66 protein-coding genes and 2 pseudogenes are annotated in these 90,342 nt (G+C 38.7%); 24 read left to right on the forward strand and 44 right to left on the reverse strand.

What is annotated here, in order from left to right; all coding sequences use genetic code 11:
* Positions 1 to 174 precede the first annotated feature (174 nt).
* From ACFVSW_RS22730 to ACFVSW_RS22790, 13 genes are all read right to left on the reverse strand, one after another.
* Positions 175 to 3,297, reverse strand: coding sequence for an alpha-mannosidase (locus ACFVSW_RS22730; RefSeq protein WP_387318891.1), 3,123 nt, complete (start codon positions 3,295 to 3,297; stop codon positions 175 to 177).
* Between the two features lie 104 nt (positions 3,298 to 3,401).
* A complete protein-coding gene (locus ACFVSW_RS22735; protein WP_387318892.1) occupies positions 3,402 to 6,398 on the reverse strand; it encodes an endo-beta-N-acetylglucosaminidase in 2,997 nt (998 codons plus the stop codon).
* 398 nt (positions 6,399 to 6,796) lie between these two features.
* Complete coding sequence (locus tag ACFVSW_RS22740; RefSeq protein WP_387318893.1) at positions 6,797 to 8,302, reverse strand: response regulator transcription factor; 1,506 nt, start codon at positions 8,300 to 8,302, stop codon at positions 6,797 to 6,799.
* Complete coding sequence (locus tag ACFVSW_RS22745; RefSeq protein ID WP_387318894.1) at positions 8,295 to 10,091, reverse strand: sensor histidine kinase; 1,797 nt, start codon at positions 10,089 to 10,091, stop codon at positions 8,295 to 8,297. Before ACFVSW_RS22745 ends, ACFVSW_RS22740 begins: the two co-directional genes overlap by 8 nt.
* A 139-nt stretch (positions 10,092 to 10,230) precedes the next feature.
* Positions 10,231 to 11,682, reverse strand: coding sequence for an ABC transporter substrate-binding protein (locus ACFVSW_RS22750; RefSeq protein WP_387318895.1), 1,452 nt, complete (start codon positions 11,680 to 11,682; stop codon positions 10,231 to 10,233).
* Between the two features lie 26 nt (positions 11,683 to 11,708).
* Positions 11,709 to 12,641, reverse strand: a complete 933-nt coding sequence (locus ACFVSW_RS22755) for a carbohydrate ABC transporter permease (protein WP_387318953.1) — start codon at positions 12,639 to 12,641, stop codon at positions 11,709 to 11,711.
* Positions 12,642 to 12,875: 234 nt separating this feature from the next.
* A complete protein-coding gene (locus tag ACFVSW_RS22760; protein ID WP_387318896.1) occupies positions 12,876 to 13,805 on the reverse strand; it encodes an ABC transporter permease in 930 nt (309 codons plus the stop codon).
* A 211-nt stretch (positions 13,806 to 14,016) separates the two neighbouring features.
* Positions 14,017 to 17,127, reverse strand: coding sequence for an alpha-mannosidase (locus ACFVSW_RS22765; RefSeq protein WP_387318897.1), 3,111 nt, complete (start codon positions 17,125 to 17,127; stop codon positions 14,017 to 14,019).
* Positions 17,128 to 17,501: 374 nt separating this feature from the next.
* Positions 17,502 to 19,382 (reverse strand): beta-N-acetylhexosaminidase, encoded by a 1,881-nt coding sequence (locus ACFVSW_RS22770; RefSeq protein WP_387318898.1) that lies wholly within the window; start codon positions 19,380 to 19,382, stop codon positions 17,502 to 17,504.
* Positions 19,383 to 19,412: 30 nt separating this feature from the next.
* Positions 19,413 to 20,030: a YesL family protein gene (locus ACFVSW_RS22775; RefSeq protein WP_387318899.1), complete on the reverse strand. Its 618-nt coding sequence runs from the start codon at positions 20,028 to 20,030 to the stop codon at positions 19,413 to 19,415.
* Between the two features lie 56 nt (positions 20,031 to 20,086).
* Positions 20,087 to 21,415, reverse strand: a complete 1,329-nt coding sequence (locus ACFVSW_RS22780; protein WP_387318900.1) for a glycoside hydrolase family 125 protein — start codon at positions 21,413 to 21,415, stop codon at positions 20,087 to 20,089.
* A 10-nt stretch (positions 21,416 to 21,425) separates the two neighbouring features.
* Positions 21,426 to 24,119 (reverse strand): alpha-mannosidase, encoded by a 2,694-nt coding sequence (locus ACFVSW_RS22785; RefSeq protein ID WP_387318901.1) that lies wholly within the window; start codon positions 24,117 to 24,119, stop codon positions 21,426 to 21,428.
* A gap of 310 nt (positions 24,120 to 24,429) precedes the next feature.
* A complete protein-coding gene (locus ACFVSW_RS22790; RefSeq protein ID WP_387318902.1) occupies positions 24,430 to 25,266 on the reverse strand; it encodes a hypothetical protein in 837 nt (278 codons plus the stop codon).
* A 316-nt stretch (positions 25,267 to 25,582) separates the two neighbouring features.
* On the opposite strand from ACFVSW_RS22790, the gene ACFVSW_RS22795 reads away from it, so the two are divergent.
* Positions 25,583 to 27,472 carry a zinc ribbon domain-containing protein gene (locus ACFVSW_RS22795; protein ID WP_387318903.1) on the forward strand — a complete coding sequence of 630 codons (1,890 nt, stop codon included), beginning with the start codon at positions 25,583 to 25,585 and terminating at the stop codon, positions 27,470 to 27,472.
* A gap of 135 nt (positions 27,473 to 27,607) precedes the next feature.
* On the opposite strand, the gene ACFVSW_RS22800 is transcribed toward ACFVSW_RS22795, so the two are convergent.
* The 7 genes and pseudogenes from ACFVSW_RS22800 to ACFVSW_RS22830 form a co-directional block, all read right to left on the reverse strand.
* Positions 27,608 to 30,274 carry an endo-beta-N-acetylglucosaminidase gene (locus ACFVSW_RS22800; protein WP_387318904.1) on the reverse strand — a complete coding sequence of 889 codons (2,667 nt, stop codon included), beginning with the start codon at positions 30,272 to 30,274 and terminating at the stop codon, positions 27,608 to 27,610.
* 668 nt (positions 30,275 to 30,942) lie between these two features.
* The gene (locus tag ACFVSW_RS22805) at positions 30,943 to 32,139 is read right to left on the reverse strand and encodes an MFS transporter (RefSeq protein ID WP_387318905.1); all 1,197 of its coding nucleotides are present in this window, start codon (positions 32,137 to 32,139) and stop codon (positions 30,943 to 30,945) included.
* The gene (locus ACFVSW_RS22810) at positions 32,139 to 32,564 is read right to left on the reverse strand and encodes a MarR family winged helix-turn-helix transcriptional regulator (protein ID WP_387318906.1); all 426 of its coding nucleotides are present in this window, start codon (positions 32,562 to 32,564) and stop codon (positions 32,139 to 32,141) included. Before ACFVSW_RS22810 ends, ACFVSW_RS22805 begins: the two co-directional genes overlap by 1 nt.
* Before the next feature lie 281 nt (positions 32,565 to 32,845).
* Positions 32,846 to 34,045 (reverse strand): MFS transporter, encoded by a 1,200-nt coding sequence (locus tag ACFVSW_RS22815; RefSeq protein WP_387318907.1) that lies wholly within the window; start codon positions 34,043 to 34,045, stop codon positions 32,846 to 32,848.
* A gap of 380 nt (positions 34,046 to 34,425) precedes the next feature.
* A complete protein-coding gene (locus ACFVSW_RS22820) occupies positions 34,426 to 34,920 on the reverse strand; it encodes an LURP-one-related/scramblase family protein (protein ID WP_387318908.1) in 495 nt (164 codons plus the stop codon).
* 1,091 nt (positions 34,921 to 36,011) lie between these two features.
* On the reverse strand, positions 36,012 to 36,788 hold the full coding sequence (locus tag ACFVSW_RS22825) for an OmpL47-type beta-barrel domain-containing protein (protein ID WP_387318954.1): 777 nt from the start codon (positions 36,786 to 36,788) through the stop codon (positions 36,012 to 36,014).
* Positions 36,777 to 38,834 (reverse strand): annotated as a pseudogene (locus tag ACFVSW_RS22830) (pectate lyase family protein); the annotation flags it as partial. The gene ACFVSW_RS22825 and the pseudogene ACFVSW_RS22830, both read right to left, overlap by 12 nt.
* Before the next feature lie 1,065 nt (positions 38,835 to 39,899).
* Here ACFVSW_RS22830 and ACFVSW_RS22835 point away from each other — a divergent pair.
* On the forward strand, positions 39,900 to 40,166 hold the full coding sequence (locus ACFVSW_RS22835; protein WP_387318909.1) for a heterocycloanthracin/sonorensin family bacteriocin: 267 nt from the start codon (positions 39,900 to 39,902) through the stop codon (positions 40,164 to 40,166).
* Between the two features lie 372 nt (positions 40,167 to 40,538).
* Here ACFVSW_RS22835 and ACFVSW_RS22840 read toward each other — a convergent pair whose 3' ends face one another.
* From ACFVSW_RS22840 to ACFVSW_RS22850, 3 genes and pseudogenes are all read right to left on the reverse strand, one after another.
* On the reverse strand, positions 40,539 to 42,785 hold the full coding sequence (locus ACFVSW_RS22840; RefSeq protein ID WP_387318910.1) for a transglycosylase domain-containing protein: 2,247 nt from the start codon (positions 42,783 to 42,785) through the stop codon (positions 40,539 to 40,541).
* A gap of 63 nt (positions 42,786 to 42,848) precedes the next feature.
* Positions 42,849 to 43,085: a hypothetical protein gene (locus ACFVSW_RS22845; RefSeq protein WP_387318911.1), complete on the reverse strand. Its 237-nt coding sequence runs from the start codon at positions 43,083 to 43,085 to the stop codon at positions 42,849 to 42,851.
* Positions 43,086 to 43,448: 363 nt separating this feature from the next.
* Positions 43,449 to 43,757, reverse strand: a pseudogene (locus ACFVSW_RS22850) (cytochrome c oxidase subunit II); the annotation flags it as partial.
* A gap of 731 nt (positions 43,758 to 44,488) precedes the next feature.
* Between ACFVSW_RS22850 and ACFVSW_RS22855 the strand changes: the two are divergent.
* Positions 44,489 to 45,121 (forward strand): flavodoxin family protein, encoded by a 633-nt coding sequence (locus ACFVSW_RS22855; RefSeq protein WP_387318912.1) that lies wholly within the window; start codon positions 44,489 to 44,491, stop codon positions 45,119 to 45,121.
* A gap of 286 nt (positions 45,122 to 45,407) precedes the next feature.
* Here ACFVSW_RS22855 and ACFVSW_RS22860 read toward each other — a convergent pair whose 3' ends face one another.
* A complete protein-coding gene (locus ACFVSW_RS22860; RefSeq protein WP_387318913.1) occupies positions 45,408 to 45,593 on the reverse strand; it encodes a DUF4177 domain-containing protein in 186 nt (61 codons plus the stop codon).
* Positions 45,594 to 46,173: 580 nt separating this feature from the next.
* Here ACFVSW_RS22860 and ACFVSW_RS22865 point away from each other — a divergent pair.
* Positions 46,174 to 47,160 (forward strand): acyltransferase family protein, encoded by a 987-nt coding sequence (locus ACFVSW_RS22865; protein WP_387318914.1) that lies wholly within the window; start codon positions 46,174 to 46,176, stop codon positions 47,158 to 47,160.
* Between the two features lie 152 nt (positions 47,161 to 47,312).
* On the opposite strand, the gene ACFVSW_RS22870 is transcribed toward ACFVSW_RS22865, so the two are convergent.
* Positions 47,313 to 48,827 (reverse strand): RNA-guided endonuclease InsQ/TnpB family protein, encoded by a 1,515-nt coding sequence (locus tag ACFVSW_RS22870; RefSeq protein ID WP_387318915.1) that lies wholly within the window; start codon positions 48,825 to 48,827, stop codon positions 47,313 to 47,315.
* Between the two features lie 208 nt (positions 48,828 to 49,035).
* Between ACFVSW_RS22870 and ACFVSW_RS22875 the strand changes: the two genes are divergently transcribed.
* Positions 49,036 to 49,209: a hypothetical protein gene (locus ACFVSW_RS22875; RefSeq protein ID WP_387318916.1), complete on the forward strand. Its 174-nt coding sequence runs from the start codon at positions 49,036 to 49,038 to the stop codon at positions 49,207 to 49,209.
* 367 nt (positions 49,210 to 49,576) lie between these two features.
* Here the strand turns inward: ACFVSW_RS22875 and ACFVSW_RS22880 are convergent, their stop codons facing one another.
* Positions 49,577 to 50,227 (reverse strand): Crp/Fnr family transcriptional regulator, encoded by a 651-nt coding sequence (locus tag ACFVSW_RS22880; protein ID WP_387318917.1) that lies wholly within the window; start codon positions 50,225 to 50,227, stop codon positions 49,577 to 49,579.
* A 52-nt stretch (positions 50,228 to 50,279) separates the two neighbouring features.
* On the opposite strand from ACFVSW_RS22880, the gene ACFVSW_RS22885 reads away from it, so the two are divergent.
* The 5 genes from ACFVSW_RS22885 (at position 50,280) to ACFVSW_RS22905 (ending at position 54,710) form a co-directional block, all read left to right on the forward strand.
* The gene (locus ACFVSW_RS22885) at positions 50,280 to 51,422 is read left to right on the forward strand and encodes an aminotransferase class V-fold PLP-dependent enzyme (RefSeq protein WP_387318918.1); all 1,143 of its coding nucleotides are present in this window, start codon (positions 50,280 to 50,282) and stop codon (positions 51,420 to 51,422) included.
* A complete protein-coding gene (locus ACFVSW_RS22890; RefSeq protein ID WP_387318919.1) occupies positions 51,403 to 52,008 on the forward strand; it encodes a YitT family protein in 606 nt (201 codons plus the stop codon). The genes ACFVSW_RS22885 and ACFVSW_RS22890 overlap by 20 nt, the downstream gene beginning before the upstream one ends.
* Positions 52,005 to 53,402, forward strand: coding sequence for an amino acid permease (locus ACFVSW_RS22895; RefSeq protein WP_387318920.1), 1,398 nt, complete (start codon positions 52,005 to 52,007; stop codon positions 53,400 to 53,402). Before ACFVSW_RS22890 ends, ACFVSW_RS22895 begins: the two co-directional genes overlap by 4 nt.
* A gap of 121 nt (positions 53,403 to 53,523) precedes the next feature.
* On the forward strand, positions 53,524 to 54,168 hold the full coding sequence (locus ACFVSW_RS22900) for an amidohydrolase family protein (RefSeq protein ID WP_387318921.1): 645 nt from the start codon (positions 53,524 to 53,526) through the stop codon (positions 54,166 to 54,168).
* Between the two features lie 344 nt (positions 54,169 to 54,512).
* Positions 54,513 to 54,710 (forward strand): hypothetical protein, encoded by a 198-nt coding sequence (locus tag ACFVSW_RS22905; protein WP_387318922.1) that lies wholly within the window; start codon positions 54,513 to 54,515, stop codon positions 54,708 to 54,710.
* 634 nt (positions 54,711 to 55,344) lie between these two features.
* On the opposite strand, the gene ACFVSW_RS22910 is transcribed toward ACFVSW_RS22905, so the two are convergent.
* Positions 55,345 to 56,010 carry a DNA-binding response regulator gene (locus ACFVSW_RS22910; RefSeq protein ID WP_387318923.1) on the reverse strand — a complete coding sequence of 222 codons (666 nt, stop codon included), beginning with the start codon at positions 56,008 to 56,010 and terminating at the stop codon, positions 55,345 to 55,347.
* 771 nt (positions 56,011 to 56,781) lie between these two features.
* Here ACFVSW_RS22910 and bcaP point away from each other — a divergent pair.
* Positions 56,782 to 58,173, forward strand: a complete 1,392-nt coding sequence (gene bcaP / locus ACFVSW_RS22915) for a branched-chain amino acid transporter BcaP (RefSeq protein ID WP_387318924.1) — start codon at positions 56,782 to 56,784, stop codon at positions 58,171 to 58,173.
* A gap of 917 nt (positions 58,174 to 59,090) precedes the next feature.
* Here bcaP and ACFVSW_RS22920 read toward each other — a convergent pair.
* Positions 59,091 to 59,306 carry a hypothetical protein gene (locus ACFVSW_RS22920; RefSeq protein WP_387318925.1) on the reverse strand — a complete coding sequence of 72 codons (216 nt, stop codon included), beginning with the start codon at positions 59,304 to 59,306 and terminating at the stop codon, positions 59,091 to 59,093.
* A 71-nt stretch (positions 59,307 to 59,377) separates the two neighbouring features.
* Here ACFVSW_RS22920 and ACFVSW_RS22925 point away from each other — a divergent pair, with 71 nt between their 5' ends.
* Complete coding sequence (locus tag ACFVSW_RS22925; RefSeq protein WP_387318926.1) at positions 59,378 to 59,596, forward strand: DUF1659 domain-containing protein; 219 nt, start codon at positions 59,378 to 59,380, stop codon at positions 59,594 to 59,596.
* 42 nt (positions 59,597 to 59,638) lie between these two features.
* Positions 59,639 to 59,857, forward strand: a complete 219-nt coding sequence (locus ACFVSW_RS22930) for a DUF2922 domain-containing protein (protein ID WP_387318927.1) — start codon at positions 59,639 to 59,641, stop codon at positions 59,855 to 59,857.
* 154 nt (positions 59,858 to 60,011) lie between these two features.
* Here ACFVSW_RS22930 and ACFVSW_RS22935 read toward each other — a convergent pair whose 3' ends face one another.
* The 9 genes from ACFVSW_RS22935 to ACFVSW_RS22975 form a co-directional block, all read right to left on the reverse strand.
* Positions 60,012 to 61,319: a helix-turn-helix domain-containing protein gene (locus tag ACFVSW_RS22935; RefSeq protein ID WP_387318928.1), complete on the reverse strand. Its 1,308-nt coding sequence runs from the start codon at positions 61,317 to 61,319 to the stop codon at positions 60,012 to 60,014.
* 74 nt (positions 61,320 to 61,393) lie between these two features.
* Positions 61,394 to 62,704: an amidohydrolase gene (locus tag ACFVSW_RS22940; RefSeq protein WP_387318929.1), complete on the reverse strand. Its 1,311-nt coding sequence runs from the start codon at positions 62,702 to 62,704 to the stop codon at positions 61,394 to 61,396.
* Between the two features lie 29 nt (positions 62,705 to 62,733).
* Complete coding sequence (locus ACFVSW_RS22945; RefSeq protein WP_387318930.1) at positions 62,734 to 63,063, reverse strand: DUF3899 domain-containing protein; 330 nt, start codon at positions 63,061 to 63,063, stop codon at positions 62,734 to 62,736.
* A gap of 97 nt (positions 63,064 to 63,160) precedes the next feature.
* Positions 63,161 to 64,786, reverse strand: coding sequence for a peptide ABC transporter substrate-binding protein (locus ACFVSW_RS22950; protein ID WP_387318931.1), 1,626 nt, complete (start codon positions 64,784 to 64,786; stop codon positions 63,161 to 63,163).
* A 56-nt stretch (positions 64,787 to 64,842) separates the two neighbouring features.
* A complete protein-coding gene (locus ACFVSW_RS22955) occupies positions 64,843 to 65,748 on the reverse strand; it encodes an alpha/beta fold hydrolase (RefSeq protein ID WP_387318932.1) in 906 nt (301 codons plus the stop codon).
* 56 nt (positions 65,749 to 65,804) lie between these two features.
* Positions 65,805 to 66,761 carry an ABC transporter ATP-binding protein gene (locus ACFVSW_RS22960; RefSeq protein ID WP_387318933.1) on the reverse strand — a complete coding sequence of 319 codons (957 nt, stop codon included), beginning with the start codon at positions 66,759 to 66,761 and terminating at the stop codon, positions 65,805 to 65,807.
* A 1-nt stretch (position 66,762) separates the two neighbouring features.
* Positions 66,763 to 67,776: an ABC transporter ATP-binding protein gene (locus ACFVSW_RS22965; protein WP_387318934.1), complete on the reverse strand. Its 1,014-nt coding sequence runs from the start codon at positions 67,774 to 67,776 to the stop codon at positions 66,763 to 66,765.
* A gap of 15 nt (positions 67,777 to 67,791) precedes the next feature.
* Complete coding sequence (locus ACFVSW_RS22970; RefSeq protein WP_387318935.1) at positions 67,792 to 68,733, reverse strand: ABC transporter permease; 942 nt, start codon at positions 68,731 to 68,733, stop codon at positions 67,792 to 67,794.
* A 2-nt stretch (positions 68,734 to 68,735) separates the two neighbouring features.
* Entirely contained in the window at positions 68,736 to 69,662 is a 927-nt protein-coding gene (locus ACFVSW_RS22975) for an ABC transporter permease (protein WP_387318936.1), read from the reverse strand.
* Between the two features lie 336 nt (positions 69,663 to 69,998).
* Between ACFVSW_RS22975 and ACFVSW_RS22980 the strand changes: the two genes are divergently transcribed.
* Positions 69,999 to 71,789, forward strand: coding sequence for a S9 family peptidase (locus ACFVSW_RS22980; RefSeq protein ID WP_387318937.1), 1,791 nt, complete (start codon positions 69,999 to 70,001; stop codon positions 71,787 to 71,789).
* A gap of 450 nt (positions 71,790 to 72,239) precedes the next feature.
* On the opposite strand, the gene ACFVSW_RS22985 is transcribed toward ACFVSW_RS22980, so the two are convergent.
* Together ACFVSW_RS22985 and ACFVSW_RS22990 are read right to left on the reverse strand one after the other, a co-directional pair.
* Positions 72,240 to 72,656 (reverse strand): VOC family protein, encoded by a 417-nt coding sequence (locus tag ACFVSW_RS22985; protein ID WP_387318938.1) that lies wholly within the window; start codon positions 72,654 to 72,656, stop codon positions 72,240 to 72,242.
* A 247-nt stretch (positions 72,657 to 72,903) separates the two neighbouring features.
* Complete coding sequence (locus tag ACFVSW_RS22990; protein ID WP_387318939.1) at positions 72,904 to 73,371, reverse strand: MarR family transcriptional regulator; 468 nt, start codon at positions 73,369 to 73,371, stop codon at positions 72,904 to 72,906.
* Positions 73,372 to 73,564: 193 nt separating this feature from the next.
* Here ACFVSW_RS22990 and ACFVSW_RS22995 point away from each other — a divergent pair, with 193 nt between their 5' ends.
* Positions 73,565 to 74,284: a DUF6022 family protein gene (locus ACFVSW_RS22995; protein WP_387318940.1), complete on the forward strand. Its 720-nt coding sequence runs from the start codon at positions 73,565 to 73,567 to the stop codon at positions 74,282 to 74,284.
* A 304-nt stretch (positions 74,285 to 74,588) separates the two neighbouring features.
* Here ACFVSW_RS22995 and ACFVSW_RS23000 read toward each other — a convergent pair whose 3' ends face one another.
* The 4 genes from ACFVSW_RS23000 to ACFVSW_RS23015 form a co-directional block, all read right to left on the reverse strand.
* Positions 74,589 to 75,413 carry an MBL fold metallo-hydrolase gene (locus tag ACFVSW_RS23000; protein WP_387318941.1) on the reverse strand — a complete coding sequence of 275 codons (825 nt, stop codon included), beginning with the start codon at positions 75,411 to 75,413 and terminating at the stop codon, positions 74,589 to 74,591.
* 189 nt (positions 75,414 to 75,602) lie between these two features.
* Positions 75,603 to 76,544 (reverse strand): SRPBCC family protein, encoded by a 942-nt coding sequence (locus tag ACFVSW_RS23005; protein ID WP_387318942.1) that lies wholly within the window; start codon positions 76,542 to 76,544, stop codon positions 75,603 to 75,605.
* A 2-nt stretch (positions 76,545 to 76,546) separates the two neighbouring features.
* Positions 76,547 to 77,062, reverse strand: coding sequence for a MerR family transcriptional regulator (locus ACFVSW_RS23010; RefSeq protein WP_387318943.1), 516 nt, complete (start codon positions 77,060 to 77,062; stop codon positions 76,547 to 76,549).
* Positions 77,063 to 77,635: 573 nt separating this feature from the next.
* The gene (locus tag ACFVSW_RS23015; protein ID WP_387318955.1) at positions 77,636 to 78,616 is read right to left on the reverse strand and encodes a LysR family transcriptional regulator; all 981 of its coding nucleotides are present in this window, start codon (positions 78,614 to 78,616) and stop codon (positions 77,636 to 77,638) included.
* 92 nt (positions 78,617 to 78,708) lie between these two features.
* On the opposite strand from ACFVSW_RS23015, the gene ACFVSW_RS23020 reads away from it, so the two are divergent.
* Both ACFVSW_RS23020 and ACFVSW_RS23025 read left to right on the forward strand, forming a co-directional pair.
* On the forward strand, positions 78,709 to 79,995 hold the full coding sequence (locus ACFVSW_RS23020; protein WP_387318944.1) for an MFS transporter: 1,287 nt from the start codon (positions 78,709 to 78,711) through the stop codon (positions 79,993 to 79,995).
* Between the two features lie 346 nt (positions 79,996 to 80,341).
* Positions 80,342 to 81,903, forward strand: a protein-coding gene (locus ACFVSW_RS23025) for an IS3 family transposase (RefSeq protein ID WP_387318945.1) whose coding sequence is annotated in 2 segments (ribosomal slippage) — positions 80,342 to 80,975 and positions 80,975 to 81,903 — 1,563 coding nt in all. Because the reading frame shifts where the segments join, the coding sequence is not laid out codon by codon here.
* A gap of 309 nt (positions 81,904 to 82,212) precedes the next feature.
* On the opposite strand, the gene ACFVSW_RS23030 is transcribed toward ACFVSW_RS23025, so the two are convergent.
* Positions 82,213 to 82,710, reverse strand: coding sequence for a DinB family protein (locus ACFVSW_RS23030; protein ID WP_387318946.1), 498 nt, complete (start codon positions 82,708 to 82,710; stop codon positions 82,213 to 82,215).
* A gap of 380 nt (positions 82,711 to 83,090) precedes the next feature.
* Here ACFVSW_RS23030 and ACFVSW_RS23035 point away from each other — a divergent pair, with 380 nt between their 5' ends.
* From ACFVSW_RS23035 to ACFVSW_RS23065, 7 genes are all read left to right on the forward strand, one after another.
* Positions 83,091 to 83,426, forward strand: coding sequence for an ArsR/SmtB family transcription factor (locus ACFVSW_RS23035; RefSeq protein ID WP_387318947.1), 336 nt, complete (start codon positions 83,091 to 83,093; stop codon positions 83,424 to 83,426).
* 34 nt (positions 83,427 to 83,460) lie between these two features.
* Positions 83,461 to 84,411, forward strand: a complete 951-nt coding sequence (locus tag ACFVSW_RS23040) for a cation diffusion facilitator family transporter (protein WP_387318948.1) — start codon at positions 83,461 to 83,463, stop codon at positions 84,409 to 84,411.
* 1,489 nt (positions 84,412 to 85,900) lie between these two features.
* Entirely contained in the window at positions 85,901 to 86,677 is a 777-nt protein-coding gene (locus ACFVSW_RS23045) for a hypothetical protein (protein WP_387318949.1), read from the forward strand.
* A 303-nt stretch (positions 86,678 to 86,980) separates the two neighbouring features.
* Complete coding sequence (locus ACFVSW_RS23050) at positions 86,981 to 87,649, forward strand: competence protein ComK (protein ID WP_387318950.1); 669 nt, start codon at positions 86,981 to 86,983, stop codon at positions 87,647 to 87,649.
* A 45-nt stretch (positions 87,650 to 87,694) separates the two neighbouring features.
* Positions 87,695 to 87,946: a helix-turn-helix domain-containing protein gene (locus ACFVSW_RS23055; protein ID WP_387318951.1), complete on the forward strand. Its 252-nt coding sequence runs from the start codon at positions 87,695 to 87,697 to the stop codon at positions 87,944 to 87,946.
* A gap of 155 nt (positions 87,947 to 88,101) precedes the next feature.
* A complete protein-coding gene (locus ACFVSW_RS23060) occupies positions 88,102 to 88,416 on the forward strand; it encodes a hypothetical protein (protein ID WP_387318952.1) in 315 nt (104 codons plus the stop codon).
* Positions 88,417 to 89,584: 1,168 nt separating this feature from the next.
* Positions 89,585 to 90,073, forward strand: coding sequence for a DinB family protein (locus ACFVSW_RS23065; protein WP_090635767.1), 489 nt, complete (start codon positions 89,585 to 89,587; stop codon positions 90,071 to 90,073).
* Positions 90,074 to 90,342: the final 269 nt, after the last annotated feature.

Here is a 90,342-nt window from a genome sequence, read left to right on the forward strand (position 1 = left end):
GTCTCACCTGTCCCGCTGCTCCCGCAGGAGTCTCGCGCCTTCCACTCCAATCAACATTGTGCTCAAAATCAACAATGTTCTTTAACACAGCCTTAATAAAAGACCGTATGCCTCCCTGAGTAAAGTTTGTTTTTTCGACGGTAAATCCTCAGGGAGCAGCTTCAAGCAAGATATTTATTTGGGCGTAACTATAATCGTTTTCACTTCATATGGCTTAAGATAGGAGGATAGTGTGTTTCCTTGGACCGGGACAACAGCTTGTCTCTCCTCTAAAAGATTCGTTTCATCTGCAGAATGAACTGGCTTGGCCAAAGTTACTTGTGTTTCTTCTCTGCCGCCGCTTGATTCATACAGTCTAAGCGTGAGCCCCGTACCATCCTCAGAGGTTTTCACGGTATCAAGAATGACATGTTTAGACCTTGTCTCGATAAAGGAATGCGAACTTGGAAGATTCCCTTGATGGGAAGAAGTGCTCACGACAACGACTGGGTGGTTCAACTCATACCCTCGCTTCACTACTTCCGCCTCTCTCCAATCTCCCTCGTGCGGTAAAAGGGAGTAGGTAAATTCGTGATGCCCCAGGTCTGCCCCCGTGTCTGGCCATTTCGGTGCCCGTAACAAAGAGAGCCGCAGTACGTTTTGTTTCACATCATACCCATACTTGCAGTCATTCAACAAACTGACGCCATAACCCGCTTCCGAAAGGTCGGCGAAGCGGTGCCCGCAAACTTCAAACTGTGCCCTTTCCCAACTAGTATTGTTGTGGGTGGCTCTTTCCACCGTTCCGAACGGAATTTCAAACGTCGCTTTATTACTTGCTACATCAACAGGGAAAGCTACTTTTAATAGTTTATGCTCCTCCTGCCAATCTATTTTCGTTTGGAAATCGATTCGTTTACTTTGATGGTATAAAATCATTTCTTGTTCGATAATAGAGTCTGCCAGCTGCCATTTAAAACGAATCACGTCCTTCGTCTCGCCTTTTTGAATACCTTGCTCTAGAAAGACAACCGTTTCAGCAGGCTGGTCTTCAAATTTAGGGTCAATATCCCATGCATCCCAGACGAGCGGACGGTCATGGAATAGTTGAAATTGATTGGCAACCGCACCATTAGATAAGACCTCTCGTCGGGCCTTTTTGTCATACAGACGGGAAATTTCCCCCTTTTCATTCCATTCCAACAAATAAAACTCTGTTTCCCACTCGCGATAGATTTCCTCTTGATCTTCTATAACCTGTTTCCCCATATTTTTTAACCATACTGTCGTGTAACCCATTTCAGGAATGTCAGGAACATAAACAGATAATTCTAGTTGGCCATTTTCCATTGAAATGATGTCGGTTGGAAGGACATCACCATCCTGATTCACTGCTCCCTTTCCAACTAATTCAGGCCCGCCAACAATCCTCACCGTTTCAGAGCGTTTCCAGGATAAACCGTTAAATAAGATAACCGGATCCCCATTACCTTGAGTGTCAATTTGCCTTTCTAAAGAACGTAAGGCATTCTGTTTCACATTTTCGCCATATTCAAAAATCTTGTTATAATCCGATTCAGAGTCTATATACACTTCAGGAATAGAAGACCCTGGAATAATATCATGGAATTGGTTTAAGAGAAGTAATTTCCACCCTTCTTCCAATGACTGAAGAGGGCTTACTTCTGCAAAGATTGAAGCTAAACTGCTCCAAATTTCTGCCTCCCGGTAAAGGACTTCCGCTTTACGATTCCATTTCTTATTGCGGGCATGTGTCGTATACGTTCCCCGATGAAGCTCTAAATACATATCTCCGACCCATGTAGGCAAATGAGGATCCGCTTGGCGAATTCCATCAAAGAATTCGTGTGCTGTACTATTCACTACTGCAGGCAGACCTGGAAGAGATGCAGAACGATCTACATAATCAATCATTTCTTGGGTGACTCCACCACCGCCATCCCCATGTCCATATAGCAGCATTTGTTTTGGATAGTCATTCTTTTGCTTAAAACTATTCCAGTGATTTTCAATTTCTTTCGGATGAGTATATTCATTTAGTCCATGATTCAAATAGGAAAGAATCCGCGTCCCATCGATGCCTTCCCAATAAAATAAATCGTAAGGAAACGGATTGGTATCATTCCAATTCATTTTAGTGGTCATAAAGTATTCCAACCCGGCTTTCCTTAACAATTGTGGAAGAGAAGCACAATATCCAAATGTATCCGGGAGCCACTCAATTCTTGGCTGCAGGTCGAATTCATCCTTATAAAACTTCATGCCATATAATAGCTGACGTACTAATGATTCACCGGAAGGCATATTTAAATCAGGCTCGACCCACATGCCTCCAACTACCTCCCAGCGCCCTTCTGCAATATGCTTCTTAACCCTCTGGTAGATTTTTGGATAATGTTCTTTAACAAAAGCGTAAGCTTGCGGCTGGCTCTGGGCATAGGTAAAGTTCGGATTTTCATCAAGCAAAGTGCTCATCGTAGAAAAGGTTCGGCTGCACTTGCGAACAGCTTCTTTCACCGGCCACAACCAAGCCAAATCAATATGGGACTGACCTACCATTAAAATTTGGCCCTGAGTACTTCCAGTCAATGTGGATAGTCTTTTCTTTAACCCCTCTTCCACCTCTGCTACCCATGAACCATTCGTTAAGGCTTCCGGCTTTTCAAACAGAATCTTATGCTCAACCTCTGTCAAAGCCTCGATGATTTTGTATTTTTCCAGGTCGCCTTCCGGCAGCAATTCCGCAGCCTCATAATAACTTTTTACGGTTGCCAAAAGACTCTGGACAGCTATATTCGGCAGATCGAGGCTTCCTTTCAGAAGGGTTAGGGGAGGCGGATCAAATTCGGCTGGTTCATTCTGATTATTTAACTCATCGAGCGTTTGGCCAGCATAGTTAAATAATTCTATTTTAATATTGATGTTTTCTTTCCCCCGTACATTCTCCGGAAAAGGAACATAGCTTCGGTTCCGGTCAATCCCATGATAGGGCATGTCATCTAATGAAACCAATGCCTCGTGGAGAGTCCGGCGGCCTTTTGCGCCAGGAAGAAATGTCAGTCCAAACGGACGATTTCTCCATTCTGTTGGGATGGACACTTCTTTTTCTAAAAACATGGTAGTGCCTGAATCGATTAACCAGTCTCCTTCATTAATCAGGAAGGTTTCCTCAGATTCAATTTCGTATTTTACTGGCTCTACATAAAAGCCACGTTTTGCGCTCCAATCCTTGATTTGGATTGTCTCCAGGATCTGTTGATTTGATAAATACTGAATAAATCGCTGTATTCTCTGCAAAGTCGTTCCCTCCAAGTTGTGATTCTTTTAAACGCAATTAAAAGAATATGGCAGATAGATCTATCTGCCATATTGCAACACAGGTTATCTTAGCTAGCAGCCTTTTACTCCGACCATGTTTTTAATAGATAGTCCGCACTAGCCTTTAGCATTTTCTTCTTATCTTCCGGTACATCCTTAAATTGATTATGCTCCATAATATCTTTAAACTTCTCTAAGTGACTTGCCGCTTGTTTTAAGCGTCCGTCGTCATAATGTCTTTTCGCAGTGTTCAATGTTTCCACTAATTGTATACCAGCTGTTTCGCTCATTTCCTTTTTCTCAACCATTCCGTTTATTACCTCGAAAAGGTTTTCCAGACTAATCCTTACAACCGTACTGGCCTTATTTCCAGCGTAGTCTTCAATCACAAATTCAAGGATACTGTCCGTTGAGCTAGTTTTAAATGTGAGTTCAGTTAAATGAGTACGCCCGCGAATAATATACGGTTTGCGTCCTTGACTGTAGGTGGTATTAAACGTTTTAGCGACACCATTTTCATATACATACAGGTAGTGCCAATCTCTTGCCTCTGGTAATCCCCACGTAACAGAAGTTCCATCAATCATGACTTTTTCTGCCGGATACGCCTCGATCGAATGGTCAATAAACGTGCCGCAATAGCTTACCCAATCGTTGCTGCCGATTTTAATTTTTAAATGATATTTATCCCCATTAATCGGCATGTTGGACAGTTTTGCTTCTTTCTTGCCGCTGTTAACGGTGACAGTTTTGTTGACTTCTTTGGCATAGTCGTACTCGGTGGAAATATTGACAGTGACCTTTCCATTAACTTCCTCAGGATTCTCCCAAGAAACCACCATATCGCCGTTATCCGTTTGTGTTGCCTTAATAGCGTGAACCCCATTCGTTAAATCGTAATGGACAACTGCTGGTTCACTTTCCTGACCATCTTGACTTACAGCTGTCAGGGAAATTTCACCAGATAACCGCTTCAGGTTTTTGATGTAAAATACTCCATCATAAATTCCGCCAACATATGCCCCATTGTTATAGATATTGTATTGTTTGACTTCATCATAATCTTTTAGATCCCATGAGATATACATTTCACTGGAATCACGGAGAGCTTTTGATATTTGCAGGCCTGTTGGTGCCTTTGGTTTTGCTATCGATCCATCGCTAATCTTTACTTGCCCAATATTCATCTGATAATCTTCAATAACTGCATCGCCATTACCAAAAATAAGCCCAAATGCGGCAATCTCTTTGCCGGTATATGGAGATAAGTCAAGCTTTGCTGTCACCCATCCATCGGTCTGTTTTCCTGAGTTTGGTACTTCTACTTTAACAACCTTTTCAGGAGAGTCCTTAAAGAGTAAACCGATACTCATAACGGATGCATCATCTTGAGAGGTTTTATGATACGTAAGCGAAAAATTGGAACCCTCTTTTACCTGTAAATCGGTCTTATAGAGGCGTAAAAAGTTTTCGGCATCTAATTTGCCGTTAACCACTAGTGAGTTACCGCCGTTATAGGCGCCAATCTTTGTATAATCATAGCGTTTGCCTGCATTGTAATCAGGGCCAAAATCAAAATCTACCTTTAGCGGCGTACCAGTCGTTTCATTCCACCACTGCCATGTAACAGGAATATCCTGAATATTGATATTTGACCATTCTTCTGAATTGCTAAGCTTGCCATCGACATAATAGGCTAATCCGCGGCCCATATTAAAATTGGATACAAAGTTAGACCCATTAATGACACTTCGCTCTGCGATATATGCTGCAACGCCATCCCAGTTCCCCCCTATTGCTCCTACATCGGACAAGTCAACGGCTGCATTTCTGCCAGTGCGGGTTGGGTTCAGATACGGGCCTGACCACCATGCACGGTCGCGGATGAACGACATCCATTGATAATCGCGGTTATTCCGCCGGATGGTATCTGCTCCGCCAAGATCCTCATCTAATCCATGATGGGTAAAGTCGGATCCCAGCATGGCAATACTATTCATCGGCTTTCCGTTATCATCCAAATTATTTCGGAGATCATTCCGATGTTTTTTAAACCGATCGCCGCCCGCCTCAACGCCTGCGAACACCGTCTCGAGGGGATCTAAACCTAAACTCTCAGCATGCGCCTTTGATTTTTTCAATTTGTCTTTATTCCAAAGGTAATTTAAAAAAATCGAATGGGAGAGATCTCCATACTTTGGATCCTTTAGAAAAGGACTATTAACCGCTGTAAATTCGTTTTCGTACCTAGTTCTACCAGTTTCATTGTGGACGGAATCATACCATTGGACATATAGACCGTTATTTCTTAACACCTTTAAAAACTCTTTATATATAGGGATATCTTTCACCGCTACGCCTGAAGACTCTTCTTGGTTAAAGAAATAGCCGTCGAAACCATAATAATCGGCAATTTCAATCAGTTTTTCAGCAACAGGGAAGTTTCCATCCTTGTCCTTTACAAGCATTTGTGTATAGGTTTGCGGTCCCCTGTCATTGCTTGAGAAGAAAATGGCAGCAAGAGATTTTACCCCGTTTTTATGAGCGGCATTCGTATAAGCCGGATTTGGAATATTTAATATTCCAAATTCAAACCATCTTTCATACCATGGAAGATTAGGATTATATAAATCTTTCGGAACATCGGCTGTCGCCATACCATGCCAGTAGGAATAATAGTCTGTATACTGCCAGTACGGAAACGTGTATTCACCAAATTTATTCGTATAAGCCGTACTATCCATAAATGAATTCCCATAGTCACCGGCAAGATTAAACATTTGTGTTTTCGGGCTCAATTCAGGGTTTGCCTGTGTAGCTGCAAATGCTTCATTTCGTTCTTGTAACGGCACTTTTGCCCTGAGCATTTCAGCATATTTATCTATTTTCGGATCCCATTCGATAATGTCATTCGCTGTATACCCATGCTGGGTAGGCTGATTTAATTTGATTACACTGTCGCCCGTATAGGGCAGTGTGTCCCCGGCTAAGGCTGTGGATGAAAAGCTGGTCTGTAAAGTAAAAAGCATAGAAACCGTGAATATTAGTGATTTTTTTGTTTTTCCCATTCGAGAAAACATCCATTTCCCTCCCTTATTTGTTACCTACTAAACAATGTGGTCGTCCTGATCATTCTCATTGGAAGTTAATTGTGCTCTCTGCAGTAACCTAAAACATCTTTACCAAATGACTCGCTAGTAAAGCTTAAAGGATAGATTGATTGATAAGATCCACCTCCATTAAATTTAATGGCAAGAGCAGAGTCTCTCCATGTAAGCCCTTCCATTAATTTTAGCAGTATATTCCTTACCATCCTATTGGGGAAAACATAGATTCATTGGACAAAATAAAGAACACAATATGTAGACAAAACCGGCAAACTGATGGAACTTTCCCAGATCCAAAAGCTCAAACTCTCCTAATGCTAAAAAGCAATTTTTACGAAAAAAACGCACCACCTTTGATAGGTGATACGTTTTTAAATTTTCCTCCACTCGCTCGGTGTTGTGCCAATTATTTTCTTAAATTGTTTATAAAAGTAAGTGGTATCCGAATATCCAACTTTCTTCCCAATTTCACCTGCACGATAATGGCTTGTTTTTAGTAATTCCTTTGCTTTTTCCAATCGATAACGATTAAGGTACTCAGAGAAAACTACCCCGACTTCTTTTTGAAACAATTGCCCAAGATAGATCGCATTTACATGGAACTGTTGCCCCAATGTTTTTAATGATAATCCTTGATCATAGCGGGCATGAATAAACTCAAGAACATTTTGCACAATTGGGCTCCGCATATGAACTTGATTATTAATTGAAAGAATTAACTCATGACAATACTCCTTCAAAATAGCTTTCACCTGATGGACATCAGAGCTATAGACCATTCTTTCAACGGCCGATGTATAATGAGAAAGATCATCCGGCTGTAATGAATAATGGATGTAGGAAATTAAATCAAAAGTATACTTGTTAACAGCTTGCGGTGAGATAAATGTTGATTTCTTAGTTAAATAGTGAAAGAATGAATCAATCATTTGAAATGTTTCTTCATCGGCTATCAATAATTGCTTTACTATATTTTCTTTAAATTCTTGCTGTCTTTTTAATTCTTCTTGCCGATCAATCGTAAGTCTATCTGAAATAAGCACATTAGGCTCTGAATATAGTTGAAGTAGGCTATATTCGCTTGCAACGGTAAAACTCACTTCTAATTCATCCATTGTTTTAACCGGTTTTCCCATAGTTAGATAGAATAGACCAATCCCCTTTTGTTCGTCACAAAGTTGATTCACAAGGCTTTGGTTCCATTTAACTAATTCTTCTTCATTCGTACTTCCAAAAATAATTATTAATTCTTGATTTGGACTATAGAGACATGTGGCGGAATAATATTCTTCAATAAAGTTTCGAATATCCTTTAAAATCGGTGTCTTTTGGTAATGTTCAAAGTTTAAAATCGAAACAAGATAAAACGGTTGGTTAAATTGGATATCATATAATGCCATTCTTTCAAGGAAATCATTTTTGTCAATTTCACCATTGATAAAACGCCATAAGGTATTATCCCGCAATGTGGTCGTTTCTTGAGGATGATCTGAACCCTTCACAGCATTCAATTTCTGACCTACATTTTTGACGGTTACCAATAATTCTTCCTCATCCACGGGCTTCACTAAATAGTTTTCAATTCCTAATAGCAGTCCCTGTTTAATAAATCCAAACTCTTGATAACCGGTTAATACAATACTTTTTATTAGAGGCTGAATTTCCTTCGCCTTTTTGACTAATTCCAATCCAGACATTTCCGCCATTAAAATATCGGTTATCAGAAGGTCAATTTGATTTTCCTTTAGGTAGGCAAGAGCTTCTTCCCCGCTTTCCGCCGTATAAGCAATTTCAAACCCGTAATCCTCCCAATCCAATAGAGCCGTCAGACCTAATGTTATGAGAGATTCATCATCAGCCAGCAGTACCTTATACATGGTTAATTCCCCGCGCTGGAATGGAAAGTGTGACAATCGTGCCTTGGTTTTTAATGCTTTTTAGTGAAATTCCAAACTGGTCTCCATATTTTAGTTTTAAACGTTGATGGATATTTCTTAATCCGATTGATTTCATCTCATCGCCCTCTTCACAATTGATATGTTGAACAATGTTGGAAAGTTCCTCCTCAGTCATCCCCTTACCATTGTCTTCGATAGATATTTCAATTTTCTCGCCAAGGGTTACAGCACGAATGAATAGCTCATTATTAGTCCAATCCTTTTTAAAACCATGAACAAAATAATTTTCAATAATGGGCTGAAGAATTAATTTTTGTACGAGTGTTTGTTCCACATCACTAGGAATATCCATATGCACTTCTAGTTTATTTGGATGTTTAAACTGCATCAATTTTAAATATTGATTTACATATTCGATTTCGGTATATAACGGTACCACGTCTTTAGACTCTAACGAATATCGAAAAAGTTTAGCTAAATGGAAGATCATTTTACTTGAGGTTTTTGAACCCTCTACCACAGCAACCATCCGTATCGCTTCGAGTGTATTAAATAAAAAATGCGGATCAATTTGTGCTTGAAGTGCTTTTAATTCTGCCTGCTGCTGCTTCATATTAAGCAGGTAAAATTGTTCTATATAATTATTTAATTCAGTTATCATAGAATTGATGTTAACTGCAATCTTTGATAATTCATCTTCATGCTTGGATTCTGGAATTCTTACATCAAAATTTCCTTTTTCCACCTGACGAATAATCGAAACAATCTTATTAATTCTTCGCGAATAATTTCGCGTAAACGAATAAGAGATTAAAATGGCAACAAGAATGAGGAATATAATAACAACCCACATAGTTCCCCTTACTATCGATAGCTTTTGCCAGCCTTTATCAGGGATTACACCTACATAGGTATAATCACCCTTGTTGGCAATAGTGTTCATATAATACTTTTCATGTTTCCAATCTATTTTCTTCTCATTTGTTTCATTTTTTACTTGTTTGATCATATCGACAGGGACACGTTTATTGACCGAATAAATAATAGTGTCATCCTCATCGATCAAAAAGAAAGAAGCTGGTGCTCCTTCTTGCTTTTTTAACATCTTGTCTAAACGATCTGTCGAGTAATAAAAAGAAATCTCGCCAATTTTTTTGAGCGTTACTGGATTGTTAATGACAATCCTTTTTGTGATTGTGTTTCTTAATTTCCGGTCTTTTGGCAGGCCGTCGCCACTTATAATCGGTATTCCCAGTGAAAGTAACGGGTCTACATTTGTACCATGATCAACAATGCTTTTATTCCAGCGAATGTTATCCTTGATTAATAAATATTCAATTGAGGGACTTTCCAATGAACGCAAACTAATTGCATTTAGATCACTATCCTGGCTAAAATAACCATTAAAATATGTATCGATATTACTTGGCGTAAAAGATTTATCGTTTGAAAATTTATCTAGACGGAACTCTAAATATTTCTCGTATCCATTGTTAAGGGCAAAGGTTATATCATCAATCATTTCCCCTTTAACATACAGTTCTCTTACGGCCCTGCTAATATCTGCCTCTTTAGTGGAAAAGTAATCCTCTACTCTTTCCAGCGTTCTAGTATTGATATTGACTTCCTTTTGAATAATAATATCCGAATAATAGTTGGTAATCGTAACAATTAAAAATATGACGGTCATTATAATGGTGATGGAAGATGTTAAAAATAATTTATTAAATATTTTTTGGTCAAAACGCCCTTTTCCTCTTATTCCCATTTCAATTTCCTTTAATTTTCATAGTTTTTTCAAGTTTAACACAATTGAATAAAATCCTCGATGACCATTGAAAGAAATAAAAAAGTGCTGAAATAAAATCAAGCTGGAATATTCCACCCAGCTTGATTTTGATCATTTATTATTTTTTGCTTTTCCAGTCATCATATTGCTTTTGAATCTCTGTTAAGACTTTATCAATTCCAGCATCTTTTAACTTTTTATTGAATTTTGGCAGATATTCATCTGGGTCTACAGAACCTGTTGCCAATGCTGGGTAGAATTCTTTCGAAATATTTGTAATTGAAGCAAGTTCAGAGCGAACTGAATCACTATTAAAATTAAAGCCAAGTGATGGTGCCTTTACAGCGGAAGCATTAAACTCCGCAAATTTTTCCCATTTATCCTTAGGGTCATTACTGTAAAGATTTAAGATAAAATGGTTTCCTAATGAATAAGATGGCATGTTAAAACCGTCAACACGTGCTGGAAGATCTTCAATTGTGCCGTCTGCATTCTTTTTGTAATGTACACCTTCAATTCCCTTATCAACAAGGTTGCGAAGATATGGGTCTGTATTAAGCAAAGTTAAGAATTCCATTGCTTTTTTTGGATTTTTTGAGGTAGCCGAAATCGCTTGAATTGAACCAGATACGGAATCATTTACAACGGTTGGTTGTTCAGCAGGTGCAGAAACAAGATCATATTTTGCCGAGCGAGACCATAGTAAATCAGCATATGGCTGTGAACCGCCCATGCGTACAAACCAGTTTTCTACATCCATTGGCCAGCTGTCTTTACTTGTAGCTGCATCTTCTTTTAGGTAGCCGGCTTTATAATATTTGTGCATGGTTTTAAGTGATTTCATTGCTTCATCTGTATCAAATGGATTAATTACATGGTCAGTGTCACCCGCAAATGGGAAGGCAAATGGCATTTCTTCATTAAATACATAGTCATAGCGTAAAAACGCCTTAAATGTTGCCATTGGTGTAATACCAGATTCATTTTCTTTAATGGTTTTAAGCATTGGCTCAAGGTCTTCTAAAGTCAATTCTTTCGAAACATCGAATTTGTATTTGTCTACAAGTCTTTTATTAAACGTATAAACAGTTTGTCTGGCAACCTCTTTATTAGCAGGCACACCGTAAATTTTTCCGTTAACCTTAATTCCTTCTAAAAAGTCTGGATTGATAGCAGCTTTAAGTTCTTTAGCTTCATTGTTTAACATATCATCTAAGGCTAAGAATGCACCTTTTTGGGAATTTTGCACATAATCTTTACCATTTGTAAAAATAATATCAAACTGTTCTCCAGAATTGATCATGACTTGGGATTTTTGTGCCCAATCGCCCCAGTCAATTTGCGTCATTTTAACTGTGGCATTGATCTTTTCCTTCAAATATTTATTCACTTCCGCATATACTTTGTCTGTATCCTTTTGTGGGGTTCCAATGGTATACCATTTAATTTCATACGGCTGACCTTTTTTCCCGTCTTTTTCCGAAGAAGAACTTTCTTTACTGGTGCATGCAGAAAGAATGGTTCCAATGGAAAGAACTAATGCAAGTAAAAATACTAACTTTTTCTTCATTCCTAATACTCCCCTTTTCTATTTTTTTATTCTTTAACGCCGCCAATAGTTAGTCCGCTAATAAAGTACTTTTGAAAGAACGGATAAGAGACTGCTATCGGTAATGTGGCGATAACGACCATGGCCATTTTGGCTGAATCTTGCGGAAGGGTATCAAATATTGTTTTTTGCATTAAACCAATCTCAACATTTTGCCTCATAAATTCAAGGTTTGCTTCAATTTTCATGAGTAAGGCCTGGAGCGGCACTAATTTTGGGTCATCAATATAAAGTAATGCCGTAAACCAATCATTCCAATAACCCAATGTACTAAACAAGGCAATCGTGGCAATCCCCGGAAGCGAAAGTGGAAAGACGATTTGAAAAAAGATCCGCCATTCACTTGCCCCATCAATTCTAGCAGATTCCAAAATAGATTCTGAAACAGACTTCATAAAGAAGGTTCTCATAATGATAATATAGAAAGCATTCATAACAAGTGGCAGGATTAACGCCCAAATGGTATTTTTCAGCCCTAGGAATTGGGTGACAACGATATAGGTTGGAACTAATCCACCGCTGAACAGCATCGTAAAGAATGCTAGAAATGTGAAGAATCTTCTATACTTAAATTGTGGTCTTGAAATTGCATAAGCATAAAAGGATATCATCAACACACTAATAACCGTTCCTACTACTGTAACCAAAATCGTTACACCATAAGAACCGAGCAATTGATCCTTAACATTCCATAAGTAGTGATAAGCATCGGTACTCCATTCCGCCGGGATAATTTGAAAGCCATGTCTTACAATGCTTTCCTCACTTGTAAAGGAAATAATAATGACATAGATAAAAGGAAAGACACACAGAAAAGTAAAAATACCTAACAGCACACTGAAAATGGCATTTGTAACTGGATGCAACTGATGATAATCTCTATTCTTTTGTTGTTTAATCTTCGCACCACCCCCTTTCATTGATTCCAATGGTTGTGATACAACGACTGAGCCTTGAGTCTGAGTTTGTTTATTTGGCATATATTTAGCCGCCGGGCGACTTTCCCTCCTTTCTGAGAAATGCGTAAGCGCCTTGGTCAGCCCCGACCAGCACAAGACAAGCCGGCGAGAAGGCTGTTCTTTAGCCTTCTTGACGGATTGGCTTGTGACCTCGAGGGGCTAGGCGCTGAAGCTGGACAATTGAAGAAGCTATTTTTAAAACAATGCACTTTCATTATCAACTTTTCTAACGATATAGTTTGTGATCATAACAAGGATGAAACCAACAGCCGACTGATAAAGTCCCGCAGCAGTACTCATACCGATATCACCCAAAGTCATAAGCCCCCGGTAAACGAATGTGTCGATAACATTTGTCACTGGGTATAAGGCTCCCGAATCTCTTGGTACTTGATAAAATAGTCCGAAATCCGAGTTAAAGATCCGACCAATATTCATAATGGTTAAGATAATCATTAATGGCTTTAGCATTGGAAGGGTAACATGCTTAATCTGCTTCCATTTCGATGCACCATCGATCATAGCCGCTTCATAATAAGTGCGGTCAATTCCGACAATCGATGCTAAATAAACAATACTTCCATATCCTACACCTTTCCAGATGCTCATAAAAATGATGATATATGGCCAATATTTAGGCTCGTTGTACCAGGAAACAGCATCAATATGGAACCAGCCCAGAATATTATTTAACAGGCCGCGGTCCGAACTCAAGAAGGTGAATACAAAGTAGCTCCCGATAACCCAAGAAATAAAATGCGGGAACAGCATGCCAGTCTGATAAACCTTTGATAATCTTTTATTTACTAACTCGCTGAGTAAAATTGCCGTTGCGACCGCTGCCACAAGTCCCAATACGATAAAAACAAGATTATACAGAATCGTATTTCTTGTAATAACAATGGCATCATTTGTGCTAAACAAATATTTAAAGTTCTCCCAGCCAACCCATTCACTCTGTATAACACTCGCAAAAAAACCGTCCGGATGAATTCGAAACTTTTTAAAGGCCAATACTTGACCAAACATTGGCAAATAAGAGAATAATAGCAGCCAAATCGTTCCTGGTAAAACCATAAGTAACCAGATCCTATTTTGATAGATATCACTGAATATCTTTTTCACATTTATCCTCCTCTCGCAGTAATGTAAGCACTTCCATATCTATATTCTATAGGTGAAAGCGTTTTATTTATAGTTGACTAATTTGGGATTAAGTGCAAAAATCTTAGAAATCACTCTGTTTTCATAGAGGAGCCAGTCTCGCAAATGTGGTGGGCTTAGCAGGAAACGTTAAATGGCCGACTGGAACATTCCAATCGGTCATCTTTTTCTACTATAAGATTCTGAATGTCTTAATTTCATACGGTTTGATGTCAAACTCAATTGGTGATTGTGATACTTCTGTCATTGGTTCTTCCATCAAATTGGTCTCTTCCCATGATGTGATGTCTTTTCGAACGTTCAGAGACACCTTGCCTCTTCTTCCCTCATATTCATGCAATCGGACAATCACGCCATTGCCATCGTAAGCCGGCTTAATCGCATCAATCCAAATATGGTCTGTATCCGTTTCAATAAATGAATCTTCCATCGTCCATTTCCCTTCAACAGCGAAAATTGGATCATTTAAATCCCACGCTTTTTCCACTGTCCTCGCCTGGCGCCAGTCGCCAAGATGCGGATACAGCGAATACGTAAAGGAATGCATGCCTTGATCTGCTTCTGGGTCAGGATGTGTAGCTGCTTTTAATAAGGTTAAACGCATCACATTTTCCTTGATGTCATACCCGTATTTGGAATCATTCAGCAGACTTACTCCGTAATCAGGTTCTGAAAGATCGGCCCATTGGTGTCCGACTGATTCAAATTTTGCCATTTCCCAGCTTGTATTCCAATGGGTCGGTCGCTTCACATTGCCATATTGTATATCATAGGTTGCCTCTGTTGCGCGAACATCCACCGGAAATGATGCCTTGAGTAATTTACGTTTTTCATGCCAGTCCACATTGGTTTCAAAGTCAATCCGACGATCATTTTCATAAAAAACAATCCGCTGAGAAATGTCAGAATGATGATACTTCCAGTTGACATCGAGCACAAAAGTTAGCCCGCCATTTTCCACTACTTCAAATGTGGCGATATCACGGATTTCCTCCATCTTTTCCTGATAGAAAATATCAATATCCCAAGCATCATGGGCAAGCGGTTTATCTTCAAAGATTTGCAGCACATTGCCGCTTTGACCCTCAGCTAACACATGGCGCTGTGCTTCTTTATCATAAAGCTTTGTGATCTGTCCGAACTCATTCCACTCAACAAGATAATATGGCGATTCTAGTTTCCTATCTTGGTAGCTAAAGTTTGTTTTTGTTTCCTTTGTATTTTCAAGCGGTTCAAAATACAATGTTTGAGCTCCAAACGATGGAAGGGCATCCACTTCAACGAGCCAGCCTTCAGGACGTTTTTGATGGGTTAACACTTTGCCGCTGCCATCTTTCCAGATCCCTGCTGCAAAATCAGCAAACTGAGAAATGAACACATTCTTACTGCCCGTACGATGTGTAGTATTAAAGACAACAACAGAACGGTCTGCTTTTTCAACTCCATTTTGAATAACCATCGTTTCCACTTGATTAACGATTTGGAGAGCCTCAGCGTATTCTTCCTTGGCATCTTCATATACTTCATGAATCGAGGATCCGGGAATAATATCATGAAATTGATTTCTCAGAATAATTTTCCAGCCGTTTTTCAGTTCCTCATCGCCAAGCCATGCTCCATTTTCGGAAAGCCAGGAGGATAAAAATTCAGCCCTTCGATACAAGAGTTCCAGCTTGCGATTCATTTTTTTCATAAATGCCTGGCTTGTATAGGTACCACGATGGTATTCCAGGTACAGTTCGCCATCCCATTTATGAATATAGCCAGTTGATTTCTCCACATTTTCATGTAGCTTTTCGAAAAATTCTCCTGCTGTTGAGGTTTTCACATTTGGCATACCAGGCATTTGGTCAAATCGTCTTCTCATTTCGAGCATATGGCGATTGACACCGCCGCCGCCGTCACCGTACCCGTATGAAAGAAGCAGGTCTTTGGATAAATCTTTGTCACGATAGCCGTTCCAAGCACCTTTAACCGTTTTTGCCGTAATGTAACCGTTATAGGTGTAAAACCAGGAATCCGGGCCATTCCATGGTTCCGGTGTGGTGATAAAGTGTGTTAATATCTCCGAACCGTCAATTCCCTTCCAGTAAAACGTATCATGCGGCATCCGGTTATATTGATTCCAGCTAATCTTCGTCGTCATCATCGTATTGATGCCGGACTTTTTCAAGATTTGCGGCAGTGCCCAGCTGTAACCGAAAACATCTGGAAGCCATAAATATTGACAATCGACACCAAACTCTTCATTAAAGAAGTTTTTTCCGTGCAGAATTTGCCGGACAAGAGATTCACCGCTTGGGATATTACAGTCGGCTTCGAGCCACATTGCGCCGCCGGCTTCCCACTGGGCTTCCGCAATTCTTTCCTTCATCTGTTCGTAAATGTCCGGATAGTCCGTCTTGATATAATCATAAAGCTGTGGCTGCGTCTGAAGGAATAAATATTCAGGGAACTGCTTCATTAAATGCAGGACCGTTGAAAATGAACGGGCAGCTTTCTCTCTTGTGTTCTTTAAGCGCCAAAGCCAAGCTACATCAATATGGGTATGGCCGACAGTATGTATCGTAATATTGGATGACTTTTCGATCGACTGAAGCGCCTTAGTCAGGCTGGTTTCGGCTTCATAACAAGACTCATAAAATTCAAGACTTCCGGGTTCCGTCCAATTAATGAGCTGTAAGGCATCCTGGATCATTTGTTTCAAAGCCGAATAGGCGGCATCAGCCTCATTTGTTTCCATTAATACCTCGTAAGCAGCTAAAAGGGTGTAGTATAGATTATCGACCCTTGTGTCCAGCCAGCCGATTCTTGCCTGCTCCAGTTTAAATTCATTCTCAACCGGCATGCCGCCGCCTTCAAGTCCAGACCAGAGTCTGAAATCTAAACGCATCGGTCCCTTTGCCGTCTCTTCATCAAAGAGAACTTCTTCATGATTGGAGTCGACACCTTGGTATGGTTTGCCGTTCACAAAAAGTAACGATTCAAACCCGGAATTATTCCCTCCGCCCGTCTTGCCAAACGAGAATATTCCTGCGACTTGATGATTGCTGTTTGGCAGGTGGCCATCAACATCAGCATGAAGCCAAATATAGCGGTCCCGGCCCTTCCAATAGTCGCCAATCTTCATGATACTATCTTCGTCGTAGACTACTGGTGGATGAGCACCAATCTCACCGTCATCCTCATGTGTGTGAAATTGCTCAATCGTAAAGCAATCACGATAACGATAACCCTCTAATTCCCTTATACGCGCTTCAAATTTTCTTTCGGTTAAAAACATGTCATCACCCCGTTTGGTTGGTTTACTAAATTATTTTCACTCTCATGGGCACTGTGAGCTCTTCTGAGTGCCCGGAACCCTTAGTTTTTCGCTCTCATGGGCACTGTGAGCTCCTTTGAGTGCCCGAACCCCTTGGTTTTTCACTCTCATGGGCACTCTGAGCTCTTCTGAGTGCCCGGAACCCTTAGTTTTTCGCTCTCATGGGCACTGTGAGCCACTTTGAGTGCCCGAACCCCTTGGTTTTTCGCTCTCATGGGCACTGTGAGCTCCTTTGAGTGCCCGAACCCCTTGGTTTTTCGCTCTCATGGGCACTGTGAGCCACTTTGAGTGCCCGAACCCCTTGGTTTTTCGCTCTCATGGGCACTGTGAGCCACTTAAAGTGAGAAATTCCCGGCAGTTACAATTCGATGATATACATTGCCGCCTACTAACCCGTCAACAATTTCCCATGGGCCATCATGGCGCAGGCGTTTTTCTTCTAACTCTTCCAAACTAGTAATTCTTCCATCTAGCCACTCGTTGATCCGATATTTAACCGAATCAATCCGTGTAATCACGCCGCCATAACGAATATCAATCACTTCCCAGCCAAATGGCTTATAGGCTGCAAACCATACTTTGCGGTGCTTTTGGCGTAAAAGATCCACATTGGTTTGAATCTCATCCAATTTAATCAGGATTGATTTCATTTGCTCGTAATCCTTTTTCTCATACGCATCTTTTAGCGTGATGCCGATTTCCGCCTTCACACTAAGAACCCTTGCTAATTGTTCGTAGAAGCCAAATAAATCCCCCCAGGCTGAATTATTTTGCTTTGCCTTCTCAAGCTCTGGGACTAATTTTTCATAATGCTCGCCTAAAGACAGGCCGCAGATATTTTCATCATATAAACCAATTAATACATCTTGGTAAAGTAACACTTTTGAAGTCATCGAAGTGTTCATATTATCCTTCATGACACCAGGTGTTTCATCTAGCTTTTTTAAAATCATAAAGTCAGCAAAATGACCATCGCCGCAAAATTCAAAGCGCTTCGATACCTGTTCTGGAGTCACATCCTGATGATAGGTGTGTTCCGCGAACAGCTGCAAGATTGGCAGAGAAGTAGCAAACGGCGTTTCTGCCCCGTTATCGCCCCACATCGTGACAAAGACTTCCTTTACCCCTTCCTTTTTACAAGCGGCAATGCCGGCCTCCGTCGTCACAATCGCTTTCCCATAGTTCGGTGCGATTCCGTTCCATGTCCAGGCCCCGCCAGCAAATATTGGAGTTTTTCCGAGCAGCTGATGGTTTTTAATCTCTTTTTCATAAATCTCCTGATCTTTGCTATAATAATTCCAATAAACAAGCTCTACATCCGGAACCTGAGCAATAAGATCTTCCGGTATTTTGCCGGTCTCATCTTTATATTTGCTATCCTCGGCGAACAATGGAAAATACATATCGCTCCAAATCATCGGTTTAAGCCCATGCTTTTCTGTAATGGACACGACCTCTTGAAGATGTCGATTCATCAGATCAATATGGTTTTCATAGCCATGCTGCTGCAGGTATTTTCCTAACCCAAGCTGGAACGTCTCATCCATGCCAATATGAATCCGTTTTGTCTTAAATGGTTCCGTTGCAGCCTTAATACAATTCTCTAAAAACTCATAGGTTTTAGGCTCATCGACTAGTAAAATATCATCTGTATCCCTAAACGCTGCCGCATAATTCCATTTCAGCGCCTCTTTTAGGTGACCCAATGTTTGAATACAAGGAATCATCTCAACGCCCAGCTTCTCGGCATATTCATCAAGGGCCTTTAATTCTTCAAACGTATACCGTCCCCGCATGTAACCGAAATATGGATGTTCCTTAACCTCATATGTATCCTCTGTATAAAGCATCAAGGTATCCAGACCCATCACAGCCATTCTTCGCAGCAGATTTTCCACCTCAGGAACTGTGGGCACGGCATTTCTCGAAGCATCGAGCATAACACCACTCATCTCAAACTGCGGCTCCTCTGTTACATCAAATTCAGTTTCATCTTGAAAATGTTCCATCCAAAGTCCTAATGCCCGGAAAAAGTGAATCGTTTTTTCAAAGGAGATTTCCCCATAGCCATTTTTATTCGCGACCCTTATGGGACCATTTTGATTTTTAACATGTACAGGGTGCCCATCATGAGAAAGTTGAAAATTTACATTCCCCATTACAAGTTTAAGCCCTTCAGCAACTGAAGATATTTCGCCTATTAAGTGAAGTTTCATCTTGCTCTCCCTTTTCACGTTCAAATTATATTATTGTTGATTGGCTATTTTTTCAAGCTTATTAAACCGGTTCAGGCAGACCCTCATCATCCAATAAGCTGGTGCGACAGCGGAAATAAAGGGGATTAAGCCTGGAACCTTCAACATTACCATGCTTACAATAAACAGCCCTGCACCAATCCATATGGTTGGTCCGAAGCCTGTCACTGCAAACAGAAAGGATTGTTTAATATATTCCTTATTGGATAGCTGATAATGGACATAGATCGCAAAGAAATAACCAATAGACATGATAAACAGGAATGCGACAAAGTATAAAAATACGAGCAGAAAGATTGAAAAAATGCCAGTCATGACTCCTATTACAATCCGTATATCGACAAAGAGGAAAAGGCCAATGCAGTAAAACACAAGGCCAATTCCATTACTCCTCTTCCATTCTTTAACATACACATACTTAAACGTCTTCCAAACAGACAAATCTGTATCTTTTCTAATCCATTTCCGGACAATGGTAAAAAGGGCAACAGTTGAAGGAAAGAAGCCCAAAACTCCTAATCCTAGAATGGTAAAGGCAATCCAGCACAAATTGGCCGAAATAACCCTCCATATCCATTCAAACACAATCATCCATGAACCTTTTTTCATGATGTATCCCCCTTTCCAATAGCCTTTGACGTAAATATTCCTTACACAATACTCATTTACTTTACCGAATTGGTTTTCAGTAATTGATGGTAAAGCGGACTTCCCTTAACCGCTTTACCGGTTAAACTTAAGACAAATTCACTGAACATGGTGTTTGCCCATGCAAACCAGTCCCTTGTAAATTCCTCCGGGTAATCGGCATTAAAGCCTTCATGCATGAAATTAGTGCCGCCATCTGTATTTATGAAATAAGCTAAAATTTCCTGTTTTTCCGTTTCATTTGTCGATGTCATTCCTTGAATTGCCAGTGCAATATGCCAAATGTAATGATCGGGAGTATGCGGACTTCCAATTCCATTTGCACATTTTCCTTCATAATAATAAGGATTATCCCTGCTCAGCAGGAATTTGCGCGTATTTGTATATCCTTCATCATCAAATGGAAGGTAGCCTAAATAAGGTGCAGCCAGCAGACTCGGAACATTGGCGTCATCCATCAAATTGACCCGTCCTTCCCCATCGGTCTCATAGACGTACATATCGCCGTGAATCGGATGATTAAACTTTGCATATTGCTCAATGCCATTTTGAATTTCCGCGCGAAGCTTTAGGCATTCCTCTTTTAATGAATGATTGTTTAGCACTTCCTCACACATTTGGGCTGCATAACCTAAGATTACAACGGCAAACATATTCGCTGGCACAAGATATCCATAGGTGCAAGCATCGTCACTCGGACGGAAGGCGCTCCACGTCATTCCGGTCGGAACAACCAGCCCTCCCTTGCCCTCACGAATCAAAGTATCCGATTGACGGCAATCCGAACGCCGAAAGCGATAAGGAGAGTTTTTCTCATGATCTTGTTCGGTTCTCCATACTTGGATAATCGTTTCAATCACCTGCTGAAACGTTTCTTTTAGATGAGAGGTACGTCCTGTTGACTTCCAAAATAGGTATGCCAGCTGCACCGGATAGCACAAGGAATCAATTTCATATTTTCGTTCCCAAATATGTGGTGTCATATTCGTGTCGTCCATTTGATGACCTTTTCCATTTGCCGTTTCATTGAAGGCATTGGCATATGGGTCATGTAAGATAAAGGCATAATGCTGGCTGATCACGCCTTCAAGCAAATCCGCGATTTCTTCATCCTCTTCAGCGGCTAGCAAATAAGGCCGTACCTGGGCAGCTGAATCCCGCAGCCACATCGCCGGAATATCGCCGGTGATAACAAATGTTTTCCCATCTTCTTGTTTTTTCATCGTAGTTGTATACGTATTGACAAAACATTGCTCAAACATCTGCTGCAGCTTGTGATTATCAGGGAAAAATTCCTTGACGTGATTGATAAGTTTTTGCATTGATTCAGGAATCACCGTTGTCATGTTCCCACTCCTATTCCTTTTTTTCGAAACCAAGTGTGATGATTTCATATTTTTCTACTTCATATAAATCCGTTGATGGATTTGTTTTTTCTTCAAGAATTGTACTCTTATAGGATTGATACTCCTTATTAAGGGTAGCTTTAAGGCTTACCTTTTTCTCAGACGGGTTAAACCAGCGAATCATCACGTCATCCCGATCCTCCGCCGCTTTCATCGACGTCCATACAAGACCGTTTAGCTCTGAGCTTACAAACTGATAGGTCCCCGGCAATGTCCCCTCATGAGTATCTGTTTGAATAACCGTCAGCGCCACTTTGTATTGGTAAGCATCCACAAATGCTTGTGACTCAATGACATCTTTTTCATGCGGCAGGACCTGCCATTCTGCTGTTTGTATGCCTAAGCATTGTGCTTCGGGTGTCGGGAAGTAACCCCAGTCGCCCAGTTCCGCCGTCGAGCGAAGCACGGTAACGGCAATCGTTCCGTCTGCCGGCAGGATTTCATATTCTTGAAGGCCATCGGTTGCGACAGTTAAGCCCATCTTGTCATCTGAGAGGCTGGCAAATCGCTGCTGATGATGGCAAAAGCTCGGATTTTCCCATTCCTTCTCCGGTGTATTCGGGCGTGTGACAATCTCAAAAATACTGTCTGCCTTATGTGTCTCGGTCTCTAGTCCGGTCGGGAAGAGAACGCGCAGACGGTGATCCGTAGCTTGGTTATCTACGGTAAGCTTAAAGGCTGGACCCTTCATTCCTTTTTCAAGTGTGACAACAGTTCGAAGTGTGATGTTTGTCCTCTCGCTTGATCTGCCCGCTTCTCTTTCCTTATGCCAAATCAATTTATTCCGTTCGATTGCTAACCGGTCGTCTGCTGAAACCGGAATTGATAAGGTGTGCGTGAACTCAAGGACGGTTCTTAGGGCATTTCTTTCCACGAAGATAAATTCCACCGGCACCCCTTTTGTTGTGATCGCGTCCTGGCCCTTTGCTTCCTTGAACATATATTCGTTTCCGACATCCCCGGTATCTTCGTAAATTCCAAGACGATAGAAGGTCTCGCCGGATTGCTTATGGGTTAAATCATAGCTGCCGTCTTCATGGAACAATACATGAACTGATTCATTTTCCATTTCAAGGCTGGCCTGAATTTCTTCCTGCTGCTGGATCTGTTGATCAGCCGGCACAAGATAGAACGTTTTATAGCCAAATGACGGAACACTTTCCGCGAAAAATGACAGCTTAGCCCGTTTAGCAAAAAACGGCTGGCGGAATTTATCGTCTGGTAAATCATAGTCAAATTCGACTGTCGGATTCTCAAGCAGAAATTCAATGGCATGACCTTGATCATCCACGAGCTGATTGCCTGGCATTTCTTTTTCATGCAAATAGTCTGGAATTTCTTCAAAATGCATTTGTGAAAAATACACCTTTTCAATGTCAATTATTTGCGTGAGGACTTCATTTTTCTCCCAGCCGGTTGTATTCATCACAACAAGCGGAATTCCTCCTTCTGGCGTTTGCGAAGTATCAACCTTTTGGGTAAGTTCTGCCGCCTGTTCCCCGACGAATACTTCTCCCATTTGCGCGACGCTTTCAAAACGGGTGACCATTTCACGGTGAACCTCATCAACACTGCAGCCGCAAATGCTGTCATGCGGGTGATTCTTCATCAGCGATTTCCACATAAAGCGGATGTATTCGCGCGGGTAGGTGCCGCCTGCTAAATAATTCATCACCGCCAGTGGTTCAGCTGTTTTTTCCAACAGGTTTTGAACTAGGTTATTCCATTGCTTCAGGTAAATCCGGCTTGATGCAGTATTAACGAGCGTGGACCAGCCGTCTGTCCGCTGGTTGCGCAGCTCCCCTTCAATGACCTGGAGCTTCTCAGGAAGAGAACCCTTTAAGGCCTCTGTGTACTCATCAAAGCTGGAATGCTTGAAGTTGTAATCAGGATAAAGGGCGGCTGCCGTTTCAATCGCCTCTGGAATGGTCTTTTGCAGCGGCTGATGATCACAGCCATTCATAAATAATAATTGATTCGTCGATGCATACTTTTCAGCATCTTGGAGCTTTTTATCCCAGAACGCTCTTGCTTCTTCTTCATCCGCCGGGATTTCATTCCCGTTTGAATACCAATTGGCGAAAAGAATACCTAAAACGCCGGAGCCATCCGGCGATTTCCAAATCATCTCTGAATAAGGGGATTCAAAATTAGAAGTGTCCGACACCGTGTTATTAAAGCCAGTCGGTTTCACGCCCCGTCCGAAGGCAGCTGTATCGATCCCCGCTTGTTTTAAAATCTGCGGCGCCTGCCCGTAAATGCCGAATGTATCAGGGAAATAACCAATTTTTGAAGCATGGCCGTAAGCTTTCGTATCATTCAAGCCGATCTGAAGGTTGCGGATATTTGCTTCAGAGCTGGTTAAAAAGGCATCCTGCAGCACATACCATGGGCCAATATGGAGCTTTTTCTCTTCAATCAATTGTTTAACGATTTCACGATTTTCAGGGTGAACGGCGAAGTAATCCTCCAACAGAACGGTTTGCCCGTCCAGATGAAAAGATTGAAAAGCATTTCCTTCCTTTTTGAACTGTTCAATCAGATTATTCATGAGTTTTATAAAATAATAGCGATGTTTCTCAAAAGGTAAATACCATTCCCTGTCCCAATGAGAATGGGAGATAATATGGGCTGTCTTCTTCATAAGACTTCCCCTCCTTCGATGATTTATATAGCGCCGCGAAAACGCTGTCATTTTTATATAATTAAATTTCTCACTACTTACATTAAAAAAAACTGCTCCAACTAGCAATAGAATACCGGCAAGTCATAAAGATATTACAGTGGATATAAAATTAGTCCATTGATTGAGGAAGCAATGAACCATTGCAAAAAAGGGTTAGTCCCCCGCTGCATAAAAGCTGCGGAGAACTAACCCCTTACTTGTTTACTTTAAAGACCGAATGCAGAACCGTCCCCATGGTTATGGTTACCCCAATGATTACCTGGTTACCTTATAAAAAAGAAAAGATATTCTTTACGGCAGATATAATAGATTCAAATAACATATTGGCCATAACGGCAATCACAATAAAAGTTAACACATAAGTAAGTAAAGAACCGTAAAGGACATCTAAGCCCCCGTGACTCTCTTTTTTATAACTGGCAATCAAGAGTGGTGGAACAATGAAAATGGATGTAGCAAAGCCAAGGAAAAGCACTAAAAGGAAGAATTCAATTTTTAATATAGCCAAGATAAGCGCCACTGCAAGAATTGCCACAAACGGAATCAAAAATGAACCAAATCTTGAAATTACCTCTTTATAAGTGACACTCACTTTACCCAACTTAATAGAAATGAACGTGAATGAAGCTACTAAAAGAATAAATAAAGCATAGGCAAAGGTTGGCTTCATAACAAACTCTGCAAACGGAGGTTGAATATTAACATCCGTACCAAACATACGACCAACTTCGTTAACAGGAGCCAGGAAATATTTTATTCCGAAGTAAATAGTCAATGGAATAATAATAGAGTATAACGCCATGGTTATCATGGCGTTGATAAAATGCTCGGACCCTACGGATTTTGAACTAGCATAGGGCTTTTTCAACACTTGCGAAAAGTTACCGAAATACATTTTTGAAACATTCTTGGCACCCTCTAAATACTGATTGGGCGGTGTCTGCCTCTGTTGAACTGTCTGTGCAAACCTAGGACCCGGCACCGAATTGATACTGGACTCAGCTGTAGGAACTCCTTCTTTGAAAACACTAGCATTTAATTTTCCCCCACACTGCTCACAGAAGTTTCCTCCTTCATTTTGGTGTGAACATATTGGACATTTCATACACATCTTCCTTTCTTATGTATGGATTTTCCTAGGCCAATTGTCGGACCTTAATAACGAATATATGTATGTTGTGGTGGAAACTATGACCAGTTTGTTTATTTTCTTAATATTTACCACCTTCATAAATAATAAGTACCATGTTTTTTCAAAAGTTTTTGACATGCTCCCTTGATAAATACGGAAGATTTCCTTTAATACAGGTCAATAGTTACTTCTATATTTTTGTAATCCTTTATAACTATTGGCATAAGTATATGTAATAGTTTGTGTGTGCTTAGTAGACTAAATCTTCAAATAACAAAGGAGGATGTACATGAAATATTGTAAAGAATGTGGTCACTCATTAAGAGAAGGGCAGCAATTTTGTAATGGGTGCGGAACACCAGTAAATGGAGAATTGAGACAACAGAACCCGCAACACTCTACATATCAGCAATCAAATCAGTTCACACCAAGACCACCACTATCTAAAAAAAAGAAAAAATGGCTGATCGCATTCGTTGCTACTTTAGTCATCCTATTCGGAGGTTATAAGGCGGGGGAGGCCTTAACATCAAAAGAACGGTTAATTAATAAGTTCGAAACCGCATTAGTTGATAAAGATGCTAGGGCAGTAGCTAAAATACTTTCCTCCCATGACAAAAAAGCCGGAATTAATGAAGAAACAGTAAAAGGTTTTATGAGATACTTCGAAAAGAATCCAGATAAGGTGACTAATCTAATTAAAACATTAGAATCTCAATCAAAGTTAATCGAACAAACGAATGATAAAGAACTAAGTGAACTTGCTAGAGATTTTTTAGACCCGGGGTTCGTTTCTTTAGAGAAAGATGGAAAATTCCTTATCTTTGATAAATATACATTAACGGTTCCAACTGTTTATTTTACTTTATCGACAAATTATCAAAATACAAATCTTTATATAGACGGTAAGAAGGTTGGGAAAAGTACCCAACCAGACTATACAGAAACGTTTGGTCCATATTTACCTGGAATTTATCAAGTAAAAGCAAATTTAAAAACCGACTTAGTCGACTTAGAAAAAGAAGAAGAAATATCCCTTGCCCATTCTGGTATCAAAAAAGTAGTTAGCTTAAATCTAAATGGAGAATATATAACCGTAGACTTAGGAATAGGAAAAACAAATACAGCATTAAAAGGCACATTGTTTATTAATGGGAAAGATGTGAAGGTTAATCCATTCCAAAGCCCAACCTTCGGACCCGTTCTGACAGACGGGTCGATGAAAATAGCTGTGGAAGCTGAAACGCCTTGGGGAAAAATAAAATCAGATGATTTTTCGATAGATAGTAATTACATTTATCTTAACTTAGGAAATAACCAAGACTTTAGAACGCAAGTCATGGATCAAATCATGAAATTTGATGACCAGTACTTGGCATACTTTACTTCGGGAAACAAAAGTACGATGACAACTACAACGGCCAATTCCAATGTGATTTTCGAAACAGACGAAATAATCAAACATAATGTGGTCAACGACATAATGTATAAAGGGAAGCACCTTTCCACTATTTTTGATTTGAATACCTTTCATTTATCAAACGAAGATGGCGTTTGGTCCGTGAATGTAGATACATTAGAAAAATACTATGAAGGTTTTTTTAACAATGGACGTGATCCTTTACTAGAATATGCTGACCAAGCAAGATCCTATACTTTATTCTATGATGAAAAGATTAAGAATTGGTTAGTGGATAACTTTAATGTAATTTATTCATTTAGTGGTGAGAAAGGGAAAGAAGTGAAAGTGGAAAAGCCAAACATGTATATGACAAAAGGTGTAGCCGTTGTAAATACAGGATCTGTCTCTTATTCAAAGGATGAAATTGAATCTTTTATGAATGACTACCAGACTGCAGCGGTAAATGCGATTAATCACCATGACTTCTCCCTTGTAGAGGATTTCTTTACTCCTGATGGAAAATCCTATAAAGAGACAAAAGACTATATTGACTACCTCAAGAAAAAAGGAATAACCGAAGATTTCATTAGTTCAACCATATCAGAATTAGAAACCACTTCAGATGGATACCATATCTATACTAAAGAAGTGTTCCGTATTCACTATACTGACGGCTCAATGAAGGAAAAAAACTTTAAAACACAGTATCAGTTAAAACGAGTCGGTTCAAAGTTAAAAGTTGATTCCCTTGTGGAAACAAATGAGGTAACAGATTGATGGAAGCCGTGGGGACGGTTCTCGTGGCGCTGGTCATTTCTTAAAGTTCATTGAAATAAATTCTGGTATTACAAAAAGGGGGTAGCCTCCCGCTGCGTGAAAACTGCGGAGGACTAACCCCTTCCTGTGTCCTTCCTATGGAGCTAGAAATCCATGAACCTCAAATTCATAGATTCTTGCGGCTTGGTCGCCGCCTTGGGTTGGCTTGTCAGTCCATAATCGTACATAGCGTGCATTTGTTAAGGTGATACTGTGTTCCGAAACGGCTGCTGTATTGTCCGTTACCTTCACAGCTTCTGTCCAGTTTTCACCGTCAAGGCTTACTTCAATTCTAAATGCCTGGGTATTAAAGGCTTGCGGCTCCCCGCCGGCTTGTGCATGGCGAACAACGAATTTTGAAATCGCATATTGATCGCCAAGGTCCACTTTTAACCAATGAGGGGCATCTCCTAATGCGCACCATTTACTGTTAATGTTCCCGTCAAAAGCATATTTTGCCGCTTCACTTGGAGCACACTGCCCGCTGGCGATGGCTGTTTTATTCAATGCAACATTTTTAATATCCTTGGCGGCTTTAGAAATGGTAATCATCGCTTCTTTTGTAATAACACTTTCACCCTTGCTGTTTTTTGCAATCAGGGTGACAGAGTAGACGCCTTCTTTTTCATAGGTGACAACTGGATTATTCTCATTGCTGACAGAAGGTGTTCCCCCCTCAAAATGCCATTCCACTTCTTCCGTTACTTCTGATGAAGCATTAAAAAATTGAATTTTCTCTCCTGGTGCCGCTACCGTTTTATCCGCACGGAATTCTGCCTCAGGCTTTGGATATGCCGGCCATTCGAACATAACGGCTGCAGGCTCGCTTCGTTTGAACTCCTTGTTCACCGCAACTATTTCTAAATGGGTGCTATTTTCCTTTCCGTTCCGCCTCAGATCAGAAAGGTAATAAACATTGTTAGGTGTAGCGCCAACAAACTCTTTTTCATTGTTCGGCAGCTTTCGGTAAATTTCAAAGTGACTCACATCGGAATCCGACGGCTCCCAAGCAAGAGCGACATCAGCATAGATTCCTTTGTTAAACTCAAGGTTACTAACCTTTCCTTGTTTCGGAGAATCGGTGGCATTGTGCTTCTCTTGTTTGTTATAAACCTTGATTTCTCCAATATTTGTCGTAAAATCCTTTACTTCCTGGTCACTATCTATCAAAAGCGAGATGGCTGCGATGTTTTTATCACTGTATTTTTTCAGTTTAAACGAATCGGTCATCCATTGATTGTGACTTTGTTTTTTCACATCGAAGAAGACAAAGTGATCGGGATTGTCGGTGAAGCTAACCCCAAGCTTCATGTTTGGCTTTTTCAAATCCGTTTTGTACGTCAGTGAGATTTCAGTATCCTTTTGAATAGAAAGATTGGTTTTATAAAGCTTAAGATGTGTTGGTTTTTTTGCATCAATGGCGCCTGAAAGCTTTAATGAACTTCCTCCATAGTAGGCGGTTTCCCAATCAAAATTAACGTTAACAGCTTGTCCGCCCTCTATTAGCCAGCGCCAGGTTGGCAAGATATCCTGCAGACTGCGGTTATTCCATGACTGACCGCTAACCAAGTTCCCATCGACAGCGAAAAACTTGCCGCTGCCTGTATTAAAATGAGTGACGAAAGGCAGTTCCTCAATTGCCGATTTGGCAGTGAAATAATGTGCCATTCCTTTCCACGGACCGTTATCGTTTGTTGCTGCAGGATTGCCAGATTTTCCAATCCAGAATTCATTTTCTTTTTGATAAAACTGTTCCATTGTCTCAGCTGTTTTAAAAGCCCAGTCCGGACGATAAATTCCTAAAGAGGTTAAAGGTGCTTTTCCCTCTGGAAAAATTCCTTGCCAAGGAACATTCGTGCTTGTTCCATTCGCTTCCACATCAATCCCAGTAAACAAATCATATGGGCTTCTGCCGAGTTCCTTAGCTTTGTTGGCAGAAGACTGCTGGTCGCGCCACCAGAAGTTTAAGAACATGCTGTCAGAAACACGTGTTTTACCGTCCTGCAAAAAGCTGCTGTTTTTATCTGTCAAAGCATTCTGCCAATTGATACGCCCATCATTTGTCATTGAATCGTACCACATGATCTGCATGTTTTTCTGCTTATGCTGCTGAAGATAACCGAGGAAGTCTATCATCTTTTGAGCCGTTTTTGCGTTTCCGCCCTCGGTTTCCTGATTAATAAACCAGCCGTCAAATCCGTAGTAGCTGGCTACTTCGAGCAGCTTGTCTGCTGCCGGGAAGGAGCCATCCTCCCTCTGGGTCAGCATTTGGTTCACCCATTCAGCCTTTCCCCCATAAACAGTAGGAGGGAAGAAAACGTTTCCTAAAATAGGTACACCGTTTTTATGGGCAGCATCAATCACGTCTGCGCTCGGCGGTACGATAATCCCTTCACCAGCCGAACCGGCCCAATACACCATAAGGTCAACATATTGCCAATAACTAAATGTGTTTGCATAGAAGTCTTTCCCGCCTTGAGAAGGTACACCACTCGTATTCGGGTTGAGCGCAGACAAAGCAACTAACTTTGCATTTGACTGAGCATTATCATTCACTTTGTCTAACACTTCCCGTTTGGCTAATGGAATTTGGCTGCGGTTAAACAGAGCATTCGGATCCTTCTCTGGAGTCCAGTTCATAAGTTGTTCGGGATACCAATAAGATGATTCTGGTTGTTTAGCCAAGCTTGCATTTGGCCATAACAAGATGATACACAAGCCGAAAAACACAGCCAATGAATGGCTCTTCTTCAAATAAATCATTTTTACATCTCTCCCTTTTCTATTTTTTATAATGAAGCTTTTAAAGCTGGCTTCCCTTTACACCCATAGCCTTCCGTTTTCAGTTCAAGAAAGCGCTACCAAAAATAAGTAAGTCTATGTATAGTTACTCCCTTATTCATTCTTCTACCAACAATATTGGGGATTGTTTCCTTCGTCAATGGACTTTATAAATGCAGTAAGGTTTTTTCACTATTCCTAAAATTTATTCATTAAAAAACAGTTAATAACGGTGCCTAGAATTAAAAAAAGCGTAAAGCCCCTCTATAAAGAGACCTTACGCTTTTATCTTTTCAAATCATTATTCCATTACGTATGAGAAACGATCAATTCACAATCGCCGTCCACTTCAAATTCACCAAATCCAACAGGGATGATTAGTGTAATAAGTTACCGAAATTATGTCGTAATTGGAGGTAACTGTGACGGAGAGGGGTTCTACATCGACTTTTTTGCTCTAAATCTACGAAAAAACCTTCGTAGAGGTCATAGCGAGGGTCTTACCCCACTAATCCTGAATTTATCCATCAAAATCCATAAAAAATGATGAAACAGCTTGCCCCCTTAGAATTCAAGGCTCAAGCTGTTTATCATTTTTTTAAATTCTCCTGTCTGCTTGACAAGGAGAAATTCAAATTTATTCGAGTTTTTTAGTGTGCTAATTTTCGAAGATGTGTTTCTTTTAAGCCATGAAGGAAGAAATAAAGCACTCCAGTTACAAGAATGACCACAGCCATAATGGCATACATTTTCGCATAGCCTGTATATGGCGTAATGTAACCTAGTAAATAAGGTGAAAGACCCAGTCCTGCATCGTAGAAGATGAAGTATGTTGACGTTGCAAGTCCCATTCGAGCTGGCGGCGTTTCTTTAATGGCAATTGCTTGTGTAGCAGATTGCATGTTTCCAAATCCTAGGCCCATAACGGCGCCGGCAAGAAGAAGCACCCAGCTGCTACCCGCAACACTTAACATATACATACTAATCGCATATAAAATAAACGCTGGATACATAATGATATTGGCGCCCTTGTTGTCCATTAAAGGTCCTGAGAACGGACGTGAAACAAGCGCTATAATGGAATATACAAGGAAGAAGAAGCTAGCGGCTGTAACAAGATTAATTTCTGTTGCGTAAAAGTTAATGTAGGTTAAAACACTTGAATAACCAAAGCCAAGAAGTAAGATGATAATCCCAATTGGTACCGCTTTTGGTTCGATAAAGTTTTTAATTGAGATGCCTGATTTTTTCTCTTTTTGTTGTGCAGGTGTTTTTTGGATAGCAACAGGCACTTTTAAAATGAGACCGATAATAAAACAAATGACACCTAAAATTAAGCATAATGTAAAGATAACAGGGAAGGTTGTACTATGCAGCATATAAAGACCAATAAATGGTCCGAGCGCTGTAGCAAGCGTCGTACTCATACTATAATAGCTGATTCCTTCTGCTCTGCGCGGCGCCGGAATAATTTGGGCAACAACTGTACCAGCAGCTGTACTTGCCATTCCGTGTGTAATCCCGTGAAGGAGACGCAATAAAATTAAAAAACCGATGCCAAGAGGCACGGAATATAGTGCTGTCATTGCAATAAATAAAATAACACCGATAATTAATAGTCGTTTGCGGCCAATTTTATCGATAATGCTGCCGCAGACGAAGCGGCCAATCAGTGCACCAATGATGAATACACCACTGACAAGCCCAGATTGACTAACCGTTGCATGATATTCATCAATCGCAAATGTCGCAATGGTTACAACAAGTAAATAGAAAACTAATGTGAGAAGAAAATTTATAAGTGAGACAATAATAAAATCCTTTGTCCATAATTTCGTATGTTGCATTAATGAAGCTCCCTTTCTTTCTTAAGATTATCAAAGATTTTCGGGAAAATTTCGTAAGCGATTTTACGTTCATGCTCTGGAATGTTATCCATTATACGAAATTCAAGCTCTGTAATGTCTTTACGTACATCGCGATAAATGCTCTCGCCGATATCCGTTAATTGAATAATTTTTTCCCGTTTATCATTACCTAAAATTTGTTCCACGATGCCCAGATCCATTAATTTCTTGACACGTCTTGTAATGGTTGGTTTTTCAACCTCATGTCGAGCTGCAATTTCGACCAATGTAGAAGCCCCGCGATGTTTTAAATGATAAATGACAATCCATTGCGAATACGTGATGCCATAGTGACTCATCAGCTCGTTTAATCTCGTAATTACCGGTCTATATAAAGCTAAAAAGCGCTGTAAATAACCTTCCAAACTAAACACTCCTTTTTAGTTACCCTGAGTAACTAAATGATTACCGAAGATAACTATATCACGATCACATAAAGAATGCAAGGTACTTAAATTTTTTGAAAACGATTAACCTAAGGAGGAACTACCTATTAGAATAAACGGAAAAGTTTTTAACTATAGATGAGCTTTGTAAAAAAATTGGTTATAAAAAAAATTCTATTAAAATCATCTCACCTCGATAATTTTCTTAGTGTGGAGAAGTTTGTTATGGTTTATCCCGTTCGTATGCTAGTATATTTCGATCAAGTTGGTTTTTCCTTATTAGCTTCTACTGTTACCAATTTCTTGCTCCCAATTAGATACAATAACAAAATAATAATCATAAAAGCTGCAGAATAACTAAAAGTCATGCCGTACCCAACCCTCTTTGCTAAAAACCCGAGACCTACTGATCCAATGGCCAAACCAAAATCGATAAAAATAAGCAGCATCGAATTGGCTGTTGCTTTTTTCTCAGGTGGAACAAGCGTTAATGCCCAAGCTTGGACAATGGGATGGATGATCGCAAAAGCAATTCCGAATAATGCCCCTGAAACCCAAACCATTACCATACTTTTAGAAAAGCCTAAAAGAATCAAACCTACAGCCCCTGAAATGGCCGCCGGAATAATAAGGATTCTGTGACCAAATCGATCGAAAATTTTACCAGAGAATGCTCGAAATATTACCATTGCAATCCCTTGTGCGATAAAAAACTGTGAAATCCTTCCGCCAACATGGATCTCTTTACCAAACGCCCCCATAAAGTTGACGGTTCCTGCAATGGTTATATAATTGAACGTTACCAAAATACAAGGAAGAAGGACACGCTTATCGAACATGTACTTATAGAAAGGTACTTTTTTTGTCGCCTGTGGACGCTCCTTTTCTTTTTTAACCGTATTTTTTGTGAAAAAACTGCACACTAATGAAAAAGTCATAAGCCCGAGAGTTAATAACATCATGGAACGGAATGAAAAATGCGCAAGATAAGAAATTGCGATTAGCGGCCCCATTGTCGTCCCAACGCTTGTAGACATGGCGAAAAAAACAATGCCCTCACCTAACCGAGATTTAGGAACAATATTACTTGATATCGTAAAGACTAAAATCGTAAGCATACTAAACCCAATACCTTGTAGTGCTCGAATGAATATTAAAAATCCGATGGAGTCGTTTATAAAAGTAAGACCGATCGTACCCAAAAAATAAACGAGGGAAATAATGAGGAGTAATTTCATATTAACTTTTTGGATAATGACACTAGCAAAAAAGCGCGTAATGAGTGATGCTAACATTAAGGTCGTGGTCATGATTCCTGCAATCGCAGGATTATTACTAATGGTTGATACGAAAATGGGGAAACCTGCTGTAATCATATAAAAAGAAGCGAACATTACTAAAGACAATAAAATAATAATTACATATTGGTTTGTCCATAGTTTAACTTTTTTTTTACCCATCATATAAGACGACCTTTCAAGGCTATTTCTAAAGATAGTGATGATTTATCCGTGAAAATTGCTTTTTAAATCATGACAAATTTACTCTTCCCTTATTTTTTAAAAAATATTTGTCGAGAACTGTTTCTACATCTTCTTATAAAAAGGAACCTTAACAAGCTACTGAACAAGGCTAGTGCTAGGATCAAATACCGGGCATTGAACATGAAAAACCGACAGACATCCGCCGGTTTGATCAAAAATTATTAAATTAAAAGCCCCCGCATTATCGGGGATAGTGCCCGGTATCCTGTTTCTTTTCAGCACACTATCCTAAAAACCAATCAATCTTCGACAAAATCCGGGACGGGACAGGCACCTATATTATTGGACGCCCTACGTTAAGTCGCTGCTGAAGAAGCAGCCGCGTGGTCAGCCTTCACACAATCAATTGCGACAACGAGCGCAATAATGATGGCTTCCATCTCTTCATTCAATATTTGAACCTTGTAGCTATCGCCCCAAGTGAACCACTTCTTGCTCACGTTACCGACGACTTTCCCAAACTGTAATACCTGAAAATCCATATCCCACCAATTACCCTGTACTTCAATGCCTGCCGCATCAATCGTATAGCGTGCTTTAAAGAAAGAAAACTCCTTCTTAATCGTTAACACCTCTCGACCATTCACCTCAACAAAAAACTTCGGCAGAAAGCTGAACACCTTTTTCGTAATGAGCGCAACTTCATCTCTTGCTGAATTCATGATGGAGAAAGCCTTTGGAATTTGCATAAAACTGCCCTCAACGTAATAAACATCCTTCTCCTGCTGATCCTTTACCGTAAATTTGCCGCCTAGACTGAAAACCTTCTGCTTTATATAAAGTTCCTTCATATTATGCCTCCTTCGATACAACATATTTAAGGTCCATGAGATTGATTTACATAGACCGGTCCATGAGATTGGCTTTCAAGGAGGCACCATTGCAGTCCCACCTAAAAACCTCAACCTTATTTTACGATTCTCCATCTGTCTAAAGAACTATCAATCTTCGAAAAATTTTGGGTCGTAACTGGCACCTATATTAAAGTTTATTTTTCCTACGGAAGGGTATTAAGTAAAAAACTCTTACAAAGGAGATGTTAATAATGGACGAACATAAGGAAGTCGAAAGGACTGAAAGGAAGTCCGATTCCAGTAAGGTAGCTTCTACTTTTATAAAATATGCTGCTTATCTAATTATTTTTTTCGGAATAATGTGGTTTATTATAAGTTATTTGATACCGATGATTAGAGGGTAGACATGAAGAGCAACTTTATCATAGAGTTTATCAAAATATGGGGTCAGTCGCCCGATGCGTTAAAGCAGCGGAGGACTGACCCTTTTTTCCCGACAAAATCCGGGCGATGACAGCACCACCGTAATTATCAAATGTTAGTTGGAAAAAATGCATAACCCTCAAGTTTGTATTCATTCACCAATTTTCTCAATGGGTTAAACCATACAAACGTTTATTTAAATTTGCTAGAAACCGCGATACATTGGGATTATTGCAGTTTAGCGGACAAAAATTTTGTCACTTAATCAAACGTTTATTTAAATTGCTGCGAAAGCCAGTGAGATCAACGATTTTCCGCTATAATTTGAAAAAAAATTAGCAAAAGTTGTGATATTGTCTGAATCCATTCCAGCATGATTACCTTCTCTCTTCAGGAAATGACACCTCTCGATACAATCGCCTTCAGAAAAACAAATCAAACGTTTGATTAAATTGGTCACGAAACCCGCTATTTTGAGATTCAACTGCTTTGGCTGGTAAAAATTTTGTCAGTTAAATAAACGTTTGATTGAATGTGGCTTAAGCGGGCATTATTGCTATATTTAAACCTTCTAACCGCTAAAAAGCATGTCGAAAACTGGCAAGTAGTAATATTTTGGGCGGATAGGTTAAAATCAAAGCCGAGTGGGGGTCAGACCCCGAAATTCATTTCATTAATTCTCCTGCAAAGCTGATTAAATATTCAGCCTGTTCCTCTGTAATTTGTTTATTTGCCTGAGCCTTTACATGGTTCATAAATGCATGAAGCTGACCATCTCTCACTTTTGTATTTCCTCTTTCTTCCGCTGCTTTTGCGGCAACTAGTTTAGAAAGATAAGAGACAGTTTTTTCCTCATTGCCATTATCATTTAAGAAAGACTCTGTTAATGCGGCTAGGCTCTCAAAGTTTACTGTCACAGTGATTGTAATAGATGCTGTCGTTTTATTTCCAGCAACATCAACGCCCTCTGCTTCGAACGTGTGATCACCGATTCCAAGCTGATATGCCGGTTCTGAAATTTCTTTACAAGTACTTGTAGCAATACCCGATAACACATCTTCTCCATTACAAGAAATCGTAACAACCTCATCAATACCATACACTACACCATCCCCAACAGAGAAGTTAATGACCGGTGCTGTTAGGTCAATGTTAATTCCAACTTCCTTCTTTTCTTCAACATTGCCAAATTCATCTTTACTCCAGTAATGGATTACGTGCTGACCTTCTTCAAGAATGTCAATCGAAGTTCCAGTTTGTACATCTCCGTTATTGATTGAGTAGTACGTTGCAGCAACCTCAGATTCACTGTCTGATGCTTTTAAGTTCACCGTAACTGGACCGCTATACCAATGGTTTTGTGCTTCTCCCACAATGTCATGCGTTGTTTCAGGAGCTGTGACATCAGGCGTTTGATTACCACCTGCAAATTCTAGTTCCATGTAAAATAGATTTGTCACATCATCTTTTGTAATAGTATGCGTGCCAGCCTCAAGTGAAACAGTCACAATGCCATCTGTCATGGGATAACTTGTTCCATTTATCTTGATTCCTACTCCATCTGCCGTATTAAACACTAAAGTTAATTTTGAATCTTTAATAGTGGTAAACTTAATGCTGGTTGAGCTTTCAATTTTCAAAGCTTGAGTTAGGGTTAAACCATTATACACTACGGTTCCCTTACTTTTTGAGAGGCTCCCTACAATCGTGAAAAAGTCGCTTGCATTTCCATCCGTAGTAAAGTTATGGACATATCCTTCAATTGTTGGATCTGATGGGTCTGTTGGATCTGTTGGCGTTTCTGTTGAACTACCTCCTACAGAAACAAGGTTGGTGGTGTAATTTCTTATTTTAGTCATTAGTGCTTCATTAATGCTATCCGATTTGTCATCAACGGAGTCATCAAATTCCCATGTAAAGTCTCCATTATTTAAGCGTCCAGCTTCTGCCGTTACAATTTTTTCAACAAGGCTTACGTCATCAATGATTGATGGGTCTACTCCCAAATCGATACTTGTATCAAAATTATTATAAGTTGTTCCACCTACTAATGTTTTGTATGAACTTGGAACAGTTTCACTTCTTGACGAAGCTAAGTATGCATCAAATGATGTTGCATGAGCTGGAGCTGTTCCTCTATCGGAATTCGCATAAATAAGACTTGCAGCCTCATCAATAATATTATTGTATGCTTTAATCATACCTCCATCCTCACCAGAGAATGTACCCTTTCCTAAAGCATCAGTGCCTTGTAAGGAACTCAGCATTGGATATTTAGCATGTCTAAAATAGTTTGATTCTACAAAGGCTGAGCTTCCTGTTGTAGTACCCACGCCATATTTTGAGATTCCATCAAAGAAGTTATTGTATACATGTACAGACGCTACTCTTATACGCGGGTGACGAGAGTCTGAATGATCAAACCAGTTATGGTGGAAGGTTACAAAGAATTCTGCCGAATCACTTAAACCGACTAGAGCAGATTTTCCGGAATCCCAGTAGTGATTGTAAGATAGTGTAATATACGTTGATCCATTTTTAAGGTCAGTGGAACCATCGCCTTTTGCCTGGTCAGCATCTCCTCCTGCAGTTCCATAGAAAATATCATTATTATGGACCCAAACATTCACATTACCTGTATCCAGGGAAATGCCATCGTCAGGGAATAACGCTACACCTAGATTTCTTACTTCTACATTACCAACATATCGAAGCAGGAAACCCCATCCATAGGCATAGGCATCTTCTCCGATACCTTCTAATGTAATATTCATTTCAGAATAATTTGATTTACCTTTTACTTGAAGATATCCGCTACTGTTAAGTTGTTCACTCATGTCAGCAGCTGTAACTTTTCCAATAAATCTGATTGCAAGTGGTGTTGTATCGTAACCTTTTTGTCTCAAGTTCAAAATTTCACCGATACCAACAGCCGTTTGTTTAGCGCCCTTACTATTGATGATCACATCAAGGGTTACGGTTTTGGCATTCTTAGATGTTACATAAATAACTTGAGCACCATCCTTAAGTGTTCCATCATCATGATAAGCACCTGAACCTGTGCCATATTGAGAATTTGCTGCAAAAGCAAATCCGGATCTGTCATGTGCAACTACTGAAAGTGTATTTGAAACAGTGCTTACTATTGAACCATCTGACAGTAACGCTTCAACTTTCATGACATAATCCCCAGCTGCAAGGCCCAAAGCATCAGCTCTCCAATATGTAGCGTATTTTCGAATTAATTCATCGTCAATTTGTGCATATTGAGAATCTGGTCCGCCTGTAGGTTTAACATATACTTTATACCCTTCCGCATTACTAATAGGTGACCATTCTACATATGCAGTTTCAAACCAGCCGCCACTGTCAGATACAGAAAGACTAGCAGCATGTACTGTCTGATTTGCGAATCCTCCTATTACTAAAGATAGAATAAAAGAATACAAGAAAAAATGACGAAATACTTTTGTAATCACTCTCATTATTAACATTCCTCCTAAGTTAAAAAGTTTATGAAACTCTCCTTTCATTTTTTAATTTTAGTTGAAACCGCTTACAATTATAATTCAAAATCTTTTGAAAATTGTTTGAGTTTTTTATATTTGACATACACATGGGGAAACGGTGTGACTCCGAAAGAAATGCTAATGTGGGAGGGAATTCCAGTAAAAGGAATGAACCCCTTTGGCAGCTAAAAATTTTGTCAGTTAAATAAACGTTTGATTAAATACGCCGAAAAGCCCACTGGTATAGGATTATTTCAAATTAACGTCCAAAATTTTTGTCAGTTAAACAAACGTTTGATTAAATATAGCTCTGTCCCACATCGATGATATTTGATTATAGGTTCAGTGGGAGTAAAGATTAATCTAGCCAAAGGAAATATTTTAAATTTAGGATTAAAAGAAAGCATGATAAAGTTGATCAGCTTCCCTTATTTTTCCTCAGGATTTCCGTCAAAAAAATATTTAAATTTTAAATGTTACTTAGCTATTGATACAGTTCGGAGAGGTTTCCATTATCTCGCCAATTTGAAAATAGTAGCCATCAGAATCGTCCTAAAGGGTTCCGTTTTGAGGTGATTTTCTAAAAATACTTACCGAAATGACAGTCGTTTTAGCATCTATATTGTTATATAAAATAACAAAACCTTATTTTACTAAAGCACCCGATAGTTTAAGTGTAATACTTCACAATATTGTGACACAAACAAGGATAGTAGTCCACCTCTAGTACCTAACAAGAATAAGGTTAACGGGGTTCCTTCCTTTTCAAAAGTAAATCTTTCCCTTAAAGAGGTCTTTGGTTGAGAATTAAAACAAGTTGAATAAAATTAATCCCCATCGTTACTTCCAGACACAACATTTTATGAAGCTTTTAACATAAAATAGGCTTTTAAACCAGTAACAGTCACCTAAAAGTAAGCATATTTTGTTGAAGAGAGTACATGTGGTATTTCTTAATTACACTTAACTGACAAAATTCCTTCCTTCAAATCTCTTGTTAGATGTCAGTTTAACCTAATTATTAAATAAACAGGGGAGGTAAAAATGCTTAATTTTCAAAATGAACTTCAAACTTTTGGAATGGATAATTTCCAAGTTGGTCAGTTAATTCCTATGGGTCCTCAGAGTCAGGATCCGAGAATAATTGGCGGTATGCGGTGCGGCGGAATGATGTGTGGTGGTATGCGATGCGGCGGCATGATGTGTGGTGGTATGCGATGCGGCGGCATGATGTGCGGTGGTATGCGATGCGGCGGCATGATGTGCGGTGGCATGATGTGTGGTGGCATGGCGTGTGTCGGTTTTATTTAGTTGTTTTAGCTGGAAAAAGATAATAGCAATACTTGCAAAAATTTACTCCATTCCATTAAATCCGCCTTCTAATACCACAAAAAGTCTATGAACTGATTAGATTAAGATTATTGCAAGGTATTATCACTGGATATGCTTCAGCCTTTACGGCTTGAATCACGAATAGGTGCTTTTATTGTTGATTTCATTTATTGCAACAGCTTTATTCGTAAAGGAATTTTTATTCGCTAAACTAAGGAAATAGCATCGACAAATTTCGGGCGCTGACCGGCACCTAAAAAGGGGTCAGTCTCCCACCGCGTTATACTGTGGGAAACTGACCCTTAACAAGATTCAAAGAAGCTAGACACTATTCGAGGAGTGTAAGGCACCTTAATGATTATGTTTGCCTTTCCCTTTCCCATTGCCGTTCCCATTGCCGTTCCCATTGCCGTTCCCATTGCCTTTCCCATTGCCGTTCCCATTGCCTTTCCCATTGCCTTTCCCATTGCCATTGCCTTTCCAAGGATGTTTCAATTCTTCTTGTTGATGTTTCTCTCCACCTTTATCCTCCTCTGATTTTTCTTCTTTTTTAGGTTTTGGTGGAACATCTGCCGCACTAACACCTTGAATATACAATTCATCATTCACTCTGTAAACACTGTTTGGTTGCTTAAAATTGGATGTGTTCGTTCCGAAAGCTTCCATCATCGCTTTAAACATTAATTGCGAGATTTTCGTCGTATTTCCACTCATATAATTATCCTGGCCGTTTTGGGCGTAACCAGTCCAGACAGCCATGGTGTATTGTGGTGTATACCCGGCGAACCAGCTATCATTAGTCGCTGAGCTTGGGTATCCATATTTAGCTCTAGTTTCTGAATCAAAATTCGTTGTACCTGTTTTCCCGGCAACATCCAGTCCAGGAACATTTGCTGTTTTTCCTGTCCCCGCATTTACGACTGTGCGTAACATATCCGTTACCATATAGGCAGTATAATCATTCATAACACGTTTTGATTCCCCTGTAAAATCAACGACTGTGCCCTCCGGAAAAACAACTTTTTGGACAAAATGCGGTTTATTGTAGATCCCATTATTTCCAAAAGCACTATAAGCTCCTGCCATGGCTAAAGGACTAACCGTATTACTTCCAATCGAATAGGATTCATATACCTGGTCATTTTTAAAAGTTATGCCAAGTTGTTCTGCAAATTTCTTTGCCTTATCCATCCCAACCTCTCGCATAGTGAGCAGCGCTGGGATGTTATAAGAGTTTTGCAGTGCTGATCGGATTGTCAGCATTCCATGATATTGATGATCCCAGTTAGAGATGGGCTGGCCAGTTGAATAGGTTGTCTCTTGGTCATTAATCAAATGACCAGTGGACCATTTTAAATTTTCTATCGCAGGGCCGTAATCAAAAATCGGCTTAAAGGATGAGCCTGGTTGACGTTTGATATCAACGGCAAAGTTGTGACCCATGAACCCCGTTTTATAGTCGTTTCGACCACTTCCTATCGCCCTGACTTGACCTGTTTTTGTATCTAAGAAAACGAATGCGCCTTGAAAATTCGCATCTGGATAGGCGATGATTTCATTGGTATTCATCATGTTGTCTGCAAAATTCTGTGCCTTTGGATCGAGGGTAGTATAAATCGATAATCCATCCTCGCTGATGTCGATATCCTTCAGTTTTCCCTTTACCTCTTTCACAGCAGCATCCAAAAAGGCTTCATAAGGCATACTTTGCTGTGTGTTTTTTTTCACAAGTCCCTCTGTTACAGGATCTTTTTCTGCTTCCTTCATTTGTTTTTCTGTGATATAGCCATCTCGAAGCATCGAACTTAGGACGATGTGACGGCGCTTGGTTGCTGATTTTTTGTTTTCCGGTTTGGTTGGATCGTAATTATTCGGACTCTGAGGCAACCCGGCTAACATCGCGGCCTGAGCCAGCGTCAATTTTTTCAAATCATTGGCTTCAAGCCCATAGTAATTCTTCGCTGCAGCAGCCACCCCGTAAGAGCGGTGTCCAAGATAAATTTTATTCAAATACATTATTAAAATATCGTGTTTAGAATACTTTTGTTCCAACTGATACGCCAAGTCCCATTCTTGTACTTTTCTCTTTAGCGTCTTCTCTGGAGTCAAAAATGAGTTCTTTATGACTTGCTGGGTAATCGTACTTCCTCCCTGAGATCCGAAATCCCCGGTTACATTCACGAATATGGCCTTTGCCGTCCTCTTGAGGTCGATTCCATGGTGTTCATAAAAATGGGAATCCTCCGTGGCAATAAACGCTTGTTCCAACACTTTTGGCACTTGATTATACGAAATTTTTGTCCGCTTTTCCTTCCCGTATTCATAAAGGAAATTTCCGTTTTTATCATAAAATTTTGTCGAAAGTGGATCCATAAGTTTAGAAGAATCTAAGGTAGGTGTACCCTTAATCATTGAAGCGAATGTAATGGCTCCTGCACCTATTGAAGCAAGTCCAAGCACCAAACAGACTATGATCACTTTTTTTAACAAGGATCCTTTTTTCAATATTCCATTACTTCTTTGTTTAATTTGTTTATTTTGTCTTGTTTTTTCGGCTTGTTTTCGTTCCTCACGAGTTTGATAGGTTTCTTCTGACATTGTTCTTCTCTCCCATATTAAGTTACTCAAAGTCGATTTAATATAGTACGCGTTTACCTATAATTACCGTTTGATAAAATCCATATTCGGACAATTTTTTTCATGAACTCGTATATAACGTATTAAAGAACGATTGATCCAATAATCCCCTTGGTCACATTTCGCAAGAATATATCTTTGCTTGTCGATCTTTTCTACTAATTCTTGTATAAATTCTTCCTTACTAATATCAGACTCTTTCAATATTCTTTCTTGTTTTATATCATCCTCTAAGGTATAACAAACCACAAATTCCTTCATAATAACTCCCCTATTCACAGCTCATAACGTTGATCAACCTCTACAAATGCTAGAGTTGGATGTTAATATTACTTGAGACTATTTATATACTTTCGAATGAAACCTTAAATTTATGAGGGATACTGGGTTTTATTTCTCTAGTTAGCTCAATAAGAAAAGAACGGATGGATCTTCAACTCTTGCACGCGATGGTTTAAGTGAAAATATTCACAATTTTTTTACCTTAACAATATCTAATTTCTTTATGTGTAGGGGCATATCAAAAAGACGCCTTCTTACTAAAGAAAAGCGCCCGATTGTTGAATTCTGCAGAAGTTGTGTTGCACTTAGAAACCCTGAGTTTTTTCTATTTATTATTTATTTTTTCATTTCGTTAATCCACTGATTAAATTCAGCTCGTGGAATTGCTTTTACATTAAAATCCATATCCGATCCATGTTCAGCACATCTACCATAAAATATCCCACCTGGTTCATTAGCCTTTTTTTCATCAAATTCGAGCCAAAATTTATTGACGTTGTCAGTGTTTGTATCCATTTTTCCGCCAACGGCAGGAATCCAGAAGGAATGTCCAAAATCAGAAGGCATCAGGTTGAAATAAACCTTTTCATTTGTAGGAACAACCAATTCATTACTTGTAACAATCTCTTTATTTGGATATAAAAATTCCCACCTGTCCTGATCAAAACTTTTAAGGGGTTATTGCTTTCTTCTTCTACCCCTTCACTTCATCACTAATCTCTTCAACTGGAAAGCCATTGTGATAAGGAAAACCTAGAAATTCTTCAATGATTGGTTCGAGGCTATCAATGGTTTCAATTTCACAACTGAACGGTAGTTTAGAATTATAATCTGATCTTGTTTTCTCCTACAAATTCATACATTTGGTAACTTAATTTTACCATATTTTTCTTCAACTAAACTGCTAAGTTAGCTGAAGAAGCAAAGGGATCGCCGCAGCAACTCTAGCACCCGTTAGAGCTTAATAAGAATTTGTACTTACTGAGTAAAATGTTCTTTTAAAATCTGTTTAAAATAAGGCTTAAAATCAATTTTAATCATTTGTTGAGTGTCCTCATTAACAACTGTTAATAGCACACTTAAACTATTCTGCCCCTTTTGTTCAAGAAGAGATATTATTTAAGACTATTGCGGATTTGTTCGAGTAACCTTTTTGCAGGATTGTATGTTTTATCTCGTATTAGTAATCTATTTAGAAGTTAATTAAATGTATGATTTGTAACCGATTGGGGGCGTGAACTTGGCACTTTCATAGTTTGTTGTCACCCGTTACATATGCGGTTGCAGCAGCCTTTTATACCGCGAACGAACCGGATTTCTAGTTTTATAAAAAATTCTCAGGGTAAAGAAATACTATTACCATGACCTAAGGAGATGTAGCAATGAGCATTAAAGCGCTAGTTTTAAATTGCAGTTTGAAAGACAGCACGCAGCAATCCAATACCCGTGCGCTGATTAACGAGATTGTAAAAATTTTTGATGAAAACAGAGCGGAGACGGAAGTGCTCAGGATGGCTGATTATAATATCGGCTTTGGAATTACCCATGAGGCAGTGAATGATAAGGATCAATGGCCAGAGATTTTTGAAAAAGTGAAGCAGGCGGATATCCTTTTGCTTGGCTCGCCGATTTGGCTTGGCGAACAGAGCAGCCTGGCCACTTTGGTTGTAGAAAGATTGTATGGTGGAAGCAGCCTTACGAACGAAAAAGGCCAGTACATTTACTATAACAAAGTGGGCGGAGTGGTTGTGACCGGGAATGAAGACGGTGCGAAAAACGTCTCAAGCTACCTAATTTACGCATTGTCGCATATTGGGTTTACGATTCCTCCAAATGTGGATACCTATTGGGTGGGGGAAGCGGGCCCTGGTCCATCCTTTATTGAGGCAAACGGGAGAGAGAACGATTTTACGATGCAACACGCAAAAATAACCGCTTACAATTTACTGCATTTTGCCCGGTTGCTGAAAGAGTATCCGATTCCGGCAGAAGGAAATGTGATTGAAAGTCAATAGTAAGGTGGCTTGAAAAGTTTGAATTTAAAACTCAAATAACATGCTAAACTAGCAGTCCGATTCAAATAGAATTGGATTGCTTCTTTTTTTGAAAAAATCCGACCTTATTATTAGTTTCATAAAGTTAATATAAAAGTTATTTTTAAAAATTTTCCATATATATTCTAAATTTATCATCAAACGTTCTTAAACTAACTGCTAAGTTACTTGAATAAGAAAAAGACTTTACTCCTTATTGAAGTAAAGCACCAGTTACTTGAATTAGAAAAAGTTTAAAAAGATAAAACTAGTCTCGAATAAGCCTTTCAAATATTATCTCATAGGCCATAGGTTTCCCGTGTCCATTATATTCCAATGGCAAGACCTGTACTAATTTCCAACCCTCAGATGCATAAGTATTAATGGTTTCTCTATGTTTTGGAGAAGAAAAAAATCCCCCCAGAGATGTTTCTACAAACTTATATTCATACATACAATTCCACCTCCAAGTCATCATATTTTTAATACGGTTTACCCTAAGAAATGTTTCAACTTCTTATAATGCTAAACTGCCAAGTTTGTTCAATAGAGTTAAACAGAAAATGGGCTAATCTCGCCTTGCACTGTAAACGGGTAATGCAGTATTAAGATAGATTATAATTTCCCTGTTTATTTATGGTGTTAAGCAGTAAAAACAGGGTATAGCAAAGTATAACCGAATAATTTAAAAGGAGGAATTAGCCCTTGTTAACTCATCTTCAACTCAAGCCCTGTTTGTTTAAGTAGAAACATACATAAAATTAATTCTAAGACAAGAATTTATATTATTTCTTCTTTATCTTCTCTCCAAATTATTTATTAAGGTTTTTTAACCTTAATTTCATATTTTAGTAACATATATTTAGTAAGGTTTAAAAGGGAGTTTAAAGATGAAGTTAGTATTCTTTTCCACATAAATCCACTATAAGAATTTTTTGTTCCTTGTAAGGTGGTAGGAAAGAGTTATACTCATATATGATTTTTTTAAGATTTAAAAAACAAGGATTAAGAATTTTTTGGAGGTGTTCAATCTTATGGATTCCTCTAAAAAAAGGAGTCTTTACTTTGACAACGCAAAATTCATTTTGATATTTTTAGTCGTTTTCGGTCATGTTATCAGTCCTTTAAAAGATAACAATAACATTCTTTTCACTCTATATTCCGTCGTATTCCTTTTCCATATGCCAGCCTTCATACTTATTTCTGGATATTTTTCAAAGGGATTTCATAAGAAAGGTTATTTCTTAAAAACCGTAAAGAAGATTTTATTACCATACATCATTTTTCAAATAGTCTATTCAATTTTTTATTATTTGGTCGGAGAAGAATCTACACTTAAAATTGACCTTTTACAGCCACACTGGACCTTATGGTTTTTATTGAGCCTGTTCTGTTGGAATATTCTCCTTCATGTATTTGCAAGGCTAAAATGGGTTGGATTAATTATAGCAGTTGTAGTTGGCATTGGAATTGGTTACTTCGATCATGTGGGTAGTTATTTATCATTATCAAGAACTTTTGTATTTTTCCCCTATTTTCTATTAGGATTCTTATTAGATTCCAAGCATTTAAAATGGGTTAAGAAAGTAAAATATTCAACATTCATTGGATATGCAGTTCTCCTTATTACAATTTTGATATTTGGAACATTCTTTACAAAGGATGCCATACCATGGCTGCTTGGTAATACTCCATATGCTGATTTAGGTATGAAGGGATTGACGGATGGTTTCATTCGTGCATCCCAATATTTTGTAACAGTAATAGTTATTTACGGGTTTTTGGCCATTGTCCCGTCAAATGGATTTAAAATGACGATAATTGGTCAACGGACCTTATATGTGTATCTCTTACACGGATTTATTATTAAATCGATCCAAGCAATCGTCTCTGACGATACATTAGATGGATTATCTAATCAATACTTAACCCTAATTGTTTTTTCTTTAGGCCTTTGTTTATTATTAGGTAATTATTTCATCCAAAAATATACTCGTCCATTGATTGAATTGAGAATTTAACTGGAAAGAGAGAGTGGGGAACTCTAAACTGTACCCTGTAGAGTAGACACTATGAGTATCCCCATAGCTAAAGCTAGGGGTTTCGAAAGAATAGGCTAAAAAGCCGCATTGTCTTTTCGTGGGCTACCACAGGTCCCGCTAATACATCAGGCCTAAGCCTTCAGCTTTGCTTTTTTCTTCCGCTTTGCTTTTTTCTTACTTTTCAGGATGATGATTTTCTTAGGAGATTGAAGAAATTGTTTTCTATCAAGACCTTCAAAGGCACCACTAACATGTTTCCGAACAATATTGAAAGCCCCATTTACGTCTGCGTGTATTTGAATATTAGACCCTGCGATTTTGTAAAAGGCTCTTTTCACTCGTTGTCCGCTAAAAGTTATTTGGTGTACTTCACCAAATGTCGGAAACGGGTCCTTTGTTAAAAAACAAGACTTGGATGTGTAGCTTTCTTCGCGGATAATGACCTGAATTCCTTTGCGCTCGGCTTTGTAGCGAATCATGTCAATAAATGTTGTGTAGGGGATTTGGATGAAGGTTTGTTTTGTTGATTTTCTCATGTTAACGTCTAATTTCCACCCCGAATTTTTACCAATAATGATGGTGTCGATGTCTTTTTCTATGGCAATAATAACCACTTTAACACTTGCCTTGTGTAAAAAATCCATCACTCGATTGTTTCTTTTTCGGTCCAATGCAACCAAACGATCGGTCGTAAATACGCCTTCTTTTGGACTCTTTCCGTTTCGAATGATTCCCATATAATTGGCTCGTAATTTATTGTAGTATTGATTGATGGATTTTAACCATGTGCCCTTGATAAGCAGAGGTTTAAGCCCCGTGTTATCGACAATAGTTGCCAGGTTATCTACTCCTAAATCAATACCCATTACTTTTTTCGGCGCGAAAATAAAATGATTGTTTTGTTCTGCTGTTCTTACAATCGCCTTTTCTTGCTGTTCAGCTTTGAAAACGACTTCCACAACATATTGACCATAGGAAGGGACGATTCGGACCTGTTGCAGCTTCCCTTCCGAACGGGCTACCTTTCCTAATTTCAGTTGAAGGCTAGTTCCCGGTAATTTAAGAACATTTCCTTCTTTGATTTCTGTAATTTGATTCGTTAAATAACAGGTTGTTCTGCCCGATTTTGCTTTATATTTTGGAATCTTTGGTTTACCCGAAAAGCAGCTTGGATTGAGTTTGTATTTTTTTGAAGCTTCGAAGAAACTTTTCCAATCATCAAATACTTTTCTCATCGTTTGCTGATTAGACTGAGAGGGCATGGAAGTGTAATCAATCTGCTTCATGACTTTAAACAAGGCCTCTACAAAACTATACCCAATGAATGATTGATCTATGGTTGGCATTTTAAAGAGTTTTAGCTTCGGTTCCATTTCTTTGCCCTTTTTATCTACTTTCTTAGGTTTTTTCATTTCCTTTTCATAGTGTTTCTGCCGAATTTCATTCATTATCGGTAAATTGGTTTCGATATCCATCAGTACTTGTAATTGATTTTCATTTTTCTTTTCTGCCTTCAGAGCTGTATATACCTGTCGAACGTAGTAATTTGTAATGTTATACAAATTTTTCGCTTTGAAGCAGAGAGAATCAAAATATTCAAATAGTTCATGATCGGAATGGATTTGTATTTTATAGGCGCTATACATTCCTTTCACCCCCTCTTAACGAACTTATGTTCTTATTATATCAAATAGGTTGATATAATTCAAAGTATTTGTCCTCTTCAAAAAATAAAAAAACAGCTTATATCCCCATATCTAAAGTTAGGGGTTTTACGCTGCTTTCTGATAATAAAAAATTACTCTACAGGGTCTTTTTGTGCAATTGAATGAAACGGGACAGGAGAACAAGAATATGAGTAAAAAATTATTTACAGAACTAGAGATAAAAAGCTTTTCAAAAATCGCATCCTTAATTGGTATAACAACCAGACGTATTAACCGAATATTACATAAATTAGAACCTGCCCCATTAGTACAAGAACGAGGAACTAAGCTTTCAAACATTAACACTATATTTTCCCCATAGTCTTTTAAAATTTACATGATTCTAGTAATTCCCCGCACTTTCAACATCAATCAAACGTTTGATCCTTCTTGAAGAATTCTCCCCCTTACTAGTCATGTAGAATGATTACTCGTCTAAAATTAGGATTTTCACGTCTATTTTCCAGTTTACCCGTAACTATTTTTCTGCAATTCTCGGCATATATCGGTTGGTGACTAGGCACCAGGATTCACATGCAGTGGAAAAAGAGAAGTGCTCTTCAACACTTCTCTTCGACAAATTTCGGGCAATGACACCACTGGAATGCAGAGATGCAAAATATTCCACAAATTATGAATTTTTGTAAAACACTTTACAGGATTTAATTGTTTTACATATTAAAATTATCCTAGGTTAATAGTTTGAGAGCGTCCATTGAATGAATTAAGTATTGTTTATTTACTTTACTGACAATTCCCCTTTCTTGTAGGGAGAGCATGACGTTAGAGACACTTACTCTTGAGGCGCCAACAACCTGAGAAAGCTCTTGATGGGTAAATGGGATTGTAATGAAAATACAATCTCCGGAACTTAGTCCAAATGTTTCTGCCAGTTGCACTAGAACAAACATGACACGTTCTTCTATTTTGGAAAAGCTCATTAATTGAGTTTGGACCAGCAGGGCATTTTGTTTTTGGCTCATGGATTGCAATGCACGTTCAAAAAGGCCGGGAGTTTCTCTTACCGTTTCCTGGAATAATGTTCGGGGAATCCTAATTACTTCTATATCAGTTGAGGCAGCAGCACTATATGTATAGGATTCTACAGACCAAACATTGCATTCACCAATGATAGATTTCGATCCGACAACAAACAAATGCCGTTCTTCACCGGTGGGAGACAGTAGGTAGGCTCTTATTCGTCCTGCAAGAATGAAATAAACATCCGATATGGGCTGGTGTTCCATAAATAGGCAGGTACCCTTTGGGTAAGACTTTTTCGTCCCTTTTTGCTTAAAGATATCAGGTTCCCAAATCCCTTTCTCCACCCACAAATTCATGTGCGCGCCTCCTTTAACCAAATTGATATTTATATAGAAAGGAAGAATAGTAATGAATTATCCTTTTAAAGAACAACGGAAACTTTTTCCAACACTCACGAAAACTATCCATTTATCTAGTTGTTCACAAAGCGCGATCAGTTTGCCGGTGAAAGACGCCATAAATCATTATCTCGAAAGCTGGACGGAATATGGCATGGATTGGATGGGCTGGATGGAGCGGGTTCAAGATGCTAAAAATGAGTTTGCAGCGTTAATCAATGCCGAACCCGATGAAATCGCTGTCTTATCTAGTGTGTCTGACGCCGCTTCTGCCTTTGCCGGTGCACTTTCCTTTACAGCAGAACGAAATAAAGTCGTCACCCCAGACATTGACTTTCCATGTATTGGGCATGTTTGGCTTTCCCATGAAAGAAGAAATGCACAAGTAACCTTTTTACCGGCGGAAGAGGACCAGACGATTCTATTTGAATCCTACGAAAAAGCGATTGACAGCCAAACACTTGTTACGTCCATCCCACATGTGTCCTATTATAACGGCTTTAAGCAAAATTTGAAATCGCTTTCTTCCCTCGCCCACAGTAAAGGATCTTACGTATTTGTCGATGCCTACCAGTCCGCCGGAAGTGTCTCGATCGATGTCAAAGATAGCAATGTGGACGTGCTTGTGGCAGGGGCCCAGAAGTTTTTACTGGGAGTTCCCGGAATAGCCTTTATGTATGTGAAAAAAGAACTCGCAAATCAATTAGAACCATTGACAACAGGATGGTTTAGCCGGAAAAATCCATTTGCTTTTACAAATCAAGTTTTAGATTATGCGGATGGCACCGGAAGATTTGATACAGGTACACCACCCATGATCAATGCGTACGCTTCCCATGCAGGCATAGCCCTTTTAAATGACATAGGCGTCAAACGAATTGAAACTTATTTAGAGCATTTGTCCAAGCTCTGTCTAGAAACCGCTCAAAAACACCGACTAGAAATTGCTAGTCCTATAGACATTGCACAAAAAGGAAGTACTACCGCTATTCGGGTAAAAAATGCGGTCTATTTGGAAGGCCACTTGAAATCCCAAGGAATCATTGTATCGGCCCGTAATGATGTCCTTAGAATTGCTCCGCATTTCTATAACACAGAAGAAGAAATTGTCCAGACCATTGAGGCGATTGCCCATGCTCTTATTACAAAGTAAAAAAACAGCAGTGATTCTAATGGGCACCTTCCTTGTGGCTGCTGCTTATTATGTTTTTCAAAAACCAAATGGCATAACGGCACCGGGATTAGGGGGAATTGCCGTCATCGTGGCCAACTTCCTGCATTCCCCCTTAGGACTTGTCTATTTTATATTAAACATTCCATTATTTTTAATCGGATACCGTTCCATCGGTTCCTCTTTTGCCTTTTTTAGTTTGATCGGAATGGGAGCACTCTCTCTCTTCTTAGCCATTTTATCAACAATCCCTACTCTCCCTTCACCTATTATTGGTTGCATTTTAGGAGGATTACTTTCAGGGATTGGGATTGGCATCGTCATCCAAGCCGGTGCAACAACTGGCGGACTCGATATTGCCAGTGTTGTGATTGCAAAGCATTTTCCTTTCATAACCATCGGAAAAACCATGATGGTCATTAATGGCTGTGTACTTCTATTAACCTTTTTAACAGATGGATTAGATCATGCAGTTCTTACTTTTATAAGCATTATGATTGCAGGAAAAAGTGTAGATTCAACGATAACTGTTATCGGGCGATATAAAAAAGAGGGGGCAAGTTTATGAAGGATCATTTAGTAAAACAAGAAGAGGGCCTGCAACGCGCACTAACGGACCGTCAACTTACGATGATTGCCATTGGCGGTGCAATCGGAACCGGATTATTCATGGGAAGCGGGATTGCCATTGGATATGCCGGTCCCGGTGTTCTTATTAGTTACATAATTACGGCATGTATTGCGGTAATCATGATGTTCAGTTTATCAGAAATGGCGGTTGTTCATCCTACAGCCGGCTCCTTTGGAACATATGCGGAAATGTATCTAAATTCTTGGGTTGGATTCTTAGTTCGTTATACGTATTGGGCTGCTCAAGTCATCGCGATTGGCAGTGAAGCGGTCGCAGTAGGAATATACATGCAATATTGGTTCCCTTCGATTCCTGTTTGGCTTTGGACGCTTGGGTTTGGTGCCATTATTCTCTATGTTAATAGTCGTTCTGTAGGGAATTTTGGATCAATTGAATATTGGTTTGCCATGATTAAAGTGGTTGCTATTATCCTCTTTATCATTTTCGGGATTTCCGTCGTGTTTGGGATTGGACATTCTGAATCCGTTGGTTTCGGACATTATACGGATAATCAAGGTTTCCTCCCACATGGGTTTAAAGGAGTTTGGATGGGTGTCCTCATGGCCATATTCTCCTTTTATGGAATAGAAATCATTGCCGTTACCGCAGGAGAATCAAAAGATCCACAAAAAGCAGTGCCAAAAGCAATGAGAACGATGATTATTCGTTTATTCCTTTTCTATATCTTGTCACTAGCGATTATCCTTGCTATCGTCCCTTGGGCACATGCCGGTGCAACTGTAGTGGAACAAAGTCCGTTTGTTAAGGTTTTTGAAAACTCCGGGATTCGTTATGCAGCAGGAATCATGAACTTTGTCGTCCTAACGGCAGCTTTATCAAGCATGAACACCAACCTTTACCTCACTTCCAGAATGCTTTTCTCGCTCTCAAGAGGGAACTATGCACCAAAATCTCTAGGTAATTTGAACAAAGCTGGGACTCCTGTGAAAGCAATCTTAGCTTCCAGCGGAGGTGTCTTAGTTGCCAGTCTTGTTTCTTATTTTAGTCCAATGGCTTTTAACTATCTATTTGGGGTAGCATTATTTGGGGGAATCCTCGTATGGATTATCATTTTAGTTAGCCATTTGAACTTTAGAAAAAGTGTTCATTTACACCACCCTGAACCACTGCCTGTAAAAGCCCCCTTGTTCCCGCTATTGCAGTGGATTGGGATCATTCTTTTAAGCGCCATCCTGATTACTATGGCCTTTTCACCTGACTTCCGAGTCGCATGGATAGTTGGAGTACCTTTTATCATTATCATAAGCATCTTTTTCTTCCTTCGTCGAAAAGGATTGCCAGCAGAAATCGACAATCAGTTAAAATCCTAAATAGTTATAGGGAAGAATACTTTGGTATATATTAGGATTCTCACCTTCTTTCCTTGCTGTAAAAGGAAAGAAATCGAGTAGGAGGCTAATCATTAGTTGATTAGCCGACCTCTCACACCTCATGATTGATATTCACTGTGATGAGAACGATGACCCAAATAGTCGATTTTTAGAAGTGTTAAATGCGCTTGTAATGGAAAAAGACTATGGTACATACACAACAGCAAGCCATACATCCAGCTTTGGTTCAGTAGAAAACAGTTATGCGAATAAAATGCTGGGCTTATTTAAAGAATCACAAATTAACTTTATTTCTTGCCCAACCGAAAACGCACATTTACAAGGACGTGGCGATACTTATCCGAAACGTCGTGGCTTAACACGAGTAAAAGAGTTATTGAATAATGGAAATAATGTCGCTTTTGCCCAAGATTCGATAGCAGATTACTGGTATCCATTAGGGAATGGAAATATGATGAACATTTTAGACAATGGGATTCATTTAGCACATTATACACATATTGATGAAATCAATATGGCGTTCGACCTGATTACATACAACGGCGCAAACATTATGAGAGTTAACGATGAGTATGGCATCGAAGCAGGAAAACCAGCAAACTTTATCGTTTTAGATGCAAAAGATGCATATGAAGCCATTCGTGAGCGTGCAGAAGTACTTGCATCCATTCGTCATGGTGAATATCTGTTTAAACGTGAACCAATAAAAAATGAAATAGAAATTGATTTCCTAAAACAAAAATAAAGTTCCTTTATTCCCCTTAACAGTAGTGTTGAGGGGGATTTTTATTTGGGATCCGTGCTATACATCCCGGTTATAAGGGTACTGTTCGTTAATAACCTTGGTTCTTCATCATCCCTTTCCAATTTTTCAAAATAGTGTTAATATTACTTTAATTCGAAGGCCAAATATCGTCTACCACATATTTAAAAAAAGGGCTAATTGGGCAAACCCCTTACGTGTGGATTTAAAATAAAGTCTGATATTTTAAAATAAAGATTGATAATTTGATAAAAGAGCTCCTTTTTAAAGTATTACTTTGTTCTGCAAACGGGCCATTTTGTGGCATTAAGGAAGGTGATTAAAAATTGAAAGTTAGAATAATCCTTGAAATTACCGGCTGGATATTAATTATCATTTTAGGAATCATTCATTTCCTTAACGGAAGAGATCTCTCCGTTTTGTATAGTGGATTTAAGGGTTTTATCTTTAATACAGGTTTCTTTGTAGCCATTGGGTTAATTTTCTTTGCAAATCCATCACGTTATAAAAGAAAAAAAACGTAACGAGGATTAATAGAATGAAATAGTTAAGTTATATTCACGAAAGTAACACCAAATCAAAAAAACAACCCCTAAAACGGGATTGCTTAGTAAGCGTGTTTTTCGATTTGGATGTCTGCTTTTTTGGCTGCAGCCATCAAACTCATGATAAAAAGCAAACCAAGGAAGCGACTAATCTCAACAAAATTCTCTATCATCAAAACCAATTAATCGTTTGATTAAATATGCCAAGAAAGCCGCCATTTAAGGATTATATTTATTCATCAGCCAAATTTTTTGTCAGTTAAATAAACGTTTGATTAAATTCTCGCTATGTCCAGTGATATCAATGTTTGTTCTCAATAGTCCACAAAAAAATTATCGAATGCTGGCTTAATATCTGCGTTCATTTCAGAATTTTCAGGTACTCTACTAAAAATCTCGGGGCGTGACAGGCACCGGAATCTGTTTAAGTAACCAGCGAAAGTAAAATAAGCGGAGATTTTTCGGTTAAATACAGAATAGAGCTCGTTTCGTGGTATATAAGCGGAGGTTTTCCGGTTATGCAAAGAAAAATCCCCTATTTAGGCGGAATCCCTACGTCTATTTAAGATATTTTAAATGCTAATTACTAATTAAGCGAAATTTTTCCGTCTATTTATTTGATCGAGTGCATAACCTGATCCCCCAACCGATAAGAGCGGACACTCTTAATCCCAGATGCGGGAATCAACATTTTTTTATCGACTAATTGAGAAAGTACTTTTTTTACCGTCTTGTCACTTAGCTTCAAATACTTCTCAACTTCTTTAGGGGTTATGGCTTCTCCTTTTCGAATCGCTAGCCGCAGCACTTCCTTTTCGACTAAGGACAGAGATGTCTGGTCCAGTTCATCACCCAGCCATTGACCAATCACTTGCTGAACAATCTGTTGACATCGACGAGGCTTCTCTTTAACTTGGTCATAAGAAAAGCGGATCACGGTCCATCCGTCAATCACCAACTGGTTTTGACGTTCCAGATTGTCGGAAAATTGCCATCTGCTTATGTTCTTTAGGTGAGGGCCATACCCGTCGACCTCAAGGCAAATCCGGATAGCGGGACGAATATAGGCAAAATCCAAATACCTTTTGCCATCCTTGAAATCATCGACTTCATATTCTGGATGAAGATATCGAAAATGATGAAATAAAGGCCACCACACTTGCTTCAAAAACAACCTTTCAGCCTGATTATGACCTTCTTGTAAGCGCCGCAACCGTTCACCGGTTCTTGCCTGTAAGTGAGCATTCAAAAAGGACTGGTATTCTTCTTCAAATCCCATAGCATACCTCTCTTAACCAATTTTTTACAGAATCAGTTAAATACTAAAGCCGGTCTATCATTTTCTACTTTATTCTCAATTAAATACATTATTCAACAACAACCTCTATAATCCTACTAAATTCGATCATAAAGTATGACAAATTGAAGAACAAAAAACAGAGAGGTCAGCTCTCTGTTTGGATTACACTCTTTGCCGCAGTATACTTTAGCTGAGTGGGGGCTGACCCCACAAGCACAATCAAAAAAAACACCCCCTAAAACGGGATTGCTTGTAAGAACTTTCGTCTAATTGTTGTTTTTCGACTTGGATGTCTGCTTTTTTGGCTTCAACCATCAAAATCATTATAAAAAGCAGACCAGGGAAGCGACCAATCTCAACAAAATTCTCTATCATCAAAACCAATTAAACGTTTGATTAACAATGCTTTGTCCCTCATCGATAGTATTTGATGATAGGCTCAGTGGGATTAAAGATTAATCCTTAACCAAATGAAATATTTTATATTAGGGATTAATATGGTTTTGGTTCCCGAAAGAGCGATTGATGAGGAAGTGGTGAAATTATCGTTGGAACAAAAGCAACCTGATTCGTCTCCATGGTCTCTTCCCTTATCAACCCTCCACTTTTCAGGTATTTTAATAAAATTCTTATTTTTCGACAAAAATTTTTGTATTTCGACAATAATATTGGTAATTCGACAAAAATGATTGACCTTCACTTAATAAACAGTTAGAATTTTTACATATTTTAAAAAAGTGAGGGTTGGATATGAAAAATATAGCATTCAGAAGAAAAAATCTCGACGGCTTACTGAAAAAAACCGGAGATATCCAGCTCCAGAAATCATTAGGTGCATTTGATTTAATCCTGCTAGGTGTCGGCGCCATTGTTGGAACAGGTATCTTCATTCTCCCTGGAACAGTGGCTGCAACGCATGCTGGACCTGCTATTGTGTTTTCCTTTATTATCGCTGCGATTGTCTGTGCGTTGGCTGGTATGTGTTATGCAGAATTTGCTTCTTCCGTACCAGTAACAGGTAGTGCCTATACGTATGGATATATTGTCTTTGGAGAGTTAGTCGCTTGGTTTGTGGGTTGGGCTCTGGTATTGGAATATGGTTTGGCCGTTGCTGCCGTTTCAACCGGTTGGTCTTCCTATTTATCCTCTTTATTAGAAGGTTTTCATCTCAATATTCCAAAAGCATTCTCGGGCCCATTTAATCCCGCAGACGGAACGTATATGAACATACCGGCTATTGCAATCGTACTTGCCACTGCTTTCATGCTAACACGCGGCATTAGTGAATCTGCAAAGCTGAATAAGATCATGGTATTGATTAAAGTCGGGATTATTCTTTTCTTTATTGTAGTAGGTATCTTTTATGTGAAGCCTTCTAATTGGCAGCCATTTATGCCTTTCGGAATAAAAGGAATTTTGAGCGGATCAGCCCTTGTTTTCTTTGCCTTTCTTGGGTTTGATGCTGTTTCATCCGCCGCTGAAGAGGTTAAAAATCCCAAACGCAATTTGCCCATTGGAATTATTGGTTCATTATTAATTTGTACATTACTTTATGTCGTGATTTCACTTATATTAACAGGAATGGTTTCCTATACACAGCTAAACGTAAGTGACCCGGTTAGCTTTGCCCTGCAGCTCGTTCACCAAGATTGGATGGCTGGCGTCATTTCACTTGGAGCAGTTATCGGGATGATGACCGTGATCCTTGTGATGCTATATGGAGGAACAAGGCTTCTTTACGCACTTGGACGTGATGGATTACTTCCGAAAAGTATGTATGAGCTTAATAAAAAATATAAAACGCCTGTTAAAAATACGTGGCTCTTTGCATCACTTATCGCTTTTTGCGCTGGCTTCATTCCCTTGTCTAAACTCGTAGAATTAGTGAACATGGGAACATTACTTGCATTTACAATCGTGTCCATCGGAGTGATCTTCTTAAGAAAAAATAAAAGTATACCATCCGGTGGGTTTAAAGTACCGTTCTTTCCGATTTTACCGATTTGTTCATTCCTATTATGTTTATTTTTAATCTCTCAACTCTCTGCTCATACATGGATTGCATGCAGTATTTGGTTTGTATTGGGACTATTCATCTATTTTACTTACGGTAGAAAGCATAGCTTAATGAATAAAGAATAGGGAACAAGAACAGTGCTGTCACTCCCCGAATAATGTCGACGAATTCGACAGGCACCGGAATACATGCCGCATGAAGAGCGGCTAGCCGTGAATGTATTGATTATTTAAAGAGAAGTAACCACCTTATCCATTGGCTGTGGCGGAGGGGGCTGCTTCTTTTTCTATTGGTGACGACGCCTTCTTTTTTATTGTAGACTGAGCAACCTAATTCATTTAATTTATGTAGAATAATCAACTAACGCAGAACCAAAGCCCATTTTTTCTAGATCCTCCACCAATAATACTGAACAGGTATCCCTGGGCGGTATGGTATTGATTCTGGTAATTGCGGGACACGAATGCTGGCTTAATATCTGTGGTCATCTCAGTATTATCAGTTACCCCACACTGAAACTGACAATTCTCTTCAAAAAACCCCTTCACATAAACTAAATAAACGTTTGATTAACTCGATTAGGAATCCCGCCACTAAGGGGTTCAACCCATTCCGCAGCTGAAAATTTTGTCAGTTAAATAAACGTTTGATTAAAAATGGACTTAGCACGCTTCACTCCTAAGCTTCCCCATCAAAATGCCTAAAAAAAGTGTCGAAGGCTGTATCTAAAAATGACCTTTTAAAAAGGAACCATGGTTAGCGTCTGAACTAGATTTTGGCCGGAATCAGAATGGTGATTATTTGCTATGTCTTCCCCTCTAGTAAACTTAATTCTGCGCAAAAAAGACGATATCTCACTAATGGTGTTCTTATCTTATTAAAGGAGCTGCTTATGTTTCGGGCAGAATTCCTCCTCAGTTCCTTTTTAAGTTACCTTCTTGGAGTGGGTGGGGGTTTGACCCCGAATTTTTCAATGTATTAAAAAACCAGAAATAACATAGGGAATTTTCCTAGGTTATTTCTGGTTTCATACTTTTTGGGCCTATGACCCGCCAAACAGCTTCCCGACTCCATAGATTTTTTCAAATATCACAATAAATATGACAGATATGAAGATGACAATACTTGATACGGAAGCTACCATCGGATCATAGGAGTCCTGCATATTTAGTATTGAGCCTTGCCAATACTCCATAAGGCGATCGGCTAATGATTCCCTAGTACTGAACTGGGACAAGGTGCCTGTCCCCTGGCTCAAAATATATTTCCCCCCAGCCTATCCTTTTTCCCTCTAAAACTATAAATAGAAGGTGAAAGGAGGTGGCGACAATGGCAATGGAATTATTACTAGGAACGAAGCTTCGCTTGGTGTTTGAAGCGGGGATTGATGACGAAGGAAAGCCGCTTTACAAGGCTAAAACGTTTAGCAATGTGAAAAAAGAGGCAACGGCAGATCAGTTGTTTCAAGCTGCACAGGCAATCTCTTTTTTGTGCAAAGACACGCTAAACAAAGTGGAACGCAATGACAGTACTGAGATTTTAGCTTAACTGTTTGGCTTGGTGAAATTTTGATGATCGGAGGTGAAGGAAATGGCAAAAACATTGGTATTACAATTTGATACGGAGTTTGGAAAGACGGCAAGCATTTCGGTAGATAATCCAAAAGAACCGATTAATGAAGTTCTCGTGAAACAATCGATGGAACAGATTATTGCATCGGGAGTTTTCACAACAGCCAGCGGGAAGTTAGCAGCAGTAAAAGGAGCGCGAGTCATCGATCGTAATGTGACTGATTACGAACTTGTTTAATAATGTAGAGGCCGGATTCGCAACGAAGCCGGCCTTTCTTCACAACACATTAAATATACTAACTAGCTGGTTACACAAGTTGTGCCTTTTTACGCGCAAAACTTCCGATTGTCCCCTAAGAGAACCATCCCCAGGAATTCGCCCCCTGGCTTCTCTAAAATAAAAGTTTATACAGTTTTCTTGGGCGTCCTCGTCCTTCTAATTGTTCCTCACCAGTTACTTTAACAAGACCAAGGTATTCTAGCTCTGTAAGAATCCGCCGTGCATTGCGTTCAGTCCTTTTCAGCCATTGTGATAATTCCTGCGCAGTAACAATCGTTTTACCATAGTACTTTGATAATGAATCAATTTTTGAAACAATGGTAACACTTAAATTTGCTTCCTTAAACTTAAGTTTCCAATCGTCTCCCCATTTCCGTTGCTGAAATGAAATGACATGCCCGGGTAGAATACATTCTGTAACCTCTTTTTCCTCATTCACTGAAACAATAACTGACTCTTCATAATTACTTGCATGACGAAAAGCGAGACGAACGTGGTGCTCTGCATCAAAAGCGGTAAATCCATAACCAATACCCATTCGAATATTAAGCTTACTTTCAACCTTAACTTTTTCTATCAATTCAAATAACAATTCATAATTTAAATGAAGTTCAATCTCACCTCTTGTTGTGTAAATGAAAAAAACACCATTTCCTATCTCCATCAATGAGCCGGATACCAATTCTACGTATTTCAGTAAAATTCGCTTTAATTCAAGCTCTCGATGCTGAGATTCATAGGAAAAATTTTGTGTTTCGATAATATTGGAAGAATAGAATACTTCAATACCCAAAATCGCAAGCTGTGATTTACGATACCAGGCTGATTGACCTCTTTCATGTATATATCGGAGCTCCCCCTGTATATCAGGTATGGTCGCCATGACTCGATAACACGGGATACCTCGTTCCCTAAGTTGGTCATAAACGGACTGAACACAAGTAATACTAGCTTCAGTTTTTCCACTCTCATATAATGAAATATGAAATTCCAAAATTTCCTCGACCGGTATATAACCTGTATATGAAAACGTATTAACATTAAGTGATTCAATATTAAACGACTTTTGAACCGCTGAAACTTCTTCCTCTTGAATGGTATCCAAACTCAAGTGCTTCAAAATTCGCCCTTCATGTACCTGCGCCTCTAAAAACGCTCCTAATAATCTAGATCCATGTAACGTAACAAAACTACTATTGCGGCTAGAGGTTAAACCGCTTTCAAGAGCAAAATGATATGGTGCTTGTCCAGAAAAAAACCATTGGTCAACGAAATGTCTATTTTCTTTAATAATGATGGCCGTTTGTTCAATTGTTTTGTACGGAAAAGGGGTCATTTCTAATTGGTGAAAATCCGCTGCAGCTGTTAAAATTAGATTAACCGCATCCCTCGGGCCAATAACGCCTACACGTGTTTTCAATTTTCTCACCTATTTCATGCATCATTTGTTGATAATACTTCTTTTAAATAGTGTAATTTTATTAATCTTATCATTTATTTAGGATCCTTCAATACAGTTAACAACATCCGTGTATAGGTTTCGACTGCAATCGGCAAGGCCTTTTCGTTAAAATCAAATTCCGGGTGATGATGATTTTCAGCTAAAGGTGTTCCAAATAATAAATAGGTTGCTATACCACCACGGTTTTGAACATGATTAATCATATACGTTACATCCTCAGAGCCCCCGAGCGGCAGCACAGGATAAATTTGTTTAATCGTATTACTCGTTTGGCATGCCAGGTTAACAAGGTTGACACTTTCTGAATCGCATGTTGCACCAAGTCCCTCACCAACAATCTCAATATGAGTGTTTACGTCATACATTAAAGCGATAGCTTGTATAATCCGCTCAGCTTCATTTACCATATATTCATTTAAAGCAGTTGTCTCACCCCTTGTTTCGAATTCAATCCTGCCGAAATCACCAATAATATTTCGCCCATTTCCAGCTTCAATTTTTCCTACATTAATACGTGTATCTCCCTCGCCATGACGGGAGATGGAATGCAATTGAACGGTTGCCGTGGCAGCAGCTAATACAGCATTTTTTCCCATGTGCGGACTAACACCGGCATGCGATGATGCTCCTGTAAAGGTAACGTTCATTTTCGTCGTTGCAAAAAACTTATCAGTAGTTGCTGCCACATCACCAATTTCTAACGAATGTATACCAATATGTCCACTAAAGAAGTAATCAACATCATCAAGCCATCCTTTTTCAACCATTGCCCTTGCACCGCGGCTTCCTTCCTCGGCAGGTTGGAACATCAGTGTAAACCGACCAGCGAGTTTTGAGGAAAAACGAGCAATAAACGATGCTACGCCTAGCCCGATTGCTGCATGACCATCATGACCACAAGCGTGCATGTTTCCTTCGTATGTTGAGTGAAAACCTTGCTTAACAGGAATATGAGTACAATTGGATGATTCTACTATCGGAAGAGCATCAATATCAAATCGCAGGGCAATATGGTGCCCGCTCTTTCCAGTATCCCATTGGGCAACAAGACCTGTATGCCCTCCCTGCATTTGGTCAAGCCAATTTTCCGGTACTCCAGCTGTACGTGCCCGTTCCTCTTCAGCCTGCAGCACCTCTGCTTTAGGTACTCCCATTCTACCTGCAGAGTGAAGTGCGTTTCTCCCAACAAACAGTGAAAAACCAAGCTGCTCCAGTTCCTTTCCAATTCTATAAGTTGTTATATACTCCGTCCAACCTAATTCTGGATATTTATGTAATGTTCTTCTCCACTTCATCAGCGTTGGATGTATTTCTTCTAAAAACGTGTTAATGGTTGTATCCATTATCGGGGCTCCTTTCTTACCTAATCTATTTATAGCAGTACAATTGAATAAATAATGGATCCTATACCGATAGAAATGACAAGCATTTTTAAAAAAGGAGTGAAAGCCGAATCCCCTTTTAATTCCTTTTCTTTTTCTATTTGTTTATCAGCTCTAATTAAAGATCTGGTTTTTGGCATAATCATATGTCTTAAATCTTGAAAACCTTTTATAAGTAAATTTAGAAAACCAGTTTGATAGATAACCACACTTGCTGCAATCATAATAAATAGTAAACCGATTAAAAATGACTGATTCACGGCTATTAATGTGTCTGCCCCCGTTACCCTTGTATAGATTGACCAACCAATAATCGTCATAAAAATAAAAACAAAATAATAACGAACGATAACGATTTTCCTCCCTTGTTGAAAAAAGAGGAAAGACTATAAAAAGCATAAGTCTTTCCTCTTGGAATTAATTAGATGTTTTAGTTGCCCAGCGGACATAAGGAAATCTGTTTACAGGATATACAATATCTTTATATTTGCTTGAAGTTAAATAGTTATTTGAATAGTGATAAATCGGTATGAACGGGAGATCTTTCATTAATACGTCTTCGGCTTTATGCATTAATTCAAAACGTTTTGCATCATCCTGTTCAACTTTTGCTTGTTTTAAAAGTGAATCGTATTCCTCGTTTACCCATTGGGTACGGTTATTCGGGCTGTCACCTAAATAATAATCTAACACTGGAATCGGATCTTCGTAAACCCCAACCCAACCCATTCGAGCCATTTGGAAATTATGTTGGTTTGTTGTCTCTAAATACGTCTTCCATTCTTGATTGGCAATTTGTACGTTAATATTTAAGTTCTTATTCAACATTTGTTGTACAGCTTCAGCCATTTTTTTATGCGTTTCCGCTGTATTATACATTAATGTCACTTCAGGAAGTTTACTCCAGCCTTCCTCTTTCATTGCTTCTTCCAGCAATTTTTTCCCTTCTGCAGGGTCATACTTGAAGTAACCTGGTTTTACTTCCCGATAATCTTTTCCGGAAGGTTCTTTTACTCCAGATGGAACAAACGAATAAGCTGGTTTTTCTCCGCCTTTTGAAATATTTTTCGTAAGGGCTTCACGGTCAATGGCAAGTGCAAACGCACGGCGAACCTTTTCATTTGTGAATGGTTCTTTCTTAACGTTAAACATATACATATATGTTCCAAAATAAGGCACATTTTTAAATTCCTTATTTTGTTTTTCTTGTTCGATTGCATCAGTTGGCAATGTTTGAATTAAATCTAACTCTTCTGTTTTATACATTTGGTAATAGGTGGTGGCATCAACAACCATCTTCCATGTCACTTTTTCCATTGAAACATCTTTTTTATTCCAATAGTTTTTATTTTTTTCAATGATAAGGTTGCTATTATGTTTCCATTCGGTCATTGTATATGCACCGTTGCTGACTAATGTATTCGCTTCAGCTGCCCAATTTTTATTCCCTTCAACGACGGATTTATTGACAGGATAGTAGGTCCAAAACGCTAATAATTTATCAAAGAAACCAAGTGGTGCCTTTAACTCCACTTCAAGTGTCTTTTCATCAATCACTCGAATCCCAACATTCTCAAGCTTACCTGTCCCTTTGTTATATTCTTCCGCACCTTTAATATAGTAAAGGTGGAAGGCGAAGGCACTTCCTGTCTCGGGATTTAACACCCGATTCCAGGCATAAGCATAATCCTCAGCTTTCACAGGATCTCCATTCGACCACTTCGCATCATCACGAATGGTAATCGTATATTTCGTTTTATCATCTGAAACTTTTACATCTTTTGCAGTCCCTAATACTACATCACCATTTTTATCTTTTGTGTACAGTCCTTCAAATAAATGATCTAAAATCCAGCCGGAAGTCGTATCTGTTGCAAGTGCCGGATCAATCGCCGGTGGTTCACTTAGCGCATTCATCGTAATTTCTTGTTTTACACTTTTTGCGTCACCTTGAGCTGGTTTATTACTGTCACTTGCACATCCTGCTAATAGAAGTACACTAATAAGGATAAACGTCATTGCATTTAAAAACCATTTCCGCATGAAAACAATCCCCTCTCTAAACTTCATATTTTTTGAAAATTTTTTATAATCTTGGACTAGTAAACGTTAGACAGCTTCGACTCTATCACTCTTCTATTCACAAAATCTACCAAGGTTGATATGAACAAATCATACTCGTCTTTAGCCACTTGGTGGCTGCTATTCTCAAAAATCACTAATTCACTATCTGGAAGTTTTTCATGAATCAGCATAGACGCTTCCACGGGAGTAATCCAGTCATGGCGTCCTCCGATAATAAGGGTTGGTACGTCAATCTTTGGAAGCTGGTCAATGACGTCAAACTCTCTTAAAAACCTCCCAAACCCCTCATTTAAAGCCTGATAGGAACGTTTTGCACGAGAACCGGCCTGTTCCCTTGCTTTCCTTTGTTCTACATTATTTTCGTCATAGCTATATGAATATAATGGCGCCATTACTTCATAGTATCTCTGGTGTTGTTCCTCTGATTCAAACGTTCCTTCAAACAGAATCTCAACCATCTGTTTTTGTTCCTCTGTTCCCTTTTCATTTACGATATCCTTTGCTTTTTCAACAAATCGATGGGCTGGTGAAGTAACACCCAGAAGTAAGGCTTGAAGATTCTCTTTATATTTACTCGCATAGGCTTGAGCAACCATTCCGCCGTACGACTGACCGAAAATGATAATTTTATCAAAACCTAAGTACTGTCGTAATGCTTCAATATCTTCTATATTGTTTTCAAGTGTATAAGTCGATTGCGGTCCCCTTTCTGATAAACCGCAGCCGCGGTGGTCAATATACACGAGCTGCATATGTTCTGACAAAGGACTTAAAGCTGGTTTAAATCCTGTATGATCTCCCCCCGGCCCGCCATGAAGGATGAAACAAACTGGTTTCTGACGCATCATGGGTCCATCAGGAACATAGCCCGCACCTTCTATGTCAAAATAAAGTCTGGTACCGTTAACTTTTGCGTACATCTCTATCGATCTCCTTTAAGTTAATATGATTACAGCCTGTATCAAACGTGAATGATTCACGAATACAAATGGCAGGAAACCCAATGGTTTGAATCGACTTCTTTCCAAACTGGTTCTTCTTTTGCGCATATATCTTTAACATGAGGGCATCTTGTTCGGAACCTGCAGCCACTCGGCGGATTAACAGGACTAGGAGGATCCCCTTTTAAGATAATCCGCTCCCTCTTCTGTGCTAAACTTGGATTTGGAATTGGATTAGCAGAAAGCAATGCCTGGGTATACGGGTGAAGCGGGTTTTTAAATAATTCAGAACTAGTTGACAGTTCCATCATTTTGCCCAAATACATGACCCCAATGCGGTCACTAATATGTTTCACCATGGCTAAATCATGGGCGATAAACAAGTAAGTTAAATCTTCTTCCTCTTTCAAATCCTCTAATAGGTTGATAACTTGTGCCTGAATCGAAACATCAAGAGCCGAAATAGGTTCATCTGCAACAATAAATTTCGGTTTAACGGCCAACGCCCTTGCGATGCCAATTCTTTGCCGCTGTCCGCCGCTGAATTCATGCGGGAATCTTTGCGCATGATCTGATTTCAAACCTACTTTTTCCAGCAGATTATAAATAATATCTAACCGCTCTTTCCCTTTTGCCAGCTTATAAGCATCAATACCTTCTGCAATAATGTCTCCAACGCGCATTCGCGGATTGAGAGATGCATGAGGATCTTGGAAAATCATTTGTATTTTGCGATTAAATTCTCGTTGCTGCTTTCTATTTAAGTTTTCTAAATCCTGATCTTCAAAATACATCTTGCCGCTTGTAGCATGATGCAGTCCAACAATTGTTTTCCCAAGTGTTGATTTCCCGCTGCCACTTTCTCCGACAAGCCCGAACGTTTCACCTTTACGAATAAAAAGCGATATATCATCGACAGACTTTACATGTTGATTCGCGCTTATTTTAAAGTATTTTTTTAGATTATTTACTTTCAATATTTCTTCGGGCACTTTACTCCCTCCCTGCTGCAACAAACTGGTCAACTTTAGGTGCTCGAGGATCATTTAGCCAGCAGCGTGCGATATGGTTATCAGCGATTTGAAATTCTTCTGGCATATGGTCTACACATATTTCCATAGCGTATGGACAGCGTGGTGCAAATGGACAGCCTTTCGGTGGTGAAAATAGATCCGGCGGAGCTCCCTCAATCGGAATTAATTTTTCTTTTTCCTCAGCATCAAGATTAGGTATGGATTCTAACAATCCCCACGTGTACGGATGTTTCGGGTTGTCAAAAATATCATAAACACTGCCAGTTTCAACAACCATTCCTCCATACATAACGACGACCCGCTGCGCCATCTCGGCCACAACCCCTAAATCATGGGTAATTAAAATGATGGCGGTATTCATCTTTGTTTGCAGTTCCTTCATTAAATCAAGAATTTGTGCCTGGATGGTCACATCTAAAGCCGTCGTTGGTTCATCAGCAATCAGCAGCTTCGGATTACAGGCAAGTGCAATGGCAATAACAACCCTTTGGCGCATCCCGCCGCTAAATTCATGTGGATATTGATCATATCGTTCATCGGCATTTGGAATTCCCACCAATTTTAAGAGATCAATCGCTTTCTGCTTTGCTTCTTGTTTGGAAAACTTTTGGTGTCTAATCAATCCTTCCGCAATCTGCGTCCCAATTTTCATCGTTGGATTCAAAGACGTCATCGGGTCTTGAAACACCATGCCTATTTGGGATCCGCGAATTTTTTGTTTTTCTTTGTTTGAGAGTTTTAATAAATCTTTGCCCTCAAATAAAACCTTTCCATTCCGAATTTTCCCTGGCGGCGTTGGAATGAGCCCCATAACGGATTGAACAGTTACACTTTTCCCACTCCCGCTTTCACCAACAATGGCGATTGCTTCACCTTTTCCTATTTCAAATGATACATTTCGAACAGCCTGGACTTCTCCCCCATATGTTTTAAAAGACACTTGTAAGTCTTCGACCTTTAATAAGTAATCCATGATGTTCTTCCCCCCTTATTTGCGAATTCTTGGATCAAGTGCATCTTGTAATCCATCCCCAAATGCATTAAAGGCAAACATGGTTAATGAAATCATGAAACCCGGGAAGAATAATCGCCACCATTGTCCGCTTAAAATAACCCCTAAGGCATCATTTGCCATCGTTCCCCAGCTGGCAAACGGAGCTTGTACCCCTAGTCCTAAAAAGCTTAAAAACGATTCAGCAAAAATAGCCTGCGGGATCGTAAACGTTAAATTTACGATAATGATGCCTATTGTATTTGGCAATAAATGCTTAAAAATGATCTTAAAGTGAGAAGTTCCTAATTTCTGTGCAGCTAATACGTATTCTTGCTGTTTTAACTGAAGAATTTGTCCTCTTATGATCCTTGCCATTCCAACCCATCCCGTAATGGATAACGCAATAATAATCGTCCATATACCCGGTTTCATAATGACCATTAATAAAACCACAATTAACAAATAGGGAATAGCATATAGAACTTCGACGATACGCATTAAAATATTATCAATTCGATCTCCTAATTTGCCTCGGCCAGCCATGTACCCCGAAACGCCGCCGACAAGAATTCCCATAACCAAATCAATCATGGCTGCTATTACACCAATCGTTAAAGAAATCCGCGCTCCATACCAAACTCTTGACCAAACATCTCTTCCTAAATCATCCGTTCCAAACCAATGATCCTTATTTGGCGCAAGGTTTCCACTGGTTAAGTCTTGATCGGCATAACTATAAGGGACTAAATATGGACCAATAACAGCCATAATGATGATGAGCAAGAGGATAGACATACCTGCCATAGACAGCTTATTTTTTACAATATTGAGTAGTACATCCTTCCAAAAGCTTAAACTTGGTCTCCCCGTTTCGGCAAAGTGCAAGTGTTTAGACTGTATTGGCCGGAATAATGCATTGACTTTATCTGGATTCACCCCTAATCCCCCTTACTTGACAGCTTAATTCTTGGATCAATGAGACGGTATGAGATATCAATTACAAATAACGTAAAGATAAGAATGACACTGAAAAATACAGTCGTTCCTAAAATAACTGGATAATCACGATTAAAAATACTGTCAACGAAGTATTTCCCAATCCCAGGTATCGCGAATATTTTTTCGATAACAAATGTCCCGGTAATAAGTGCTGCAAATAACGGACCAATAAAGGTAACAACTGGCAAAATAGCGTTTCGAATCCCATGTTTAATCACAATCGCAAAAGTTGGAAGTCCTTTTGCTACAGCTGTTTTAATATAGTTTTGATTCATTACCTCTATCATGCTCGATCGCATAAACCGGGCAATGACTGCCAGTGGACTTAGTGCTAACGCAAACGAAGGCAGCACAATATGTTTCCATGTCCCCCAGGAAGCAACCGGGAGCCATCTTAATTCAACAGCAAAAAATTTAATTAACAACGGTGCGAGAATAAAACTTGGAACAGAAATTCCAATTATCGCAACCAGCATGGAAAGGTAATCAATTACACGATTATGATAGAGAGCCGCTAGAATTCCTAACGCTAGACCCAATATAAGTGCCACTGTTATGGCTTGTACTCCTAATAAAGCTGACGCCGGAAATCCATCTGCAATTAGTGTGTTTACATCACGTGTTTCTGACTGAATCGAAGGTCCTAAATCAAACATGATAAGATTCTTCAAATAAAGTACATACTGCAACGGCACAGGCTTGTCCAAATTGTATTTGGCTCGCATGTTTTGGAGTACTTCTTCTGGAAGGACATCAGCATCCGATGCAAAAGGATCCCCAGGGATAAACTTCATAATGACAAATGTTAACGTGGCAATAACCCAGACTGTCAAAAACATTGTTGCGATCCGTTTTAAAATGTACATAAATACCCCCCAATAACAAATTATTTTTTCGGAAACTTTCCTAATCATTTCTTTTAATTGCTAAAAATAATGGCTGAAATATAAAAGGAGTTTTCGCAATGGATTTCACGATTTCTCCCCAAATTTCACCCAACATTCACTTACTATATAACTTTACTATTAATCTGTTACTATTTACACAATTGATAATATTATGTATTATCAGACAAAAGAGCGATGAATTTATTATAAGTCAGTGATTCTAAACATTCAATGTATTTTAAAAATTTTTATTTTCGGAAAAATTTATTACCTTTCCGAAAAATGAATATTCTTTATAAGGAAGGGTGCCTCAGCATGTCTTTACAAACAAATTTTCTATTGGATTATTTAACAGTGAATACCGCATATGAATCACAAACCATTCCAAACAAAAATCAGGTAACATTTTTATCAAAAAAAACTGGAATTCCCCAACTATGGACATGGACTGAAACATCAGGGCAAATCAAGCAAGTAATGGATTTTCCTGATCGAGTAGTTTCCGTACATCATTCGCCTACAGGCAAATATACAATAGTTGGCATGGATCATAAAGGAAATGAAAAACAGCAATTGTATTTAGTAAAAGATGCATTAAATCAGGTGGAGGAGCTCGTTATATCACCAGACTATTTTCATCTGTTCGGAGCTTGGTCACCTGACGAAAGAAAAATAGCATGGAGCAGCAATCGACGGCATCCAGGGTATTTCGATATTTATGTGCAAAACTTGGAGACAAAGGAATACGAAGTAGTTTACGAGTATAATGGAAATTGTACCCCAATTAAGTGGCTTTATAATAGTACCAAGCTATTAATAAGCGTCCAAGAGACGAACATCGATAACGCCCTTTATCTATTAGATATCGAAACAAAGAAATTGCAACGTATAGGGTCACAAGATAAAACAGGGCGCTTTCATTCAGTCCAGCTAACTAAAGATGGAGCTGGAGGATTCTTATTAAGCGACGTAAATGATAATACGAAGGCCTTATATTCTTTCACATTTGAAAACAATGAGATGAAGAAGGTCCTTCACATACCGAAATGGGATATCGACGAAATGAAATTATCCCCGGATGAACAAAAGCTTGTGTATACGGTAAATGAAGGCGGTATCTCGTCTATACATATTCTTGATCTAAAGAGCAATAAATCGATGCAAGTAAAAGATATTCTAAACGGAAAGCTTGATTCTTTATCCTGGTTAAATGACGATGAATTTATTTTCACGCTAAAAAGTCCTATTCAACCGGGAGATATTTGGCGTTACACCCTTTCTGCCAATACGGTAGTACGAATTACCTACTTTAGCAAATCAGAGAAAATTGAAGCACAGTTAATTGAACCTGAACTACATTCCTTTACTTCTTTTGATGGTTTAGAAGTCCCTTATTTCTATTACGCAAAAGAAAAGAAGAAACAGCCTGCAATGATTTATGTTCATGGAGGACCTGAATCGCAAATATCGGCCGAATACCATCCAACAATTCAATATTTAGCTTCACAGGGATTTGCAGTAATAGCCCCTAATATCCGAGGAAGTATGGGGTACGGCAGAAACTATGTAAAACTGGATGATGTCCGAAAACGTATGGATGCGATTGCTGATATCGCCTCGCTTGTTAGGCATTTGACAGAGCACAACCTTATTGACCCTGAAAAGGTAGGGATTATGGGGAGAAGTTATGGAGGATTTGTGGTTCTTGCAGCAATCACGCATTATCCAGACCTCTGGTCAGCCGCAGTTGACATCGTCGGTATTTCACACTTTAAAACATTCTTGGAAAATACCGGTCCATGGCGCCGTAAACTTAGGGAATGCGAATACGGCTCACTTGAACATGATACGGAATTTTTTGAGGAGATCGCACCACTTAACTTGACAGATCGTATTAAAACACCATTACTTGTTTTCCATGGAAAAAATGATACGCGAGTTCCAATAAGTGAAGCAGAACAACTTGTCAACAATTTGAAATCTCGAGGGAATGAAGTAGAATTTATCATTTTCGAAGACGAAGGCCATTTTACAGAAAAATTAGAAAACCACATTACGCTTAACAGCACCACCGTTGAATTTATGAAAAAGCATCTGACCTATTAAACTAAATTGGGTTAGACCCCCTGAGTGAGAGTCTGACCCGAAATTTGCAGACAAAATGACTGTTCAGGGAAACTATCAAACTGCCTGTCACCCTTCTTTTCCGTGTCTAGTGTGTCCTTTGTTGGTGTAGATTTTGTAAATGACAATGTAAGCTGTTCTACATCGGGGTTTGAGCTTGAAATCCGGCGAATCCCCTATGTAGACTGCTTCTACATCGATGTTTGCGATGAAAAATCCACAAAACCCCTATGTAGACCGTTTCTACATCGATGTTTGCGATGAAAAATCCACAAAACCCCTATGTAGACCGGTTCTACATCGATGTTTGCGATGAAAAATCCACCAAACCCCTATATGGAAACCACTGATCCTACAAAACTCGACATATATCAGGTAGTGACAGTCACCGGAATTAAAGCCTCGGTGAACGGTGAATGACGACGGCGAGGGTCACGCATTTCTTGTCGAACCCAGAACCTCCAAATAGTGCTGATTGTACATAATGCCTAAGATGTTCCCAAAGGGATCGACCACGGAAGCAGTGATGAACCCCTCGCCACGCTCTTTGGGTGCCTCGTATTCTTTCGCTCCCATAGACAGAAGCTTCTTGAAAGTTGCTGTTACATCGTCCACGTGCCAGTACACTACGGCACCGGCCGGACCGGTCGCTGAACCATCGGGCGCGTAGCGGCTATCAATCAAGCCCAACTCGTGCTGGTAGTCGCCGAGGCGAAACTCGGCATATCCAGGACGTTCGAAATATGGTTCGATGCCCAATAGCTCAGCGTACCACTTCTTTGCCGCTGCTAGATCATCTGTCCAAAAACTGACTGTGGTGAGTCCTCGTAATGTCTGTATGTCGCTCATATCGATTTCCTCCTTAATGTGGATAGTACGTCCCGATGCTAAACTAAATAAACATCTTCTGATTAACTTCGATTTACTTACGAATAATACCTTCTCTTATTCAAGAAAATGGCCTTTAACATAAAGAATTACGCCCGATTGTGGCAGATCGTTTTTGGCTATTTCAGATTACCCACATGTCTTTCCAAATGCACGGCATGCCTACTCAAACTTCAACTGTAAGGATACCGCTTGAATGATTTCCACTTTATCTTACTTTCCTTGACTCTTCGTGAAGTATAGCTCGACTGCGGGCTACAAATTCAAACAGAAATTTAATCTCCTGTTCATTATATTTTTCGAATAGTTCTCTCATAGATTGGCTAAAAGAAGCGAAGAGAGGGAGAATCTCTTTCTCCACTTTTTGAAGATGTACATTAATGATGACCCTTCTACGGTCATTCGGATCTTTATCCCTATACACATAACTAGCTTTTTCGAGCCTGTCAATCACGCCAGTAACAGTTCCTGTCGTAAAGCCAGTCATTTCGGCCAGCTTGCCAGCAGTCATCGGATAGTTCTGCAAGATAATATCCAGACATTTGTGATCTGTCGAATTCAAGCCCAGTCTTTCAGCTACGTTTTGATGGAACATGATGGTTTCCGTGCTGAAGTTCCTCAATTCCTCATTAAATAATTCTAATAATTGTTCCCTCGATAAATTTTCTTTTAACATTTTGAAAACCTCCGCATATAAATAATATATCTCACGAGATAAGATATTTAGTAAACGAGATAAGATTCTTATTAAACATAATATATTCAAAAACTACAGTAATAGTTCAATGAATATGCACATTATTAGCAATCGTTAGACGCGGATGTCTTATATGAGTGGGAGAAAAAATAAATTGAGAGGTGTTTTTTCAATGAATTCACTGAAAGAAGTTCTTTCGCAAAATAAAGAGATTACTATTCATACGCTTGCAAATTACATGAAGCAACATACTCGGAATAATTGGAAATCCGTATTGCAAGAATATCAATCGGAGTTTCAGGATTCATTTGATAAGTCAGGGGAATTTGCCTATGGAATCTTCGGACGTAAGTTGTTCGGGCCTTTGATCGAAGAAATTGAGCGTGAAGGGTTTGTCTTGGAGTCTGATCATTTGGCTTCATCTTTGGAGTATTGGGGGCCGCCGGAAGAACGGGAACGGTGCATGTGGCATATTTGCAAACGAGCCGATGGCACTCCAATAGGGAGCATGGTCACCCGTGTCTTTCACGATCATACGCAGTTTCGTATACCCCGTTCACCCGATATCATAGCACTTGAGAAAACGGAAAAAAGCGAGATCGTCGAGGCGCTTTCCCGTGCTTCCACCCGCATCACCAAATATAGCGAATTCACCGGTACATTTTTAACAGAAAAAATCGACAATGACGAACAAAAGGAGCAAGGTTGGGAATACAGTGTTGAGGTCGGATTGGGAGATTATCTTGAAATCGATAACCCCGAAATGAGCGAGGGGATGCTTGATCATGCTCTTTCTCTTTGGGGACACAATAACTGGGAACTAACGTCAGTTGTTCCTTATCAGGGACGTCTAATTGCTTTCTTTAAACGTCCTGCTTTCGGAAGAGAGTAAAAATTTAAAGTAAGCACTGTAGTTACGTGCCTTCTAAGGTGTAGGACCATGGGAATTAAATGACTCTGTTTGTTACTTTAATCATTAAAAACGAGCGCTTAGCAGATTCTTGCTCGTAGGAAAGCTGCGAAAGTCAATTCGGTAAGCAGATTGCAGTTGATCACACGGTTACTGTTACTGTTTCTACCTAAAATTGTAGCTAACCCCCTCGATATCTTCTACTCCTTGACGTATGGGTATCTTAGGGGTTCGCTTATATTAAGTCCAATGCTCCACAAACTTGAAAGAATAAAAACAGCTTTCATTATGTAGTAAACAATGTTCCATTTAATGCTTCAGTATACCTTTTTGCTGATTTCTGTACTGACATATTGGCATTATCATTTACTATGCGATGAAAAGCATTATACAGTCGATCAAATTTCAACTCTTTTACGATATCTGCAATTTCGTGGACTTTAGATGCTGGCAGTGGAATGAGGTTAGGATAACTATACATAAAACTTACCCATTGACGGTCAGCAACCACTTGGATAATATCACCCGTTAGTAAGATCCCTTTTTGATTATTACCATCTTTCCATTCCAAAACAGCTCCACCTTTAAAGTGTCCTCCTAAACGATGTAGAACAATTCCTTTATGTAATTCGAAGGATTCACCTGACCAAAAGATGATTTTATTACTTGGTCTCATGACCCAATTTTTGTCATCTTCATGAATATAAATAGGTACATCAAATGCTTCTGCCCATTCTACTTGAGTTGAATAGTAGTGAGGATGAGATAATGCTATGGCTTGAATACCTCCTAGTTCATTAATTAGTTGAATTGTTTGATTATCCAAATACGTAATACAGTCCCATAATACGTTGAATCCCTCAGTTTGGATTAAATAAGCTGTCTGCCCTATCGCAAACTCTGGTTTAGTTGTAATACTATATAAACCGTTTTCTTCTAAAAGGATTTCATTTTTATATTCTTTTGATTGCTTCATATTTTTTAAAGTAGTCCAGGATTGGCCAGAAGGATTAACATATTGTCTTTCTTCTGTACAAATCTTACATTGCTCAGGTATTTCCGCTGAACTTTCATATTGAACCCCGCAAGTTTCACAAATATAGCTATTCAAGACTTATCACCCTTTCTATTTCTCATAAAAAAAATATTCAACAAACATATGATAAATTCCTTTTTGGAGTAATCTGTCCTTTAGCAATAAGAAAAAGCCGCCAAATGGCAGCTGGATCTTCAACATTAGCGCCCTTTAGCTGAATAAGTAAAATTTCTATGTTAGCGCCTATATTTTAATAAAATTAAATTAGTGTTCCCGGCGACTAACCATTTTAGTCAGTTCCGCCTCAAGTCGATTAAAGTTCTGTTCATTGGCTTCGTAACAGAAACTTCTCACTTTTTCGCATTCTTTAACTGATTTGTGGAGCATTTGCCATATAAGTTCGGTTTTGCCTTCTTTCTCAGCAAATGTAATGGTTAATAAAAATTCATGTATTGGCCCCAGATGGTGGATGACAATCTTTTCAGGTTCAATTATTTCGGAAAAGATGGATTTATTCTCATAATCTACACCATTGGGTCCATGCATAATGAAACGCCAAATACCGTTTGGTCGCATATCGAACTCATGAAACGTATTAGTAAAGCCCTCGGGTCCCCACCATTTTGCCAAATGATTCGGGTCACTGAATGCTTTGAACATGATTTCACGTGGTACATTGAAGATACGTGTGTTGACAATCTGACGATCAGAGATTGGCTCAGGAGAGTTAATAATCTTCGATACCCCAGAGGATACTGTTAACTCTTGATTATTTTTCAACTGTTCACCAAGCTGATCCAGCATAATACTTGTCCCGTGCTCACGAACTGCAGCTGTATCATGGCCGTCTAGGAATGCGCCTTGCTCGGTAAAAATCAGGTGTGTTCCTTCATCAATTTGTTTAAACTCGACCGTTGCTACAGAAACGGAAATCCGTGTTTCATCGAGATCCATGGTGTAAGAATAGACAATACGGTGGTCAGGAATGATCTCCTGATATTGAGCCTTAAATGTGTAAACAGGACCTCCTGGAGGGCCGCCATGATTTATCTCTTGTCCACCCACTCGAAAATCAAACTCTTCCGCCTCAGTGAACCATTTTGCTTTAAGCTCTGGGTCCGCCCATGAAGCGAATACCACTTCAGGTGTGACATTATACATCTTTTCAATAACAAAGGTATCGTGTGTTGCAAAGTGCTTTTTCATTTTCACTTCCTCCTTTTTTGGTGGGACGGATGATTAGCAAGGAATTCCCCAAGTCGATCAAATTGGCGCTCCATATTCTTTTGGTGCCCGTAAAAATAATTTTCATGGCTTTTCTTCATCATTCCAATTGAATTTGTAAAATCTTGAACCGTCAATGTCTCTTTCGTTTGCAAAATTTCAGATACATTTTGCAATTCTTTTAACAGCTTCTGTTGAACTCTAATATTTTCTCTTAAACGTTCTATTTGAAGATTCACCACTTCAATAGGGTTATACGTATCGTCGGCCAGGATCGATTTAATTTCCTCGAGCGTTAACCCTAAATCTTTTAGACTAAGAATTTGCTGTAACCGCGAAAGATCTGTGGCGTTATATAGGCGATATCCTCCTTCTGAATAGTCTGATGGTGAGAACAGTTCAATTTGGTCATAATAGCGCAAGGTCCGAATCGTTAAACCTGTTAACTTTGCAAGCTCTCCTGTCTTCCATTTCTTCTTACCTGAAACTAAAATAACCATCCCCTTATTTTCGCGCGAATTTCTACCGGTATCTTTACTATAAACCGTTACGTCACGTAAGAGTCAAGGGATGATAAAAATTTTTTTGAATTATGAGAAAATCTATATCCTGCCCCGTTTGCTTTAGTGTAACTTCTCACTAACAATCTTTAACCGGTATGTTTACTGTTCATGATTCCTCAGCAATCTGGCCCTTAACATAAGAAAGAGCACAATTCTTACTGCAGAAATGCGCCCTTTAATGGAATATCACTGTTTAAACCTAGGCTCTGTTATTATTCATTGTTGATTTTCGTGTAGGTTTGAGAATTCATAGGCGGAGAATTTCCGGCTAATGTATATAAAGGAAGCTTAAGAAGCAGATATAAGCGGAGATATTCCGATTAACTGCTCTAAATTAGGCAAAATTCAACGATTTGGATAAGATAAACGGAAAAACTCCCTTTATTTTTAAGGAAATATGGATATTTCCCAATTTAAACGGAATTTTTCCGTTTATTTTTCAAACACAGTGAATTCAACATTCAGTTATAACAGAGCCTAAACCTAAAACAAGAAAATCACCATGTTCACTCAACAAGTAGTCTCCGCAAATGACCAGTCACTTGCATGTTTCAAAGTAATATCGATAAACATTGATAAAGCTGGAGAAATCCACTTATTTTTGTGATAAGCTACTTGGGAGAAAATTTGTGTAAAGCCACCGTCACAGGGAATAATTTTTAACTTCCCTTCCTTGATTTCATCATTTACTGTCATTAAAGGTAAACAAGCAATACCAAGCCCACTCATTATACAACGTTTCATCGCTTCTATACTCCAAAGCTCCATCGTGTGGGAAGGTACAATTCCCCGTTCTCCAAGGTATTCTTCAAACATCTTTCGATAACTGCATTCTTTCTCGTTTACAATCAAACACTCACTTATCTTTTGGTTTCCGCAGCTTTTATCTAAACTATTCAGCGAACAACAATCAGCGCTTCCAACAAGGACAATAGGTTCGTCCAATAACGAATGGACGATTAAGTCTGAATCCTGCAACTCTGGCAACATGACAAATGCAATATCTGCACTACCATTAAGGATTGCTCTCTTGTTATCACCGCAGGTGGCGTTACTTAAACTGATGCTTACATGAGGAAACTTCTTTCTATATTCTCTTAATATTGGTTCTAGGCGGTATACCGTTAGAGATTCCGGAGCCGCAATCTTTAACTCCCCTCTTACATCCTCTCCATCATTGTTAATGCTTTCGATCTTTCCATAGGTATCTAAAATCTCTTGAGTATAAGGCAACAACTTCCTGCCAATATCAGTCAATCTAACCTTTCGACCCATTCGATCAAACAGAGGTGCGCCTATTTGTTCTTCAATAGCCTGAATATGAGAAGTCACCGTGGATTGGGTGTAACCTAATTGTTCTGCTGCTTGTGTGAAGCTACCCATTTCAATGATCATTTTAAACGTAACAAAATGGCGTATTTCCATCATTTCACCAACTTTCATTATTATTATTGCTTTTATAGTATCAAAAAATTCAATGGATACCATCATATCTTTCAATTTTACTGATAATAAGTCATGAGTTAATATAAAGGACTATAGAAAGCAGGATATCATATGAAGACAACAGAGGTGGTTGAGTTTTGAAACGTATACACTATAGCTGGTTTATTCTTGCCATAACATTTTTTTCGATTATTGTGGCTGGAATTGTAAGGTCATCTTCAGGGGTCTTCATAGAACCTTTTGAAAATGAATTTGGCTGGGACCGTTCAATAATTTCACTAGCTTTTGCTGTGGGTTTATTTTTATATGGTATATCAGGTCCTTTTATGGCTGCATTGATTGAAGTACTTGGTTTAAAGAAGATGATGCTTTTATCTATGGTAACAATGTTGATAGGAACTTTGCTTACCCTAATGATGCAGCATTCGTGGCAACTCATCATCATCTGGGGCATTATTATAGGGATCGGTTCAGGGTTATTCCTAACAGTGCTAAGTCCCTATGTAGTGACCCGATGGTTTGAAAAAAGAAGGGGGCTTGTGTTAGGAATATTAACAGCAAGCACAGCAACTGGTCAGTTAATTCTGCTTCCCATCTTAGCGAATATTATAGAAAGATATTCGTGGCGTTGGGCGATTGCTTTAATTATGATACTTTGTGTGATCATGCTAGTATTCATTTTATTTTTTATGAAAAATTCTCCAAAAGAAATTGGTATTCTTCCTTACGGTCTTAAAAAAGAAATAGAAGATAATAATAAAGTACAGAAGAAAAATCCTATTATTATTGCATTCAACGGTTTATTTGAAGCAGTAAAAGTGAAAGAATTTTGGTTGCTAGCAGGTAGTTTCTTTATCTGTGGTCTTTCAACAAGTGGTTTAATCGGTACTCACTTTGTCTCTTTTTGTACCAGCTACGGCATACCTTTGGTTACAGCTGCTTCGCTACTTTCATTAATGGGGGTTTTTGATCTGCTAGGTACAACCATATCTGGTTGGTTGTCAGATCGCTATGATAATAGATGGTTATTATTTTGGTACTACGCCTTACGAGGTGCATCACTTGTTTTACTTCCTATTGCGTTATCTAAAGGCTCCTTTATGTTACTAATTATTTTTTCTGTTTTTTACGGATTGGATTGGATTGCAACAGTGCCACCAACTGTTGGCATATCGAGGCAAGTCTTTGGAATTGAAAAAAGTGGAATAGTATATGGATGGATTTCTGCTTCGCATCAGGCTGGTGCTGCAGTAGCAGCATATGGAGGGGGTCTAATATATAAATTTTTCAACTCTTACACTTGGACATTCTTCTTGGCAGGAGTTTTCTGTATATTAGCAAGCTTATTTGTCATTATTATTAAAAAACAACATTCAAGTCAATTACCTAAAGAAGGAATAATGAAGCAATGTGCAGAAAGCTAAAACTGATGTATTTACTTTACTCTTACTGCACAGGATAAATTATTTTTCTGACAAAGTTTTTATAGATTCTGAAAAGCATCCTGTATTCAATAGATTCTATAATTTAATGATTAAAAGGTGCTTTTCTGAAGTAACCAAAACCTAATTTCTAGGTGCTTTAAGCGAGAAATTAGGTTTTTTAATTTGGGTTTCCTTTGTTGATTTGAAAGAAAGTTTGATCAAAAATACCTCGCAAACCCGTATTTTATTGTAAATAAGAAGAATCCATTTTGAAAGAAAGTGATATGCTCCCCATTAGGTAGACAGATAAAAAATAAAAATCTGTTTATCTAAGGGGAGTTTTTTTATGGCTCGAATGAAATATTCTAAAGCTGAAAAATTGGCTATTTTAGCTCTTTATAAAGATGGTCATCATTCAATAGCTGACATTACTTCTAAATTTTCTGTTGATCCTGGGACGATTAGGGATTGGAATAGGAGGTATGAAGTGAATGGTGAAGAAGGTTTAATAGACGCGACTTCTTGGAAGCCGTATTCAAAAGAGCTAAAGTTAGCAGCCGTCAATGATTATCTATCAGGGCACTATTCGTTAAGCAAGATTATCCAAAAATACAATATATCCAGTACTGCGATTTTGAGAAAATGGATTAAAAAGTATAATAGTCATAGAGAATTAAATGATACCGGAAAAGGAATGACAAACTCTATGACAAGTAGAAGAAAAACAACATTAGAAGAACGAATTCAAATTGTAAATTACTGTCTACAACATCAGAAAAACTATCAACTCGCAGCCGAAAGCTATGGTGTTTCTTATCAACAGGTATATCAATGGGTCAAGAGGTTTGAAGCGCATGGTGAAGAAGCACTACAAGATAAACGCGGTCGAAAGAAAGAGGAATATGAATTAACAGATGAAGAAAAGTTTAAACTGGAAATGAAACGTTTAGAGCGAGAAAATGAACGATTACGTGCAGAAAATGCTTTTTTAAAAAAGTTAGAGGAACTCGAAAGGAGGTGTCGTTAACAAGCATTCGTCTACAAAATAAATATAGAGTGATTCAAGATTTACATGCGAATGAAAATCTACCAGTAATCCTTTTATGTGAAATTTCTGGTGTATCTCGTGCTGCTTATTACAAATGGCTACAGCGTACGCCAACAGCTAGAGAATTAGAGAATGAAGCAATTCTTCAGGATATTCAAGCTATTTATGCACGAGTAGGAGGCATTTATGGGTATCGAAGGATGAAATTAAATATTAATAGGAAATATCATAAAAAGTTTAATCACAAACGTATTTATCGCTTAATGCACATCGCTGGATTACAGTCCGTGATTCGTCGGAAAAGAAAGCGCTATGTTCCCTCATCTGCTCAATATGTCGCTGAAAATCGACTCAATCGTGAATTTACTGCAAGCAGGCCCAATGAAAAATGGGTAACAGATGTCACGGAGTTCAAATTAGGAAACGGACGGAAAACGTATTTAAGCGCCATTTTAGATCTTTACGATGGCTCCATTATTAGTTATGTATTGGGACATTCAAACAATAATAAATTGGTATTTCAAACATTGGATCAAGCTATCACTATATTAAAAGAGAATGAACATCCATTGATTCATAGTGATCGAGGGTATCAATATACGTCGCATGGGTATAAGAGAAAAATAGAAAAAGCAAAAATGATTCATAGCATGTCACGTGTAGGAAAATGTATAGATAATGGACCAATGGAATCGTTTTGGGGAACGTTGAAGTGTGAAAAATATTACCTACATAAGTATGAGACATTTGAAGCGTTACAACAAGCGATAGATAATTATATTCAATTTTACAATAACGAACGTTACCAAGAAAGATTAAACGGCTTAAGCCCATTGGAATACAGGCTTCAAGCCGCTTAAAGTATTTTTATTATTTTTACTGTCTACTTGACAGGGAGCAGTTCAAAGTTTAATCAAAATAGATTCTTCTCTTGCATATTTAAATTTCGAGTTTATAAAAAAGTTTGATCATTTTCTAACTGCGTTGCTCAACAATAGCGCCCTTTTCTTGAATAAACAAAAAGCTGATATTAACTGGTATTATTCAATTAAAAATCCTCAACTGTTAGTGATCAAGGAGTATAATTATTCTTGTCCGTTGTAGTAGAGTAACGGCGTTCATGCCAGTGACCTACGACTTTTTGGCGAGTATTGGACGAGAAACTTAATTCATTGGGCTTCCTCGTCGGCCGAGGGGCCGTAGATGCCCGGCACCGGAATATCGAGAAGCCGCAAATAAACCCCGAGCTGCGCCCGGTGATGAACCATGTGGCTTAATCCGAAGGTGCGGAGCGCGATCGCCCGCGGCTCTCGGAGGATGATATGGTCGCCGTGGCGCAGAGTCCATTCCTCGCCGAGCGCTTTCTCTTCGCATTCGGTGAGCAGCTTTTCCAACTTGCCGACGTTTACATCGTACTCCTCCAGAACGTCAGCGCGTTTTTCCAAAGGCTCGCGCCTCAGCGGCACGGTCGAAAGATCGAACTCCGGGTACTGAAAAATCGCGACTTGCCAGTTTAGCAGGTTGATCAGGTGCGTGGCCAGCCCGCCGAGCGTCATCGATTTCTCGTGCGGCTTCCACGTCATATGCTCCTCGGGCAAGCGTTCCAGAATGCGGCGTGTAGTGGCCAGTTCATGCGATGCGTCGCCGACGATCAGTTTTTTGACCATAAATTCCTCTCCTCCCTTATGGGTATTGTAAGAGCAATTAACTTATTCTTTTTTAATATTCTTTATCAGAATGAATTATTCCTTTAAATATTATTATTTATCTAATGAGATCTTCAATTAAATGGCCCGTTTGTTGAATAAGGAATATTTTAATTTATTTGGTATTTTTAGCAAATATGCTGTAAGCAAGACTAAAGTGTTCATACTAGTGGCTTTTTAGCAGTTAGGTTTCATCGGAAATATCGCTGAAAGATTATTTTTAGAATCCTTTTAAATAATTTATGATTGACAATCGTCAGGTGCATGTATATATTTTATTATATGAATATATGCTCATATAATAAAATAACAAACATATCACTACTGGAGGCGAATCCTACATGAATGAGGATCTGAATAAAGATGAACTTGAAATGAATAAAGATCAGCATATAGACGAAGAAACATTATTTGTTGTGTCTCAAACCTTTAAAGCGTTAAGCGATCCAACACGAATTCGCATTTTAAACTTGTTATGTTCGGATGAACATTCCGTCAATCATATTGCGGAAATTTTAAATTTAAGTCAGTCATCCGTATCACATCAATTACGTTTCTTAAAAAATTTGCGATTAGTCAAATTTAGAAGAGAAGGCACAACATTATATTATTCACATGACGATAATCACATTATGAATTTATTGAAACAAGCAATTGAGCATGCTAGTCATGTTTAAAAAATCAAGTTATTAAATGAATGGAGGAATTTATATGGCGGATCATCACGATCATAATCATGCACATAACACAAATAAAAAAATATTATTCCTATCGTTTCTAATAATTGCAAGTTATATGTTTATAGAAGCCATTGGGGGGTACTTAACCAATAGTTTGGCTCTTTTAGCAGATGCAGGTCATATGCTTAGTGACGCCTTTTCATTAGCTATTGCATTAATTGCTTTTAAATTAGGAGAAAAAGAAGCGAGTCAAAGTAAGACATTTGGTTATAAACGTTTTGAAATTTTAGCTGCCGTTTTAAACGGTGTAACTCTTATTTTAATTGCTTTGTATATTTTCTATGAAGCAATTGAACGCTTTACAAATCCACCGGAAGTAGCCTCACAAGGTATGCTGATAATTAGTAGTATTGGTTTAGCTGTCAATATTCTTGTTGCTTGGATTATGATGCGTGGTGGGGATGTAGAAGAAAACTTAAATATGCGCGGAGCATTTTTACATGTTATTAGTGATATGCTTGGTTCAGTTGGTGCCATTATCGCAGCATTACTTATCATGTTTTTTGGCTGGGGTTGGGCAGATCCATTAGCAAGTGTTATTGTCGCTGTACTTATCTTACGTAGTGGTTACTATGTGACAAAATCTGCGATACATGTATTAATGGAAGGTACACCGCAAAATATAGATATGAACGATGTCATTCAAACTATCAAAAAAACTGCAGGTATTCAAAGTGTTCACGATTTACACATTTGGTCGATTACAAGTGGCTTAAATGCCCTTTCTTGCCATGTAGTTGTTAATAATAAATTAACCATTGCAGAAAGTGAAAAAATGTTATGTAAAATTGAACATGATCTTGAACATATGGGGATTCAACATGTGACAATTCAATTTGAAACATCTAAACATAAGCATGATAATTCTATTTTATGTAAAGTGAAGGCTAAATCAACTGGACATCATCACCATCATCATTAAATTACGTAAAAAAGAATATTGAGTCCATTCTAGTAGCATCCTCTTTAAATCGTGTTGAAAAAAGGTTTTAGCCATACTGGAAATTTTTTACTTCTCCATATACCCTACTATGGTATGGTAATGTAAAATTAGAAGATGATCAAGTTGAAGTAACATTTAATGAATCGCAAGTATCCCTTAATAAAATTTATGAAACGATTGAAGATCAAGGATACGAGGTAGAATAAGAGTGCTTCGATTGCACTCTTTTTTCCTCAAAAAAATATACATTCTATAGGTATGGAAGAGGTGGAAAACATCATGAGCACAGAAGTAAAAAGGAAAGCTGTTAAAGAAGCGAGTATTCAAATTACCGGAATAACTTGTGCGACATGATATCCTTTTTAGGGTCTTTGAACCAATAGTAAAATTGATTATAAGAATGGATACGTTTAGTTTCTTTATAGAGGGTTTTATTAATCTCGTAAGAAAATATTTGTCGATATCCTGTTAGAACTTTAGCAGAAAAAAGAACAATATTCCCCAGAAAATGATTCCATTCTTTTCAATCTACATAATTCCACTCTATTTCCTTTTTCCCAACACTGGTCAAAGGTTTGATTAAAAACGCCGAATTCCTTGGTATGTATCGTTTTTATATTATTTATAAGGAAAAAGATTGTCGGAATTCCATCGGATTTAAATAGGAATAATCCGTTTCATCATTCCAAAGGGCAATTTGTGCATAAACTATCATTCTTTGACTCATTTCCAGCTATCACATCACAAACTCAAACGTATCGTTAAAAAAGGCCCATTTGTCACAAAATATTCCTTTTATTATTTGAAAGTTTTGTGACAAAATTCAAGTCGGTAATCAGACCACCCTATGCTCATTTTGACCTTGCTAATGGTTTAAAATGGATCTACTTTATTTGACCTTAGCAATACCAAAGAGATGAGTTGTTTTTCGCCAATGAAGTTAGCGGCCAAGATGAAAATGATACATATATAGATCCTGAATGGGAAGAGCTAGACGATACGCTCACTCCTCGTTAGTCGATAGGTGGGCAAAAAGAAGAAGAAAGAAGAAAAAAGAAAAAAAGACAACAACAAGAAAAAAAGCCATTCCGCCTACAATTAAGAACCATTCAGACATTGAGAATCCATTACGGAATAATCAAAAAGTTGTTGGTGTTAAAGGGATGGAAATTAGTTGCCTTTCAAAAAGGGGATCACACCGATGGCCCCGGGATCTCACACAATGTCTGGGACAAGAAGCCTGTCCCCCCCTCCCAAAATGATAAAAAAATCACCCCAAATTGCAAAAAACAGCTTCAAAATTCGATTTTGAGGGCAAAAATGAACGTTTGGGCTCAAAAACCGCTCCAAAAACGAACTTGCTCGGTTCGATTAATTTAGCTAAACCCGATATCGTAGAAGTGCCGGAAACGTGGTCTAGACTCACGGTTAGAAGGCTTTGATCATAGCGATGAAGGGCGGTTTTAATGTGGTGAATTTAAAATCTGGCACTATTGAAGGATTTGAACAGTTTTCGCAGTTTTCCTCACTTAAGGATTTTAATACTCATTATGAAATGTGGCTAGCTGAACACAAGGATGATTTTTCAAAAGGAGAATTGCTTGGAATGAAACGGCTGGTGCGCTTTGCTGCCAAAATTCCTGGCGTCTGCAATGCCAAGATTGGCACTATTTTAAAAGCGATTCACGATGAGTACCATGACAACGGCATCTCTCGCTCTACGTTTAAACGGATGATCTTAAAAGCAAAGGACCTAGGCCTGATTACGGTTTATGAAACAGAACGAAAAAATGGGTCACAATCCAGCAATCTCTATGTGTTTCATCGTTTTCCAACAAGTGAACCACCCAAACAGGAAATCATGGACCACCCTAAAGAAACTAGTAATCTTTCTGAAACAAAAAATAAAGAGATAAAAGAACGTAAGGAAGAGCCGATTGAACTGGATTCCACCTATGTTAGCGACAAAGTTCCACAGCCTTTTGTCCAGTTGGTGAAATGTTTCTTTTCTGAAGCAAAGACGATTGAAGAGTATTGGAGAATGGCGCAAATTCCCGCCTATCACTATCTTTTTGAAAATGAGCCGGATCAAATCCTAGATGTCGCCATCCAATCCTTTAAGCAGCTCATCCGGAAGCTAAAGTTCAACGGAAACGTCAAAAATCCATTCGCCTATTTTTACGGAATCACTAGCAAGAAGTTTAACCATCTTTATTTCGCACCATTTGATGACATGTTTGACTAGAATGATGAGGAAATCGTGTTGGGAGAGGGTTTAAATTATCGGCACTTCCCATGGAATGATTCATGCGTCAGCTAAAAGGGGTTCATTAGAATTTGCTTATCCATGTAAGGAGTTGGGACAAGATCCCCTCGTCCTGCTGAATTGTCATGTATTTGTCACGAATTGGCTCGAATTATGGGGATTCTTGCGTACTTTAGTCCGTGGTAATAAAGTCCTAATTATTATTTAATTAACAAGAGGAGGTAATCATTAACATTTTTTCTAGATAATTTCCGCTACGGAAAGGGGAGGATGTTCACATACATGAAAAGCGCAATCCTATTGTTCATCAGAGAGTTCTTATCAGAAATAGTAGCAGGAAAACTTTTTTTCAAATCAATTGATTTAAAGGAGAGGAATACTATTATTATTCTAAAAAATTATTTTATTGAAAAGAAAATGATTTTAATGATGGGAGAATATGACCAAATCGGGAAGCTGTGTGCACGTGTCGTGGCAGGAAAATCGTCTTTTCTGGTGGACAGACCGCCCTTACATCTATTAAATGATACATTAACATACATAGGATTTGATTTAAAAGGGGCAATGACGGGGGCAAAATCGATCCTTGGCAAGAAAAAGAAGTGTCCAATCATCGTTAATCCCTATCTGGGTATTTCCCTTTTTCCGAACAAATCACCACAAAAGGTGGATTGTATCTGGTTTAACCCCGAACATATTATCAAAACGACAGCTATGGGCAATGAGACGAAAGTAGAATTAAGTAATGGTTATTCTATTAGGGTCGATTCAAAATCATCTACCTTCAATGACAAAATCCAGACAGCCAAGCATTTAATACGGTTGTCGATGGAACGAGGCAATCATCCTGGTCCAGTTACCTTCTATCTCGAACCAAAAGAAGGACGCCAACTGTCCAAGGAGAAAACAGGCAAGTACAACTTTTCTTCCTTAGAAGATGAGCAGAAATAAAAACTTCAAGCTATACGATGTCAATCGTTCAAAAGGAGAATGTCATTGAAGAATTCGGAGGTTCATTTTGGAATGGTATTGAAAGATTTGAGGAAGGCGCAGCAGCTTTCACAAGAGGGGCTGGCAGATCGCAGCTCTTTAGATCGGTCCTATATCAGCAGTCTTGAAAGAAATCTTAAAAAACCCGGCTTAGATACAATCATTGCCCTTGCAGCAGGGCTTGATATGAAAGTTTCAGAAATGTTTAAAGAAATAGAAGAGCATCCCGAAAACGATTGGTTATGGGATCGGTTTTAGTACTCAGACTTTAACTCTTTCTTTTTAAACACTTGCTATAAAAGGATTTAAACATAAGAACTTTGTCAAAAAAAGCACTCTTTGTTATTGAATGTGGAAATTTCAGAAACTTCAAGTACAATTAACCTGAAAGTGATAATCAAGGGGGGATTAGTTTGACTTCAATCTTAGATAGTGTTATTTTTCCGGATGATATCTTAGAAGGAATGAGGATCGAAAGTATCATTATCAGCCCCATTGCCAAGCATTTGGGCGTAGCAGCGCTATCGGGTAAGTCGGAGGACATGCATGTATTGAGACTGTACCAGTTGATATTGAGGGAAGATCAGAATTACGTTCCTACATTTGAACTTGAAGCATTTGCTTTCTACTCAAGGAAAGATTTAACGGATTTTGTTGTTCGTTTACCAGAAATGTCGGCGATTGAAATCCTAATGGTCATGAACCAGGAGCCCACTATGACTCATTAAACAGCACAAGTAAGGGCTGACATATGTGGCTCTTACTTTTCTTTTCGCCGCATTTTCTCTCTTAGCGTGATTACAGCCACAAGAATGTACCACTTCTGCCATGCTTTGTACCATCAGTTGCCATGGAATTTACCACTTGCTGTCAACGCATTTACCAATAGAAAAACTTTAGAGATATTGAATTGAAAAAGCCTAATCCTCCTATTTTTACCGAGGAATTAGGCTTTTGTTAAGCTTTCCGTAATAGCGCCAGAAAGTGGACTACCAGCTTTTATTGCACAGTATATTTGTACTGCAAAGCAAAGAATCTACTTAATAAGCAAGTTCTTGTTCAACTAAAGCCTCCGTTAGTTGAACAAGATTTTATCAATTTATAAGTCTTATCTATCAGACCTTCTTTTTCTTTTTATGAATAAGATACTCAATAAAAAAATAATAACCCAGTATAATGCATTAATTATATCACTTTGAATGTGAATGCCATTGGCACGTAGTATTGATTTAAAAACAACAAAAAAAATTCCAGCAATAATGTAAAAAAGCACGACATGTTTTAGGGTCATAAACTTACTCCCTCTTAAAATTTTTCTTGGAAACACATTTTCCAAGTATATATCTAACTAAAAAAAAAGTACCGCCCCACAAAAGAATCCCAACAAAACTAATTGATACACCATTCCTATGGACAGTAGAAACAGTCATCATGTCATCGTGGAATAGGTAACTTATAAAATAATAAACAAAATAAATGAAGAAAAGTAAGAATACATCTAATTTAGTCAACTTTCCTTTTTTAACATTGATAATAGAAAAAATTATTCCAGTAATAAGAAAAATCAACCAAAACACGAAATTATTCAAGGTCACATACTTACTCCCTTATTGTTTTTAATATTTTTATACATAGTTCGTAAAAGTATTCAAATTCCTTCCTCAACAAAACTGCCCGTTAGCACAATAAAAAAAGGCTGCCGCAGCAACCCAATCTTAAGACAGCTGTTCTTTTCATTTAACACAACCATATGATAAAATGTTATTAGAATTTTCCGAATAACGGAACGTTCATTGTTCCATTAAAGGGCAGTTTAATAGCTATATACAACACGCCGCAAATGAATTTTGACCAAGGGATTATCTATTAAAGGGATTAAATTGGAGGGAATAGAAAATGGATGTAAGGACACTTTTGTTACAGCAATGGGCAAGTTGCTTAGATCAAGAAGACTGGTTTCCACCACTTGAAAAAGTGCTAGAGGATATCACTTTTGAACAGGCAATTTGGAAACCAGTTGAGGGGGCACATTCCATTTGGGAATTAGTTTGTCATTTGCTTTTCTTTGAAAAAAGAATTCTGTTACGATTTCTTGGTGAAACAACAAATGAACCAAAGGCAGAAAATAATGACGCTACATATCGATTACCAACTGAGACATCTCAAAATTGGCAGAAAACAAAACAAGAATACTTTTATGTTCATCGTGAACTAGAAAAAATACTAGCAACATCAGAACTAGAAGATTTGTATAGAGAGATCCCTGAAGACAATCCATTAGTGATTGAACTGAAGAGTTTAGCAATGCACGACGCCTATCATATTGGCCAAATTGTATTCCTTAGTAAAATGCAAGGAGCTTGGGCAGCAAAACGCAGTTTTTAAAAAGATTTATTAGCTTTACAGTTATTCCATTATAGGGGGCTTTAAAGGAATAAGAACGTGAACGTCCTATTTGGACGTTCACATATTTTATACCTAAAAAACAACAATAATATTTAACAAAACCTATTAAAGGAATCAGGTAAACCTTCTTCTCTCATATTTAACTTCTTCCTAAACTCCCTCAGTTTAATACGAATATCTCTCGAATGCTCACTTATTCGCAGGATTTCATATCCCTTGTAATTGGATTTACTTGTAATTGAAATGAG

This window comes from Neobacillus sp. NPDC058068, assembly GCF_042885335.1.
Taxonomy (GTDB): domain Bacteria; phylum Bacillota; class Bacilli; order Bacillales; family Cytobacillaceae; genus Neobacillus.

Coding starts and splice junctions, on each gene's coding strand:
- ACFVSW_RS22735 (WP_387318892.1), bottom strand. CDS start 6,398: ATGTTTTCTCGAATGGGAAAAACAAAAAAATCACTAATATTCACGGTT.
- ACFVSW_RS22740 (WP_387318893.1), bottom strand. CDS start 8,302: ATGTATAAGGTACTGCTGGCTGATGATGAATCTCTCATAACATTAGGT.
- ACFVSW_RS22745 (WP_387318894.1), bottom strand. CDS start 10,091: ATGGGAATAAGAGGAAAAGGGCGTTTTGACCAAAAAATATTTAATAAA.
- ACFVSW_RS22750 (WP_387318895.1), bottom strand. CDS start 11,682: ATGAAGAAAAAGTTAGTATTTTTACTTGCATTAGTTCTTTCCATTGGA.
- ACFVSW_RS22755 (WP_387318953.1), bottom strand. CDS start 12,641: ATGAAAGGGGGTGGTGCGAAGATTAAACAACAAAAGAATAGAGATTAT.
- ACFVSW_RS22765 (WP_387318897.1), bottom strand. CDS start 17,127: ATGTTTTTAACCGAAAGAAAATTTGAAGCGCGTATAAGGGAATTAGAG.
- ACFVSW_RS22770 (WP_387318898.1), bottom strand. CDS start 19,382: ATGAAACTTCACTTAATAGGCGAAATATCTTCAGTTGCTGAAGGGCTT.
- ACFVSW_RS22775 (WP_387318899.1), bottom strand. CDS start 20,030: ATGAAAAAAGGTTCATGGATGATTGTGTTTGAATGGATATGGAGGGTT.
- ACFVSW_RS22780 (WP_387318900.1), bottom strand. CDS start 21,415: ATGACAACGGTGATTCCTGAATCAATGCAAAAACTTATCAATCACGTC.
- ACFVSW_RS22785 (WP_387318901.1), bottom strand. CDS start 24,119: ATGAAGAAGACAGCCCATATTATCTCCCATTCTCATTGGGACAGGGAA.
- ACFVSW_RS22790 (WP_387318902.1), bottom strand. CDS start 25,266: ATGAAATGTCCAATATGTTCACACCAAAATGAAGGAGGAAACTTCTGT.
- ACFVSW_RS22795 (WP_387318903.1), top strand. CDS start 25,583: ATGAAATATTGTAAAGAATGTGGTCACTCATTAAGAGAAGGGCAGCAA.
- ACFVSW_RS22800 (WP_387318904.1), bottom strand. CDS start 30,274: ATGATTTATTTGAAGAAGAGCCATTCATTGGCTGTGTTTTTCGGCTTG.
- ACFVSW_RS22805 (WP_387318905.1), bottom strand. CDS start 32,139: ATGCAACATACGAAATTATGGACAAAGGATTTTATTATTGTCTCACTT.
- ACFVSW_RS22815 (WP_387318907.1), bottom strand. CDS start 34,045: ATGGGTAAAAAAAAAGTTAAACTATGGACAAACCAATATGTAATTATT.
- ACFVSW_RS22820 (WP_387318908.1), bottom strand. CDS start 34,920: ATGAAGGAACTTTATATAAAGCAGAAGGTTTTCAGTCTAGGCGGCAAA.
- ACFVSW_RS22825 (WP_387318954.1), bottom strand. CDS start 36,788: ATGGAACTAGAATTTGCAGGTGGTAATCAAACGCCTGATGTCACAGCT.
- ACFVSW_RS22835 (WP_387318909.1), top strand. CDS start 39,900: ATGCTTAATTTTCAAAATGAACTTCAAACTTTTGGAATGGATAATTTC.
- ACFVSW_RS22840 (WP_387318910.1), bottom strand. CDS start 42,785: ATGTCAGAAGAAACCTATCAAACTCGTGAGGAACGAAAACAAGCCGAA.
- ACFVSW_RS22845 (WP_387318911.1), bottom strand. CDS start 43,085: ATGAAGGAATTTGTGGTTTGTTATACCTTAGAGGATGATATAAAACAA.
- ACFVSW_RS22855 (WP_387318912.1), top strand. CDS start 44,489: ATGAGCATTAAAGCGCTAGTTTTAAATTGCAGTTTGAAAGACAGCACG.
- ACFVSW_RS22860 (WP_387318913.1), bottom strand. CDS start 45,593: ATGTATGAATATAAGTTTGTAGAAACATCTCTGGGGGGATTTTTTTCT.
- ACFVSW_RS22865 (WP_387318914.1), top strand. CDS start 46,174: ATGGATTCCTCTAAAAAAAGGAGTCTTTACTTTGACAACGCAAAATTC.
- ACFVSW_RS22870 (WP_387318915.1), bottom strand. CDS start 48,827: ATGTATAGCGCCTATAAAATACAAATCCATTCCGATCATGAACTATTT.
- ACFVSW_RS22875 (WP_387318916.1), top strand. CDS start 49,036: ATGAGTAAAAAATTATTTACAGAACTAGAGATAAAAAGCTTTTCAAAA.
- ACFVSW_RS22880 (WP_387318917.1), bottom strand. CDS start 50,227: ATGAATTTGTGGGTGGAGAAAGGGATTTGGGAACCTGATATCTTTAAG.
- ACFVSW_RS22885 (WP_387318918.1), top strand. CDS start 50,280: ATGAATTATCCTTTTAAAGAACAACGGAAACTTTTTCCAACACTCACG.
- ACFVSW_RS22890 (WP_387318919.1), top strand. CDS start 51,403: ATGCTCTTATTACAAAGTAAAAAAACAGCAGTGATTCTAATGGGCACC.
- ACFVSW_RS22895 (WP_387318920.1), top strand. CDS start 52,005: ATGAAGGATCATTTAGTAAAACAAGAAGAGGGCCTGCAACGCGCACTA.
- ACFVSW_RS22900 (WP_387318921.1), top strand. CDS start 53,524: ATGATTGATATTCACTGTGATGAGAACGATGACCCAAATAGTCGATTT.
- ACFVSW_RS22910 (WP_387318923.1), bottom strand. CDS start 56,010: ATGGGATTTGAAGAAGAATACCAGTCCTTTTTGAATGCTCACTTACAG.
- bcaP (WP_387318924.1), top strand. CDS start 56,782: ATGAAAAATATAGCATTCAGAAGAAAAAATCTCGACGGCTTACTGAAA.
- ACFVSW_RS22925 (WP_387318926.1), top strand. CDS start 59,378: ATGGCAATGGAATTATTACTAGGAACGAAGCTTCGCTTGGTGTTTGAA.
- ACFVSW_RS22930 (WP_387318927.1), top strand. CDS start 59,639: ATGGCAAAAACATTGGTATTACAATTTGATACGGAGTTTGGAAAGACG.
- ACFVSW_RS22940 (WP_387318929.1), bottom strand. CDS start 62,704: ATGGATACAACCATTAACACGTTTTTAGAAGAAATACATCCAACGCTG.
- ACFVSW_RS22945 (WP_387318930.1), bottom strand. CDS start 63,063: ATGACGATTATTGGTTGGTCAATCTATACAAGGGTAACGGGGGCAGAC.
- ACFVSW_RS22950 (WP_387318931.1), bottom strand. CDS start 64,786: ATGCGGAAATGGTTTTTAAATGCAATGACGTTTATCCTTATTAGTGTA.
- ACFVSW_RS22955 (WP_387318932.1), bottom strand. CDS start 65,748: ATGTACGCAAAAGTTAACGGTACCAGACTTTATTTTGACATAGAAGGT.
- ACFVSW_RS22965 (WP_387318934.1), bottom strand. CDS start 67,776: ATGGATTACTTATTAAAGGTCGAAGACTTACAAGTGTCTTTTAAAACA.
- ACFVSW_RS22975 (WP_387318936.1), bottom strand. CDS start 69,662: ATGTACATTTTAAAACGGATCGCAACAATGTTTTTGACAGTCTGGGTT.
- ACFVSW_RS22980 (WP_387318937.1), top strand. CDS start 69,999: ATGTCTTTACAAACAAATTTTCTATTGGATTATTTAACAGTGAATACC.
- ACFVSW_RS22985 (WP_387318938.1), bottom strand. CDS start 72,656: ATGAGCGACATACAGACATTACGAGGACTCACCACAGTCAGTTTTTGG.
- ACFVSW_RS22990 (WP_387318939.1), bottom strand. CDS start 73,371: ATGTTAAAAGAAAATTTATCGAGGGAACAATTATTAGAATTATTTAAT.
- ACFVSW_RS22995 (WP_387318940.1), top strand. CDS start 73,565: ATGAATTCACTGAAAGAAGTTCTTTCGCAAAATAAAGAGATTACTATT.
- ACFVSW_RS23005 (WP_387318942.1), bottom strand. CDS start 76,544: ATGAAAAAGCACTTTGCAACACACGATACCTTTGTTATTGAAAAGATG.
- ACFVSW_RS23010 (WP_387318943.1), bottom strand. CDS start 77,062: ATGGTTATTTTAGTTTCAGGTAAGAAGAAATGGAAGACAGGAGAGCTT.
- ACFVSW_RS23015 (WP_387318955.1), bottom strand. CDS start 78,616: ATGATGGTATCCATTGAATTTTTTGATACTATAAAAGCAATAATAATA.
- ACFVSW_RS23030 (WP_387318946.1), bottom strand. CDS start 82,710: ATGGTCAAAAAACTGATCGTCGGCGACGCATCGCATGAACTGGCCACT.
- ACFVSW_RS23035 (WP_387318947.1), top strand. CDS start 83,091: ATGAATGAGGATCTGAATAAAGATGAACTTGAAATGAATAAAGATCAG.
- ACFVSW_RS23040 (WP_387318948.1), top strand. CDS start 83,461: ATGGCGGATCATCACGATCATAATCATGCACATAACACAAATAAAAAA.
- ACFVSW_RS23050 (WP_387318950.1), top strand. CDS start 86,981: ATGAAAAGCGCAATCCTATTGTTCATCAGAGAGTTCTTATCAGAAATA.
- ACFVSW_RS23065 (WP_090635767.1), top strand. CDS start 89,585: ATGGATGTAAGGACACTTTTGTTACAGCAATGGGCAAGTTGCTTAGAT.